General features: G+C 45.7%; 99 protein-coding genes, 3 tRNA genes and 3 rRNA genes (2 of these 105 cut by a window edge). 66 read left to right on the top strand and 39 right to left on the bottom strand.

The window, feature by feature from the left end; translation table 11 throughout:
- On the top strand, positions 1-314 hold the final stretch of the coding sequence (gene ung, locus K0H61_RS13665) for a uracil-DNA glycosylase (protein ID WP_220049957.1). Its footprint begins 352 nt before the window's first position; only the last 314 of its 666 coding nucleotides appear in the window; its start codon lies off the left edge, out of view; the stop codon is at positions 312-314.
- 83 nt (positions 315-397) lie between these two features.
- On the opposite strand, the gene ispB is transcribed toward ung, so the two are convergent.
- Positions 398-1,369: an octaprenyl diphosphate synthase gene (ispB, locus tag K0H61_RS13660; protein WP_220052717.1), complete on the bottom strand. Its 972-nt coding sequence runs from the start codon at positions 1,367-1,369 to the stop codon at positions 398-400.
- A 273-nt stretch (positions 1,370-1,642) separates the two neighbouring features.
- Here ispB and rplU point away from each other — a divergent pair, with 273 nt between their 5' ends.
- The 7 genes from rplU to K0H61_RS13625 all read left to right on the top strand — a co-directional run bounded on the left by rplU (position 1,643) and on the right by K0H61_RS13625 (position 5,991).
- Complete coding sequence (gene rplU / locus K0H61_RS13655; RefSeq protein ID WP_220049956.1) at positions 1,643-1,954, top strand: 50S ribosomal protein L21; 312 nt, start codon at positions 1,643-1,645, stop codon at positions 1,952-1,954.
- 14 nt (positions 1,955-1,968) lie between these two features.
- Positions 1,969-2,223 carry a 50S ribosomal protein L27 gene (rpmA, locus tag K0H61_RS13650; RefSeq protein ID WP_007650346.1) on the top strand — a complete coding sequence of 85 codons (255 nt, stop codon included), beginning with the start codon at positions 1,969-1,971 and terminating at the stop codon, positions 2,221-2,223.
- Between the two features lie 210 nt (positions 2,224-2,433).
- Positions 2,434-3,600: an Obg family GTPase CgtA gene (gene cgtA, locus K0H61_RS13645; RefSeq protein ID WP_220049954.1), complete on the top strand. Its 1,167-nt coding sequence runs from the start codon at positions 2,434-2,436 to the stop codon at positions 3,598-3,600.
- Between the two features lie 25 nt (positions 3,601-3,625).
- Positions 3,626-4,387 carry a threonine/serine exporter family protein gene (locus tag K0H61_RS13640; RefSeq protein WP_220049952.1) on the top strand — a complete coding sequence of 254 codons (762 nt, stop codon included), beginning with the start codon at positions 3,626-3,628 and terminating at the stop codon, positions 4,385-4,387.
- Positions 4,384-4,857, top strand: a complete 474-nt coding sequence (locus tag K0H61_RS13635; RefSeq protein ID WP_220049950.1) for a threonine/serine exporter family protein — start codon at positions 4,384-4,386, stop codon at positions 4,855-4,857. The genes K0H61_RS13640 and K0H61_RS13635 overlap by 4 nt, the downstream gene beginning before the upstream one ends.
- A 25-nt stretch (positions 4,858-4,882) precedes the next feature.
- The gene (folA, locus tag K0H61_RS13630; protein ID WP_220049948.1) at positions 4,883-5,365 is read left to right on the top strand and encodes a type 3 dihydrofolate reductase; all 483 of its coding nucleotides are present in this window, start codon (positions 4,883-4,885) and stop codon (positions 5,363-5,365) included.
- A gap of 209 nt (positions 5,366-5,574) precedes the next feature.
- The gene (locus tag K0H61_RS13625; protein WP_220049947.1) at positions 5,575-5,991 is read left to right on the top strand and encodes a DUF3718 domain-containing protein; all 417 of its coding nucleotides are present in this window, start codon (positions 5,575-5,577) and stop codon (positions 5,989-5,991) included.
- A 117-nt stretch (positions 5,992-6,108) separates the two neighbouring features.
- Here K0H61_RS13625 and K0H61_RS13620 read toward each other — a convergent pair whose 3' ends face one another.
- The 7 genes from K0H61_RS13620 to lptD all read right to left on the bottom strand — a co-directional run bounded on the left by K0H61_RS13620 (position 6,109) and on the right by lptD (position 15,146).
- The gene (locus K0H61_RS13620) at positions 6,109-8,130 is read right to left on the bottom strand and encodes a methyl-accepting chemotaxis protein (protein WP_220049945.1); all 2,022 of its coding nucleotides are present in this window, start codon (positions 8,128-8,130) and stop codon (positions 6,109-6,111) included.
- Positions 8,131-8,221: 91 nt separating this feature from the next.
- On the bottom strand, positions 8,222-9,046 hold the full coding sequence (locus tag K0H61_RS13615) for a symmetrical bis(5'-nucleosyl)-tetraphosphatase (RefSeq protein ID WP_220049943.1): 825 nt from the start codon (positions 9,044-9,046) through the stop codon (positions 8,222-8,224).
- A gap of 21 nt (positions 9,047-9,067) precedes the next feature.
- A complete protein-coding gene (apaG, locus tag K0H61_RS13610; RefSeq protein WP_220049941.1) occupies positions 9,068-9,448 on the bottom strand; it encodes a Co2+/Mg2+ efflux protein ApaG in 381 nt (126 codons plus the stop codon).
- Between the two features lie 53 nt (positions 9,449-9,501).
- On the bottom strand, positions 9,502-10,308 hold the full coding sequence (gene rsmA / locus K0H61_RS13605; RefSeq protein ID WP_220049939.1) for a 16S rRNA (adenine(1518)-N(6)/adenine(1519)-N(6))-dimethyltransferase RsmA: 807 nt from the start codon (positions 10,306-10,308) through the stop codon (positions 9,502-9,504).
- A gap of 14 nt (positions 10,309-10,322) precedes the next feature.
- Complete coding sequence (pdxA, locus tag K0H61_RS13600) at positions 10,323-11,309, bottom strand: 4-hydroxythreonine-4-phosphate dehydrogenase PdxA (RefSeq protein ID WP_220049938.1); 987 nt, start codon at positions 11,307-11,309, stop codon at positions 10,323-10,325.
- A gap of 6 nt (positions 11,310-11,315) precedes the next feature.
- Complete coding sequence (gene surA / locus K0H61_RS13595; RefSeq protein WP_220049936.1) at positions 11,316-12,620, bottom strand: peptidylprolyl isomerase SurA; 1,305 nt, start codon at positions 12,618-12,620, stop codon at positions 11,316-11,318.
- 234 nt (positions 12,621-12,854) lie between these two features.
- Positions 12,855-15,146 (bottom strand): LPS assembly protein LptD, encoded by a 2,292-nt coding sequence (lptD, locus tag K0H61_RS13590; protein WP_220049934.1) that lies wholly within the window; start codon positions 15,144-15,146, stop codon positions 12,855-12,857.
- Positions 15,147-15,284: 138 nt separating this feature from the next.
- Between lptD and K0H61_RS13585 the strand changes: the two genes are divergently transcribed.
- The 5 genes from K0H61_RS13585 to K0H61_RS13565 all read left to right on the top strand — a co-directional run bounded on the left by K0H61_RS13585 (position 15,285) and on the right by K0H61_RS13565 (position 19,617).
- Positions 15,285-16,382: an aminoglycoside phosphotransferase family protein gene (locus K0H61_RS13585; RefSeq protein ID WP_220049932.1), complete on the top strand. Its 1,098-nt coding sequence runs from the start codon at positions 15,285-15,287 to the stop codon at positions 16,380-16,382.
- Complete coding sequence (murU, locus tag K0H61_RS13580; protein WP_220049930.1) at positions 16,379-17,050, top strand: N-acetylmuramate alpha-1-phosphate uridylyltransferase MurU; 672 nt, start codon at positions 16,379-16,381, stop codon at positions 17,048-17,050. Before K0H61_RS13585 ends, murU begins: the two co-directional genes overlap by 4 nt.
- 71 nt (positions 17,051-17,121) lie before the next feature.
- Complete coding sequence (djlA, locus tag K0H61_RS13575) at positions 17,122-17,904, top strand: co-chaperone DjlA (RefSeq protein ID WP_220049928.1); 783 nt, start codon at positions 17,122-17,124, stop codon at positions 17,902-17,904.
- A 68-nt stretch (positions 17,905-17,972) separates the two neighbouring features.
- Positions 17,973-18,617: an outer membrane beta-barrel protein gene (locus tag K0H61_RS13570; protein ID WP_220049926.1), complete on the top strand. Its 645-nt coding sequence runs from the start codon at positions 17,973-17,975 to the stop codon at positions 18,615-18,617.
- Positions 18,618-18,663: 46 nt separating this feature from the next.
- Positions 18,664-19,617: a D-2-hydroxyacid dehydrogenase gene (locus tag K0H61_RS13565; RefSeq protein WP_220049924.1), complete on the top strand. Its 954-nt coding sequence runs from the start codon at positions 18,664-18,666 to the stop codon at positions 19,615-19,617.
- A gap of 63 nt (positions 19,618-19,680) precedes the next feature.
- On the opposite strand, the gene K0H61_RS13560 is transcribed toward K0H61_RS13565, so the two are convergent.
- From K0H61_RS13560 to purT, 3 genes are all read right to left on the bottom strand, one after another.
- The gene (locus tag K0H61_RS13560; protein ID WP_220049923.1) at positions 19,681-21,990 is read right to left on the bottom strand and encodes a hypothetical protein; all 2,310 of its coding nucleotides are present in this window, start codon (positions 21,988-21,990) and stop codon (positions 19,681-19,683) included.
- On the bottom strand, positions 21,980-23,470 hold the full coding sequence (locus K0H61_RS13555) for a DUF3142 domain-containing protein (protein WP_220049921.1): 1,491 nt from the start codon (positions 23,468-23,470) through the stop codon (positions 21,980-21,982). Before K0H61_RS13555 ends, K0H61_RS13560 begins: the two co-directional genes overlap by 11 nt.
- A gap of 67 nt (positions 23,471-23,537) precedes the next feature.
- Positions 23,538-24,713: a formate-dependent phosphoribosylglycinamide formyltransferase gene (gene purT, locus K0H61_RS13550; RefSeq protein ID WP_220049919.1), complete on the bottom strand. Its 1,176-nt coding sequence runs from the start codon at positions 24,711-24,713 to the stop codon at positions 23,538-23,540.
- 264 nt (positions 24,714-24,977) lie between these two features.
- On the opposite strand from purT, the gene K0H61_RS13545 reads away from it, so the two are divergent.
- The 4 genes from K0H61_RS13545 to K0H61_RS13530 all read left to right on the top strand — a co-directional run bounded on the left by K0H61_RS13545 (position 24,978) and on the right by K0H61_RS13530 (position 29,585).
- The gene (locus K0H61_RS13545) at positions 24,978-25,388 is read left to right on the top strand and encodes a DUF3302 domain-containing protein (RefSeq protein ID WP_220049918.1); all 411 of its coding nucleotides are present in this window, start codon (positions 24,978-24,980) and stop codon (positions 25,386-25,388) included.
- Between the two features lies 1 nt (position 25,389).
- Positions 25,390-26,535, top strand: a complete 1,146-nt coding sequence (locus K0H61_RS13540) for an HlyD family secretion protein (RefSeq protein ID WP_220049916.1) — start codon at positions 25,390-25,392, stop codon at positions 26,533-26,535.
- Positions 26,536-26,837: 302 nt separating this feature from the next.
- Entirely contained in the window at positions 26,838-27,950 is a 1,113-nt protein-coding gene (locus K0H61_RS13535) for an OmpP1/FadL family transporter (RefSeq protein WP_220049914.1), read from the top strand.
- Between the two features lie 135 nt (positions 27,951-28,085).
- Positions 28,086-29,585 (top strand): AAA family ATPase, encoded by a 1,500-nt coding sequence (locus K0H61_RS13530; protein WP_220049912.1) that lies wholly within the window; start codon positions 28,086-28,088, stop codon positions 29,583-29,585.
- 51 nt (positions 29,586-29,636) lie between these two features.
- Here K0H61_RS13530 and K0H61_RS13525 read toward each other — a convergent pair whose 3' ends face one another.
- Positions 29,637-30,173, bottom strand: coding sequence for a DUF4136 domain-containing protein (locus tag K0H61_RS13525; RefSeq protein ID WP_220049910.1), 537 nt, complete (start codon positions 30,171-30,173; stop codon positions 29,637-29,639).
- Positions 30,174-30,357: 184 nt separating this feature from the next.
- Between K0H61_RS13525 and K0H61_RS13520 the strand changes: the two genes are divergently transcribed.
- Together K0H61_RS13520 and K0H61_RS13515 are read left to right on the top strand one after the other, a co-directional pair.
- A complete protein-coding gene (locus K0H61_RS13520; protein WP_220052716.1) occupies positions 30,358-30,663 on the top strand; it encodes a DUF1289 domain-containing protein in 306 nt (101 codons plus the stop codon).
- 157 nt (positions 30,664-30,820) lie between these two features.
- On the top strand, positions 30,821-31,180 hold the full coding sequence (locus tag K0H61_RS13515; RefSeq protein ID WP_220049909.1) for a group I truncated hemoglobin: 360 nt from the start codon (positions 30,821-30,823) through the stop codon (positions 31,178-31,180).
- Between the two features lie 38 nt (positions 31,181-31,218).
- On the opposite strand, the gene K0H61_RS13510 is transcribed toward K0H61_RS13515, so the two are convergent.
- From K0H61_RS13510 to K0H61_RS13480, 7 genes are all read right to left on the bottom strand, one after another.
- Complete coding sequence (locus K0H61_RS13510) at positions 31,219-32,481, bottom strand: ATP-binding protein (protein ID WP_220049907.1); 1,263 nt, start codon at positions 32,479-32,481, stop codon at positions 31,219-31,221.
- Between the two features lie 54 nt (positions 32,482-32,535).
- The gene (locus K0H61_RS13505) at positions 32,536-33,249 is read right to left on the bottom strand and encodes a response regulator (protein WP_220049905.1); all 714 of its coding nucleotides are present in this window, start codon (positions 33,247-33,249) and stop codon (positions 32,536-32,538) included.
- Positions 33,249-33,665 carry a DUF3019 domain-containing protein gene (locus K0H61_RS13500; protein WP_220049903.1) on the bottom strand — a complete coding sequence of 139 codons (417 nt, stop codon included), beginning with the start codon at positions 33,663-33,665 and terminating at the stop codon, positions 33,249-33,251. The genes K0H61_RS13505 and K0H61_RS13500 overlap by 1 nt, the downstream gene beginning before the upstream one ends.
- 8 nt (positions 33,666-33,673) lie before the next feature.
- Complete coding sequence (locus tag K0H61_RS13495) at positions 33,674-34,537, bottom strand: MipA/OmpV family protein (protein ID WP_220049901.1); 864 nt, start codon at positions 34,535-34,537, stop codon at positions 33,674-33,676.
- Between the two features lie 258 nt (positions 34,538-34,795).
- Positions 34,796-35,032 carry a hypothetical protein gene (locus K0H61_RS13490; RefSeq protein WP_220049900.1) on the bottom strand — a complete coding sequence of 79 codons (237 nt, stop codon included), beginning with the start codon at positions 35,030-35,032 and terminating at the stop codon, positions 34,796-34,798.
- A 198-nt stretch (positions 35,033-35,230) separates the two neighbouring features.
- On the bottom strand, positions 35,231-35,701 hold the full coding sequence (locus tag K0H61_RS13485) for a YcxB family protein (RefSeq protein ID WP_220049898.1): 471 nt from the start codon (positions 35,699-35,701) through the stop codon (positions 35,231-35,233).
- Positions 35,702-35,838: 137 nt separating this feature from the next.
- A complete protein-coding gene (locus tag K0H61_RS13480; RefSeq protein ID WP_220049897.1) occupies positions 35,839-36,255 on the bottom strand; it encodes a VOC family protein in 417 nt (138 codons plus the stop codon).
- Between the two features lie 466 nt (positions 36,256-36,721).
- On the opposite strand from K0H61_RS13480, the gene K0H61_RS13475 reads away from it, so the two are divergent.
- Entirely contained in the window at positions 36,722-37,342 is a 621-nt protein-coding gene (locus tag K0H61_RS13475) for a helix-turn-helix transcriptional regulator (RefSeq protein ID WP_220049895.1), read from the top strand.
- Between the two features lie 21 nt (positions 37,343-37,363).
- On the top strand, positions 37,364-38,077 hold the full coding sequence (locus K0H61_RS13470; protein ID WP_220049894.1) for a pseudouridine synthase: 714 nt from the start codon (positions 37,364-37,366) through the stop codon (positions 38,075-38,077).
- Between the two features lie 24 nt (positions 38,078-38,101).
- Here the strand turns inward: K0H61_RS13470 and K0H61_RS13465 are convergent, their stop codons facing one another.
- The 5 genes from K0H61_RS13465 to K0H61_RS13445 form a co-directional block, all read right to left on the bottom strand.
- Positions 38,102-39,727: a methyl-accepting chemotaxis protein gene (locus K0H61_RS13465; RefSeq protein WP_220049893.1), complete on the bottom strand. Its 1,626-nt coding sequence runs from the start codon at positions 39,725-39,727 to the stop codon at positions 38,102-38,104.
- A gap of 176 nt (positions 39,728-39,903) precedes the next feature.
- Positions 39,904-39,990 (bottom strand) — tRNA-Leu (locus K0H61_RS13460).
- A 43-nt stretch (positions 39,991-40,033) separates the two neighbouring features.
- A tRNA-Leu gene (locus K0H61_RS13455) sits at positions 40,034-40,120 on the bottom strand.
- A 54-nt stretch (positions 40,121-40,174) separates the two neighbouring features.
- Positions 40,175-40,250 (bottom strand) — tRNA-Phe (locus tag K0H61_RS13450).
- Between the two features lie 228 nt (positions 40,251-40,478).
- Complete coding sequence (locus K0H61_RS13445) at positions 40,479-41,240, bottom strand: outer membrane protein assembly factor BamD (RefSeq protein WP_220049892.1); 762 nt, start codon at positions 41,238-41,240, stop codon at positions 40,479-40,481.
- A gap of 123 nt (positions 41,241-41,363) precedes the next feature.
- Here K0H61_RS13445 and rluD point away from each other — a divergent pair, with 123 nt between their 5' ends.
- The 3 genes from rluD to clpB all read left to right on the top strand — a co-directional run bounded on the left by rluD (position 41,364) and on the right by clpB (position 45,855).
- Positions 41,364-42,335: a 23S rRNA pseudouridine(1911/1915/1917) synthase RluD gene (gene rluD, locus K0H61_RS13440; protein ID WP_220049891.1), complete on the top strand. Its 972-nt coding sequence runs from the start codon at positions 41,364-41,366 to the stop codon at positions 42,333-42,335.
- Between the two features lies 1 nt (position 42,336).
- The gene (pgeF, locus tag K0H61_RS13435) at positions 42,337-43,164 is read left to right on the top strand and encodes a peptidoglycan editing factor PgeF (protein ID WP_220049890.1); all 828 of its coding nucleotides are present in this window, start codon (positions 42,337-42,339) and stop codon (positions 43,162-43,164) included.
- Positions 43,165-43,281: 117 nt separating this feature from the next.
- Complete coding sequence (gene clpB, locus K0H61_RS13430) at positions 43,282-45,855, top strand: ATP-dependent chaperone ClpB (protein WP_220049889.1); 2,574 nt, start codon at positions 43,282-43,284, stop codon at positions 45,853-45,855.
- 125 nt (positions 45,856-45,980) lie between these two features.
- Here clpB and K0H61_RS13425 read toward each other — a convergent pair whose 3' ends face one another.
- On the bottom strand, positions 45,981-46,442 hold the full coding sequence (locus K0H61_RS13425; RefSeq protein ID WP_220049888.1) for a DUF4124 domain-containing protein: 462 nt from the start codon (positions 46,440-46,442) through the stop codon (positions 45,981-45,983).
- Between the two features lie 91 nt (positions 46,443-46,533).
- On the opposite strand from K0H61_RS13425, the gene pssA reads away from it, so the two are divergent.
- The 8 genes from pssA to K0H61_RS13385 all read left to right on the top strand — a co-directional run bounded on the left by pssA (position 46,534) and on the right by K0H61_RS13385 (position 57,378).
- Complete coding sequence (gene pssA, locus K0H61_RS13420; RefSeq protein ID WP_258405950.1) at positions 46,534-47,430, top strand: CDP-diacylglycerol--serine O-phosphatidyltransferase; 897 nt, start codon at positions 46,534-46,536, stop codon at positions 47,428-47,430.
- Positions 47,431-47,886: 456 nt separating this feature from the next.
- A complete protein-coding gene (locus tag K0H61_RS13415) occupies positions 47,887-48,030 on the top strand; it encodes a hypothetical protein (protein WP_213160140.1) in 144 nt (47 codons plus the stop codon).
- Positions 48,031-48,152: 122 nt separating this feature from the next.
- A 16S ribosomal RNA gene (locus K0H61_RS13410) occupies positions 48,153-49,695 on the top strand.
- Positions 49,696-50,003: 308 nt separating this feature from the next.
- Positions 50,004-52,896: ribosomal RNA gene (locus tag K0H61_RS13405) — 23S ribosomal RNA — on the top strand.
- A gap of 172 nt (positions 52,897-53,068) precedes the next feature.
- A 5S ribosomal RNA gene (rrf, locus tag K0H61_RS13400) occupies positions 53,069-53,184 on the top strand.
- Together the 16S, 23S and 5S rRNA genes form the textbook arrangement of a ribosomal RNA operon.
- A 995-nt stretch (positions 53,185-54,179) precedes the next feature.
- Positions 54,180-54,392 (top strand): OadG family protein, encoded by a 213-nt coding sequence (locus K0H61_RS13395; protein ID WP_434086621.1) that lies wholly within the window; start codon positions 54,180-54,182, stop codon positions 54,390-54,392.
- A gap of 11 nt (positions 54,393-54,403) precedes the next feature.
- The gene (oadA, locus tag K0H61_RS13390) at positions 54,404-56,239 is read left to right on the top strand and encodes a sodium-extruding oxaloacetate decarboxylase subunit alpha (protein ID WP_220049886.1); all 1,836 of its coding nucleotides are present in this window, start codon (positions 54,404-54,406) and stop codon (positions 56,237-56,239) included.
- Positions 56,240-56,247: 8 nt separating this feature from the next.
- A complete protein-coding gene (locus K0H61_RS13385; RefSeq protein WP_220049885.1) occupies positions 56,248-57,378 on the top strand; it encodes a sodium ion-translocating decarboxylase subunit beta in 1,131 nt (376 codons plus the stop codon).
- A 49-nt stretch (positions 57,379-57,427) separates the two neighbouring features.
- On the opposite strand, the gene K0H61_RS13380 is transcribed toward K0H61_RS13385, so the two are convergent.
- Both K0H61_RS13380 and K0H61_RS13375 read right to left on the bottom strand, forming a co-directional pair.
- On the bottom strand, positions 57,428-57,595 hold the full coding sequence (locus K0H61_RS13380; RefSeq protein ID WP_220049884.1) for a hypothetical protein: 168 nt from the start codon (positions 57,593-57,595) through the stop codon (positions 57,428-57,430).
- A 151-nt stretch (positions 57,596-57,746) separates the two neighbouring features.
- Positions 57,747-59,000, bottom strand: a complete 1,254-nt coding sequence (locus K0H61_RS13375; protein WP_220049883.1) for a dicarboxylate/amino acid:cation symporter — start codon at positions 58,998-59,000, stop codon at positions 57,747-57,749.
- A 287-nt stretch (positions 59,001-59,287) separates the two neighbouring features.
- On the opposite strand from K0H61_RS13375, the gene K0H61_RS13370 reads away from it, so the two are divergent.
- The 5 genes from K0H61_RS13370 to K0H61_RS13350 all read left to right on the top strand — a co-directional run bounded on the left by K0H61_RS13370 (position 59,288) and on the right by K0H61_RS13350 (position 65,757).
- Positions 59,288-59,713 carry a YqaA family protein gene (locus K0H61_RS13370; protein ID WP_220049882.1) on the top strand — a complete coding sequence of 142 codons (426 nt, stop codon included), beginning with the start codon at positions 59,288-59,290 and terminating at the stop codon, positions 59,711-59,713.
- Between the two features lie 141 nt (positions 59,714-59,854).
- The gene (locus tag K0H61_RS13365; RefSeq protein WP_220049881.1) at positions 59,855-62,704 is read left to right on the top strand and encodes a M16 family metallopeptidase; all 2,850 of its coding nucleotides are present in this window, start codon (positions 59,855-59,857) and stop codon (positions 62,702-62,704) included.
- 191 nt (positions 62,705-62,895) lie between these two features.
- Positions 62,896-64,536 (top strand): glutamate--cysteine ligase, encoded by a 1,641-nt coding sequence (gene gshA, locus K0H61_RS13360; protein ID WP_220052714.1) that lies wholly within the window; start codon positions 62,896-62,898, stop codon positions 64,534-64,536.
- 17 nt (positions 64,537-64,553) lie between these two features.
- Positions 64,554-64,997 carry a hypothetical protein gene (locus K0H61_RS13355; protein WP_220049880.1) on the top strand — a complete coding sequence of 148 codons (444 nt, stop codon included), beginning with the start codon at positions 64,554-64,556 and terminating at the stop codon, positions 64,995-64,997.
- Positions 64,998-65,139: 142 nt separating this feature from the next.
- Positions 65,140-65,757, top strand: coding sequence for a transglycosylase SLT domain-containing protein (locus K0H61_RS13350; protein ID WP_220049879.1), 618 nt, complete (start codon positions 65,140-65,142; stop codon positions 65,755-65,757).
- Positions 65,758-65,866: 109 nt separating this feature from the next.
- On the opposite strand, the gene purK is transcribed toward K0H61_RS13350, so the two are convergent.
- The 3 genes from purK to dauA all read right to left on the bottom strand — a co-directional run bounded on the left by purK (position 65,867) and on the right by dauA (position 69,451).
- Entirely contained in the window at positions 65,867-66,964 is a 1,098-nt protein-coding gene (gene purK / locus K0H61_RS13345) for a 5-(carboxyamino)imidazole ribonucleotide synthase (protein ID WP_220049878.1), read from the bottom strand.
- Positions 66,964-67,455, bottom strand: coding sequence for a 5-(carboxyamino)imidazole ribonucleotide mutase (gene purE, locus K0H61_RS13340; protein WP_220049877.1), 492 nt, complete (start codon positions 67,453-67,455; stop codon positions 66,964-66,966). Before purE ends, purK begins: the two co-directional genes overlap by 1 nt.
- 247 nt (positions 67,456-67,702) lie before the next feature.
- Positions 67,703-69,451 carry a C4-dicarboxylic acid transporter DauA gene (dauA, locus tag K0H61_RS13335; RefSeq protein WP_220049875.1) on the bottom strand — a complete coding sequence of 583 codons (1,749 nt, stop codon included), beginning with the start codon at positions 69,449-69,451 and terminating at the stop codon, positions 67,703-67,705.
- Positions 69,452-69,816: 365 nt separating this feature from the next.
- Between dauA and K0H61_RS13330 the strand changes: the two genes are divergently transcribed.
- From K0H61_RS13330 to K0H61_RS13320, 3 genes are all read left to right on the top strand, one after another.
- The gene (locus K0H61_RS13330) at positions 69,817-70,416 is read left to right on the top strand and encodes a sigma-70 family RNA polymerase sigma factor (RefSeq protein ID WP_220049873.1); all 600 of its coding nucleotides are present in this window, start codon (positions 69,817-69,819) and stop codon (positions 70,414-70,416) included.
- Complete coding sequence (locus K0H61_RS13325) at positions 70,409-71,128, top strand: hypothetical protein (protein ID WP_220049871.1); 720 nt, start codon at positions 70,409-70,411, stop codon at positions 71,126-71,128. Before K0H61_RS13330 ends, K0H61_RS13325 begins: the two co-directional genes overlap by 8 nt.
- Positions 71,129-71,326: 198 nt before the next feature.
- On the top strand, positions 71,327-71,869 hold the full coding sequence (locus K0H61_RS13320; protein WP_220049869.1) for a hemerythrin domain-containing protein: 543 nt from the start codon (positions 71,327-71,329) through the stop codon (positions 71,867-71,869).
- Positions 71,870-71,945: 76 nt separating this feature from the next.
- Here K0H61_RS13320 and K0H61_RS13315 read toward each other — a convergent pair whose 3' ends face one another.
- From K0H61_RS13315 to K0H61_RS13300, 4 genes are all read right to left on the bottom strand, one after another.
- Positions 71,946-72,131, bottom strand: coding sequence for a DUF3545 family protein (locus K0H61_RS13315; protein WP_220049867.1), 186 nt, complete (start codon positions 72,129-72,131; stop codon positions 71,946-71,948).
- Between the two features lie 206 nt (positions 72,132-72,337).
- The gene (gene pgi / locus K0H61_RS13310; RefSeq protein WP_220049865.1) at positions 72,338-73,975 is read right to left on the bottom strand and encodes a glucose-6-phosphate isomerase; all 1,638 of its coding nucleotides are present in this window, start codon (positions 73,973-73,975) and stop codon (positions 72,338-72,340) included.
- A gap of 20 nt (positions 73,976-73,995) precedes the next feature.
- Positions 73,996-74,952 carry a transaldolase gene (gene tal / locus K0H61_RS13305; RefSeq protein ID WP_220049863.1) on the bottom strand — a complete coding sequence of 319 codons (957 nt, stop codon included), beginning with the start codon at positions 74,950-74,952 and terminating at the stop codon, positions 73,996-73,998.
- Between the two features lie 248 nt (positions 74,953-75,200).
- Positions 75,201-76,304 carry an OmpA family protein gene (locus tag K0H61_RS13300; RefSeq protein WP_220049861.1) on the bottom strand — a complete coding sequence of 368 codons (1,104 nt, stop codon included), beginning with the start codon at positions 76,302-76,304 and terminating at the stop codon, positions 75,201-75,203.
- A 1,414-nt stretch (positions 76,305-77,718) separates the two neighbouring features.
- On the opposite strand from K0H61_RS13300, the gene K0H61_RS13295 reads away from it, so the two are divergent.
- Both K0H61_RS13295 and yaaA read left to right on the top strand, forming a co-directional pair.
- Positions 77,719-79,176 (top strand): alanine/glycine:cation symporter family protein, encoded by a 1,458-nt coding sequence (locus K0H61_RS13295; protein WP_220049859.1) that lies wholly within the window; start codon positions 77,719-77,721, stop codon positions 79,174-79,176.
- A 116-nt stretch (positions 79,177-79,292) separates the two neighbouring features.
- The gene (gene yaaA / locus K0H61_RS13290; protein ID WP_220049857.1) at positions 79,293-80,069 is read left to right on the top strand and encodes a peroxide stress protein YaaA; all 777 of its coding nucleotides are present in this window, start codon (positions 79,293-79,295) and stop codon (positions 80,067-80,069) included.
- A gap of 96 nt (positions 80,070-80,165) precedes the next feature.
- Here the strand turns inward: yaaA and K0H61_RS13285 are convergent, their stop codons facing one another.
- Positions 80,166-81,575 carry a M28 family metallopeptidase gene (locus K0H61_RS13285; RefSeq protein WP_220049856.1) on the bottom strand — a complete coding sequence of 470 codons (1,410 nt, stop codon included), beginning with the start codon at positions 81,573-81,575 and terminating at the stop codon, positions 80,166-80,168.
- 135 nt (positions 81,576-81,710) lie between these two features.
- On the opposite strand from K0H61_RS13285, the gene K0H61_RS13280 reads away from it, so the two are divergent.
- A complete protein-coding gene (locus K0H61_RS13280; RefSeq protein ID WP_006084975.1) occupies positions 81,711-82,007 on the top strand; it encodes an ArsR/SmtB family transcription factor in 297 nt (98 codons plus the stop codon).
- 60 nt (positions 82,008-82,067) lie between these two features.
- Here K0H61_RS13280 and rpsT read toward each other — a convergent pair whose 3' ends face one another.
- Complete coding sequence (gene rpsT, locus K0H61_RS13275; RefSeq protein WP_011623708.1) at positions 82,068-82,334, bottom strand: 30S ribosomal protein S20; 267 nt, start codon at positions 82,332-82,334, stop codon at positions 82,068-82,070.
- Positions 82,335-82,586: 252 nt separating this feature from the next.
- On the opposite strand from rpsT, the gene murJ reads away from it, so the two are divergent.
- From murJ to K0H61_RS13215, 12 genes are all read left to right on the top strand, one after another.
- Positions 82,587-84,146: a murein biosynthesis integral membrane protein MurJ gene (gene murJ / locus K0H61_RS13270; protein WP_220049854.1), complete on the top strand. Its 1,560-nt coding sequence runs from the start codon at positions 82,587-82,589 to the stop codon at positions 84,144-84,146.
- Positions 84,147-84,211: 65 nt separating this feature from the next.
- Entirely contained in the window at positions 84,212-85,147 is a 936-nt protein-coding gene (gene ribF, locus K0H61_RS13265) for a bifunctional riboflavin kinase/FAD synthetase (RefSeq protein WP_220049852.1), read from the top strand.
- A gap of 32 nt (positions 85,148-85,179) precedes the next feature.
- Positions 85,180-88,002, top strand: a complete 2,823-nt coding sequence (gene ileS / locus K0H61_RS13260) for an isoleucine--tRNA ligase (protein WP_220049850.1) — start codon at positions 85,180-85,182, stop codon at positions 88,000-88,002.
- Between the two features lie 9 nt (positions 88,003-88,011).
- Entirely contained in the window at positions 88,012-88,524 is a 513-nt protein-coding gene (lspA, locus tag K0H61_RS13255; protein WP_220049849.1) for a signal peptidase II, read from the top strand.
- Positions 88,524-88,946 carry an FKBP-type peptidyl-prolyl cis-trans isomerase gene (gene fkpB, locus K0H61_RS13250; protein ID WP_220049847.1) on the top strand — a complete coding sequence of 141 codons (423 nt, stop codon included), beginning with the start codon at positions 88,524-88,526 and terminating at the stop codon, positions 88,944-88,946. The genes lspA and fkpB overlap by 1 nt, the downstream gene beginning before the upstream one ends.
- A gap of 28 nt (positions 88,947-88,974) precedes the next feature.
- Entirely contained in the window at positions 88,975-89,904 is a 930-nt protein-coding gene (gene ispH / locus K0H61_RS13245; protein WP_220052712.1) for a 4-hydroxy-3-methylbut-2-enyl diphosphate reductase, read from the top strand.
- Between the two features lie 255 nt (positions 89,905-90,159).
- Complete coding sequence (gene pilV, locus K0H61_RS13240; RefSeq protein ID WP_220049845.1) at positions 90,160-90,783, top strand: type IV pilus modification protein PilV; 624 nt, start codon at positions 90,160-90,162, stop codon at positions 90,781-90,783.
- On the top strand, positions 90,784-91,782 hold the full coding sequence (locus K0H61_RS13235; RefSeq protein WP_220049843.1) for a PilW family protein: 999 nt from the start codon (positions 90,784-90,786) through the stop codon (positions 91,780-91,782).
- A gap of 11 nt (positions 91,783-91,793) precedes the next feature.
- Positions 91,794-92,249: a pilus assembly PilX family protein gene (locus tag K0H61_RS13230; protein WP_220052711.1), complete on the top strand. Its 456-nt coding sequence runs from the start codon at positions 91,794-91,796 to the stop codon at positions 92,247-92,249.
- A complete protein-coding gene (locus tag K0H61_RS13225; protein WP_220049842.1) occupies positions 92,246-95,887 on the top strand; it encodes a pilus assembly protein in 3,642 nt (1,213 codons plus the stop codon). The genes K0H61_RS13230 and K0H61_RS13225 overlap by 4 nt, the downstream gene beginning before the upstream one ends.
- 8 nt (positions 95,888-95,895) lie before the next feature.
- Positions 95,896-96,288 carry a type IV pilin protein gene (locus K0H61_RS13220; RefSeq protein ID WP_220049841.1) on the top strand — a complete coding sequence of 131 codons (393 nt, stop codon included), beginning with the start codon at positions 95,896-95,898 and terminating at the stop codon, positions 96,286-96,288.
- On the top strand, positions 96,285-96,587 hold the full coding sequence (locus K0H61_RS13215) for a TapY2 family type IVa secretion system protein (RefSeq protein ID WP_220049839.1): 303 nt from the start codon (positions 96,285-96,287) through the stop codon (positions 96,585-96,587). The genes K0H61_RS13220 and K0H61_RS13215 overlap by 4 nt, the downstream gene beginning before the upstream one ends.
- A gap of 29 nt (positions 96,588-96,616) precedes the next feature.
- On the opposite strand, the gene K0H61_RS13210 is transcribed toward K0H61_RS13215, so the two are convergent.
- Complete coding sequence (locus K0H61_RS13210) at positions 96,617-97,084, bottom strand: GspH/FimT family pseudopilin (protein WP_220049837.1); 468 nt, start codon at positions 97,082-97,084, stop codon at positions 96,617-96,619.
- 153 nt (positions 97,085-97,237) lie between these two features.
- Positions 97,238-97,750, bottom strand: a complete 513-nt coding sequence (locus K0H61_RS13205) for a GspH/FimT family pseudopilin (RefSeq protein WP_220049835.1) — start codon at positions 97,748-97,750, stop codon at positions 97,238-97,240.
- A gap of 241 nt (positions 97,751-97,991) precedes the next feature.
- Here K0H61_RS13205 and glnB point away from each other — a divergent pair, with 241 nt between their 5' ends.
- Positions 97,992-98,330: a nitrogen regulatory protein P-II gene (gene glnB, locus K0H61_RS13200; protein ID WP_220049833.1), complete on the top strand. Its 339-nt coding sequence runs from the start codon at positions 97,992-97,994 to the stop codon at positions 98,328-98,330.
- Positions 98,331-98,530: 200 nt separating this feature from the next.
- Positions 98,531-99,820 carry an NAD(P)/FAD-dependent oxidoreductase gene (locus tag K0H61_RS13195; protein WP_220049832.1) on the top strand — a complete coding sequence of 430 codons (1,290 nt, stop codon included), beginning with the start codon at positions 98,531-98,533 and terminating at the stop codon, positions 99,818-99,820.
- A gap of 68 nt (positions 99,821-99,888) precedes the next feature.
- Here K0H61_RS13195 and K0H61_RS13190 read toward each other — a convergent pair whose 3' ends face one another.
- Positions 99,889-100,908 (bottom strand): LacI family DNA-binding transcriptional regulator, encoded by a 1,020-nt coding sequence (locus K0H61_RS13190; RefSeq protein ID WP_220049830.1) that lies wholly within the window; start codon positions 100,906-100,908, stop codon positions 99,889-99,891.
- Between the two features lie 425 nt (positions 100,909-101,333).
- Between K0H61_RS13190 and K0H61_RS13185 the strand changes: the two genes are divergently transcribed.
- The 9 genes from K0H61_RS13185 to nagP form a co-directional block, all read left to right on the top strand.
- Positions 101,334-103,958, top strand: coding sequence for a TonB-dependent receptor (locus K0H61_RS13185; RefSeq protein WP_220049828.1), 2,625 nt, complete (start codon positions 101,334-101,336; stop codon positions 103,956-103,958).
- A gap of 110 nt (positions 103,959-104,068) precedes the next feature.
- Positions 104,069-105,592 (top strand): tryptophan halogenase family protein, encoded by a 1,524-nt coding sequence (locus K0H61_RS13180; protein ID WP_220049827.1) that lies wholly within the window; start codon positions 104,069-104,071, stop codon positions 105,590-105,592.
- Between the two features lie 35 nt (positions 105,593-105,627).
- Positions 105,628-106,314: a SapC family protein gene (locus K0H61_RS13175; RefSeq protein WP_220049825.1), complete on the top strand. Its 687-nt coding sequence runs from the start codon at positions 105,628-105,630 to the stop codon at positions 106,312-106,314.
- A gap of 747 nt (positions 106,315-107,061) precedes the next feature.
- Entirely contained in the window at positions 107,062-109,749 is a 2,688-nt protein-coding gene (locus tag K0H61_RS13170) for a beta-N-acetylhexosaminidase (RefSeq protein ID WP_220049823.1), read from the top strand.
- Between the two features lie 208 nt (positions 109,750-109,957).
- The gene (gene nagK, locus K0H61_RS13165; RefSeq protein WP_220049822.1) at positions 109,958-110,851 is read left to right on the top strand and encodes an N-acetylglucosamine kinase; all 894 of its coding nucleotides are present in this window, start codon (positions 109,958-109,960) and stop codon (positions 110,849-110,851) included.
- Positions 110,852-110,932: 81 nt separating this feature from the next.
- The gene (nagB-II, locus tag K0H61_RS13160) at positions 110,933-111,931 is read left to right on the top strand and encodes a glucosamine-6-phosphate deaminase NagB-II (protein WP_220049821.1); all 999 of its coding nucleotides are present in this window, start codon (positions 110,933-110,935) and stop codon (positions 111,929-111,931) included.
- A 40-nt stretch (positions 111,932-111,971) separates the two neighbouring features.
- Entirely contained in the window at positions 111,972-113,108 is a 1,137-nt protein-coding gene (gene nagA / locus K0H61_RS13155) for an N-acetylglucosamine-6-phosphate deacetylase (RefSeq protein ID WP_220049820.1), read from the top strand.
- A gap of 197 nt (positions 113,109-113,305) precedes the next feature.
- A complete protein-coding gene (gene nagX, locus K0H61_RS13150; protein WP_220049819.1) occupies positions 113,306-114,475 on the top strand; it encodes a transmembrane glucosamine N-acetyltransferase NagX in 1,170 nt (389 codons plus the stop codon).
- A 315-nt stretch (positions 114,476-114,790) separates the two neighbouring features.
- Positions 114,791-115,343, top strand: the 5' end (the start) of a protein-coding gene (nagP, locus tag K0H61_RS13145; RefSeq protein ID WP_220052709.1) for an N-acetylglucosamine MFS transporter NagP. Its footprint extends 746 nt past the window's final position; only the first 553 of its 1,299 coding nucleotides appear in the window; its start codon is at positions 114,791-114,793; the stop codon falls past the right edge of the window.

The following is a 115,343-nucleotide window of genomic DNA, read 5'->3' as shown; positions in this document are numbered from 1 at the left end:
TTTTAATGCTCAATACCGTATTAACCGTAGAGCAGGGGCTGGCCCATTCCCACGCTAAGGCCGGTTGGGAAGCGTTTACTACTGAAGCGTTAAAGCTGTTAAATGCCCAAGAAAGACCCATTATTTTTGTGCTGTGGGGAAGTCATGCCATTAAGAAAGGTGCGGTCATTAATGCCAAGCATCATCAAATTCTTTCTGGGCCGCATCCATCGCCTTTATCGGCCTATCGGGGTTTTTTTGGTTGTGGGCACTTTTCCAAGGTCAATGAACTGTTGAGCGCTAGGGGAGAAGCACCTATTGAGTGGCAGGTGTAAATCTACACTTCACAAATAAAAAAGCCTTACCAGAGTCTATCTTGGTAAGGCTTTTTTATCACTTTAGATACTCGATTCAGCAATTAGTGATTGCGGTCAACGGCAATCTTAGCCAATGAAATCAAGGCTGTCTTAAATGCACTGTCTGGCAATATCGACAATGCTGCAATCGCTTTGTCTGATTCTTCTACTGCCTTATGTTGAGTGTAGGTCAGAGCGCCGCAGTGATGCAGTGCTGCAACAATCTGTTCAATTGCGTGGGTACCATCGCCCTGCTCAATTGCTTGACGAATAAGCTGCTTTTCTTCATCGGTGCCATGGGCAATGGCATAAATGAGTGGCAGGGTTGGCTTACCTTCCGCTAAGTCATCGCCAATGTTCTTACCAAGCTCTTCACTGTCAGCGGTGTAGTCGAGCAAATCATCGGTTAGCTGAAACGCTGTACCTAAATACTTACCGTAATCCCCTAATGCCGTTTCCTGCTCGGGCGTTGCACCTGCAAGCACGGCAGCAAGTAAGGTTGCGGCCTCAAATAGCTTGGCGGTTTTACAGTAAATGACCCGCATATAACTTTCTTCTGTGGTGTCAGGATCTTTGCAGTTCATTAACTGCAGCACTTCACCTTCGGCTAGGACGTTAGTGGTATCAGCAAGCACGCGTAATACGCGCATGCTGTCGAGCTCGGTCATCATCTGGAAAGAACGGGTATAAAGGAAGTCACCCACAAGTACGCTGGCACTATTACCAAAAAGGGCATTAGCGGTTTCACGGCCACGGCGTAGGGTGGATTCATCGACTACATCATCATGGAGTAGCGAAGCGGTATGAATAAACTCTATAATCGCTGCCAATTTCAAGTGATCTTCACCTTGGTAATTGACCGCTCTGGCGGCTAGCACAGAGAGTAATGGGCGTAGACGTTTTCCACCGCCATTAATGATATAGAAACCCAGCTGGTTGATTAGGGCGACATCTGATTCGAGCTGTTTATATATCAGCTGATTGATCGCTTGCATATCAGTGTCAGCCAGTTGACGAATAGCGTTTAAATCCATAATAGACTCTGGTTGTGGGGCCATTACGTACCCGGCCTCTATTTAGGCTCATGTATTATATAAGAAGAATTTTACCTAAAATTCTGACATATGACAGTACTAGCACTACTAATGTGCGAGTTATTCCGGCCTTTTTTTATTCTTTCCTAATTAGGGCTTGCCAGATGGCGATTCTTCGCGTAAACTCCGCGCCCATTGTCAATAAAGTTTTTGTAGCACCCTGCCTCCCAAATGTGTGGGCCAGCGTGTTAGGAATATCGGAGTAAAATAGCTATGTACGCTGTTTTTCAAAGTGGTGGTAAACAACACCGTGTAGCCCCAGGCCACACAGTTCGTTTAGAAAAGTTAGAAGTTGCTACTGGTTCAACTGTTGAGTTCGATCAAGTTCTGTTGATCGCTGACGGTGAAACTGTACACGTTGGTGCTCCTTTAGTAGCTGGCGGTAAAGTCGTTGCTGAAGTAGTAAGTCATGGTCGTGGCGAGAAAGTAACTATTGTTAAATTCCGTCGTCGTAAGCACCACGACAAGAAGTTGGGCCACCGTCAGTGGTTCACCGAAGTTAAAATTACTGCTATCAACGCATAATAGGAGTCTAACTCATGGCACATAAAAAAGCTGGCGGTTCTACTCGTAACGGCCGTGATTCAGAAAGTAAACGTCTTGGTGTTAAGCGCTTTGGCGGTGAATCAGTTCTAGCTGGTAACATTATCGTTCGTCAACGTGGTACTAAATTCCACGCTGGAGTAAACGTGGGTATTGGTCGTGACCACACTCTGTTTGCTCTGACTGACGGTAAAGTAAAATTCGAAGTTAAAGGTCCTAATAACCGTAAGTTTATTAGCATCGAAGCTTAATTTTCGAGTCTAGCTTATACTGTAAAGCCCCGCCTTTGGTGGGGCTTTCTGTTTTTTGAGTCTCTATTTTTCTCGGAGCAAGATAGTTTGATAAATCTTTATCAAATTGAGGATCTTGACTGGTAAAATTGGGGGCAATATCTCGAGTTTTTTGGCGACCGATGAAGTTAAACGGTATAATTCCTTCATTCAGTGATGCCAGGAGTAAGTATGAAGTTTGTCGATGAGGCAGTAATTAGGGTCGAAGCGGGCGACGGCGGTAGCGGTTGTGTGAGTTTCAGACGCGAAAAGTATATCCCTGATGGTGGTCCTGATGGTGGTGATGGTGGCGACGGCGGTAGCGTTTATCTTGAGGCCGATGAAAACTATAACACACTGATTGAATACCGTTTCGAACGTTTTCACATGGCCGAGCGTGGTGAGAACGGTCGTGGTCGTGACTGTACTGGCCACAGCGGTAAAGATCTGGTCTTAAAAGTACCAGTGGGTACTCGCGCCATTGATGATGAAACTGAAGAAGTACTAGGTGATTTAACGACCCATGGTCAAAAATTACTGGTTGCTAAGGGTGGCTTCCATGGTTTAGGTAACACTCGCTTTAAGAGCAGTACTAACCGTGCTCCACGCCAAAAAACCTTAGGCACTCCTGGTGAAGTTCGTAGCCTTAAGCTCGAGCTATTGTTACTGGCGGATGTAGGCTTACTTGGTATGCCAAACGCGGGTAAATCGACTTTCATTCGCGCGGTATCCCGTGCTACGCCAAAGGTAGCAGATTATCCTTTCACGACTTTAGTGCCTAACCTAGGTGTGGTTAACCCTCGTCCTGGACAAAGCTTTGTGATCGCCGACATTCCTGGTTTGATCGAAGGCGCTGCCGAAGGGGCTGGTCTGGGTATTCGCTTCCTGAAACACTTAGAGCGTTGCCGTATCCTGTTACACATCATTGATATCGAACCGATTGATGGTACCGATCCAGTCGATTCGGCTCGCGCGATTGTGGGTGAACTCGAAAAGTATTCTCCAAAATTGGCGAGTAAGCCTCGTTGGTTAGTCTTCAATAAGTCAGATTTACTGCTAGAAGAAGAGCTTAAACAGAAAGTTGACCGCGTGGTTAAAGAATTAGGTTGGGAAGGTGATGTATACACTATTTCTGCCTATGGCCGTGACGGCACGAAAGAATTAGCGACTAAACTGCTCGATTTCATCCAAAGTCTTCCTCCAGAAGATAAAGATGCGAATCCTGATGCAGAGGTTGAGTTTAAGTGGGATAACTATCATCAGGCCAACATTGATTCAATTAATGAAGACTATGATGATGATTTCGATGACGACTTTGATGATGACGACTACGACGTAGAAGTAATCTACCAAAGATAATCCCTATATCTAATTTGAGAGTTCTGTGTACGCTGATACTCAAAATGATATTACTCGGCAGGTTGTGCGAGTCGCACAATTGTTATTGGCCTACGGTGCTGAATCTGATTTGGTTGAAGAAATCAGCCAGCGCCTAGGTCAGGCCTTGGGGCTTGCGAGCGTCGAGCTCTCCATCTCTTCAAATTCCCTCGTATTAACCAGTTTGGTCCATGGTCGTTGCATCACCACGACCCGAAGGATCCGTGAACATGGCATCAATATGGCCATCGTCTGCGAATTACAACGTATCTGTTTACTCACCGAAAAGGGCCTTTACGGACCTAATGAAGTGCGAAAACGCCTTGCTCGAATCGAGCCTAAAACCTATCCGCCATATCTTGTTATCCTGATGATAGGTTTGTCCTGCGCCAGTTTTTGCCATCTATTTAATGGCGATCTTGCCGCCTCTGTGATTACCTTTTTTGCTTCGGCCGTTGGCATGTCGGTACGTTTAGCCATTGCAAAGCGCCATTTTAATTTACTAGTTAACTTTTCAATTACAGCCTTTGTTACTAGCCTACTAGCGCAGACAGGGTACGTGTTTCAATTGAGTGACACCCCGCAGGCGGCAATGGCCGCCAGTGTGTTAATGCTGGTACCGGGCTTTCCGATGATCAATGCCATCTCCGATATGGTGAAAGGACATATGAACGTCGGTATTTCCCGTTGGGGACATGCGACCCTATTAACTGTCGCATCGGTGATTGGCATTACTATTGCCATGCAGTTAGGTGGTAATTTCCTATGATGGAATTGATAATCCTGCTACTGCATGATGCCTTTTTCTCCGCCATTCCAGCGGTGGGATTTGCCATGGTGTTTAATGTGCCTAGACGCTTTTTACCTTATTGCGCACTCGCAGGCGCATTAGGCCACAGCTCGCGTACCTTTATGTTGCAATATGGAATGCCGATTGAATGGGCGACCTTTGTCGCTGCGGCTATCGTCGGCACTATCACCATAGGTTTTGCGAAACGCCATTTAGCGCCGCCACTGATGTACGCAGTGGCCGCTATTATCCCTATGATCCCAGGAACTTATGCCTTTAATACCGTGATTGCCCTAGTGCAATTGACGGCCCAGTCCCAAGTGAGTCAAGAATTGACGGGACAGGTCATCAGTAATGGTTTAAAAACCGTTTTCATTTTGGGGGCGCTGTCAGTGGGCTTAGCGTTACCCAGCCTGCTGTATTTTAGAACTCGTCCAGTCATAAAATAATTATCCCTACAACACAGGAGTGAACATGCGCATCGCTATGATTGCCGCCATGGCAAACAATCGAGTCATCGGAAAAGATAACCAAATGCCTTGGCATTTACCCGAGGATTTACGCCATTTTAAGGCGATGACTCTAGGTAAACCCGTAGTGATGGGGCGTAAAACCTTTGAGTCGATAGGAAGACCACTGCCTGGCCGCCATAACATAGTGATTTCTCGGCAAGCCGATTTAGTAATTGAAGGCGTGACCTGTGTGACATCATTCGAGGCCGCCAAAGCGGCTGCTGGAGAGTGTGAGGAGTTAGTCATTATCGGCGGTGGTCAACTCTATGCAGAGTTTTTGCCGTTAGCCGATAAACTGTATCTCACTGAAATTAATTTAGATGTTGAGGGCGATACCTATTTCCCCGATTGGAATGATGGACAATGGCAGGTAACTGAATCTAAAGCGGAAATAAATGCTCAGGGGCTAGAATATCGCTTTATCAACTTGATAAAAGAGTGTTAAATTAACCCTTGCTCTTGTGTTACACCCTGTACGTATGGATTGTCAATATATCTTATGTATTGAATCGTAGCAGGTGGTTTTCGCCGAGGATCGGATTTTAGGATTTATTAATCCATCTGGCTTTACACTAACAACAGAGGCTTATATCGCGAGATATACAGGCAGTCCATACACACTAAATAAAACAATAAGAAAGTAAGGAGTATCGGATGCGTTTGATGCCTATCGCCGTGGCAGCTGTTATGGGTCTTAGTGTTGTTGCGATGCCAAGCCCTGCTAAAGCGGGTGAAGCGGATCCATTGGTTGCCAGTATCTGTGATTATGTCAAAGCCAATGATAAAAACCGTTTGCGTAAGAAACTCAAAGAAAACCGCGTAAAACTGCGCCAAATCTACAGTGGCATTAGCTGTGATGGTCAAAGTTTATTGCGTACCGCCTATGGCGCGAGTGCCAATGATGCAGGTGAATTTGTTGCCAAGCGTTTATCGGCCCATGAATTGGGTATCTCTGAAAGAGATGGTCTAACGATTGAAGCTTGGGCCGTAGCCAATGGTCACGGTGCTAGCCCTATCACCGCTGCGGTGAAGGAACGTTTAGGTGGCGCAGCTGGCGGCGAAGAGGATTAATCTTAAGTCGCTCAACGCTTCACTATCTACACAAAAATGCCGAGCTTAAGCTCGGCATTTTTATTGGCATTTTATTAAAGTTTAACTGCTGGAAAAGACCCCAATTTATATTATTAGTTAGACCCTAAACTCACCCACAGAGGATTGCAGCTCTTCAGCCAATTTAGCCACTTGGTGGCTCGATTGCGCAGTTTGGTCGGCGCCAATCGCAGTTTCTTCCGAGATCGCCGCAATGTGTTCAAGCTTTTCAGATACTTGTTGACTGACTAGGTTCTGTTCTTGTGCGGCGTGTGCGATATGAGTGCCGGCATCATAGGCCTTATGCACAGATTGGCTGATAGTCTCTAACGCGACATTGGCTTGCTCGGTTTTTTCAACACAGGCATTGGCTTGGGCGCGACCCATTTCCATCGCAGCTACCGCTTGCTGAGCACCCTGCTGCAGCACTTCGATCATTTGTTGGATCTCGCGGGTCGAATCCTGGGTTCTTGAGGCTAAGCTTCTGACTTCATCTGCAACCACGGCAAAGCCACGACCCTGTTCACCGGCGCGGGCCGCTTCAATGGCAGCGTTAAGTGCCAGTAGATTGGTTTGTTCGGCGATACTCCGAATCACATCTAAAATTGAGCCAATTGATGCACTGTCCGCTTGAACTTTATTGATCACTTGTCCCGCTTTACTGACTTCCTCTGCCAGTGCCAAAATAGTGCGTTTGTTGTCTTCGGCAATAACACGCATGTGTTTTGCCTCCTGATCAGCCTGCTGAATTTGCGCAAGGGCGTCATCGGCACTCATCGACACTTGCTGGGCACTGGAGCTCAATTCAGTAGTTGCCGTAGCTACCTGATCCACTTGACTCTTTTGCTCTTGAATACCCGAAGTGGTTTGGGCCGTAATGGCAGATGTTTGCTCTGCTGCGGCCGCTAATTGATTTGAGCGGTCTAAGATGCCCACGATTAAACTACGTAGGCTGTCGACTAAACGATTACAGTTTTTTGCAAGTTCGGCAAATTCATCGTGGCCAGAGTCATCAAGCTTATGGGTCAAATTACCCGATGCCAACACATTGAGCGCGTTATTCACTTGGTTTAATGAGCGTTTAAGTGGGGTGACGACGGCAAAACTTATCCCAATTGCTGCTGCTATTGCGATCAGGACAACGATAACGGTATACAGGCTCGCATTATCAATTTGAGCAATGGTCTCTTGGCTCATATTGGCCGCGACCTGCTCGATATTATTGCTCACCGATTCCATATTACGGTTAATCAGTTTGACGTCATTTTCGATGGTGCTTAGTTGCTCGGCACTGTTTTTAACGTGGGTGAGTTGACGTAGTTTGAGGGATTCTATGGCATCGCTACCCTCGAACATATTCAGTACTTTGGCAATATCACCACCGAGTGAGGTTAATAATTCGGCATCGACTAAGCCCTGGCCGTGGCGATTAATGTAGTCGAGCTTATCGCGGGTTTCACTGAGGATATAGCTAAGCTCCTTTGAAATCAGCTCATGTTTACTGAATTCTTCATTACTGACCAGATCAGCGATGGTGGTGATGATATTACTTAAACTTGTATCGATAGCATTTGCTGAAGCTGCCAAGCTTTGAGCATCAGTATTGGTGCTGCTCTCCAGATCGGTAATATCCAGCAGCATCGATGAGGCGTCATCGGCGGCATTTTCGAGTTGCTTTTTCATGCCAATAAGCTGTTCTTGGACTTTAAGTGCTGCTTCACGCTCACGAAGCATTGCAGTGCTATCGCGTTCAAAGGTCACAAAGCTGTCGTTTAACTGTTTGATTTCCGCCGAGAGCTTCGGCTGACTTGTTACCAATTGGGTTAAGCGAGTGATCTCGGTTTTAAATTGATTGGCGTGGGTATTAAATTGCGCGCGAAGCTCAGGAATGTTGCTCGATTTTGTTGAATGATACGCCACTAACACCTGACGCTGTTGTTCACTTAATGTTTCGGTTAGGCGATTCGTCGCTTTAAGTGCTGGCAGACTTAATTCCTGTGTCATCGCCGAGCTTTCTTTAAGATTGATATTGGTTAGATAGGAGGTGAGCCCCAACAACATCAGTAAAAGCGTGACGACGCCAAATCCACCCACGACTCGGGTGGCTACATTAACTTTCATAGGAGACTCCGGTTATTATTATTTTTCCGAAATAAAAGGGTATAAAAATTCGATGCTTAGACAAATGTTATCGGTCAGAGCCGGGATTAGTTTAACTTTTTTTTAACCGCTTTTGGGTAATTTTTTGGTCAGATTCTAAATGCCAGAGCGTCAGGTATTCACCCCAACAACAACCGGTGTCGAGCGCCTTTAACTTAGGCGAGTTGACTTTACCCATCAATGCAGCCCAATGGCCAAAGACCAGTGTGTGGCTTTCCCTAAGGGGAGAGGCGAAATCAAACCAAGGGCGAAGTTGTGGGTTTGTGCAGTTTTCGGGTGGTTGTTTGCAGTCGAAATCTAAATGGCCATCGACAAATAAATAGCGCATACGGGTCAGGGCATTAATGCAAAACCGCAAGCGATTGATGCCGATTGCATTTGGCTCCCAGCGTTCGGCGGTATCCGAGTACATTTTGCTGATAAGTGCATCTAAATAGTCAGCTTGTTGCAGCGCTTGGCTGACGAGTTGTGATTCTTGACGCAGAGTCTCTAACGACCACTGTGGCGGTACGCCCGCGTGGGTCATGATGACGTTATGTTCAGGCAGTTCGCGCATTAACGGCTGCAGCCTTAGCCAACTGATAAGACTTTCGATATCCGGCGCATTGAGTAAAGGCGTGAGGTTATCACTGGGTTTGTTACGTTTAAGTTTTCCATGCAGGGCTAAGAGGTGCATATCGTGATTGCCGAGCACCACTTTGCCAGTATCGCCTAGTGACTGGAAAAAACGTAAGGTTGCGAGGGAGTCTGGTCCGCGCGCCACCAAATCGCCAACCGCCCAAAGGGTATCCTTAGATGGGTTAAAATCGACCTTTAACAGTAACTTTTGTAATTCGGCAAAACAGCCTTGGATATCACCAACAAAATAATGGGCCACGATAACCTTTGTAGAATCAAATCAATGTAATAAACCTGGGGTGGCTAAACGAAAGGTATTAATCATTGCCTTAAAATGTTCACCCGATTCACTGACCATACCATAAGTGCCGTGCATAAAGCCAAGGGGCGTATCCAGCACAGTGCCACTGGTATATTGATATGACGCATTGGGTTGGATGGTGGGGGTTTCGCCTACTACGCCTGAACCCTGAACTTCACTGGTTTTACCGTTAGCATCGGTAATTATCCAATGACGGGTTTCGAGTTTTGCGGCTTTATCGCCAAGATTGGTGATAGTGATGGTGTAGCTAAAGAGGTATTTATGATCCTCGGGTGAGGACTGTTGCTCGATATATTCGGTTTTAACTTCGACTTTGATTGACGTGTCCAACGTAGTCATGCTGTTCCTTAGAATGATGCAGGGCACCTTAGCACCCTGCAAATAAAGACCTATTACGCCTTCTTATCACATACCATGTTCGCCATTGCAACATATTGTTCAACGCTGATTTGCTCTGGACGTAGGTTTTGATCGATACCGAGTTGTTCGAACTCTTCATCGCTCAAAATGTGTTTAAGGTTGTTACGCAGTGTCTTGCGGCGCATGTTAAATGCAGTGGTACACAGTTGGCGTAAAACGTTCACATCCTTACATGGGAAGGGCTTTTGTGCATACGGAAGCAGACGCACAACCGCCGAGTCAACCTTTGGTGGCGGAGCAAAACTGTGCGGTGGCACCTCGAGCACTGGAACCACTTGGCAGAAATACTGCGCCATCACCGTTAATCGGCCGTAGGCTTTGTTGCCTGGGCTTGCGGATAAACGCAGTACCACTTCTTTTTGCAGCATGAAGTGCATTGTCTCAATCAGTTCGGCAAACTCGAACAGATGAAACATGAGTGGTGTAGAAATATTGTACGGTAGGTTACCGAAAACCTTGAGTTTTTTGCCTGGGACTGAGAGTTGGCTAAAGTCAAACTGCAACGCATCGCCTTGGTGGATGGTCAGTTTGTCTTTCAGTACAGGGTGGTTTTGTAAGCGTTCAACCAAGTCTCGGTCTAACTCAACTACGGTCAGGTTATCTACTGATAGGGCTACAGGTTCGGTCAGGGCGCCAAGACCTGGACCAATCTCGACCATCACGTGGTCATTATCCGGGGCGATGGCACCCACAATGCGGTTAATCACATTGTCATCGGTCAAGAAGTTCTGTCCGAAACGCTTTCTGGCCGTGTGGCCCAAATGTACTTTGCTACTCATTAATGTCTAATCGTTTAGTTCTTTGAGGATAACTCAATGGCTTTATTCAAGGCGCAGACAAAACTACCAATATCGGCTTTGCCTGTTCCCGCAAGGTCGAGCGCCGTACCATGGTCAACCGAAGTACGGATATAGGGTAAACCTAAGGTAATGTTTACCGACTTGCCAAATCCCTGTGACTTCAGAACGGGCAGACCTTGGTCATGGTACATGGCCAATACGACATCTGCGTCCTGTAAATATTTTGGTTGGAACAAGGTATCGGCCGGTAATGGGCCAATAATGTTCATGTTGAATTCTTCACGAAGCTCATCTAGCGCGGGAATAATAACATCAATCTCTTCCCGGCCTAAGTGCCCATCTTCACCTGCATGGGGATTTAAGCCACAGACATAAATCTTGGGCTCTGGTATCGCAAACTTACTGATGAGATCTGCATGTAAAATTTTAATGATATGGTGCAGCCGTTGGCGGGTAATCGCCTTTGCGACATAGGCAAGTGGAATATGGGTCGTCACTAATGCAACCTGCAACCCTGGCGTTGCCAACATCATCACCACATCGCTACAGTTCGCCTGATGGGCAAAAAACTCAGTATGGCCGCTAAAGGGAATGCCCGCTTGGTTGATAATGCCCTTGTGTACAGGCCCTGTGACAACGGCATCAAACTCACCACTCATGTTTTTTTCACCCGCGTAGCGAAGAGTATCAACCACATAGGCACTGTTTTGCTCATCGAGCTTGCCGCACAGCGCTTCTGTCATTAGCTTGAAGGGCATAATGGTCAGTGTACCTGCCTCTTGCGGCTTTGGCGGTTGATTCGGTAGATATGGGCGAAAGGTCACATGTAAGCCAAGACGTTTAGCGCGACTGGCTAATAATTCGGGGTCAGCACAAACGACTAACTCAGCAGGCCAAGCCTGCTGAGCGAGTTGTACGACTAAATCGGGACCAATACCAGCGGGTTCTCCCGGGGTAATGGCGATGCGTTTAGTGGTCAATTCTACTTAACCTCGGTTTGACTCTGGCTGAAAGACTTCAATGTATGCCTCGGCCCGCATTTCGTCTAGCCAGTTTTGCAGTTCTTCGTTAAATTTGCGACGGAAGATGAGCTGGTGTGCACGGTTAGTGTTGAATTGATCCGTTGCATCTGTTTTTCTGCGTTCTTCAAGTTGAGTGATGTGCCAGCCGTGGGTAGTACGGAATGGCTCACTGATCTGATCTTGATTCAAGCTCTTCAGCGTTTGAGCAAATTCTGGAACATACACACTTGGATCTGCCCAGCCCAGTTCGCCGCCCTTAGCCGCAGAACCAGGATCCTCAGAATACTGACGGGCTAAATCTTCAAATTTCGCTTCGCCTGAACGAATTTGCTTTAGGAATTGCTCAAGCATAGCCTTAGCACGGTCTTCTGACAAAATAGGTGACGGTTTTAGCAGAATATGACGCGCTCTGACTTCTTCAACTTCTTTAGTCTGTAGGCCACGGGCATCCATGATCTTGATGATATGGAAACCTGCACCACTCTTAATCGGGCCAATGATATCGCCTTTTTTTGCACCACCAATCACTTCGGCAAACAGGGTCGGCATTTCGTTGATGTTCATGTAATCCCAAATACCACCTTCTAGGGCCTTTGGACCCGACGATGAGGCGATAGCGGTGCGGCGGAAATCTTCGCCTTTTTTCAGGCGTTCAAGCACAGCATTAGCGCGTTTGCTCGAGGCTTCTAACTGCTCGCTAGTTGCATTGTCAGGCACATCAATCAGGATGTGACCGATTTGGAATTCAACATCCTTCATGCCTTGTTCTTGAATGAGTTTGACTAGACCATTGATTTCCTGAGGAGATACTTGGATACGTCGTTGAACTTGAATGCGTTGGATTTCACCTAGGGTAATTTCTTCACGCAATTGTTCACGGTACTGGCTATAGCTTAACCCTTCAGATTCAATTTTACGTTGCATTTGCGCAACGGTCATTTTCTGTTCTTGCGCGATGTTTTGAATGGCTTGGTCAAGTTGCAAGTCACCAATATGCAAACCAATACGGTCAGCCATTTGCAGTTGTAAACGGGTTAAAATTAGACGTTCGATAACTTGGGTGCGCAATGCCGAATCCGATGGCAGCGACTGGTTAGCGGCTCTGGCGTTGGCTTTCACAGTGTCGATCATGTTGCTGATTTCGCTTTCGAGAACGATGCCGTCGTTGATTTGGACGGCAACTCGGTCGAGCTGCGATGGGGCGGCCATTGTTGTTTGGCTCATAGCGAGGGCAAATAAAGCAAAAATCAGATGTTTACTGGGTTTCATCCACAAATCCTTGGCACGTTCTAAGGTCTAGTTCGACGGCTTATTGTAAGTTAGCTTTACCATTTATAACGAAATTACAAAGAGTTACCTCATGCAGACGTGGGCAACCCCAAAAGAGTGCGGTGCTATTCCTATTTGGACGTGGCCTTTGCAAAATAGGCACCACGAGACTCTTGTTAAGCTGTTTGGACTCCAAGTCCTAGCTGAGGTTCAGCAATCTAACATAAATCTTTGCTAATTCCTCAGATAAAGCGGTTTTCTGTAGTTAAAGAGGCCATCATTGAGCATATCCGAGACACCCAATGGACCTGAGCCACCGAGACCTTTAATGACGAGGTTAAGGTAGACGCCGCTCTCAAACTGTTCACGGTTATCGACGATGGCTGAACCAATATTGTCATCATAATTGGTTTTGATCCGGTAATGGTAACTCAGACGGATTGCGTAACAGCATGATTCATATTGAAAGCCTGTATAGGTTTCGATGCTACGTTTTTCGTTCAGGTCATAATACCAGTTACCTACTAGGTAAAGACTGTCACTAATCGGCCAAGCTGTACGCATACCTGCTTGAGAAATGTTCGCAAGGTCATTGGTATTAGAGTTGAGCAGGTCTGGTACGTAGCGATAGCTAAATTGCAGTAACTTATTGACTTCAGGACGGTAATCTAAAGTCATTTCAGTTTTTTTGTTATCGCTGGTGTCGGTATCATATTGGATTGCTGCGCCCACGTACCAATCTTGAGTTAAGCGGGTATCGAGCTCCGCTGCTAAAACGGATGTCGATTGATTTTGTTCGAATAAATTATCTTCAAAACCAACCTTCGAATCCTCTAGATAGAAGATTTGACCAATGCTGAATTTCGTCGCCTCTTGGTTATGATCGTCAAACAAACGCGTTGTAACACCGAGGGTGAATTGGTTGGTATCGGAAATCCTATCTAGACCGGAAAAGCGGCGATCACGGAAAAGACCGAAATAGTCGTCCTGCAGTAGGGCGGTATCGTAAATACCAATACCACGTTGATCCTCATAACCCACATATAAATATTGGAATTGCGGCTCAAGGGTTTGGCGATAATTCTTGTCAAAATAGTCGGTGAAACGTTCAAAGTTGATTTGACCATTAATCCGCACCTGTGGAATTGTACGGCTAACTGTTTCATCAAGTTCCTGAACTGGATTGTTATTTTGCTGCCAATAATTGGTTTGCATCAACTTGAGTTGGCTGGTGAGCGAGCCCGATGGACCATGGATGGGCAGTGTGATGCTTGGCGCCATATGCAGGCGTGTCGCAGTATTGATGTCACTATCCTGATGAGCAAAATTGGTGAGCTCGGAGTTAAAGCCAAAGTCTAAGTTTTGCCAGAAACTGGCGGCGCGGTAGTTAAAGTTTAACTGTGGCATTACCTGATAGGGTTTCTCTTCTTCCCCAAGAACTTTGATGTCTTGCACCCGAGTACTGAAATCCCAGTTTCGTTCAAAATAACTGACTTCACCGATACGGGATAACTGGTTGTCGGTGGCACGGTTTACATCGGACTTGAGGTCGTTGAAATAATTGTTGTCCGATACTTCTGTAAAGTTGGCGAGTACTCGCCAGTTTTTATCGATTGCGCCTTGGTGTTGCCAGTTATAGAGGTAACGGTTTGGGCTGCCACTGAGCATTGAATCATTGCCGAGATACTCAAAATTCAGGCGACCACTTTGGGCTTCGCCAGCGAGGTAACGAAACTCAGTTTTAGTAAATAGACCCCGTTCTGACATAAAGCTGGGGGTGAAGGTAAGGTCATATTCAGGGGCAATGTTCCAGTAATAGGGGGCATTAATTTCAAAGCCGTTAGTCGTACTGGTACTAAAACTCGGAAATAGGAAACCGGTTTTACGCTTGTCCGAGACTGGCACCGTCATATAGGGAATATAAAATACCGGAATATCGGCCACACGGAGTTTTGCGTTCCAGATTTCGCCCCATTCTTCATCACTGTTGATCTTAATTTTCTCAGCTTCGAGCAGCCAAGACACATCCTCAGGAGGGCAGGTGGTGAAGTTAGTATTCGTTAAGATCAAATTGTTGTTCATGGTGATCTGCAGTTTCTCGGCATCGCCGTGTACCTGCTGTCCATGCAACCAATATTGAGCTCCCGTCAAGGTGGCGCGATTGCTGCGCATTTGAGCCTGCAGCGAATCGGCGGTGACGGTAAATACTGTATCTTGGAAAATTAAGTTGCCGTTAGCATCAAACTGTTCAGTTGCTTGGTCGAGAATGGCTTCGTCGGCGGCAATATGACGATCGCCTTGACTGAAAACAACATCACCACTGAAGACGGCCTGCTTGCCCATCTCCGCATTAGATTTATCGGAAACAATTCGAATTTTTTGTCGTTCTACTGCGCTAAGTCCAGGTTGTGATTCGATACGGGGAACTGGCGGCTCAATAACGCATTGTGATGCGGTAGTGGGAGATTCTTCTGCCTGGACTAATTGCGGTAACAGGCTCAAGGCCACAAGGTAACGGATCTGCATCTTAGGTCAATAATAATGAATTCTTAGTCTGGACAAGTATTGGTGGGGAAAGTTGCAAAGTACATGGTGAAACCACCAATGTATAGAGTGCAACAACGCTAATTAAATCTATCAATTTCTTAGCTGTTTCCAAATTGTATGCCAGCTATAATAAAGCAATTTTTCTTTAAGAGCCATGAAATGACCTTATCCGATCCGAGATTTCTTTCCCTTAATCAATGGCTGAACCGTTATTTTTCCTGCGATGTGAAGCCAGTGCTTATTTCCGGTGACGCCAGCTTTAGACGCTACTTTAGAGTTCTAGTTGAAGGAAGCCATTTTATCGTTGCCGATTCTCCGCCGCAGTTAGTGCCAATCAGCCCATTTATTGCATTAGCTGATGCCTATACACGGGCAGGGCTAACCGTTCCTGAGGTGATTGCCTATGATACCGAGCAGGGCTTTATGTTATTAAGCGACCTTGGTGATGTGCAGTTATTATCGGTGTTAAATCAGAAGAATGTGGCTGATTATTACCGCAGTGCACTTGCACTATTACCGAAGGTCGCAACTGTAGTTGAAAGTGTCGATCCTCAGACGAAGCAGGTTTTACCACTGCCGACATATGATGACGCATTTGTGCGCCGCGAATTGCATATTTTTGTTGAATGGCTGTTAGGTACTCACCTAAATCTTACGCTGACGGCGGATGATAATGCCTTAATCGATAGCAGTTTCGATACCTTAGTTGATAATGCACTTGAACAGCCTAGGGTGGGTATGCACCGCGATTACCATAGCCGCAATCTGATGCTAAAAGAGGATGCACTGTGTGTGATTGATTTTCAGGACGCTGTGATAGGTCCTGTGACCTATGATGCAGTGTCTCTGCTGCGTGACTGTTATATTCGCTGGCCGCAAAACATGGTGAATGAATTGATGACAGAGCATTATCAGCAGTGCCTCGAGCGCAACCTTATCTCGCAAGGAACCCGCCTTGAGCAGTTCCAAAGATGGTTCGATTTAATGGGGCTGCAGCGTCATATCAAAGCCGCAGGTATTTTTGCCCGCCTTAATTATCGCGACAATAAACCAGCCTACATGAAGGATATTCCGCTGACCCTGTCTTATATCGTCGACATTGCCAAGGCTTATCCAGAGTTGAGTGCTTTTGCGCTGTGGATGGAGTCCAAGGTCGTCCCCGCATTTAACAGTGCAGTCGTTAATCAATCCACTTCAGCGGGAGTTCAGTCATGAAGGCTATGATCCTAGCCGCGGGACGTGGCGAGCGCTTAAGACCACTTACCGATACCCTGCCAAAACCGTTAGTGCCAGTTCTGGGTAAACCCTTGATTGTTTATCATATTGAAAAACTGGCCGCCGTAGGCATAGTCGATATAGTGATCAATCATGCTTGGCTTGGGCAAAAGTTAGTAGAAGCCCTAGGCGATGGCAGCGCTTTCGGGGTTAAGATCCAGTACAGCGCCGAGACCAGCGCCCTTGAAACCGGTGGCGGTATTAAACAGGCCTTGCCAATGTTGACAGAAGGTGACACCGATACCCCCTTTTTGGTGATCAATGGCGATGTGTTTATTGATTCATTACCAGCATTACATTTGCTAGATGAGGATGCGCTGGCGCATCTTTGGTTGGTACCTAATCCTGTGCAGCACCCCAATGGGGATTTTTGCCTAGCCAATGCTAAGGTGTTTGAGGGGGATGAGGATAAATTTACCTTTTCGGGTATTGGGCTTTATCGTCCATCGCTCTTTAAAGATTGCCCCGATGGAGCCTTCGCCCTCGCTCCATTATTAAGATCGCAAATGGCGCAAAATCGAATTAGTGGGGCAATGTATCGCGGTTACTGGTGTGATGTCGGCACTGTTGAGCGGTTGCAGGTGTTGGAAAATAAGCTCAGCGCTTAACAGTCTCGCCCATGGCTAAGTGATTAATGGCTCTCAAGAGTCTTAATGAGTACACAAGATTAGGATATTAGATGCGCTTTTCGGGTAAGTTTTTTGGATTTGTCATTGGCTATATGTTTGGCCGCTTCTTTGGTGCACTCTTGGGCCTGTGGCTTGGGCATCTTTATGACAAACGCGCAGGAGGTGGTTTCAGTCAAGTTATTGGGCAAGCCAAGAATCGTCAACGGATATTCTTCAATACCACCTTTGCCGTGATGGGGCATGTGGCTAAAGCATCGGGAAGGGTGACCGAAACCGATATCCGAATTGCCACAATGTTAATGGATCAGATGCGTTTGTCGGGTGAGGCTCGCCGTGAGGCGCAGCAGGCTTTCCGTGATGGTAAGGATGCCGATTTTGATCTTCGCATTAGTCTGCAGGCCTTTCGTGCCGTGACAATGGGGCGGCAAGAATTACTACAGATGTTTATTGAAATCCAAATTCAAACCGCACTTTCCGACGGCGAGTTGGATGCAGCTGAGCACGCTATTTTGATGACGGTTGCCCAAGAGTTAGGTTATGGCAGAGCTCAGCTTGATGAATTGCTGAAACGCTGGCAGGCGGAATACCGCTTCCATCAAACGTCCAATGGCAATAAAACATCCATCACCGATGCCTATAACTTGCTTGGGATTAACTCAAATGTGAGCGACCAAGAGGTAAAAAGGGCCTATCGCAAGTTGATGAATGAGCATCATCCCGATAAGTTAGTGGCTAAGGGGTTGCCGCCGGAGATGATGGAAATTGCCAAGACGAAGGCACAGGATATTCAAGCCGCCTACGATAGGGTGAAATCAGAGCGCGGTATGCGTTAACGCGGATATGACTTTGGTTGCATACGGCAGCTAAAGAGCAGGAATAATAACAGGATAAAGGGATGAAGATGAAAAACGCTAATCGATTACTGGCCTTGGTAAGTCTGTTACCCGCAGTGCTTGCTTTTTCTAGCCATGCGGAGTCTGAAGTGTTTGTTGCCCCTTTTGGCGGCTATAGCTTTGGTGGTAACTCATTTGATTTGAATGAACTTGACGATAGCCAAGTCGAAACGGGTAATAAAAAGGGCATCTCAATCGAAGAGGGGGAGCACTATGGCTTAATGGTCGGCTTATCCACTAACGATCCCGGTAATATCTATTTGATGTTTAGCCGCCAATCTTCAGAATTGAGAAGTGGTGGCCTCGATTCCCCCGATTTACTTACCAATTTAGATGTCGACTATATCCACCTTGGCGGAACGCTGTATTTTCCAAGGGGGGATTTTCGTCCCTACGTGACTGCGACGGCGGGCGTGACTCGTTTGATGGCACAGGGATGGTCTACTGAAACTCGTTTCTCTATGGGGTTAGGTGTTGGCGCAGAGTATCGTTTGGCTTCGAATTTATCTCTGTTTGGTGATATTCGTGGTAATGCGACCTTTATCAATAGTGATTCGGCACTCTTTTGTAATGCTAATACCTGTCTGTGGCACATTACTTCAGATTTGATGTGGCAGGCTCAGGCCAATCTCGGTCTAAAACTGAGTTTCTAAATCCAGCCCATGAGATGATGGGCAACACTTTAAGGATGATGTGGCAATGAAAATAGTGGTTCTCGATGGTGGCACCTTAAACCCTGGTGATTTAAGTTGGGCGCCGCTGGCGGAATTAGCCGAGTTTACGTGTTTCGAGCATACCCAAAGGGATGACATTATCCCAAGGGCAATCGATGCAGAATGTGTGCTGACTAACAAGACGCCCCTCGATGCTGCCACACTTTCAAAGCTTCCTAAGCTTAAATATGTAGGTGTGCTTGCCACGGGCACCAATGTGGTCGATTTAGTGGCCGCAAAAGCGCAGTCTATCGTCGTTACCAATGTGCCCGCCTACGGCCCTGATGCAGTGGCGCAGATGGTGTTTGCCCATATACTGCACCATACCCAAGCGGTAGCCGTTCACCATAATGCGGTGGCCTCGGGTGAGTGGAGCAAATGCCGTGATTTTTGTTTCACCCTAATGCCTTTGCAATCATTAAAGGGGAAAACCCTAGGGCTAATCGGTTACGGTGATATAGGTCAGCAGGTGGCAAAATTAGCCCTCGCCTTTGGCATGACGGTGTTAGTAAATACGCGAAGGGTATTAACGGATTTACCCGAGGGTGTACGCTGGTGCGAGCAGGAAAGTGTATTTAGGTTGGCTGATATACTCTCACTTCATTGTCCACTCAGTGCTGAAACCGACCAGTTTATTAATGCCACAACCCTTGAAATGTTAAAGCCCAAGGCGCTGCTGATAAATACCGCCCGCGGCGGTTTAGTCGATGAAGCCGCCCTTGCCAAGGCCTTGCATCAAGGCAAGCTCTTTGCTGGGGTCGATGTACTCTCAACTGAGCCGCCAAGCCCTGATAATCCGCTGCTGAGTGCGCCCAATATCAGTATCACTCCGCACAATGCCTGGGCAACCAAAGAAGCACGGCAAAACCTGTTGGATATTGCCGTGGCGAATGTGAAATGTTTCTTGGCGGATAAACCCTGCAATTGGGTCAATCCCTGATTGCAGGATTAAACCTAACCCCTTATGTTTCATTGATAGAAAAATGAGGGGGTATTACTGGCGTTATAAAGCGTTGTTCACTTCTTTACTCAAGCGATGTTTCCTGCGCCAACCGAGCGCAATGACTCCCGCAGCTAATCCTGACATTGCAACAAGCCCTATGGCCACAGGCTTTTTAAGTTGATGGTACAGAGCTTGCCATTTAGCAATGTGATTCGCCTTTTCCCGTTGTAATGCGCTGGCAAAATCTGGGGTTTCACATTGCAAACCAAAGTGCTGCGCCCAAGGGACGAAGGGGCCGTTAGCCACGTATTTTTGATAGTACTGTTTGGCAAGTGAAGGTTCCCGATATAGCACCCAGCCCGTTGCTTGGCACAGCAGTGCTGCATAGGCTTGGCTGTTATGGGGCACATCGTTGCTGGCTTTATCTGCTAATTGGGCGGCGTGGTAGCGGTAATGGAAGCGTTTATTTGGTATGGCATTACTTGCATCGACCCTTAGTCGCTCTTTTTCCGCTAACGGTTGTTGACTATACCAATCCGTTAAATCGAATACGCCCTGATAAACGGCATAATCCGGTGCAAGTTCAAATCCGAGGATTTCCATGCCATGTTCACGGGCAATTTGAGCCGCACGCCAGTAGGCGCTAGCTCGTTCAATCCCCGAGGTGTGAGTCGCGCGGGTCAAGGCTTTTGCATATTCAGCGACAATGACCTGTTGAGATGGATGACTAAAATAGCCTTTAGCCTCAATAACAGTGCCTTCGCGCAGTAACCTGCGGCCTAACAAATAGCGCAAACGGTTATTGATAGGTTCGATGTTATCGTACCAATCGCTGTCCTCTGGGTTATCGTAGGCTTGTAATGGCACTTTTGCATCGACAAAGGCCTTTAGCTCATCGGTGGTCAGTACCCGCTCGGCCACATAGGCAATATCCTGCCAATATTCATCACCGCTTTCGAGTAGGTGGGTAAGGGCATCGAGATATTCACCACGTTCGAGGGATAGCACACCCTGCTCGGCGCGAATGCGGCACAATGCCGCTTGTTCCAGATCCCGATGGATTGCGCGTTGCTGAGTCGCCGTTGCATCGAGAGTCTCTGTTGAGAGGTTATCCTGAGTGGGGAAATGTTTTGCTGCTTGGGCATAGGCCTGAGCGGCGCCCGCTTGATCGCCCCGCTGCAGGTGTAATTTAGCACTGAGCCACCAAGTTAATCCGCTTGGCTTAGCATGAATTAGCATGCGCTCGGCACTGGCATAATTCCCCAGCTGATAATAGATGGCGGCGAGCGTGTCGCCTTTATCGAGTTTGGCCGCATCAGTGGGAAACACCTTCAGGATTTGCGCGACCTTTAAGCCGAAATCAGACAATTGCCCACCGTAGGCAAATTCGCTGCTACTGCTCTGCCAATAGGCGATCAACAATTGCTGGACTTTTTCCTTCTTGAGTAACACCTTAAGCTCATTGACGTCCTTCGCCATCAAGCTGCGACTTAACATCAGCAGCGAGTCATAGCCGCCACTATCGCCCTCGACCGATTGGGTGGCATAAAGGGTAATGACGCGGTTAATCACCTCTGGATTTAGGCTGACGTCGAGCTTTGGCGGTTCATACTCTGCTTGTGTGACTTCGATAGGCGTTTGTCCCTGATGGAGCAGAATATAGGCCTGCTCCCCTAAACTCGCTAAGCTTAGGCGCAGTGGGTCGATTCGACCTTTGACTACTTCGTCTTGCAGCCTTGTAAGATAGCCGTTGGCACGAGTGAAGTGCTCGTTATCTTGGCTTTGGTGGCTCTGAATAAGCTCAATGCGCGACAGACTATAGAGTGCCCAGAGACTGCGACTCTCACGCTCCTCATCGGGTAAATTTATGACCTGAGTAAAGTATTCCTTAGCGCTGGCGTAGTCCTTAGCCTCAAAGGCGACGGCGCCCAAGCTATATAAGACGATAGCCTGCGGCAGGGCATCTTTAATTTGGGCAGCCAGTCTTTTGGCATCACTTAAGTCTTTTGCATCGCGTAGGGCGTTGACTAGGGCAAAATCGGCTTCCGACAATTCGCTGTTTTCATAGGCTCTGGTCTGGGAGAGATAACGGTTATTAACCTCGTCCCAGAGGTATTCGAGTGCGGCGGGTTCGGCCTGATATCGCCAAGGTAGCGGCGCTGCTAAGGGAGCTATCCGTTGACTAAAGGCGGTTTGTGGCAAAAAGCTTAAACTGTTTTGCCTATCTAAGGTTAACTGCAGCGGAAAGTCAGGCCCACAGGCGAGCAGTGCGGGCGAAAACAAACTTAAGCAAACAAGACTGATTTTCTTGAGTCTGTTGAGCCTGCAAGTTGAAGCCGTAGCTACGCTGTTGTTGAGCCTATGGCGCATAAATATCCTGTAAAGTTAATGAGTCACAGCATGCCCAGCCTATCACTCTTCGGCTATTGGGGGCGAGTGTGGCTGCTTGCTCTGTGGGTAACCCATTACTCGGAGTGACATTCATTAAAGTGTTGTCAGAATCCTTCCGCTCCGGTAATTGCCATACTATTTCATCTTTATTGGTGGAAACTAAGTATCCGTTTTGGCCATCTTTAGTCATGCAGTTTGTGCCTAAGAGCTGAATTTTATTGGGTAATATGCCTGCGACGTTACCGCGATTGAATAGCGCCAATTGATACAACTTAGCCGTAAGATGAGACGCATTAGAGTTAATTGCAGCTTGCGCCGAGTACGAGCCGATGAGCCCAATCTCAAGCTCAATGTTGGCGACAAGGGGCTTTTGGTTAATGACATCCATCAAGGTCGAAAGTGGCCAGATGCGTCTATCGCCCTCTAGTGGTAATCGAAACCAGATAATCCCCTTAAGTTTTGGAAGCTTTCTTTGCTGCAATTGTTGAATGAACGACTGTAATGCTTTGGGATCAGCCATCAACTCCTGCATCTTATCCGTTCCATTCCTATTTCTGTGTAACGCAACCTCACTTTCCACCTCAAAGCCTTTGTCTGTGCTGTAGACCGCCGAGCCGTAACTTGGGAGCGCAATAAGAAAAGGGACAGTGCTTATTTTGGAAACCTGTTTAACCCATTGAGCGCCTTTAATGGGATCGAATAATCCCTTACGGGGATCGCTAACACTATGGATTTGCAGTACCAGTTCATCGATATGACTTAAGAGTGAAGGGAATTCTGGGCTATTAAGCCAAGCGGGTAGGGCGGTGATGCTCAGTTGTAGTGTAGGAGGGAGCTGCGCCCTGAGTTTTTGCAGCAAACCGCGATAGGCGCCAAGCTTGCTGCTTGCACTATCGTGGTCGATTTCAATCCCTTGGATAACCGTGCCTTGCTCTTGCCAGTGGCGCAGCATTTGCTGAATATGGCTGATGATTTGTGCTTCATCTAGCCTTGCGAGCTGACCATCTAGCCTAATCACGGCAATTTTAGGGCGCGGGTCAGCCTTTAGGTACTGATGATTAACAGCCACTTCAAACCAAGAGTCGTTAATGCCGGATTTGGGGTGGGCCTGCAGGGCGAGGATACGTAAGCCGCTAAATGCCGCTTCACTTTGTTTGAGTGCCGTTTGATGTTCGCTGCGCCATTGGCGCTGCCAGATATAGACCTCATGCTCTAAGGTGACGGATTGAATAGCCTTGCTCGATGGCGTGTTTGAGTGCCTGTCTGAAAACGAAACCTGATGAGATGTATCAAGCTTTTTTTCTTCGACGTACGGCGTGTTTGTCAGCGTGGTGAAAATGGCAATAACGACAAAAGTGACGAAAACAAGCAGTACAGTAACACGTGGCAGGCTTGAAAATAAAATCTGCTTTAGGTGCTTTTTAAGATGCGCCGCGGTGAGTTGGGATAATGGAGTCATTATATTTGCGGCTAATAGGTGAAGAAAAATCACCCGCCGATGCAGATCGGCGGGCAATGGATAAGGCTTAGAAAATCACTTTGACCTTGCTTGCGCTGTCGAGTGCTTTATTCACCGCGCTCTGGATATCGGTATCGCGGGCAAGCGCCACACCTAAGCGGCGGCGGCCGTCAATCTCGGGTTTTGCAAACAGACGCAGTTGGGTGTTAGGTGCCGCTAATGCTTCAGATAGACCTTGGTAACGAATGTTTTGCGATTTACCTTCAACTAACACTACCGCAGAGGCGCTTGGGCCGTGCTGGTGGATGTTTGGAATAGGTAATCCTAGGATCGCGCGAACGTGCAGCGCAAACTCTGATAGGTCTTGGCTGATAAGCGTGACAAGCCCAGTATCGTGTGGGCGAGGGGATACTTCGGAGAAGTAGACGTCATTGCCTTTAACGAATAGCTCAACGCCAAATAAACCGTAACCGCCTAAGGCTTCAACAACTTTGCTCGCAATAGCTTGGGATTTAGCCAGCACTTCGGCCGACATGGCCTGCGGCTGCCATGATTCACGGTAATCGCCGTCTTCCTGTCTGTGGCCGATAGGCGCGCAGAAGTGAATGCCGTTTACGGCGCTGATGGTTAACAGCGTGATTTCGTAATCGAAGGGAATAAAGCCTTCCACAATCACGCGACCACCGCCAGCGCGGCCACCTTCTTGGGCATATTGCCATGCGTTATGGCTTAGGGCTGCGTCACGGATAACGCTCTGGCCTTTGCCTGAAGAACTCATCACTGGTTTAACGACGCAAGGGATGCCGATTTCGCTGATGGCTTGATTGAATTCGGTTTCTGTGTCGCAGAAGAAATACGGTGAGGTTGGCAGACCTAAGGTTTCGGCAGCGAGGCGACGAATGCCTTCCCTGTCCATGGTGAGCTGAGTTGCACGCGCTGTAGGGACAACGTTTACACCTTCCGCTTCCATTTCTACTAAGGTTTGGGTCGCAATGGCTTCAATCTCAGGGATCACTAAGTGAGGTTTTTCTAACTCAATCACCGCGCGCAGTGCCTTGGCGTCGAGCATGTTGATCACATGAGAACGGTGGGCAATTTGCATCGCAGGAGCATTAGGGTAGCGGTCTACACCAATGACTTCAACGCCTAAACGTTGCAGTTCAATTGCAACTTCTTTTCCAAGTTCGCCGCAGCCGAGCAACATGGCGCGACGTGCGCCCTCTGTGTAGGGAGTGCCAATCATGTGTGGGTACCTTTTATTTTATAGGGTTATTGACGCCTTATGGCGTTCTTGGGGCATAGTTTACCCGATTGCGAACGGTTTTTGTGATGGAAATTATCAAGTGTGTTGAACATCAAGCTATTTGTATGGATTTGTTGCGCTTTTGCCAATGTGGTGTAGAAATATACAGAGATAGTCTGTTTGTGTTTGAGTGGGCGCAAGGCAATTTGGCCGAGTTGAACCTATTGGCCTATATGGATTTTTGGTTGCTGTAGGGAGTCAAACATGTTTTTGGATTACTTTGCCTTAGGCATTTTGTTTTTTGTTGTTCTCGTTATTTTTTATGGGAGTATCGCGATTCATGATATTCCCTATGAGATAGCGAAGAAGCGTAATCATCCACAGCAGGATGCTTTACACATTGCGGGTTGGATTAGCTTATTCACCTTACATGTCCTTTGGCCGTTTTTGTGGATCTGGGCCACTCTTTATCGAGAAGATAGGGGCTGGGGCTTCAGTACGGTAATGAAAAAAGAGGAAGCGTTAGAGGAGGATGTGAAAGCCCTAAGGCAAACGGTCTTGGAATTACAGAGCAAAATTGTGGCCCTTGAATTGAAATCTGCCGAAGCGCCTGAGCTTAAACAAGATCCAATACCTGTTATTAACACCCCAAAAAACAATAACGGCGAGGTGTAAAATGGATCTGCTACTGATTTTAACCTATGGCGCTTTCTGTGTTTTTATCTTTAAAGTCTTCAAAATCCCCCTGAATAAATGGACTGTGCCTACTGCCGTATTGGGCGGTGTCGTGTTAATTGCCAGTCTATTGTTAATCATGAACTACAACCATCCCTATTCGCGCTTTGGGCGGGAATACTTTGTGACTATTCCTATTACGCCTGCGGTCAGGGGATTGGTAATTTCAGTTGATGTGTTACCTAACACGCCTGTTAAGGAAGGAGATGTGCTGTTTCGCATCGACCCCACGCCTTTTCAAGCGGTGGTTGACAGGAAGAAAGCTGCCCTGATAGCGGCTAAGCAGGACGTTCCTCAACTTGGGGCGACTTGGGAGGCCGCTAAGGCAAATGTTGCTCGGGCAACGGCCGATAGGGATCGCACTAAATCGGCCTATAGTCGTTATGAACAAGGGCATCGAAAGGGTGGTGCCAATTCACCTTTTACCGATTTAGAGCTCGATAACAGACGGCAAATGTACCTGAGTTCTGAAGCGCAGCTGACAGCGGCTCAGGCCGATGAGTTAAAAGCGCGCCTTGCCTATGAGTCAAATGTGGATGGAGTAAACACTCAGGTGGTAGCGCTCGAGGCGGATTTGGCCAGCGCCATGTATGACCTTGAGCATACCATAGTGCGGGCTCCCGCCGATGGAATGGTCACTCAAATGGCGCTTCGTCCTGGCACTATGGCAGTGCCTATGCCGCTTCGCCCAGTGATGACCTTTATTCCCGATGAGGAGCGCTATTTTGCGGGTGCATTTTGGCAAAACTCCATACTGCGTTTAAAAGTAGGCGATGAAGCCGAAGTGGTACTCGATGCGGCGCCTGGACAGGTCTTTAGCGGCAAAGTTGCTAAGATATTACCTGCAATGGCTGAGGGTGAAATACAAACAAATGGCACGTTGTTATCGGCAACGCAGCTTTACCAAAGCGGACGGGTGATTGTGATTATTGATATCGATGATGATGCCATTCGTAAGCAATTCCCCGCCGGTGTTCAAGGACAAGTCGCAGTGTATTCAGAGCATTTTCATCATATCTCAGTGATGCGTAAGGTGCTCTTGCGGATGAAGGGGTGGCTGAATTATCTCTTCTTCGATGGTCATTAATCATAACCCTATTTCGGGAGTAAAAAGTCCAGTTCGCTGGACTTTTTTATGCCGAGTCGCTGACAGAGGAATGATATATCGCATGCTAAGTCTGTAGCGATGCCTTAGGTACCGTATTCATCATATTAAAAGGTTAGGCAGACCATTAACCTCAGTCTTTGTACTCAAAATGCAGCGATTACTAAAAATTTTAAGACTGAATTGATTTCCCATCCTAAAGTTAAGACATCTTGAGTGTGTTAGGAGGTTGCAAGCTAGGAAAGGCGGGCAACCTACCATCATCATATTACGGAAGGGATTATATGAAACCTCGTCATTCGTTATTAGTAAGTTCATTATTTTTATGCGCAACAGGTGTTCAGGCTGGTGGGCTCTACTTATATGAAAATAGCAGTACTAATGTGGGGTTAGCCTCAGCGGGTGAGGCGGCTTTAGCAAATGATGCATCGGTGCTAGGGTCTAATCCTGCGGGGTTGTCCCATGTTGCGGGGCAATCTTTTTCCGGCAGCTTAATTGGGCTCTATGGTGATACTGATTTAGATAATTACAATAATGGCCGTTCGGAAAATATCATCGGTTTTACGCCCTTGGGCAGCGCTTTTTATAGTGACAGAGTGGATGACAGATTCGCCGTTGGTATAGGTGTTTATGGAAATTATGGCTTGAGTTTAGATTACGATAATTTATTCAATAAAGTCGATATTCCTAAAGTGACCACCCAAGCAATAACCCTGAAACCGGCGATGTCTTACCGGTTAAACGATCAATGGTCCCTTGGGGCGGCGTTAGGTTTCCAATTTGGTGTTTTTGAAGTTGAAGGTCAGTTGAATGGCACCGAGTATTCAAAAAATGTTAAAGACAACGACACACAAATTACGGGTCAGGTAGGTGTGCTCTATGAACCCAGTGCGGTGACGCGATTGGGATTCGCTTATTCGAGTGAAACTAAGCTCAAATTTACCGATGTGGGCCAAGAAGCCATCATGCCGCAATATCTGACATTCAGCGCATTCCACAAGATATCAGAAAATTGGCATTTGCTTGGCAATCTTAACTGGCAGGATTGGAGTCGATATCGGACAACCTTTAATGCCGAGACACAGGATACCTATCAAATTGCTATCGGCGCCCAGTATGTGATGAGTCCAGACATGACTTGGAACATGGGTTTTGCCTTTGATAGCAGTATGTTTAAAGACCAAGATCGTGCAGATCTTACCATTTCAGCAGGAGATGCCTATCGAATTGGTACCGGTGTTGATTTTAAATGGTCGGATAAGAGCCGCTTAAATTTCGCGTTTGAAGCGACTTTGGTTGAATCTTCACAAACCAATTTAACAGGCAATCCCATCGCGGGCTTTAAAGATCCCACCTTGTACTTTTTTAGCATGCAATACACTTGGTCAAATTTGTAATGCGCCAGAGGCCAAGCTATCGCATGGCAAATGGAATGGTTTGAACAGATTGGCATTTGATGAAAGTAAAAAAGTCCAGTTCGCTGGACTTTTTTATGCTAAGTTTCTGGTTAGAAATGGAATATTGGATTAGCTATGCAAGACATTCGCGATTTAACCTCAATACTACGCTCGAACACCCCCATTGTTGTAATTGAAACCTATGAGGAACATCGCGTCGTAGCGTTGCTTAAACAGGTGGCGAATGTTCTCTATCAACCGCTATTTACTTGGAGTATTACCCAAGGCCTTTCCCGCGCTGATAAAGCCATGGCAGCGCAAAAATTTAATGCTGATCCGACTGAACTGCTGGGGCAAATAAAGGCAACAACCCAGCAGGGGATTTATGTGTTATGCGATTTTCATCCCTTTGTGGTAGATGCGCCTAAGAATGTCCGCCTGCTCAAGGAGATTGCGCTGGAGTACGATAGTTTGCAACATACTATCGTGCTTATCAGTCATGCCTTTGATATTCCACCCGAAATAAAACGCTATTGTGCCTATTTTAACCTAACACTACCCAGCACAGTGCAATTACAAAACCTGATCTATGCCGAAGTCGATACACTGCGTCAACGTGGTTTGCCCTTGCAGGTGGACGATAAGGCGGTGGCCAAATTGGCTGAGAACCTCCGCGGTGTGACCGTAGATGATGCACGCCGTTTAATCCATAAGGCTATTGTTAATGATGGTGCGATAAGTCACTCGGATATCGATATTGTTAATAAGGCTAAGTTTCAGTTACTCGACTTAAATGGGGTGCTGCATTTTGAATATGACACCAGTGACTTCTCCCAGGTTGCAGGCCTCAATAACCTTAAAAATTGGCTAAGACAACGTGCCACAGTATCGTCGCAGCAACTAAAGAATGCCGATGGGGAGACTCAACCCCCGATGTTGGATTCGCCAAAGGGGATTTTACTGCTTGGGGTGCAGGGGAGTGGTAAGAGTTTGGCTGCCAAGGCGGTTGCAGGCGTGTGGCAGCGACCTTTGCTGCGTCTCGATATGGCGGCACTCTTTAACAAGTACATAGGGGAAACCGAGAAAAATCTGCGTAATGCCCTTGAGCTGGCGGATACTATGGCGCCCTGTGTGTTGTGGATTGATGAAATTGAAAAGGGTTTGAGTGGTGGTCAAAGTGACGAAGGCACATCGACTCGCATCCTCGGCACTTTATTGACTTGGATGGCAGAACGTAAATCCCAAGTATTTGTCGTGGCAACCGCGAACGATATTCAGGCGTTGTCGCCGGAATTGCTGCGTAAGGGCAGAATGGATGAAATCTTCTTTGTGGATTTACCCGATGCCGAGGTGCGTGAAGATATCTTCCTTATCCATTGCCGGCGCCGTGGTTTAGATGTGACTCACTTAGATTTGGCGCAGTTATCCCTATTTAGCCAAGGGTTTTCGGGCGCCGAGATTGAGCAGGTGGTTATCTCTGCGATGTATACCGCGAGGAGTATCGACCGTGTTGTAGATCAAGGTTTATTGCTCGAAGAATTATCAAAGACGCGGCCATTATCCGTGGTGATGGGGGAGAAGATAAATGCCCTAAGGCAATGGGCATCGGGTCGCACTGTGAATGCCCATCAATAATAAAACCTACCATTAGCGGCTCAGAGCCGCTAACGATCTTTTAGAGACTTTTTAACGCTTGGGTGGAAATTGAGTCAAAATATTGCCGACAGCTTTTTGGGTGTCCTGCGCTTTATTCTCTCCACCTGAGTCAAAATCGAAGCTATCACTGCCGCGCCAGATTAATCGATTAGATTGAACATCAAGAATATCTATCTGAATCATTTGAATTTTTGCCGTTTTACTCCCTAGGGGCACGCCGACACTGGTGCCAATGCCGATACCGCCTCCATGGCCAATACTGCCTGTGCCTAGGCCAATTGAAAGTCCTGAATTTTGTGGCTTATCTTGGGTTTGCAGATTGAAGGTAGCGTGAAAATCTGGGCTGGAGGCTGACTCATTAAAACCCTTTTGGATGAGCTGCTGCTTGATCTCATTCTGAATTCGCTCAGCGCTCAGGGGATCGTCTACACTTTGTGGCAGCCTTAGGTCGAAACTTTTCAGTGAGCTGAAATCGTAGTTGAGGTCGTAGTCGTTCTTCGGTGTTGTACTGCAGGCCGCGAGCAATCCCACTGCAGTCAGTAAAATACTAAAACGTGTCAATCTCATAGTGTCGTACCTCTGTGGCTGGGGTTATTTTGATACTTGCTTCACCGGCTGATTAAAAAGTCGCCTTGATAAAGGGCGTCGCAGCAAGTAATTTAGTTTAAAGTGATGATTCAATGTGCTGTTTTACCATTGATATATCAGACCGCATTTTTGCGCAACCTAAATGGCAGAGTCGTTCAATACCATGGAACAGTTAGCCTTCTTCGATGTCCCTAGCCCCTGTATTGGCGTTTGCCAAACGGATGCGCGCGGTTATTGTAAGGGGTGTATGCGAAGTCGGGATGAGCGCTTTAACTGGTTACATTTTAGTGACGCTCAAAAATACGACATTATCCGCCTTTGCAATCAACGTAAGCGTCGCCGCCAATTAGCACTCTACAAGGCGCATCAAGAACGACTTGCGCAGGAAAGGGCGGCGCTTAACCCTCAATTTGATTTCGATGCCCAAGCATCGAGTGACCTCGATTTTGGCGAGTTTGACTTAGATTAAATTTTTGCGGTTTTCTTGCCATCGCTAACTTTGTGCCGTTCAGGAAAGTTCCAATTCCGCTATGTGTTAAAGGCATTGGCGTCAATCTCCCCTAAACTTGAAGTGTGACTATCAAATTTGATGGTTACACATGGGTTAATGTACGAGGTAATAAGCCATGGCTAATTCACTGTTTGAACGGTTGGGCGGAAACGAAGGAATAACCGCGATTGCCAATGACACCGTCGACAATCATTTAAATAATCCAACGATTGGAGCTAGGTTCGTAGATCTCGATATACCAAAGTTGAAACAATCCGCCGCCAACTTTTTTATTACTGGCACGGGTGGGGCGAATGTCTATCAGGGTAAAGACATGCTGAGTGCCCATAAAGGTATGAACATTTCCGCCACCGAGTTTATGGCAGTCTTGGACGATATACTTGCCGCCCTATGCAAGAACAATATCGAACAACGGGAGCAGGAAGAAGTGCTGTATGTGCTGTACGGCATGCACAGGGAGATTATGCACGTTTGATGGGCGTATTATGGGGGAGCACTGGCTTCCCCATACCACTATCCCTTATTCGGCCATGTCAGCATAAAGCGAGTTTGCGTAGCATGGCTTGTGACCGATACATCCCCTTGGTGGCGTTGCATAATACGCTTGATAATCGCAAGGCCTAATCCATGCCCTTTATTCCCGTTTTGCAACGACTGACTGCGGTAAAACGGCTCGAAGATCATCGGTAAATCTTCCTCTGGGATAGGTTCACCATCGTTACTGACGCTAAGCTGGATTTTGTGTTTGTCCTGAATCACTTCCACGACAATTTGGTCACGGGCGAAGCGCTGGGCATTGGTTAACAAATTTTGCAGTGAGCGCTCAATAAGATTGGGCTCCCCTTCAAGGGGGAGTCTGTCAAGTTTAGTCTGCAGTGTAATGGATACAGGGCTTAGGTTGCTTAGTCGCTTAATCGACTGCTGTGTCAGTTCGATTAAGTCATATTCATCGAGCGCTCTGTTCGTTGAGTGAGACTCGAGACTGGCGTAGGTCAGAAGTTCCTGCAGAAGATCTTCCATCTCTTTGATATCTTGCTGCATTTCACTTAAAAATGCTTGGCGCTTTTGCTCATCGGTATTGGGTTGGTAATACATAGGGATCAGCGCTAGAGCAAACTTAAGCCGCGCAAGTGGCGTGCGGATCTCGTGGGATACCGCATTCGCTAAGTGTTTCTGATTTTCAATCAACACGCTGATTTGCCTTGCCATTTCGTTAAATGTGTTGGCAAGGGGCTTCACTTGGGAGCGTTGGGGCAAATCGATGCGTGTTTGCCACTTTGCCTGACCAAAATCCTGTGTCGCTCGGCGCAAAATACTTAAATCCCGCGACAGTGGTCCGACCCAAATAAGGGCGACAAGTCCAAGCGAGAAATAAAACAGCAGGGTGAGAATATTACGCAGATTTGCGCGTGGCTCGATAACAATTGGGCCCGCCATTAATACCTGATGTTCAACCTGAATAAACTGAAACTGTTCGCCCTCTTTAGTTTGTGTGGTTACAACGCTCTGAGCCGACAACTGTTGCCCAGGCGCGAGGGCTATTTGGTTAGCCTCTATTAGGTTGAGTGGATATTCGGTTTTACTCGGTAGGTGCTCGAGGTAGCTTTTACGTTCGGAGGTCGGCAGTTCGCTTAAGAGCTGCGCCACAGCGATAAGCGGCGCATCGAGGATATGATTATCATCTGCGTTTTTTTGCCATAGGTTGTCCAGTGTCCAACCTATGCCAAGAAAGCTCAGACTGAGCAGTAAATATAAACTGATAAAAAGACGTTTCACGTTATCGCTTAACTATTGAGGGAAAAGAACCTAAATGCCTAACGACTATGTTTGCTAGTTATTCCAAGCTTCAGGCGCAAATAAGTAGCCCTGTCCCCAAACGGTTTTTATTCTAAATGGGGTTTCGATATTGTCGTGTAATTTCTTTCTTAAGCGAGATATCCGGACATCGATTTTTCTGTCTTTACCGTCGAAGTCGATATTGAGTAGCAGCTGGTAAATATATTGGCGGCTAAGGACTTGTCCTGCCTGTGATGCCAATAACCACAGGAGTTCAAACTCATGGCTGGTCAGGTCGATTTCCTTATTATCCAAACGGATAGCATGGGTATGAGGATCGATACTGAGTTTTCCGAAGGTCAGACAATGGGATTCGGCCTGAACGGGCTGGTTTTGGCGACGCAGCAGGTTATTGATACGGGCAACCAGCAGCGCAGGGTCGACGGGTTTAACCACATAATCGTCGGCACCGAGTTCAAGGCCGCGGATCTGATCCTCACTCGAGCCTAGGGCACTCATCAACAAAATGGGGCCAGCGAAGTAATCGGGGAGTTTTTCACACAGACTAAGGCCATCCATGCCTGGCAGCATAATGTCCAACAGAATGATATCTGGCTTGTAATTGATAAGACGGGTCAACACTGTGTCGCCACGGCGTTCCACTTCAACATGCATCCCATGGGACTTGAGATAATCCACTATCAAATTTGCAAGACGTACATCGTCTTCAACCAATAATACTCTGTGGGAGGCTTGTGGGGTCGTCATTAAAATAAACTCCAGGGGTTGCGGTAACGTCTACGAACCTGTGACTGGGCGGTCGCGGCGACTTTTAATTTGGCTCCGGCCAATGTTTGGTTTGTGGATTTGCTTACCATCACAAATTGAATATCACTTTGAGTACTGATGCTGAGCTTAAGGTTTTGTTCTCCAATCGACTCGCTGCACCATTTAGGATAGGCGCTATTATCGGACAAAATGCAAATCAATTCCTTATTTACCAGCTCCCATTGTAACTCAATCTCAATTTCGCAGGCTTTCTGCGCATCACTGGTGATGCAAATGCTAGGCGTGAGCGTCAAGCTCGCTTGCTCAGGTACCTCGGCTTGAGCTAAGGGAACATTAAGCCCGCTAAAGCCAATGCAAAGCAATAACAGACAGAGAATTCTGCGAAGAGGGGGCATCTTGAGCCTTAGAACCTGTAAGCTGCGCCAAAAAAGTAAGTGCTACTATAGTCCTCATCTAACAGGGGACTTGCGGCAATCTCATCGGCCAACTGTCGATAACGCAGGGCGACTAAGACATCCCAGTTTGCGTTGATGGTATAGCGGCTAGTGAGCTCAATACCCCGGTTCCAGCCCGATTTTGCATGATACTGCTGGCTCCAATAGGCATTTTCACTCGGTCTGACTCCATAGTAGTAACCGATAACATTGCGACTCTTCCAGTCAAATACCAGTGATAAGTTTAAGTACAAGTCATTAATTTGCCAGCCATAACTCCAATTTACTTGGCCTTCAGAACCATGGTGAACATCAAACATATCATGGGCATAGGCGAGTCTTAGGGTGCCCGCAGCGGTATAAAAGAAGGTTTCGGCGCCACCCAGCATAGTAAAATGCCTAGATTCTAAATCATTAAACCGATAATCGGGCTGGGTGGTGATGAGGTGAGTTATCGGCGTTGTCGTCGCAAGCTGTTGAGTGCTGTGACTTATAAAAATGTTCGAGGGATCCCAACGATAAAAATAGGCGCGATCCAGACTGTAGCTGGTGACTAAGTTAACGCTGTAATGCGGCCGTTCGACTAAGGTGTAGCCGAAGTTGCCATTATCGAAGAAAAAGCGTTCACCGTAGTAGGCAATAGTGGGAATAAAATAGACAGGAATATCATCAAAGTCTCTAAGGGGGTTAGTTTTTTGCCCCCAGCCTACCGCAAGTCCTAAATCCCAACTACCGATATCGATACATTCATCCTTCGCTACACAGCTGCCTTCGGCTAATGCCTTAAGCGGAAAGATAAGCGCAGCGGATACAAAAACAGCAATACGAAACATGGTAAAAAGGTACGACTATTAGGAGTAAGGAGTGGTCAACAGAGTAGCATTTTATGCCGAATACGACAGAGCTTTAAGGCTTTGTGATGCAAAATGATACATTTATCATTTAATTGCAGGATTTGTAGCAGGACTTATGAGTTAAAGTCACGAATTCTAAGAGCGTTTTGGCTAAACAATAATGCCATCCTTGGAGTAGATGGCATTAGGTAGAGAGTCAAACTTGAGATACCGCAGTGCTAAAGGAAGTAACGTAAATTAGTCGAGTTTTTCTACGGTTTGGTAACCCATTTCTGTAAGTTGGTCGTTCACACAATCGAGCACGTATTGCTTAAGCTCAGCATTTTCAATCTGATCTTCAAAAGCCATTTGTTGGCAAACTTCAGTCAGTTGAGCGATGTCGTTTGCTGTCGCGGGGGGAAGGGTGGATTCATCAGCGAAAGAAGCAAAACTTACGAGTGCAGATAACACGATTGCAGCAGATAACGTCTTCATTTATTTTCCTTTAGTTATTAGTGGTTAACAGTTGGCTTAGTGACGAAATATATAAGCTTCAGTGTTAACAATTAGCAATCTATCACTGCTAATATGATTTAGATATAAATAAATTTTTCCTCTGATGGCAAGCCATTTTTACCAAATACAGCGTAAAAATCTTGGCTTGGCTTAGGTCATGAATGGCGAGCCTCAGAGTCAGATTTTGCTCTGAATAAAATCGATACAATCTTGAGATAAACATTGGTTCGATAAGTAGCTGTTTCCGCCCTGATGGGTGAGTAAAAATCCCCTCTCAGTTGGGGTTATCCGATACAGGGAATTCCAGAGGATAGTGCCTTTCACATACTGAGAATGGGTATGTACGCCTTGTTCATCAATCGTCAAGGTCACTTCATTGTTGGCGGCCTTACTGATCATCTGGCGCATCAACCACCAGGATTTGTGGTATTTCACATTCAAGGCATCAATAACACCTAGGCCTACAAAAAAGTAAGCAAGATAGAGACTTAAATTGGTAAAAATAAGGGCGATACCGATAAAGCCAAATCCCATTGCCTTGTAGTACGGCTTTAATGTGGGATCGGGTTTGACAGACTGGTTGTAACATTCTTCAAAATGGGCTTTATCTAAGATGTATGTCGTTGAATAACTGAAGGGTGATTTCATGGTTTCTGACTAACGCAAAGCTTGAATGTGCGTTAGTTTAGCCGCTTAACACGGTAAAGTAACCTTTTGGGGATGACGTAAAGTTGAAAAGGGGGGAATGCCGTTCCTACGCACTCTACAATAGTTTCATGTCGTGACTAGTAACGATTTCGTTCTGCCGGTATATCACTAAGATATTCGACAAATTCGACTTCAAAGCCATGAGGATCAAAAAAATAGATATTTCGGCGGTGCGGATCTTCCATGCCATCCTTTGCAATTGGAAACCCCGCTTGGGTCAATCGTTGAATGACCGCATCTAAATCACTCACGACAAAAGCAAAATGGGCCAAGCCAATTTGATGGCCAGATAAATCTCGGTTTTCACCTACACCGTTATCGCTAAACGCAATATATTGATAATCATCGCCAAAGTGGATCCAATTACGGGGTTTGCCATACCAAGAACCTTTATCACCACCCCGAACGCGCCAGTGAGGGAAAGCCGCTTGATAAAAGGTTAATGCTTTGGGAATGTCATCGACGACAAGATTGATATGTTCTAAATGGATCATGACGCGTTCCTTGTAATGTTTTAGGCGGCGTTGCTAACATCCAAGCTATTAACATACCGTAGCAGTATTCCTGTCGCTTGGGGTGAAATCAACATTAGCGCATCCGCATCCGACACGCGGTCTTGTATTTCTGGCCAATGCTCGCCCTTATTCGCTTCGCTCCCATCCCAAAACGGCAGATTGAACTCACGTAGTTCTACAGGATGTATGGTCTCATATCCGTTTATCTTGGGAGAAAGTTCACTGTTTTCGGCAATTTAACGCGCCACGTTGGCGCTTTGCGAGCCAGTTCGCTGGCTGCTGGCACTGAGAGACTTCATTATGTAAACTTTTTTATTTATAAATTATTTATAAGGTAATTGCTTTATTTAATCATGTAAAGGATAAAGTAAATAAAAAAGTTTATTTATTCTATTAAAAGAGGGGAGGTTTAGGGATAATCACTCGCGATGATCGGAGTTCGAATATGAAAACCACTGATAAGATTGTGCAATTACTCAAGCTGCAGGGACCATTGACCGCGAAAACCCTTGCGGATGAGTTGGCATTGACGACGATGGGAGTTCGCCAACATCTACAAGCCCTAGAAGAGTCGGGGGATGTGGATATTGAGGATAGAGTGGAAGGCCGTGGACGTCCGACACGATATTGGAGGTTAACTGAGCAGAGCAGAACACATTTTGCCGATCGACATAGCGAGCTGAGTTTGCAGCTGATTGATTCCGTTAAAATGATTTTCGGCGATCAAGGTTTAGATAGGCTAATTGAGCATAGAGAACAAACGGCGATGCAGCAGTATAACTCGGCGATGCTCGGTATGCCGGATATTGCCAGTCGGCTGGATAAGCTGGTTGAGCTAAGAACCCAAGAGGGCTATATGGCGACGCAGGAGCAAATCGATGGCGTATATTGGTTACTCGAAAACCATTGCCCTATCTGTAGCGCCGCGACTAAATGCCAAAATTTTTGCCGATCTGAACTCCAACTCTTTCAGCAATTATTTACTGATATTGCTAGCGTCAGTCGTGAAGAGCATATCATCGATGGCGCTCGTCGCTGTGCTTATCGCATATCGCCTTTATCTTAAGTTGGAGCCAAAGAGTTAGTTATGCAATCTAAACGTGGTCGACTCGACCGATTCTTAGCAACCACTTTGCAAATTCATCGTAAATCGGTGCGGGAGCTATTGCTCGCAAAACGTGTATTAGTTGATGGCGTTGTGGCGAGGGAAATGGATATGCAAATACATGAATTCTCGCATATCGTTTTCGATTCATTGATATTGCAGGCTAATACGCCAGAGTATTGGATGCTGCATAAACCCGTTGGGGTTGTGAGTGCCACTAAGGATGATGAACATAAAACGGTTATTGAGCTCTTAGACTGTGCAGCGCGCGATGAGCTGCATATTGCAGGACGATTGGATTTAAATTCTTCAGGCTTATTATTGTTGACCAATGACAGCCGCTGGTCTGAAGCCCTGATGGCGCCTACACAAAAGGTGGATAAGGTGTATCGGGTCACCCTAGCCAATCCCTTGAGTGAGGACTATATCGCGGCATTTGCCGAGGGCATGTATTTCGGTTTTGAAGATATCACCACCCAGCCTGCAAAACTTAAGATCCTCGCCCCCCATGTTGCAGAGGTCACCTTAAGAGAAGGTAAATATCATCAAATCAAGCGGATGTTTGGTCGTTTTCGTAATCCCGTCGTCGGCTTACATCGATTATCAATCGGTGATATTTTTTTAGATAACCAGCTTTCCCCTGGCGAAAGTCGACCTCTTACGGCTAAGGAAGTTGCCTCGATTTCATTGTGTTAGGCATAGATTCATTACACTGAATTTCTATAACCTAAAAGCACTTACTTGATTTCGCATGCTGCTTGCCAGTTTAGTCAAATTGATAACCGACTCACTTAATTCGACCGCCGATGCAGTAGAAAACTCGGCAATATCGCTAATCGCAATAATGCTTCGGTTGATACTCTCGGCGACACTGCTTTGTTCTTCTGCAGCGGTCGCAATATGGGTATTGAGCTCGGTAATTTTATCCACCGAAGTCACTATCTCAGTTAGTGCAAATCCTGCCTGATTTGTCTTTTGATTGGCATCTTCGACTTGTTTGATGCCTTCTTCCATAGCATTGACGGCTTCTTTCACACCTTGCTGTAGGGTGGCGATCATGGTTTCTATTTCTTGAGTGGATTGCTGGGTACGTTGGGCGAGGGTACGTACCTCATCAGCTACTACGGCAAAACCTCGGCCTTGTTCACCTGCGCGAGCGGCCTCGATGGCTGCATTCAAGGCGAGCAAGTTGGTTTGCTCGGCAATGCCTTTAATCACATCGAGCACCCGGCCGATGTTTTGGCTTTCATTGGATAAAACCCCAATGACCTGCGCCGTTTGTTGAATTTGCGCCGATAGCTGGGACATGCTGTTAATGGATTGCATCACAATGTTATTGCCGTTAGCTGCATAATTGTCGGCATCCTTAGCCGAGTCGGCGGCCGCGGCGGCGCTTTGGGCAACTTCAGCAACGGTAGCCGTCATTTCATTCATGGCGGTAGCGGTTTGCTCGGTTTCTGCCTGTTGCTGCTCCATGCGCTTATTGGTTTCTTGGGTGAAACTGCTGAGCTCATTTGCCGATTGATTTACGGTGCTCGCGGCCTCGGCAATGGAGTGTAAAATACCCCGCAAATGTTCAATCACTTGGGTCAGGCTAGAGGATATTTGCCCAAGCTCATCGTCATTGAAGGTTTTAAATTTAACGGTGAGATCGGAATCCTGACGCACCGTTTTAAGTTTATTGACTATGTCGCTAATGGGATTCATCACACTGCGGTTTACCCATAGTCCAATCGCAATACTGATGAGCATCGCCAGCACAGCAAAAATAATAAAGATTGAAATGGAAGATTGATAAATCCCGTGAACATTATCTTTTTCTTCACCTGCGACCTTAATTTGCAGGGAAATAAGTTCGGCCACTTTGCCGCTAATGGGATCAATGGCCTGATACAGTGGCAGTATATTGTTATTTAATTGTTGAGCTGTGGGGCCATTGAGTAGATTAAGACGGGATATGAGTTGGTCAATCTGCTGATTGGCGGGGGAGAATAAAGTTTCAGCTTGTTTGGCGAGTTGGGATTCTTCTTTCGTGAGTTCGGTTGAGAGATATTTTTGCCAATGTTGATTAATGGTCGACTTGGCACTCGTTAGTGCAGCAACCGCTTGGCTACTGCTCAAGCCTCCGGCATTGGATTTGTTGATGGCATCAATCACGTCAACGGCATATTTATCGGCGATGATTTTTAAATCGTCTATCGGTACTACTCTGTCGTTATAAATTCGGGTTACACCAGATTCAATCTTCCCCATCATGTTTATCGCGATAATACCGACCGTGAGTAGCATGAGAAGTGGAACCAAAATCCCAATAAACATCTTTTGTTTTATTTGCAAACCATTCATGTAGATAAACTCCCCGATTTAGGGTGCTCGAGGGGGGAGCTCAAGCTATCCCTTTGATGGAAATGTAATAATAGGTATAGCAAATATCGGAGGGGTATTCTGTTACTAAAGAAAATTTAATAGCGGGAAGCGAAAATCAGATACAAAAAAACCTCGACTAAGCGAGGTTTAGATGTTGGTACAGATGAGAGGACTTGAACCTCCACGCCCGCAAGGGCACTAGCACCTGAAGCTAGCGTGTCTACCAATTCCACCACATCTGCATTGGTATCCGACATTGTGCCGAATCTAGTTTGAATTGCAATTTGGTACAGGTGAGAGGACTTGAACCTCCACGCCCGTAAGGGCACCAGCACCTGAAGCTGGCGTGTCTACCAATTCCACCACACCTGCACTGTACCTATTGCAATTCTTTAACACTGGTCGCGATGGCAACCAATTTAAAGATGGTGCCCGAACCCGGAATCGAACCAGGGACACGAGGATTTTCAATCCTCTGCTCTACCGACTGAGCTATTCGGGCGACGGGCGCAATTTAAAGGCTTTTCGGCTTTTGAGTCAACTGATTTTTACTAAATCCGTTAAAAATCGATTCGAGTGGATAAGTTTTATTCGAAACGGTGGTTTATTGGCTTTTATGGGGTCAGAGAGGACAGGATTCAGTTACCCGGCTGTTTTATTCCATTAAAGATAAAGCTTGGCTGAGTGATGTGAGGGGATAAAAAAATGCCCCTAATCAGGGGCATTTTCATTAATTTGCTAGGATTTCGTTGTTCGGGAAGTTAGCTTGCATTACCATGAGCACGTTTTGCTTCAGTTGGTTCTGACCTAATTCGCCATACGCTTTTGCCATGATCTCCAGTGCACGCTCCGTTGATGGGGTGCCAGGATAAGTCTCTAATACAGATTGAGCACGGACAGCAGCAGCACTCCAAGCGTTCATTTTGATATAATATTCTGCTACTTGAATAGAATATTGTGCTAAACGATTCTTCAGCGAGTACATGCGTTTTTGCGCATCGGCAGCATATTTGCTGTTGGGATAGGTTTTGATTAGACGGTCAAAGTCTTTAAATGCATCCTGGGCATTTTTAGGATCGCGGTCGGTTCGGTCGATATTGAGCATATCGTGGAACAGATAGCTGTCCGCCTGCATGTTGACCAGTCCACGCATATAGTAGACATAGTCGATATTAGGATGAGTTGGATTTAATCGGATAAATCTGTCGATGTTGGCAATTCCCGAGGCGGCATCGTCCATCTTGTAATAGGCATAAATCAGATCTAACTGTACCTGGGTTTTATGCGGTCCGAAGGGGAAGCGTGAATCTAATGCTTCAAGCGAACGGACTGCTTTGGAGTAATTGCCAAGTTCCATGGAGGTTCTTGCCTGAGAGTAAAGCACATCAGGTGAGGTTTTTGCGGCAATGTCGTTATCTTCTGGACTGCTACTACAGGCTGATAACGCTAGTGAAAATAGGACTAAGGTTAAGCCTTTAGAGAATTTATACATACTTGAATTCAATTCTTTTATAAGTTGTAGTTAAGAATTTTTCCATTTCACGATAAAATAGAAACGATTCGATTGTAACAGATAGCACACATTTTTTGACCCCTAAAAGGGGATACGGTTCCTATGACACAAGAGATTAATCTAAAAAGCGAGATTTCGGCAACTCAAACTGGCCTGAGATTGGATCAAGCATTAGCTGAGTTGTTCCCTGATTACTCGCGCACACGCATCAAAGAATGGATCCTATCTGATGCAGTCTATGTTGACGGCGCATTAGTGAATAAGCCGCGCGAGAAGGTTTACGAGCTTCAGCAAATCGTCATTAATGCCACCTTGGAAGAAGAAGTCCATGCAGCGGCGCAAGCGATTGAACTGGATATTGTTTATGAAGATGAACATATTCTGGTGATCAATAAGCAAGCCGGTTTAGTGGTGCATCCAGGTGCTGGCAATGCCGATGGCACGCTGATGAACGCACTATTACACCATTGCCCGAACATCGAGCATGTGCCACGTGCGGGTATTGTGCACCGTCTTGATAAAGACACCACGGGTTTAATGGTGGTGGCTAAGACCGTTGAAGCGCAGACCCATTTGGTCGCGGCGCTACAAGCCCGTGACATTACCCGTGAGTACGAAGCAATTGTGCTCGGCACTATGACTGCAGGCGGAACTGTGGATGAACCAATTGGTCGTCATCCAACTAAACGTACTCATATGGCGGTGCATCATTCCGGTAAACCTGCGGTGACACATTATCGTGTGGCAGAAAAATTCCGTAATCACACTCGTTTGAGATTGCGTCTCGAATCCGGTCGTACTCACCAAATCCGTGTACACATGGCGTATATCGGCCATGTGTTAGTGGGTGACCCTGTTTATGGCGGGCGTCCAAAACCACCTAAAGCTGCCAGTCCTGAGTTTTTCGAGATTTTGAAAAACTTCAAACGCCAAGCGCTGCATGCGGTACGTTTGGAATTAGCCCATCCAGTGACCTGTGAAATCATGAGCTGGTCGGCGCCTATTCCTGAAGATATGGTTATTTTGACCAAAGCACTGCGTCAAGACACCCTAGAGCACCCCATCGAGTATTAATATGTTGCTCCACGATTGGCCACTTCCTGCTAATGTTGGCATCGCTATGACAGACCGTCATGGCGGTGGTCTTGGTGCTGGCCATTGTGGTGTTAGTGTCGCTCCCTACGATAACCTAAATCTTGGGTTACACGTGGGGGAAGATGCTGAGCAGGTTTATACCAATCGTGGGCTGCTCGCCAAAGCCTTACAATTGCCCACCGAGCCAGTATGGTTAGAGCAAGTGCATGGCACAGAAGTGATTGATCTTGCATGTGTTGCCGCTATTCCATTAGTGCATACTGAGTCAGCAAAGCAAAACGCTTCTTTAGCGGCAAATCACGCTTTGAACGCCACTTCAGCTCCTATTGCCGATGCTAGCTACACCAATCTTGCTGGAAGAGTCTGTGTGGTGATGACCGCTGATTGTTTGCCTGTACTGCTCTGTAATCTGCAAGGAACCGAAGTTGCTGCGGCCCATGCTGGCTGGCGCGGACTTTGTGATGGGGTGATTGAGGCAGCTGCTTCGCGCTTTGTATCGAAACCTTCAGATCTCATTGCCTATCTTGGCCCTACTATTGGCCCCACAAAATTTGAAGTGGGCAGTGAAGTGCGCGCCGCCTTTATGGCAAAAGATGAAAATGCTGAAAAGTGTTTTACCGCTCAACCTGAAAATAGTGATAAATATCTCGCCGATATCATTGGGTTAGCAAAACTGCGTTTAGCCAAACTTGGCATTACACAAGTTTATAGTGCCAATATCTGCACTGTGACTAGCCCCGATTATTTCTCCTACCGCCGCGATAAAATCACCGGTCGCATGGCATCGCTTATCTGGCTAAAGTCGTAACATAATTCCCCTACAGTTTGTAATATTTTACTGACTAGCTGCTTGAATTTGGTCAAATAGTCCCCATCTTCTAATTAACGAAATGTGATACCCCATTTTTGAGTATTAGGAGGCTGTATGCGACTCGATCGTATGACCAATAAATTTCAGCTTGCCATCTCAGACGCCCAGTCTTTAGCACTTGGCCGTGATCATCAGTTTATCGAACCGTTACATTTGATGATGGCGCTGCTCAACCAGGATTCTGGTTCAATTCATCCATTATTAACCCAAGCAGGCATTCGTGTGAGTGCGCTGCGCTCGTTACTGAGCCAAGAGTTAGAACGTTTACCACAGGTTGAAGGGACGGGTGGTGATGTTCAGCTGTCACAGGGGTTGATCCGTTTATTAAACCTGTGTGACAAACTGGCGCAAAAGCGTAAAGACAAATATATCTCCAGCGAGTTATTTGTACTGGCCGCTTTAGAAGGCAGCGATGCTTTAGCTCAAATTCTAAAAAAATCCGGTGCGACTAAAGAACTGCTCGAGCAAACTATTGAGCAGGTTCGTGGCGGGCAGAATGTCGATGATCCGAATGCGGAGGATCAACGTCAGGCATTGAAGAAATTCACTATCGATCTGACTGAGCGCGCCGAGCAGGGCAAACTCGATCCTGTGATTGGTCGTGACGATGAAATCCGCCGCACCATTCAAGTATTACAACGTCGCAGTAAAAACAACCCTGTACTGATTGGTGAACCCGGTGTGGGTAAAACCGCGATTGTTGAAGGGCTTGCTCAGCGGATTGTGAACGGTGAAGTGCCAGAGGGCATAAAAAACAAACGTGTTTTGTCCCTCGATATGGGCGCGTTAATTGCGGGTGCGAAATATCGCGGTGAGTTTGAGGAGCGTTTAAAAGCGGTACTTAATGAACTCGCGCAGGAAGAAGGCCAAGTCATCCTCTTTATCGATGAGCTGCACACTATGGTGGGCGCGGGTAAAGGCGATGGTGCCATGGATGCGGGCAACATGTTAAAGCCAGCACTTGCCCGTGGTGATCTCCACTGTGTGGGCGCGACAACACTCGATGAATATCGCCAATACATTGAAAAGGATGCGGCGCTTGAACGTCGTTTCCAAAAAGTATTAGTGGATGAGCCGAGCGTTGAAGACACCATAGCGATTTTGCGTGGTCTCAAAGAGCGTTATGAGCTGCATCACCATGTAGAAATTACCGATCCTGCGATTGTTGCGGCAGCAACTATGTCACATCGTTATGTGTCGGATCGTAAGCTGCCCGATAAAGCCATCGATTTGATTGATGAAGCGGCATCGAGCATCCGTATGCAAATGGATTCCAAACCCGAATCCCTCGACAGACTCGAGCGTCGTGTAATCCAACTGAAATTGGAAGAACAGGCATTAGCGAAGGAAAACGATGAGGCGAGTCGTCGCAGACTCGATCATCTGCAACTTGAACTTCGCGAGATGGAATCAAAAGCGGCTGAGCTTAACGAAATCTGGCGCACTGAAAAGGCAGCCCTTGCCGGTACTCAGCATATTAAGGCTGATCTTGAACAGGCGCGAATGGATTTAGAAGTTGCGCGCAGGGCTGGCGATCTGACCCGTATGTCGGAGCTGCAATATGGCCGCATTCCTGAACTTGAAAAACAGCTCGACTTAGCATCCCAAGCCGAAATGCAGGACATGACGCTGCTGCGCAATAAAGTCACCGACTTAGAGATTGCCGAAGTGTTGTCTAAGGCGACGGGGATTCCGGTATCGAAGATGCTCGAAGGTGAGCGTGAAAAACTGCTGCAAATGGAAGTGGCGCTGCATGAACGAGTGATTGGTCAGAATGAGGCTGTGGATGCTGTAGCAAACGCGATTCGTCGTAGCCGCGCTGGACTTGCCGATCCTAATCGTCCGATTGGATCCTTCCTATTCTTAGGGCCAACCGGTGTCGGTAAAACCGAGCTGTGTAAATCACTGGCGAAGTTCCTGTTCGATACCGAATCGGCACTAGTGCGTATCGACATGTCTGAGTTTATGGAAAAACACGCCGTATCTCGTCTGGTTGGCGCGCCTCCAGGATACGTGGGCTATGAAGAGGGCGGTTACTTAACAGAAGCCGTTCGCCGTAAACCTTACTCAGTTATCCTGCTCGACGAGGTGGAAAAAGCCCATCCGGATGTGTTTAACATTCTATTGCAGGTGTTGGACGATGGCCGCTTAACCGATGGCCAAGGTCGCACCGTCGACTTTAGAAATACAGTCATCATCATGACGTCGAACTTAGGCTCAGACATTATCCAAGAGGGATTTGGTCACTTAAGTTATGCGGAAATGAAATCGGCGGTCATGAATGTGGTCACCCACAGCTTTAGACCCGAGTTTTTAAACCGAATTGATGAGTCAGTTGTGTTCCATCCCTTGGATGCGGATAATATTAAGCATATTGCTAGTATTCAAATCGCTTCACTGCGTAAACGTTTGGCTGAGAAAGACTATACTTTGGAGATCACCGATGAGGCATTGTCACTGATTGCCGAGATTGGCTTTGATCCTGTCTATGGAGCAAGACCGCTGAAACGCGCATTGCAGCAAGAGATGGAAAATCCACTGGCACAAAAATTACTCCGTGGTGATTTACTGCCGGGTAAAGCTATCAAGGTTAGCGCCGCGGGTGGTGAGTTGGTGTTCGAGCAATAATATTCTATGCTCTCGAGACTGATCACTGCGGATTGAATGTATTCAAGCCTAAACAAAAAACCGAAGTTCAAGACTTCGGTTTTTTTATGTTTAAACATCTAAAGCTAACGACTTAAACGTCTTCGTTATTTTCTATCACAGAAAAGTTTAATTCTTTGCTGATTCTCCGCGATGGCCGCCTGGCGTTCTTCTTCCGTCATCGCAACGGGCTCTTTATCTTTACCATCCTGACGGGTGAGTTTGGTATGGGTAGTCAATACGTCTAAATTTTGCTTTGCATTTTCACAAATGCTTTGCGCTTGCTTGGCATCTTTTTCTTTTATTAATGCGGCGTTTTTCTCGGATTCAGTCATTTCGGGTGCCGCCGCTTTTTGTGGGGCAACAGAACCGACTTTCACTGGCTCAAGTTCAGAACTCTGAAGCGTTTTGGATTTTTGCAAATCCTGCTCTGGTGGCTGCTGACTGTAATGTGTTACGCCATTTTCATCCACCCAAGTGTAAATTGTACCTGCCACAACGGGCTGAGAGAGCAGCGCTAACCAAAAGCAGCGAACTAATACTGAGTTGAATTTTGTCATTCTTAACATTGGAATCATCCCTAAGGGTCATCATCGACATGATAGTAAAATATGCTATCTTGAAGCCTACTTTCGTGCCAGCTTATAGACTGATAAGTGTATGCAAAATTCATCGAATCAAACAGTAAAGAATAAAGGTATCTATTTATTACCAAACCTTTTTACCACAGCGGGACTGTTTTCCGGTTTCTATGCGGCAATTGCTTCGATGAATGGCAATTTTGAGGCAGCAGCCATTGCGATTTTTGTCGCGATGATCTGCGATGGTCTTGATGGTAGGGTCGCAAGGCTGACAAATACCCAAAGTGATTTTGGCGCTGAGTACGACAGTATGTCAGATATGGTGTCCTTTGGGATGGCGCCAGCATTACTGGCCTATAACTGGGCGCTCGCGGATCTGGGGAAAGTAGGATGGTTAGCTGCATTTATCTATTGTGCGGGGGCAGCGCTTAGACTTGCACGTTTTAATACCCAAGTAGGCGTTGCCGACAAGCGGTATTTTCAAGGTTTAGCCAGTCCCGCTGCTGCAGCCATTATTGCGGGTAGCATTTGGCTTGGTAATCAATATAGCCTCGATGGTAAGAACATTAGCTGGATAGCTGGTTTTATTACTGCAATTACCGGTCTATTGATGGTGAGCAATTTTCGTTATCACTCATTTAAAGAAATCGACTGGCGCGGTAAGGTCAATTTCATGGCTATCCTTTTCGTTGTTGGTATCTTCGTGGTTGTTTCAGTTCAACCTGCACTTATCCTGTGCATCGGTTTTTATCTTTACGCTATTTCTGGTCCCATTATTACTATCCGCCAAGTGAAAAAATTAAAGATGGCTCATATTGTGGGTGACCACGAATCTGTTAGTGACCATGATGTAAATGATGATTCGGAAAATGCATTAGAGGTTGAAGTAAAAGTTGAAGCTAGTGCAATAAATGAAGAGCCCAATCAAAACAAAGTTGATGGCCTAGCGCAACAAGAGAACAGTAAGAACCAATAGCTATCTATATATAGGATGATGAACTGCTCAAGGCCTTTGTGATACTTGCAAATAAGTATTAACTCAGCGGCTATCTTTAATCACCATTATCTCTAATCGGCGTGCGCAAAATACTTCTTCTTTTATATAGAAAAGTAGTAAAAGTTTCGCTTTTAAGATTATTCAATCTATAGAATTCTGGGCAAACTCAAATTACCTGTGCCAAGCTTACCAACCCGCGATGACCGAATTTGTACATTTAATATCCTTTTTAATGGTTTTTGATGGATATTTGTTCGCTTAATCGGTTTTGTGAAAAATACCCTTGCACAAAAGTTTTCGCTGCCTATAATGCGCATCCACTGACACGGCAGAGCGCGAAAGCAAACGCTGATTCAGCTTGAATCGAACAGCTTTTGAGCGAACGATTCAAGTGCGAAAAGAAGTTGAAAAAAACTCCTTGACGCGAAATGGGAAATGCGTAGAATACGCAGCCCTGACCCGCTGAGCGGTAACGCGAAAGCTGAAGGTCAAATGCTCTTTAACAATCTAAACAAGAAATCTGTGTGGACACTCACAGGTGTTGAGTTAATCGAAATTACTCTGCCGTTTGGCGAGTAATCAAAGAATTAAATCAATGAATGAGTGTTCATAGCAATATGTACAGTTTGTTTTGACTTTCGAGTCGAAGCAGCAAATCAGAATTCATTGAGTCGTTTAACGCGAGTTAAACAAAAAACTTTTAATTGAAGAGTTTGATCATGGCTCAGATTGAACGCTGGCGGCAGGCCTAACACATGCAAGTCGAGCGGCAGCACAAGGGAACTTGTTCCTGAGGTGGCGAGCGGCGGACGGGTGAGTAATGCCTAGGGATCTGCCCAGTCGTGGGGGATAACAGTTGGAAACGACTGCTAATACCGCATACGCCCTACGGGGGAAAGGAGGGGACCTTCGGGCCTTCCGCGATTGGATGAACCTAGGTGGGATTAGCTAGTTGGTGAGGTAATGGCTCACCAAGGCGACGATCCCTAGCTGTTCTGAGAGGATGATCAGCCACACTGGGACTGAGACACGGCCCAGACTCCTACGGGAGGCAGCAGTGGGGAATATTGCACAATGGGGGAAACCCTGATGCAGCCATGCCGCGTGTGTGAAGAAGGCCTTCGGGTTGTAAAGCACTTTCAGTAGGGAGGAAAGGTTGTAAGTTAATACCTTGCAGCTGTGACGTTACCTACAGAAGAAGGACCGGCTAACTCCGTGCCAGCAGCCGCGGTAATACGGAGGGTCCAAGCGTTAATCGGAATTACTGGGCGTAAAGCGTGCGCAGGCGGTTGATTAAGCGAGATGTGAAAGCCCCGGGCTCAACCTGGGAATTGCATTTCGAACTGGTCGACTAGAGTCTTGTAGAGGGGGGTAGAATTCCAGGTGTAGCGGTGAAATGCGTAGAGATCTGGAGGAATACCGGTGGCGAAGGCGGCCCCCTGGACAAAGACTGACGCTCAGGCACGAAAGCGTGGGGAGCAAACAGGATTAGATACCCTGGTAGTCCACGCCGTAAACGATGTCTACTCGGAGTTTGGTGTCTTGAACACTGGGCTCTCAAGCTAACGCATTAAGTAGACCGCCTGGGGAGTACGGCCGCAAGGTTAAAACTCAAATGAATTGACGGGGGCCCGCACAAGCGGTGGAGCATGTGGTTTAATTCGATGCAACGCGAAGAACCTTACCTACTCTTGACATCCAGAGAATTCGCTAGAGATAGCTTAGTGCCTTCGGGAACTCTGAGACAGGTGCTGCATGGCTGTCGTCAGCTCGTGTTGTGAAATGTTGGGTTAAGTCCCGCAACGAGCGCAACCCCTATCCTTATTTGCCAGCGCGTAATGGCGGGAACTCTAGGGAGACTGCCGGTGATAAACCGGAGGAAGGTGGGGACGACGTCAAGTCATCATGGCCCTTACGAGTAGGGCTACACACGTGCTACAATGGCGAGTACAGAGGGTTGCAAAGCCGCGAGGTGGAGCTAATCTCACAAAGCTCGTCGTAGTCCGGATTGGAGTCTGCAACTCGACTCCATGAAGTCGGAATCGCTAGTAATCGTGAATCAGAATGTCACGGTGAATACGTTCCCGGGCCTTGTACACACCGCCCGTCACACCATGGGAGTGGGCTGCAAAAGAAGTGGGTAGCTTAACCTTCGGGAGGGCGCTCACCACTTTGTGGTTCATGACTGGGGTGAAGTCGTAACAAGGTAGCCCTAGGGGAACCTGGGGCTGGATCACCTCCTTACCTATACGACTAACTCGATGTTTGTTGAGTGTTCACACAGATGGCTTGTTGAACTTCTCGAAAGAGAAGGGAGAGCGAAATGCACCGCGAGCCGGTAAGCATTGTTCTTTAACAATTTGGAAAGCTGATAGTAATTAATGCAGCAAAGTCTGTTGCTGTGTTAATACAAAAAATTGAGTTCTTAAAACACTTTTTAAGTGTCTTGAATATTCAAGTCTAAGGCGAGTCCATCTTCTTGGTCGAAGATGAGACAAGTAAAACCAGCTGGTCGCAACGACCTAGGTGAGTGAAACTCATTTGGGTTGTATGGTTAAGCGACTAAGCGTATACGGTGGATGCCTTGGCAGTCAGAGGCGATGAAGGACGTAGTAACTTGCGAAAAGCGTTGGCGAGCTAGTAACAAGCATTTGAGCTAACGATGTCCGAATGGGGGAACCCAGCAGCATAAGCTGTTATCACTACATGAATACATAGTGTAGTGAGGCGAACGAGGGGAACTGAAACATCTAAGTACCCTTAGGAAAAGAAATCAACCGAGATTCCCCTAGTAGCGGCGAGCGAACGGGGATTAGCCCTTAAGTCAGAGGGGTGTTAGTGGAATGGTCTGGAAAGTCCAGCGGCACAGGGTGATAGCCCCGTACACGAAAACTAACCTTTGATGAAATCGAGTAAGGCGGGACACGTGATATCCTGTTTGAATATGGGGGGACCATCCTCCAAGGCTAAATACTCCTGACTGACCGATAGTGAACCAGTACCGTGAGGGAAAGGCGAAAAGAACCCCTGTGAGGGGAGTGAAATAGAACCTGAAACCGTATACGTACAAGCAGTGGGAGCGGTTCTTGAGACCGTGACTGCGTACCTTTTGTATAATGGGTCAGCGACTTACGTTTTGTAGCGAGGTTAAGCGAATAGCGGAGCCGTAGGGAAACCGAGTGTTAACTGCGCGTTTAGTTGCAAGGCGTAGACCCGAAACCCGGTGATCTAGCCATGGGCAGGTTGAAGGTTGAGTAACATCAACTGGAGGACCGAACCGACTAATGTTGAAAAATTAGCGGATGACTTGTGGCTGGGGGTGAAAGGCCAATCAAACCGGGAGATATCTGGTTCTCCTCGAAAGCTATTTAGGTAGCGCCTCGGACGAACACCTTTGGGGGTAGAGCACTGTTAAGGCTAGGGGGTCATCCCGACTTACCAACCCTTTGCAAACTCCGAATACCAAAGAGTGCTATCCGGGAGACAGACGGCGGGTGCTAACGTCCGTCGTCAAAAGGGAAACAACCCAGACCGTCAGCTAAGGTCCCAAAGTGTATGTTAAGTGGGAAACGATGTGGGAAGGCTTAGACAGCTAGGATGTTGGCTTAGAAGCAGCCATCATTTAAAGAAAGCGTAATAGCTCACTAGTCGAGTCGGCCTGCGCGGAAGATGTAACGGGGCTAAACATACCACCGAAGCTACGGGTGCAATCCATTAGGGTTGCGCGGTAGAGGAGCGTTCTGTAAGCCGTTGAAGGTGAAGGGGTAACCCACGCTGGAGGTATCAGAAGTGCGAATGCTGACATGAGTAACGATAAAGGGGGTGAAAAACCCCCTCGCCGAAAGACCAAGGGTTCCTGTCCAACGTTAATCGGGGCAGGGTGAGTCGACCCCTAAGGCGAGGCCGAAAGGCGTAGTCGATGGGAAACAGATTAATATTTCTGTACTTCCGCTAACTGCGATGGAGAGACGGAGAAGGCTAGGCTAGCGCGGCGTTGGTAGTCCGCGTTTAAGGTGGTAGGTGGGTGACTTAGGCAAATCCGGGTCACTATACACTGAGAGCTGATGACGAGGTCCTACGGGACTGAAGTAGTTGATGCCATGCTTCCAGGAAAATCTTCTAAGCTTCAGGTTAGCGGGAATCGTACCCCAAACCGACACAGGTGGTCGGGTAGAGAATACCAAGGCGCTTGAGAGAACTCGGCTGAAGGAACTAGGCAAAATGGTACCGTAACTTCGGGAGAAGGTACGCTGCTGTTGGTGATGGGACTTGCTCCCTAAGCTGACGGCAGTCGCAGATACCAGGTGGCTGCAACTGTTTATCAAAAACACAGCACTGTGCAAAATCGCAAGATGACGTATACGGTGTGACGCCTGCCCGGTGCCGGAAGGTTAATTGATTGGGTTATCGCAAGAGAAGCTCATGATCGAAGCCCCGGTAAACGGCGGCCGTAACTATAACGGTCCTAAGGTAGCGAAATTCCTTGTCGGGTAAGTTCCGACCTGCACGAATGGCGTAATGATGGCCACGCTGTCTCCAGCCGAGACTCAGTGAAGTTGAAATTGCGGTGAAGATGCCGTATACCCGCGGCTAGACGGAAAGACCCCGTGAACCTTTACTATAGCTTGGCACTGAACATTGACCCTACATGTGTAGGATAGGTGGGAGACTTTGAAGCGGGAACGCTAGTTCTCGTGGAGTCGTCCTTGAAATACCACCCTTGTAGTGTTGATGTTCTAACTCTGGCCCCTTATCGGGGTTGAGGACAGTGCCTGGTGGGTAGTTTGACTGGGGCGGTCTCCTCCCAAAGAGTAACGGAGGAGCACGAAGGTTGGCTAAGTACGGTCGGACATCGTACGGTTAGTGCAATGGCATAAGCCAGCTTAACTGCGAGACAGACACGTCGAGCAGGTACGAAAGTAGGTCATAGTGATCCGGTGGTTCTGAATGGAAGGGCCATCGCTCAACGGATAAAAGGTACTCCGGGGATAACAGGCTGATACCGCCCAAGAGTTCATATCGACGGCGGTGTTTGGCACCTCGATGTCGGCTCATCACATCCTGGGGCTGAAGTCGGTCCCAAGGGTATGGCTGTTCGCCATTTAAAGTGGTACGCGAGCTGGGTTCAGAACGTCGTGAGACAGTTCGGTCCCTATCTGCCGTGGGCGTTGGATGATTGAGGGGAGTTGCTCCTAGTACGAGAGGACCGGAGTGAACGAACCGCTGGTGTTCGGGTTGTCATGCCAATGGCATTGCCCGGTAGCTATGTTCGGAATCGATAACCGCTGAAAGCATCTAAGCGGGAAGCGAGCCCCAAGATGAGTCATCCCTTGGACTTTAAGTCCACTAAAGAGCCGTTCGAGACTAGGACGTTGATAGGTCAGGTGTGTAAGCGTTGTGAGGCGTTGAGCTAACTGATACTAATGACTCGAGAGGCTTAACCATACAACCCAGATGGGTTTTACTAAGCGTGCTTAGATAGAATACAAACACTTAAGAAGTGACTCAAACCAGCTTTCCGAATTAACTGGAATAAAAATTTATCAATTACATCCATGTAGTTGACCCTAACGGGCCGCGCTAAAGCGCGTTAAAAATTGTTCCAGACAATTTTTTGCTTGGTGACAATAGCATTGTGGTCCCACCTGATCCCATCCCGAACTCAGAAGTGAAACGCAATCGCGCCGATGGTAGTGTGGGGTCTCCCCATGTGAGAGTAGGTCATCGCCAAGCGCCTAATTTTCTCGTAAAGAGAGCGGAAATCCCCAACACTGTGTGTTGGGGATTTTTTCGTTTATTCGCTTTGTAATACTCATTCGACCATGGGGAATATAAAGAGTCCGGACGCAGTGAGGTTCCGACCATGTGATAGGTCGATAAATGTTCCTTCTATATCGACACTTCCGCCATCCATGGTGGTCGTAGGGTGAAGTTCTTGTGCTCAACAAACGAAGTTTATGGCAAGGGCTGTATAAATTCGTTCCTGACGTTTTATGAATTCACCACATTCATGTGGCTCAACGCGACGAACACGTTCGAAGTTGACCATGCCAAGTACCGAATTTGATTTCACTTTTAAAAGTGAAGACAAATCGTCTCGTAAAGAGAGCGAAAAGCCAGCTGAATAAGCTGGCTTTTTTGTTTTCAATTTCAACAGTCTATTCTTTAAAAGACTTCTCTAAGTACTGCTTTCTTTAATTATCGCTTCCTATGCAATGTTAATAGAGAGCGACTTATTCCTCCGTTATCTTCATTCTTCAACACCTATAACATCATTCCTCTAAATGGCTGCTTGCTCTAAATACTGCAGCGTACTGTATTGAGGCTTCTTTGATTTTTGTTCCTATAGAATAAATCGTTAAATATAAAGTTTGTTCTCTTTGTGTGCTCGTTTAATGGAGATTTTGAACCTTATTGTTAGTCCATTTTTGCTTTTGGTTGCATCTTGGTTTGTATGTTTATCCCGTCCTCAATCCTCAACAAATATCTCTACTTTGGAGTTTCATTAACGAATATTCATTTTATCGCTCATTAACTAAGGATCTATCAGGTACTTGTTGCTGATTTTGTGTAAATTGGTCTTACCAATTTACATTCGTAGGTTGAGTTTGTTATCAATAGAAATGTTGTGTAGTTGTAAAATTAATACTTGATATGAGTTGAGAGGTGAAGGAGGTTCTGACGTGAAAGGGGAGATAACACAACAGCTTTTAGATGCTGTTGGCATCATGTTATTGGGTATGGGGCTGGTCTATTTATTTTTAAGTGTATTGATATTAGGTGTACATCTGGTTGCTAAGTGGTGCCGCGAAGAGCCCAAAGCAGCTGAGTCGTTAAAGGCGAAGGATGCGAACTCAACCGGACGTGCAAACACTTTAGATCCTAAATTGGTGGCTGCGATCAGCTTAGCCGTCCAGCAGTATCGTTCTCAGGCTAAATAATGGAGCGCCATATGAACCGAGTAAATTCGATTGTGGCGTCTAAGCCATTACAGTTAACCGATGTCGTCTTGAGGGATGCACATCAGTCTATTTTAGCGACGCGTTTACGCATCGATGACATGCTTCCGATTGCACCTTTGCTTGATAAAGTCGGTTTTTGGTCGCTCGAGTCTTGGGGCGGAGCGACCTTCGATGCCTGCATCCGTTATTTGGGGGAGGATCCTTGGGATAGGATCCGAGAGCTGAAAAAGTTGATGCCCAATACGCCTCAACAAATGTTACTCCGCGGACAAAATCTATTGGGTTATCGCCATTATGCCGATGATTTAGTGACGCGTTTTGTCGAGCGTGCCCATACCAATGGTGTCGATGTGTTCCGTATCTTTGATGCGATGAATGATGTGCGTAACCTCGAGATGGCGGTAAAGGCGGTGCGTGACGTCGGTGGGCACGCGCAGGGCACAATTTCTTATACGACGAGCCCTGTTCATACGGTGGATACTTGGGTCGATATGGCAAAACGTCTTGAGGACATGGGCTGCCATTCGTTGTGCATTAAAGATATGGCGGGTCTACTCAAGCCGATGGAAGCCTTTGAGCTTATCAGTCGCTTAAAATCACAAACTCAACTCATGCTCTCATTGCATTGCCACGCCACCACTGGACTAAGTACGGCTACCTATCAAAAGGCGATTGAGGCGGGAATCGATGTGCTCGATACTGCCATTTCCTCCATGAGCCAAACCTATGGTCATACTGCAACTGAAACTGTGGTTGCTATGGTGGCGGAGACTGAGCGTGAAACTCACTATGACCTTACCTTACTTGAAGATATTGCTGCTTATTTCCGTAAGGTGCGTAAAAAGTACGCCAAGTTTGAAGGGGCATTAAAAGGTATCGATTCGCGCATTCTTCGTGCTCAAGTGCCCGGTGGCATGTTGACCAATATGGAGAGTCAGCTCAAAGAACAAGGCGCGGCTGACAAGCTCGATGCTGTGCTGGAGGAGATCCCTCGGGTACGTCAGGATTTAGGTTTTCTGCCTTTGGTTACGCCAACCTCGCAGATTGTCGGTTCACAGGCGGTTATCAATGTACTGATGGGGCAAAGATATCAATCGTTGACGAAAGAAACTGAAGGGGTGTTAAGGGGCGAATATGGCGCCACTCCAGCCCCGGTTAATCCCAAGTTGCAGGCTCGAGTGCTTAACGGCGCGGCGGCGATAACCTGCCGTCCTGCTGATTTACTTTCACCAGAGCTTGAGAAGTTGCGTGCGGAGTTATTATCAAAGGCGCAGGACCAAGGGATTAGTCTCGTCACTGAGAGTAAGGAAAAGTCTCTGGACGATGATTTACTCATCTATGCGCTTTTCCCGCAGATTGGCTTACAGTTTTTAAAACACCGTCACGATCCAACCGCCTTTGAGCCTAAACCTGAACTTGCATCAGTGTCGTCTGCTACGCCGCGTGAGGCCGAAACCTATACCGTCACGGTTGAGGGGCAAACTTATGTGGTTGAAGTTGCCGAGGGTGGCGAAATCAGTCAAATCCAAGCTCAAGGGCAAGCCGCACAGCAGCTTGGTCAAGCAAATCCTTCTCAGCCGAGCGCTGCGCCAGTGCTTCAAACCAGTGAATTGAAACTTAAGATGAGCGCGCCCCTATCGGGCAATATCTTCAAAGTGCATGTCGGTATTGGTGACAAGGTGTGCGCCGGCGATGTCGTTATTATCCTAGAGGCCATGAAAATGGAGACCGAAATCCGCGCACAGGGGGATGGCATTATAACCCATCTCTTTGTGAAAGAGGGGGATTCGGTAGCCGTGGGTTCTCAATTACTGGCCTTAGCTTAGGAGTCATTATGGATGGTTTACTGGCTTTCTGGGCCGAAACGGGCATAGCCCATTTTACTGCAGGGCAGGCCTTGATGATGGCTGTAGGCGCCGTGTTGTTATACCTTGCGATAGTGCGTGGCTTCGAGCCCCTACTGCTGCTACCCATTGGTTTTGGCGCCGTGCTGGCGAATATTCCCAACGCGGGTTTTACCGATGAGGGCGGCATGCTGTATTACGCCTACCATGTTGGGATTGAAACTGGGGTGTTTCCGCTGCTGATCTTTATGGGGGTCGGAGCGCTGACAGATTTTAGTGCGCTGATTGCCAATCCAAAGACCTTGCTACTCGGTGCAGCGGCGCAGTTTGGGATTTTTGCGACCTTAATTGGGGCGATAGCGCTGAATCTGGTGCCAGGTTTTGAATTTACCATGCAGGATGCCGCAGCCATTGCCATTATCGGTGGCGCGGATGGACCTACGGCGATTTTCCTTGCCTCTAAGCTTGCGCCTGAGTTGTTGGGAGCGATTGCTGTGGCGGCCTATTCCTATATGGCGCTAGTGCCGATTATCCAGCCGCCCATCATGCGTTTACTCACGACCCAAGCTGAGCGTGAGATAAAGATGGAGCAGCTCAGGGAGGTGAGTAAAAAGGAGAAGATTATTTTCCCGTTGATGGTATTGGGCTTAACGATTTTATTTTTACCCGCAGCGACTCCTCTGGTTGGCATGTTTTGCCTTGGCAACCTAATGCGTGAGTCGGGTGTGGTCGATAGATTATCGAAAACGGCGCAAAACGAGCTGATTAATATCGTTACCATTTTCTTAGGCTTAGCCGTTGGTTCTAAACTTTCTGCGGAGCAGTTCTTGCGCGTCGAAACTTTAGGGATTTTGGTTTTGGGCGCGTTGGCGTTTGGGATTGGTACCGCTGCAGGGGTGCTGATGGCAAAACTGATGTGCAAATTAACTGGCGGTAAAGTCAATCCATTAATTGGCGCGGCGGGCGTATCTGCAGTGCCAATGGCGGCAAGGGTGGTCAATAAAGTTGGGTTAGAGGCTAATCACCATAACTTTTTGCTGATGCACGCCATGGGGCCAAATGTCGCTGGGGTATTAGGCTCAGCGGTTGCTGCGGGGATTTTACTGGCAGTGCTTGGCTAAGTTGCGAGTTTGGAGGCGAAAGTACTGCCTATTGTTAACCAATAGGCTTTTAAGCCGTTATCCACAGGAGCAGCATAAGCAGCAAAATCAATGTGCTGCTGATGGCTATGATGTAGATAAAGCCACGTTTTCCTTGGGCCAGTGATAAACCATTGGCTTTTAAAAACAGTATCCACAGTAAGCAAAGGATAAGTGGTAATAAAAACAGTTTAGTCATGATTCATTCTACTTTTGGTAAATAAGTAAAGAGTTTAACAGCTTGTTTAGCCGAAAGTCATGGATGTTTCATGCGCAATAAGTGAAATACGGATAATAAAAAAGACCGCATCTAAGCGGTCTTTTTTATTGGATAATTCTTTATTGATTGATTAATTATCGGCAACCGCAGCTGTTTGAGTCTCGTTGCTGTAAAACTGCTCAACATCAAGCTCATTTTCAGATTTGCCAATCACTACGGCGGTCATCATGTCGCCTGTGACGTTGGTCGCGGTGCGGATCATATCGATAATACGGTCGATGGCGGCAATAAAGGCGATACCTTCAAGGGGTAAACCAATCACGCCTAAAGTGACGGTTAACATCACCATAGCGCTGCCAGGCACGCCGGCAGTACCAACGGAGGCCACAGTGGCTGTAACGGCAATCATCACATAATCTAAGGTATCGAGTGGAATACCGTAAATTTGTGCGATAAAAATCGCGGCAATTGCAGGGTAGATACCACCACAGCCATCCATGTTCATGGTTGCACCGAGCGGCATAACGAAGGCGCTATAACGCTTTGAAACACCCATGGTTTCAACCGCTCTGGTACTGGCAGGCAGGGTGCCGAAACTTGAAGAGGTACTAAAAGCCACTAATTGCGCAGGCATAGCCTTACGGAAAAATTGCACAGGGCTTAAACCCGCGGCAAATTTAACTAGTCCGCCGTAGACAAAAATCATATGAATAAGGGCGGCAATATAGATAGCGGCGATAAACTTACCTAGAGGTAATAGGGTCGATAAACCATATTCACCCACTACCCAAGCCATTAAACCAAATACGCCGATTGGAGTAAGTTTAAGCACCATGCGTGTCAGTTGGAACATGACTTCTGCACCCGCTTCTATTGTTCGTTTTAGTGGCTCGGCTTTCTCGCCAACCTTGTTGATGGCTATCCCGACTAATGCAGCAAATACGATGATCTGCAGCACTTTTCCATCCGCTAGGGCGGCAAAAGGATTCACTGGGATCATATCTAGCAGCACCTGCGCAAAACCTGGAATATTGCGCTCACGCACTTCCGTGGTGGCCAGTTGCATTGTGCCGCCCATATCGATAAGTGAGCCAACAGCTAAACCAATCAGAGAGGCGACTGTGCCTGTCAGCATAAACATGCTTAAGGTCTTAAGACTTAAGCGTTTGAGATTTGTTTGAGAGCCTAGCGAGGTAATGCTGACCACAATCGCACAGAAGACCAGTGGCGCAACCAGCATCTTAATGGCGCTGATAAACAAATCGCCAAGGGGTTTAAGCACTGTAGCAGTTTCGCCTAAAAGTACGCCAACGAGTGCACCTAAAATAAAGCCTGCGAGGACTTTTTGCCAAAAAGGAATGCGGCTAATGGTTTGAAGGATCATGCGTTTTCCAAAAAAATATCATTACAAGCCCATGGACCTGTGATGCTAGTATGAATATCCACTTGAAGTGAATGAACTTATATCATGCGGCGAGTCAGGTACAGGACATTTTTTGCCATTAAAGGCATTGTATCGGCTGTGATAGGGTTATAACAAACCGATTTTCTTATAACTTATTGTGATAAATGAGTTTGTTGTGAAATGGTTAGTCGCTACATCCTATTAACGCGGTAGTGGTTTTCTGAACTAGAGAGTGAAAGAGTAGTAATTTCATAGAGTAAGCTTTTATGCCTGAATTAAGTACGATGTTTTTGGGTGCTTTTTTAGCCGCTACTTTGTTACCGGGAGGATCAGAAGTTTTACTGATTGCGTTGCTGAATAAAGCGCCGCAAGCTTGGGTCGCATTAGTGGCGGTAGCCTGTGTGGGCAATACCTTAGGGGCGATGACGAGTTTTTATTTAGGGCGTATTGGCCGGTTTGCAAAGTCCCCCGAGACCCTTAGTGAGGAAAAACAGGCCAAAGCTTTAGCCCTTATTGAGCGTTACGGTGTTTGGTCGTTATTGTTGTCGTGGGCGCCAGTGATTGGCGATCTATTATGTTTATTGGCGGGATGGTTAAAGCTTAGGGCACTCCCCGCATTAGTGATGATTTTGATCGGTAAAACTCTGCGTTACCTTATCGTGGCGGCCGCGACATTGCATTGGTTTAGTTAGTTTTTAAACGTGTTGTTCGGTTAAAGGATGATAACGCTGCAAAGGAAGTCCTTGTATTACTTGGAACTTTGCAGGGAGTAATGAGTCAGAACTCATTATTGATACTGAGCATTCTACAGGGGCTAATTTTTTAGCCTATTGATGTATAAGGGGAATACCTTGAAAAAATGGATATTAGCGGTCGCGATTTCCGCCGCACTTGCAGGTTGTGCCAGCCAAACCTCAACTCAATTACCCGCGGGCGTAAAGTTAATTGAAAATGTGCAACTGAAGGACTCTCAAGTCGGTATTCCCTATAAAAAATACCAGCTTGCTAATGGTCTGACGGTTATTTTGCATCAAGATAATTCCGATCCCTTAGTGCACGTCGATGTGACTTATCACGTCGGCTCGGCCCGTGAGCTTGCTGGTCGTTCAGGATTTGCCCACTTATTCGAACATATGATGTTCCAAGGTTCTGAGCATGTCGCCGATGAGCAACATTTCGAGGTAGTCACCGAGGCAGGTGGGACCCTTAATGGCTCTACCAACACCGATAGAACCAACTATTTCGAAACAGTCCCAAGTAATCAACTGGAGAAGATTTTGTGGTTAGAGTCCGACAGAATGGGCTTCTTCCTACCTGCTTTGACCAGTCAGAAATTTGAAGTACAGCGTGAGACGGTTAAAAACGAACGGGCACAACGCATCGATAATCAACCCTATGGCCGAATGGGAGAACGTTTCAACCAAGCATTTTATCCCGTCGGGCATCCTTATTCGTGGCCGGTTATCGGTTGGCCTGAGGATTTGAATCGCGCCACTGTTGATGATGTTAAGCATTTTTTCCAACGCTGGTATGGGCCTAACAATGCCACTATCACTATCGGTGGCGATTTTGATGAAATGCAAACCTTAGCTTGGGTGAATAAATACTTTGGTGAAATTCCAAGGGGCCCAGAAGTCTTAGCCGAAGCAAAAAATCTAGTCACTCTCGATCAAACCCGTTATTTATCGATGGAAGATAATGTCCATTTACCGCTTATTCGAATAGGGTTTCCAACGGTTTATGCCAGTCACCCCGATGAAGCGGCACTCGATTTACTCGCCAATATTCTGGGTGGCGGTAAAACCTCACTACTTTATAAAAATTTAGTGAAAGATGGATATGCGGTACAAGCCAGTGTGAGTCAGCCTTGCCAAGAGCTCGCTTGTCAAATGTCTATCTATGCCCTCGCGAATCCCGAAAAAGGTGCGACGCTAGCTGAACTTGAGCAGCGTATCTTGGATTCTATCAATGAGTTTGAACAACGGGGCGTAACCGATGATGACCTACAAAAGGTAAAGGTGCAGTTTGAGGCCGATACTATTTTTAGTTTGCAAAGTGTCAAAGGCAAAGTCTCCACACTGGCTTTGAATCAAACCATGTTTGGTGAGCCTAACCGAATAGCTGTCGACCTTGCTCGCTATGCTAATGTCACTAAAGATGATGTCATGCGGGTATTTAAGAAATACATCAAAGACAAACACAGAGTGGTAATGAGTGTGGTCCCAAGGGGGATGTCATCCCTAATCGCCCATGAGGATAATTTCACGCCAGAAATGTTACCCGTTGCGCAAACCGCGGTTGAAGGTGAATTGTCTGATGCAAAACTCGTGTCTAACTTTGACCGTAATGTGATGCCTGTTTCTGCCGCAGCACCTTTGCCTAAAGTGCCTGATATCTGGACTAAAACCTTAGCCAATGGCATTGAGGTGATGGGGACGCAAAGTAAAGAAACCCCAACTGTTGAGTTAGTAGTGTATTTAAACGGAGGTCACCGTTTAGTTCCTGTAGAAAAAGCGGGGCTTGCCAGTTTAACGGCTGAAATGCTCAACGAGTCGACTCAACAGCGCAGTACTGAGCAATTATCTCAGGCGCTTGAAATGCTGGGTAGCACGATCGATTTCAGTGCTTCGGATACGCAAAGTCGGATTAAAGTTTCGGCGCTCACAGAGCATCTCGATGAAACCTTGGCAATTTTGGAGGAAAAACTTTTCCAGCCTGCCTTTAATGAGGCCGACTTTTTGCGTGTAAAACAACAGCATTTACAGCAAATTCAGCATATGTTGTCAGATCCTGGCTTTATTGCCGATTCAGCCCTGTCCAGTTTGCTCTATGGCCGTAACAATTCAGCGGGTGTAAGTGATATGGGGACAATGGCCACTGTATCTGCATTAACCCTTGATGACGTTAAAGCCTTTTATGCGCAGCAGTATCGCAGCGGTAATGCCAAAATCATTAGCGTCGCGGATTTACCTGAATCCAAACTGTTGCCCAAATTGTCGGGCCTAAGCAAGTGGAAAGGCGAAGCAACGCAGTTGCCGCCATTGCAATCACTTCCTGCGATTAAAGGGGGCACTATTTATCTTATCGATAAACCCGGAGCGGCTCAGTCGGTGATTAATATTGCGGCTAGAGCTTTACCTTTTGATGCCACAGGGAATTACTTTAAATCTACCCTAATGAACTATCCCTTAGGTGGCGCGTTCAACAGTCGAATAAATCTTAACCTGCGCGAGGACAAGGGTTATACCTATGGTGCGCGCACTTCATTTTCGGGGGGCGCAGAGCTTGGAGATTTTTCTGCATCGAGCGATGTCAGAACCGATGTTACCGCAAAAGCGTTGGCCGAGTTGATTAAGGAAATTAAGCAATATCAGCAGCAGGGGATGACGGATGCGGAGCTCAATTTTATGCGTAATTCCATTTCCCAAGGTCAGGCGTTAGATTACGAAACTCCTTACCAGAAAGCGGGCTTTATGCGGATCATTCAGCGATATCAATTAAGCCAAGATTTTACCGCGCAGCAGGATAAAATCATCAATACTATCACTAAGGATGAACTCAATGCGTTGGCATCTTCGGTGCTGGATATTGACCGTATGATCATCTTAGTGGTTGGGGATAAAGCAAAAATTGAGACTGATTTAGTAAATTTAGGCTATCCAGTTGAAACCTTAGTATTGTAAATTAGCTTTTTGACCCTATATAGATGTCAGACATGTTCTTTGCCTTAATCGCAAGGTGTAGGACGAAAAATTAAGATTGTAAGACGGTGACGGCATTAGCTGTCACCGTCTGCGTTTTATCCTAGCATAATGTATATAGTGCTTGCTCCATTAGCAGTTGTAGATTTATTTTGAGGCCTATTCTTTTGGATATGCTTCAAAATAAAGGGGCGACTGTTAACCCTATCGCGATAGCGAATCACCAATCAGAGAAGCGTAAATTGAAGTCATTCAATGAATTAGTGCAACATTTCTCGGACGCTCAAGGGCGTACCGCCGTTTTAGGTATGTTACGTGGAATTGAGCGCGAAGCGCTGCGTATCGATGAGTCAGGTTATTTGGCCCTTGATGGACACCCAGTTGAATTGGGATCAGCGTTAATGCATTCACGTATCACAACCGACTACAGTGAAGCTCTGCTTGAATTTATTACGCCAGTTAATAATAAGATTGATGCGTTGCTACAAGGGCTAAATGAAACCCATGCCTTTAGTATTCGTCACCTTAATGGTCAGCGTCTGTGGCCAGTCAGCATGCCCTGCTATGTTAAAGATGAGCAAAATATTCCCGTTGCCCGTTATGGCAGTTCTAATACGGGGATGATGAAAACCCTGTATCGTAAGGGGTTAACCCATAGATATGGCGCGCTAATGCAGATTATCTCAGGGGTGCATTTTAATTTTTCAGTATCACAAGAACTCTGGCAAAAGTTGTACGAACTGAGTGATAAAAGCCTAAGCCTGAATGATTTTATCTCCGACTCTTACTTTGGACTTATTCGTAACTATCGCCGTTTAGTCTGGGTGCTGCCCTATCTGTTTGGGGCGTCGCCAGCGCTGTGTAGTTCGTTTATCAAAGGGCAAAAGACCGATCTTCATTTTGAAAAAACGGGCAATGGTACATTGTTCCTGCCCTATGCAACTTCACTTCGAATGAGTGATTTAGGTTATACCAATAAAGAACAAGAGAGTCTTAACATCAGCTACAACTCTCTGCCTGAGTATTTAACCGGCGTGAAGGCTGCGATTAAGATGCCATCGGCTAACTTTGCCAATATTGGGGTAAAAGTTGATGGTGAGTATCGCCAGCTCAACGCTAATGTGCTGCAAATTGAAAACGAATTCTATTCCCCCATCCGTGCGAAACGTGTGACTCGAAGTGGCGAAAAACCATCGGAAGCCCTAGCGCGAGCTGGCGTGGAATATATTGAAGTGCGGGCGTTAGATGTTAACCCATTCAGCCCCATTGGGATTAACGCTGATCAAGTGCGTTTCTTAGACTTGTTCTTGCTTTACTGTTTATTTACTCCATCGCCTAAAACCGATGTGACGGAAGAGACTCGACTCAGTGCTAATTTAAAATCCGTGGTGCTCGAAGGGCGTAAACCCGGACTTGAGCTACAAACCGCTTCTGGCACTGTACCACTGAAAACCTTGTTAACGAGCCTTTTCGAAGACTTAAGCAAACTAGCGGTATTATTGGATAACAGTAACAACGATTATCAGCAAACCTTAGCGCATTGGTTTGCTGCAGTCGAAAATCCTGAGAAGACGCTATCGGCTCAAGTGCTGCAACAGATTATTGCTCATGGTCAGGACCACGGTAATTGGGTGATGTCGTTATCTAAAGAGTATTATCAATACTTTATGGGCTATCCGCTGAGCGAAGAGACTTTGGCTGAATACCAACGCGAGGCGACACAGTCACTCGATAAACAGGCTAAATTGGAGGCCGAGCAAAGCTCAGTTTCCTTTGATGATTTCCTTGAAGAGTATTTCGCCGCAAAATCCTAACAATCCGAGGGGGAGGAATGAAAGCACTCAGTTTTGCAGTCAGTCTTTTGGGTATGGGTGTGCTACTCAGTGGTTGCTCGTCCTCCCCCGAGGAAGATATCAGTTGCGGCACGGTATCGGGTTATTTACAGCCTGATGCCAGTACCCACTGGTATCGTGTCGTGGTAACCCATTTGGACGGTAAGCCCGTGGTATCAAAACCTAACTATCAATTAACCCCCGGTGAATATGAGTTTACCGTGGCCGAGTTGATTGATGATCCCACCCTTGGGGTATCGTTAAGCGCTCGCATTCCCAAAACCTTCAAATTACAGGTACAAGGTCATGAGCGGTATCACATTGGCGCTCAGTTCCACACCGACAAACGCTATATGGGCAAGGATACTAACTACTGGGAACCTGGCGTATGGTTACAGGAAGCCCATGAATGTCAGTTTGAGTTAAGTCCCGAAACCAAATAGGCCGATTTTGCACTTGAGGATGTAGTTCACTGAATTCAACATCGGATAGCGGGCTCGCTCACAAAACAGGATTTACTCTTTGTCACTTGCTTGGAGTATGCGATGATATTTGGGTCGTTATACTAGGGAGAACAAGCAATTAATGAAATGGCTTTCGGTGATACTGCTAAGTACATCCTTAGGATTACTCTATGGTTGTGCGACTTCCCCGCCTAAATCCCCCGAAAATATTTGCGATATTTTTCAAGAACACCGCTCATGGTATGCGGCCGCTAAGGATGCCCGCGATAAGTGGGGGGTGCCAGTGCATGTGCCTATAGCCATGATGTATCAAGAGAGCTCTTTTAAGCATAATGCCGCTCCTCCTATGGAATACTTTTTGGGCTTTATCCCCATTGGGCGCGCCAGTGATGCCTATGGGTATGCCCAAGCTAAAACCATGACTTGGGATGATTATGTGCGAGAGACGGGCAATAGCTGGTCGTCCCGCAGTAACTTTGATGACGCCATGGATTTTATGGGCTGGTTTATCTATAAAACTAACAAAATTAATGGTGTATCTAAGTGGGATGCGAGAGCACAGTACCTTAATTACCATGAAGGTTGGGGCGGTTATCGTCGTGGCAGTTACAAGTCTAAAAAATGGCTAGTGAAAGTTGCGGCTAAGGTGGATGACAGATCAAAACGCTATGCCGCCCAATATAAGACATGTCAAAAGGACTTAGACTCCTCTTGGTTATGGCGGCTGTTTTTTGGCTGACGCGGTGCCTTGGAAATTTTAGGCAGAAATAAAAGGGGATCTTAGCGATCCCCTAATTGTTTGGCTTCATCTTTGAAACCGATATTGAGCAGATTATTGAGTAGCTATATTAGGCTTTATCAAACTCAGCCAGAATCCAAGCCAGTGGCGCTTGATATTGGCTTGGCATCCACTCTTTAAGCGCTTCAATACTCTCGATTAACACTTCACGATTGAGCACAGACAGGTTCAAGTGGCCAACCTTACGGCCTGGACGCACTTCTTTGTTGTACCAATAAAGCTCGGCGTTAGGCAGGCTTAACCAGCGTGGGTCGTTTTCGATACCAATCAGATTCACCATCACGCATTGGAAGTTAACCTGAGGCTGCGGAATTACGATATCACACAATGCACGCAGGTGCAGCTGGAACTGATCCATGTGGGTGCCAGCTTGCGTCCAATGACCAGAGTTGTGAACCCTCGGTGCTAACTCATTGACCAGTAGATTATCGCCAACACGGAAGCACTCCATCGCCATTACGCCAACATATTCCAGTTCATGCATAATGGCACTGAGCATGCCTTCAGCCTGAGATTGCAAGTGGCTCAAGCGGGACAGCGGTGAAATCGATGCCATCAAAATACCGTCTTGATGAAGATTCAGTGTTAATGGATAAAACACACATTTGCCTTCACGGGTGCGTACGCCCACAAGAGACACTTCTTCATCAAAATTAATAGCTTGTTCAGCAATGGCTAGATTACGCCAATCACTTGGGATTTCGCCAGCTTCGGCTTGTTTTAGCCAATGTTGACCTTTGCCATCGTAGCCGCCGGTGCGGCGCTTCATTAATACGCGCGGACCGAAATCTTGATACAGTTTTTCAACCTGAGTTTGGTCGTCAACTAATGTCCAAGGTGCGGTTGGTACTTGGATTTGGTCGAGTAAGCTTTTTTGGGTGTAGCGGTCGGCCAGACGGCCAAATACTGGACCATTAACAAAGTGCGGGTGAGTACTGAGTTGTAAACTTAAGGCCGATTCTGGCCACTGTTCACGTTCGGCGGTGATGATGTCATGCGGTGCGAGGGGCAGAATATCATCGGTTGGTGTCATAATATCTACGGTACGAACATCGATTGCGAGCGGTTCACCCGCATGGGTGAGCATGGCTCCTAGTTGGCCGTTACCTAATACCCAAACTTTAGGTTTTGTATTTGATGGAGTCATTAGGCTTCCCTCGGGTCCGGATTTTCCAGAACGGCGCGGGTTTGTTCTTCCCTAAAGGCTTCAAGGCGTGTCGCTAATTCGGCGTCGTTATTGGCGAGAATTTGACAGGCTAAAAGACCCGCGTTAAAGGCTCCTGCAGTACCAATGGCGAGTGTGCCAACCGCAATGCCCTTTGGCATTTGAACGATAGATAGCAAGCTGTCCATGCCAGATAACGCTTTGCTCTGAACGGGTACACCTAAAACAGGTAAGCGAGTTTTTGAAGCAATCATGCCGGGTAAATGTGCTGCACCACCCGCACCACCAATAATAATTTTAAAACCACGGTCAGCGGCAGAGGCTGCAAACTCCATCAGTTTATCTGGTGTTCTGTGGGCTGAAACCACTTCAACATGATAAGGCACTTGTAGTTTATCCATGATCTCAGCAGCGGCTTCCATTGTCGGCCAATCGCTCTTCGAACCCATAACAACAGCAACAAGGGCTTGCATGATAACTCCTTAACTCACTAATTTTAGTTATATATTGGCCATGTATCTGGCCTGGGTACAGTCGATGCTCGGATAAGCTTTTAGGGGCTTGGCATCATGGCGCAGAATAATAGCATGATAAAGGAGGATTTCTGACGCTTTTTGCATGCCAAAATGCGTCTTTAGGGCGGATAGAGTGTTCATGGTTTAAGACTAAATGATGCAGATTGTCCGGCTTCTGAGGTGTTTTTTATTAAGGTATTGGCGATTAATGCTCGGAGAGTATTTCTGGGTTTGCTGGTGGCGCCTCGGTAAGCGCCTCCCTTAATGTGGGATAAAACTTAAGTACACCCTCAATAGGTTGGATTTTTGCCCTTGCTAAGGTGCGAATCGGTTGGAACTGCAGATCGGCTACAATTAACTTAGTGTGGTTCTTTTTACATCGGTCAATCAGCTTGTTAAGTGCCGCAAGGCCTCCTGCATCCAAAATTGATACCCCATCGAGGTAAAGCACTATTACCTGTTTATCTTGAGTCATGCTCGCAATTTCGGCAAAAATTCGCTCGGCTGCGGCAAAAAACAGTGGGCCATTGATTTTGATAACCACCCAATCCTCAGGTAACACTTGGTCGACATAGCGTTTATTGCTGCTGATGTCATAGAGTTTGGTCATCTCGGCAATTTCCTTCATAAATAACAATGCAGAAAGAATGATGCCTGCACTAATGGCAATCACCATGTCGAAAATGACGGTGAGTGAAAAACAGCTGAAAAACACTAACACATCGCTGACGGGGGCGGTTTTGACTAAATGCAGCGCCTTAGGCGCTTCGCTCATGTTCCACGCCACGACCAGTAATAGCGCAGCCATCGCTGACATGGGGAGATAGGCTAGTATGTTAGCGAGTGCAACTAGGGCTATTAATACCACCAGTGCGTGGGTCATCGCCGCGATAGGGCTTTGTGCGCCGGCTTTGACATTGGCAGCGCTCCTTGCAATGGCGGCGGTAGCGGGAATACCGCCAAAAAAGGGGGTGATGATATTGCCAATACCTTGACCTAAAAGCTCGCTATTGGCGCTATGGCGTTTACCTGTCATACCATCGAGAACGACTGCACACAGCAGGGATTCGATAGCCCCAAGCATGGCAATGGCAAAGGCTGCGGGGAGTAGGGCTTGGAAGGTGACAAGGTTAAATACAAAGGGCTGGTTGTTAGCACCTGTCTGCAACCAAGGCCAGTCGAAATGGGGAAACTGGGAGGGAATTCCTGAGGCAATGCTACCGTCAAGTAGGGTGTAGTGAAAGCGAGTCCCTATTGTTTCTATGTCAGCGCCCACGGCATTGAGCATTAATGCTAAAACACTGCCGATAGCAATTGCTGGCAAGTGTGCGGGCACTGGAATTTTTAATTTTGGCCACAGTAGCATAACGCTCAAGGTTATCGCAGCGACCAGTAGGCTAGGAAAAGATAACGAAGGCAGTGCTTGAGCGAGTGCCATGAGTTTACTGAAGTATTGCTCCGGCATGTGTTCTATCTTCAGGCCAAAGAAGTCCTTTAACTGTAGCGTGGCTATTACGACACCAATCCCTGCCGTAAAGCCTAAGGTAACAGATTCAGGGATATATAAAATCAAACGGCCGAGGCGCAGCATCGCCATGGCAACCAGTATGATTCCCGACATTATGGTGGCGAGTAGTAGCCCTGCAAGACCAAATTGTTGCGCTATAGGGTACAGGAGTACGACAAAGGCAGCGGTTGGGCCTGATACGCTATAGCGTGACCCGCCTGTCATCGCGATAATAAACCCTGCAACTATTGCGGTATATAATCCATGCTGTGGTGCCACACCGCTGGCGATAGCGAGCGCCATTGCAAGGGGAATCGCAATGATTCCTACGGTTATTCCTGCCAGTACATCTTGGCCTAAGCGTGTCAGGGTGTAGCGTTCCTGTGCGCAGGCATCGCTCAGGGCGTGGGCAATTCGTAATGAAAATAAATGAGGTGAGTGTGACACAAGCTAATCCATTGCCTGCTATAGATAAATTGATTGTAGTCAGTTATCTGAACAATCGTTGTGATACAAGTGGCAAAGGACTGTGATTCATCTAGGTGATCAAGCTGAACGACACAGATTCATGGGGATAAAGGTTTCACTTGAGTCTACCTGTTGCATTGGGTTGATTATACTAAGCTAAGGCAATTAGCGGATTTATGTTGCTTTAACTCGCACGCGCTAGAATCGGAGTTTCAAGCGGGGGATGTTCAAAGCTCGCAACGTCAATATGGCTGGTTTTATACAGCGAGTACCACATTCGATATACAGGGTTAAAACTGGATATCCGTCCAGCGTAAGAATCGTGTTTCAGATTGGGAGATGTTATGGCTCTAGCGATGTCGCACTTAAAAGCCCAAGAGCAAACTGATGAGCAGCTAATGCAGCTTTATGCGAAAGGTGATGCTAAGGCTTTTGAAATGCTCTATCTCAAACATAAAGGCGCGCTGTATCGGTATTTTGTTCGTCAGCTAGCGGATAAACAGTTAGCTGAAGATTTATATCAGGAAACGTGGAGTAGGGTGATCCGTGCTGCTGCCAACTACGAACCTAGTGCCAAATTTACGACTTGGGTGTATCGCATCGCCCATAACTTGCTCATAGACCATGTCAGGGCGGTAAAACCCGTTGAAGCTGTGGGTCTTGACGACGTGGAAATGGATGCGTTGGCTGCAGAGGTGGTTGATAAACCTGATGTTGTTTGGGAAGAAAACCAGAAAAGCATGTTGCTAAAATCTTGTATCAGCCTGTTACCCCATGTACAAAAAGAAGCCTTTATTTTGAATATTGAAATGGGTTTTACCGCACTGATCATTAGTGACATCGCAGGCGTTACGCTAGAGGCAACCAAGAGTCGGATTCGTTACGCCTATCAAAGCTTAAAAAACTGCGTTGATGCTAAATGGCGGGAGGCGGGACATGAATAATGCCAATAGTGAAAATGAAGACGCACTGTATCAGCAGGTGTCACTTTGGTATCGCAGCCAAGCGCTTGAAATACCCACCGAAAAGCTGGATGCAGATATATTGCAACTATCCCAGACTCAGCTGGCGGATTCTAATGTCACAGAGCTTAAACTGCCGCCCAAAAAATCTTGGCGCAAAGTATCCTGGGGTCTATCAAGTGCAGCATCATTGTTAATTATCTTCGGTTTAGTGTTGATAAATCCATGGCAATTTGAAGATGCTTTAGTGATGACACCAACTCAGAGCATGGATGAGGTGGTACCGGTATTAGCCTCAGCCGCGAGGATTAATGGCAGTCCAGAGCAACCCAAATTGGCTCAGTCAGCTCAGCGTGCAGATGCCGTCCGGGTAGAGCAGGAACTCAGTAATACAGAGCCTCGCATGAATTCGATAAGCCCTGCGACTTCGACCGCTGAGTTGGCAAAAGGTGAACTTACAGACGCAGTTAGACCGTTGTTAGCGGAAGAAAGATTACCGCTTTCTGAATCATTGGCGCAGTTGCAGAAACTGCTTAATGAGCATCAATCTCAGCAGGCATTAGCTCTCGAACAAAAATTGTTAAAGCATTATCCCGCATTAGCTGCGCAAGGGGGGCAAGTTACTCGAGAGTTTGCTGAGCAACGCGCTAGGTTCAAATTATTACAGTTGCAGCGGCAACAGCAGCCGCAGTAATCAATGAGGTAATGCCTGCTTTTTGAGGCTCAAATGTGCGGCCGAACACATTATTGAAAGTGGTTGTCATTATTTAAGGTATGTAATGTTAATTAATTGATCGTCGTCATAAAGTGAACGGCAATTCGCCTGTTATATTGGAGTTTGATAATTGACTTGACTAGTATCAATAGTCAAAGCCCTATTTCAGGAGGTGTTATGCTGAAGAGACTCATGCATGATCATAAACATATAGCGGTGCTATTAAATGTCTTGAAAAACAAACAAATGAGGTTGTCTGAAGGTGAGGCAATCAATTTTGTTGTGGTACGAGATATTGTTGAATATATGCAAGGATATGCTGAGCGTAGCCATCATCCTGTAGAAGATATCATCTATGCATATTATTTAGCCCATAAAGCCAATAACAGCATCGATAAGCTGAGTGAAGAGCATGAAGTGGTGACCGCAGCCTCTAGCGCTTTAATGCATACGCTTAATTTGATCCTTAATGACATTGTTGTCGCACGTGAAAAATTAATTGCAGATTTTGCGGAGTATGTTGAATTACAAGAAAAGCATATGCAGATGGAAGAGCGAGATATCTTTCCACTCTTAGCGAAAAATCTAACTGAAGAAGACTGGCAGGTTATTGAACGGCAGTGTCAGGATTCATTAATCGACGATCCCCTGTTTTTGGACCGTGAACAGCAGGCCTTTGATGAATTACGTTCTTACTTAAGGAATGCAGAGCCGAGTTAACGTCCTATGCTCTGCTGTCATTGCGAAAAAAGCGCCTAGGGCGCTTTTTCTGTTTGCTGTTAATCTTAACAGCGACTTACAACTGGATTGCGTCGATATCGTACTCAAAATTGTTATCAATTTCTTGAAGTTCTTTGAGCAAACGATGTTTATCCTTTAACGCTTCAATCTCTCGCCACTTACGCTTTTTATTGGAGCCTCGCGAGCGATCGGGTCTTTCTACGACTTCATCTAGCGCACAACCATAATCTAGTCGATCCATGGCAACCTCCTGTTGTTGTATGTTTTGTCAGCGATTAAATAACATATTTTCAAAACAGGGTGCAAGAATTATGTTTCAAACTTGTTAACTTAAGATGAAGTTTGAATGATTGCTTGGGGCTTGCCGATGATGATGTATGCGTTTTTACGCAATAAAATCAGTTTAGTAAAAATAAAAAAGCCAGCTTTCGCTGGCTTTTTAAGTGGTTAGATTTTGCCCTGTCGATACAGGTTAATTAATCCATTACTTGAAGCATCAAGCGCATCTGAATTTTGCGCAGCGCCGATCCTTGCCAAAATATCATTACCTAAACTCTTACCGAGTTCTACGCCCCATTGGTCGAAGGAGTTGATATCCCAAATGGCGCCCTGAACGAAGGTTCTATGCTCATAAAGGGCAATCAACGCACCTAAGGTCTCTGGTGTTAATTTGTCCATTAACAGCGTGTTGCTTGGCTTATTTCCTGGCATCACTTTATGTTTGGCGATAAGCAGCTTTTCATCGTCGCTCAGTGAACTTTTGGTCAGTTCAGCCATTGCTTCATCGAGCGTTCTGCCCTGCATTAAAGCCTGTGTTTGGCCAAAGCAATTTGATGCGAGCTGGTCATGGTGTTCACCAATAGGATTATGACTTTGTAATGGCATAATAAAATCGGCGGGAATAAGTGCTGTGCCTTGGTGCAACAGCTGGTGGTAGGCGTGCTGGCCGTTAGTGCCTTCTCCACCCCAAATAACAGGACCTGTGCTGAAATCCACATCAGTACCATTTAATGTGACTGATTTACCGTTACTTTCCATATCGAGTTGCTGGAAGTAAGCGGGTAAGCCACGTAGATAATGATCATAGGTCAGCACGACATGGGATTGGGCATTAAAGAAATTACCATACCAAAGGGACAGCATTCCCATGATGACAGGCATATTTTCTGTCAAAGGCGCCTCGGCAAAGTGCTTATCCATTTGTTGCGCACCTTTGAGTAGCGCCTTGAAGTTATCCATGCCAATCAGTAACGCAATTGGTAAACCAATTGCTGACCACAGGGAATAACGACCGCCAACCCAGTCCCACATTGGGAAAATGTTTTTGGCATCTATGCCAAATTCAGTGGCCTTCGCCACGTTTGAGGTGACTGCCACAAAATGTTTCGCAACATCTGATTGGCTGCCACCTTTGGCTAAAAACCATGCCTTTGCTGTAAGGGTGTTAGTTAATGTCTCTTGGGTGCCAAATGACTTGGAAGACATAATAAATAAGGTGGTTTCAGGATCGAGTGGTTTTAACTTTTCGCTAATGGAGGTGCCATCAACGTTTGCCACAAAATGACAATTTAAGCCGGTATTCCAGTAAGGACGCAAAGCCTGGGAAACAATTTTAGGGCCGAGGAAAGAGCCGCCAATCCCAATACTGACGATATCGGTAATAGCTTTACCGGTATAACCTTTCCATTGTCCTGAGCTAACTGCTGTAACAAACTGCTGCATTTTTTCCAGCGTTTGATGAACTTCTGGAACAATATCTTGACCCTCAGCGACGATTGATTGCTCAGTAGTGCTGCGTAAAGCGGTATGCAAAACAGCGCGTTTTTCAGTGGTATTAATAATCTCACCAGTAAACATCGCTTTAATTTTATCTTTGAGTGAAACCTCATTCGCTAAGGTTTGGAGCAACTCAAGGGTTTCTGCCGTGGCTCTATTTTTGGAATAATCTAAAAACAATCCACAAGCCGATAACGACATAGTGTTAAAGCGAGCCGGATCACTCGCAAATAACTCCCGCATATGCGGGATCTTGTGGCTATGGGCAGATAATGCTTGCCACGTTTTACTTTGGGTCAAGTGTGTCATCCAACTGTCTCCGCAGATGCTTAGTTTGCCAATTTTGCTTGGAGCATGACTTCAAGTTTACCTTGGTCGATGGCAAAGTTGCGAATCCCTTCTGCCAGTTTGTCTACTGCCATTGCATCTTGGTTAAAGTCCCAACGGAATTGTGCTTCTGTTAATGGTGCTGTTGGAGCAACAGTTGTCGTTGCTGGTGTCAGCTTAGCTTGAATTGCCACTTGTGAATTGGCTAATTCTTCTAATAATGAAGGGCCGATTGTTAAGCGGTCGCAGCCGGCCAATTCGATGATTTCACCAATGTTACGGAAACTTGCACCCATTACAACGGTGTTGTAGCCGTGTTGTTTGTAGTAGTTGTAAATCTCAGTCACAGAAACAACACCTGGGTCATTTACGGCATCATAATCTTTGCCTGTATCTTTTTTGTACCAATCTAAAATGCGGCCAACAAATGGCGAAATTAAATACACTCCGGCTTCAGCACAGGCACGTGCTTGGGCGAAGCTGAACAGTAGCGTTAAATTACAGTTAATGCCTTCTTGCTCTAATTCTTTAGCTGCACAAATACCTTCCCAGGTGGAAGCAAGTTTGATCAGGATGCGAGATTTATCAATGCCAGCTTCTTGGTATAGACGCACCAGTTTATGAGCCTTAGCTATCGATTTTTCTTTATCGAAGGACAAACGCGCATCTACTTCAGTTGAGATACGGCCAGGAACCAGTTTAAGTATTTCAACGCCAATGTTTACCGCTAGCTTATCGCTGGCATCGTCGATTTGTTGAGCAAGATCGGTGCTTTGTACTTTTGCCCATGCGATAGCATCATCAATAAGAGGACTGTATTCAGGTATTTGAGCGGCTTTTAGAATAAGAGAGGGGTTTGTAGTTGCGTCTTCAGGTTGGTAACGTTTAATTGCCTCGATGTCACCGGTATCCGCCACAATGGTAGTATACGACTTGAGTTGCTCTAATGTGTTTGCCATGAAAAACATCCTTCTCAGATAGCTGACTAAACTTGGAGTTTGCAGATGACTATTAGAAGCGATTTTGCTAACTTTTCCAACCTAGTTTGTAAAAAAATTACAAAAATGACTGGCATTCGTCTATTTTCGCGATAAAAAATAGCTTTGTACATCGCGGTGAGGCTGGCGGAAGTTATCGCTCTCGCTTTTATAAATACTGAAAAAACAAAAAGTCGCTGCAAGCAGCGACTTTTTACCAAGAAGTAAGATTACTTCAGAACTGGTTGTTTTTCTGTAGTGGTAACGATAGCTTCAATGCGGCGGTTTGCTGCATGAGCTTCACGAGTGTTACCTTCAACTAATGGTTTAGTAATACCATAACCTACAGAGGTTACACGGCTTTGACTGATACCGTATTTAGATACTAATACGTCAGCTACAGCGTCAGCACGTTTCTGAGACAGTTCCATGTTGTAATCAGGTTTACCTACGTTAGAGGCGTGACCTGCGATTTCAACAGTGTGCTCAGGATTCTTATTCATGTAGTTAGCCAGTCTTTCAATATCTTTGTAGTATTCTTGTTTCACTACAGCAGAATTGTTAGCAAACTGGATAGAGCCTACATCTTCTTGTTTCTTAATGCTTTCGTAGATGGTACAGCCTACAGAATCCACTTTGTGAGTTTCTGGAGTTGCTGGGCATTGGTCTGTATCGTCGTAAACACCATCATTATCTGAATCGCCAGGTGCTGCAGCGACAACTGCGGCAACAGCAGCAGGATGACCGAAGCGGTAGCTCAGTTCTAAGCCCCAGTAGTTACTGTCAGCTTCGATAGTATTAAAATCTGTTTCATCCAAATTCTCATAACGACGGTATTTAGCTTGTAACTTCAGATTTTCAGTGAAGTTATAGCCAACACCTGCACCAAAGTAAGGTGCAAAGTCATCAGCACTGTAAGAGCTTTTGGCACCTGAAGTTGAACGCTGATTGTTTTCGAGGGTGTAGTACATTGCACCGGCTTCAGCTGAAATGCTCCAGTTGTTAGCCATTGGCCATACGCCCACTAAACCGAGTGTGGCTCCTTTAACGTCCATATCATTATGAATTGGACCAAAGTCCCAATCAGCACTGCCTAGATCGCGATAGCCGATTTCAGCACCAAAGTAGTCATTAAACATATAACCAGCGAAAACATCCCATGCATAAGGATTATCATCACCGTTCATCGTTGCAACGTGTTCATAGTTATTGACGCCTAGACCTGCACCCACATACCAAGGCGTAAGTTCTTGGGATGCACTGGCAGCAAGTGGAAGCATTGATGTTAGCAAAGCTACTTTTAATGTGTTCTTCATCATTTTCTCTAAGTCCATTGTTAATGATTCTCCACCAATATGCTTTGCAGTTTTTATGCAAAACATCGCTAGCACTTAATGTGGGGATCCTTAGGTATTATAGCCAGCAACTAATTATTACTTGATTTGTTGAGATTTTCCAGCATGAAATCAGATGTTTTTATCTTACCAAAAAATTTAAGCTCCTTTTCAGTTGTAACGCAAGTTCGAATGTAAAACTTTTTTGTTATTGAATTGTTTAGGAGGTTTTTTGACGGTGTATTCCTTTGTGGGAAGGTGTAAATGACTGTCTGCTGTCAGCTTAATGAATTAAATAATCACCGTTATTAAGTCAATATTAAGACTAGAGCAATTTTATGTGGAATTAAAAGGCTAAATGCTCATTCTTGATATGAACTATAGATAAAATAAGTCTTTTGGATTATTTTTTCTGGCTGTTTTTAGGTGTTCTTTATAAAGGCATATTTGTGTGTTGATATTTAATCTTAATTAAAAACTATTTAAGATCAGTCTCTTTCCCTCTAGCTTGTTAACCTTTTAGTCAAGTTTTTTAACTATGTTTATGATGGTCAGTGTTGGTGTGAAATTGAGAGTTTATTGTTTAGTTAATGTGGCTAAAGTTTGATTTAAACAATCAAAAATGCTTTATGCATTCAATGTTGTTTGTAAACTTGGCGTATTCTTTGCGCTTTAACTTTACCAACCGATAAACGGCGTTAATGAATGAGGCCTATTTATACGATACGTCGTTTCGATATATCATTTGGTATTAAAGTTATGTCTAAAAAATCCATAAATCACTACATAGACAGTTCGTTGTTCTTTGACTTTCTTTGTGGAGTATTTATTGATCCCTAAAGCAGTTAAACCAGTGCGGTGTGTAATACTAAAGTGCTAGGTTTTAATGTTCAATTGAGTTGTAATTTATAGCTCTGTATTGAATCAATCGAAGGGAAACCGATACTTGGGGATTTGAAGCAGATAAATGAAATGTTTTCAAAATCTGTGATGCACACTCTGAGCCCTGTTACACGCAATTAAATGATGAGTCTAGCCTGTTCATCTATACTCTCACTCCAACCTGTAGTGCTTGATGAGATTTTTGTTGCAATTTTGTGTGTTATGTTTTTTTGGTGTTTGATTTGTGTGTAAATGTTTACATTTTTACGTGTGTAACATTTTGCCACCCTTATTTGTGCTGATTAAATGTTCTAATCGTGGGTTGAATGCATGAGTAATTTCGAATAGTGTGCTAACGTGCTGCGACGGGCTCGATAGCAGTTAATTTTCATTACTTGCCAAAATAATAATCAAAGGAAGAAATCGGCCATTATTTTCGCTTACAAAGGAAGGACTCATTCACTGTAAACGTCAGTTGGTGACTCAATCGTTAGAGTAATAACGCGTTTGCATCGGAAAGAAGTAAAGTAATATGTTAGAAACCATCGTTAATTTTTTGAATGCGCTGCTCTGGGGTAAGTTACTTGTTTACGGATTAGTCGCAGCGGGTCTTTATTTCACCATTAGACTGGCATTTATCCAGCTCACCCATTTCAAACACTCCCTCAAAGTGATGACCCTTAGCAGAAAAGGCTGTGATAGCGGTCTTTCTTCATTTCAAGTGTTTTGTACCAGTATGGCCGCCCGTGTAGGTGCAGGAAACATGGCCGGTGTTGCCGTGGCTATTGGAGCGGCAGGACCAGGTGCTGTATTTTGGATGTGGTTAATCGCACTCCTAGGTATGGCCACCGCAATGGTGGAATCGACACTTGCACAGGTCTATAAAGTGCGGGATACCGACGGAGAGTTTCGCGGTGGCCCTTCTTATTATATGGAGAAGGGGCTTGGTCAAAGATGGATGGGAGTGCTGTTCGCAATCTTCCTGATTATTGCTTTTGGCCTAGTGTTCAATGCCGTTCAAGCGAATACCATAACAGGTGCGATGGAGCGAGTTTTTGGTTTTAATCCTACCTACGTTGGTATCGCTCTAGTCATCGGCAGTGCTTTTGTGATTGTGGGCGGTCTGCGGAAAGTCGCACGGGTTTCAGAGATCATTGTGCCTATTATGGCGCTGGTTTACATCTGCATCGCCTTTATTATTGTACTGTTTAATATTGAGCAGTTACCGGGGATTATTAGTCTCATTGTGAAAAGCGCATTTGGTTGGCAAGAGGCTGCAGTCGGTGGCGTTGCTTATACCGTAGCTCAAGCGATGCAGGCGGGGATTGCCCGGGGATTATTCTCTAACGAAGCGGGAATGGGAAGCGCGGCTAACGTTGCTGCAAGCGCATCGCCAAATCCTAATCACCCAGCATCCCAAGGTTTTGTGCAAATGACAGGTGTGTTTGTCGATACCATTGTGATTTGCACAGCCACTGCTGCCATCATTTTGCTTTCGGGTGACATTGGCTCGAGTGACGATGGGATCCGTTTGACTATCAGCGCGATGTCAAATCATGTTGGTGACTGGGGCGGAGCCTTTATTGCGATCGCGATTTTCCTGTTCTGTTTCACGTCGATTATTGCTAATTATTCTTATGCAGAAACGAATGTGATGTTTTTAACGGGGAATAGTACAAAAGCCTTACCTCTATTTAGATTTTGTGTTTTAGGTATGGTGATGTTTGGCGCTGTTGCCAAAATTAGCTTAGTCTGGAATCTGGCTGATGTATCGATGGGATTAATGGCGATGGTTAATATTGTCGCACTTTTGCTGTTATCAGGCTTGGCTATCAGAGTTATCAATGATTACCGTGAGCAGTTAAAGCAGGGCTTGACACCAGAATTCGACCGCAGCAAGTTTCCTGAGCTTATGGAGCAGCTGGACGACGATATTTGGCAGAGTTCCCAAACTGATACAACCGTGAAGGGTGTGGTAAACGCTCAGTAACTGCGGTTCTATATTCAGCGCATTAAGGCTATCGAAAAAACCACGGCATTTGGACGTGGTTTTTTATGTCTGTTAAGTATCATATCGGCGTATTGTTATTTTGTTGGAGCGTTTTAATGTTGATTTTGGTTTCACCCGCGAAAACCTTAGATTTTGAGCACCCCCCTTTGACTCAAGAACACACAAGACCGAATTTTCTTGAGCATAGCCAAGAGTTGATCGAGATCTGTCAGCGGTTAACGCCAAGTGACATAGCAACATTAATGAAGGTGAGTGACAATATTGCTGGTTTAAACGTCGCTCGATTTGGAGATTGGCATCCAAATTACAGTATTGCAAACGCAAAACAGGCTATCTTTGCATTCCGAGGTGATGTGTATACTGGTTTTGATGCTGATACCTTATCCGAGGATGAAATACAGCGTATCCAGAAACAATTACGCATCCTATCCGGTTTATATGGGCTGTTACGCCCCTTAGATATCATTCTGCCCTATCGTTTAGAAATGGGGACGGCGCTAGGAAATCACCGAGGCAAAAATCTCTATGAATTTTGGGGGACGATTCTGACCCAAGCGGTGAATGAAGCATTAGCTGAACAGGGGGATGACATTATTATCAACTTAGCCTCCAACGAATACTTCAAAGCCATTAAGCCTAAACAGTTGGAAGGTAGTCTTATTACACCAGTCTTCAAAGATTGTAAAAATGGCCAGTATAAGGTGATCAGCTTCTTCGCCAAACGTGCTCGGGGCATGATGGCGCGCTATATTATCAATCAGCAAGTGACGTCTCTTGAGCAATTGAAAGCCTTTAACGTGGCTGGTTATTACTATAGTGAAGAGCACAGTACGCCGAACGAGCCGACCTTCCTAAGGGAAGAACAACAGTAGAGTGGCTTGTACGGGTCTTTAATCTGCTATTTATTTTAGCCACGAAACAACAAGAGCAGCCTAAGCTGCTCTTGTTGTTTCGTGGCAAGCAAATGACTAGTGTTTTGAATCTACTACGATAGGTCTTAGTGTCACATTGGCGTTGGCCATGATATAAGCAAACTGCGCGTAAGCTGCCACGTTTTGCGCTAATGCCTTAGGATCTATCTTATCTAAGGTATCGTTGGGAGTGTGGTGGTAGTCGAAATAATCATGACCATCTTGACGTAGTGAAGCAACAGGTACGCCTAAAGCGGGAAGCATAGACACATCAGGGCCACCCGATGCCAGATTATTTCCAAGTGCGACACCGTTTAAGAGCATAGGTGAAATCGCATCCTTCACTTGCGTAAACACAGCGTCGTTCACTCGGGTGTCAATTTGATAGATAGGGCCTGCGCCAAAATCTGACTCCGCAGCGATATAATGAAGTGCTAATTCATCTTTGTGAGCCTTTGCATAAGCTTTGCCCCCCACTAGACCGACTTCCTCTGCAGCATAGAGCACAACACGTACCGTACGTGCTGGTTTTTGGGGCAAATCTTGAATGTGTTTGGCTGCTGCGGTCACAATGGCAACCCCTGCACCATCATCAATTGCGCCAGTACCTTCATCCCAAGAGTCTAAGTGGGCACCAATTAGTACAATTTCATTAGGCTTGCTGCTACCCGTCACTTCGGCAATGACATTGTAAGACGTATTAAAGCCTAAATCCTTAGGCGTTAAATGCAGCTCTAACACTGCGTTAGGATCGCGCTTTAACATGGCGTAGACTAAATCTGCATCTGGGTTAGACATGGCCGCGGCAGGGATTTTTGGTGTGTCTTCCTGATAACGCATCACACCAGTGTGCGCCATACGGTCGTGGTCTGTGCCAATAGAGCGGATGACTACGGCTACAGCGCCTTTTTGTGCGGCAACAACGGCTCCTTTCGAGCGTCCGCCAACACTTTTGCCATAACCTTCGCCCGTAATGTGGCGCTCGGTTTTTTGATCGATAAAGGCAATCTTACCTTTTACATCTACAGGATTTGCAGATTGTAGTGCCGCTAAGCTATCAAAGCGGGCAATCTGTGCCTTAAGACCGCCTTCAGGAGTGGCTACACTGCCACCTAGGGCGGTAATAACGAGTGGTTGTTCTACAGGCGAGACGATTTTAGCCTTAGCTTCACCACGTTCCCAAATGGGCACTTGGACTGGTTCTTTGTACACCTTGTCAAATCCTAAACTGGTGAGCTTTTTCATTGCCCAGTCAACGGCAATGGCATCCTTCGGACTGCCAGCAAGCCTAGGGCCGACTTCTACAGTAAGGGATTCGACGATGTCATAACCTAAAGTGGAGCCTAGCGCGGTTTGTTGTAATTGCACTGCAATATCATTTTTTGCAGGTATTTCAATTTTTGTTTGGCAAGCGCTTAAGCTGCCAAATAAGAGGCTGGTAACTAAGGCTGTTTGGTAGGATTTCATGGATTTCCTTTATTTTTATTAAGCATGTCCCATTTTTGAAAACAATCTACCAAAAAGTGTGCTTTATGTCCCGACTATATCTGTAAGGCAACGCTATATTAGCGCTGGGGTTAGTATTAGGAGAAAAAGTGCGTAATGAATATCGAATTAATGCAGGAGCGAGCCGACCATGCCGTAGTGCTATTGAAAGCACTCGCAAATGAACGCCGTTTATTCATCCTTTGTTATCTTTTGAATGAAGGAGAAATGTGTGTTGGCGAAATGAATAAAAAATTAGGCTTAAGTCAATCGGCATTATCGCAGCATCTGGCGTGGCTACGTAAAGACAATCTTGTCACTACACGCAAAGAGGCACAAACCGTATTTTATTCACTTAAGAGCGATGAAGTACGTGAAATGATCCATTTACTGAACAATATTTATTGTCATTAATGGCATTTTATAGATATAAAAAAACCGGCAATTGCCGGTTTTTTTTAATTGCTAAAACGATTAAGCAGCAAGTGCTTTAATTTTAGCGTTCAAACGAGCCTTATGGCGGGCAGCTTTATTCTTGTGAATAAGACCTTTAGTCGCCATACGGTCAACGATTGGTTGCGCAGCAGCAAAAGCTTCAGTCGCTGTTTTGTGATCGCCAGCTTTGATAGCAGCGATAACTTTTTTAACGTATGTACGTAACATTGAGCGACGGCTGGCGTTATGCTGACGACGCTTTTCAGATTGAAGCGCGCGCTTCTTTGCAGACTTGCTATTAGCCAAGGTGCAACTCCTAAAAACTGGATTTGATACTTTTAAAGGCCGAGGAATATGCCTGCATTTAGTCACTTTGTCAATGACTATGATTGAATAATCATCATAAAGATAAATTAATTCAACCTGCCTTGGCTATCTTCAACCCAACTCGTGTAATATGTGGCGCAATTCTAACAGCTATTGCCGCAGTGTGACAGAGCCTGAGTCGATTTTTTGAGATGAATCACCTAATCCATTCGATGTAGGTCTGGGGGACGTTTGAGTAAAAAATTATTAAAATCTGGCATGATTGTTAGTGCTATGACCTTGATTTCACGCGTGTTAGGTTTGGTTCGTGATGTAGTTGTAGCTAATTTAATGGGGGCAGGGACGAGCGCTGATGTTTTTTTCTTTGCTAATAAAATTCCTAACTTTTTACGTCGATTATTTGCAGAGGGTGCGTTTGCCCAAGCTTTTGTCCCAGTTCTGACCGAATATCAAGAAAAAAACACCTCGGAAGAAACCAGAGAATTACTGCGAAAAGTCTCGGGCACTTTAGGTTTGCTAGTGACTATTGTGACCCTAATTGGGGTGATAGCGTCTCCGGTACTTTCGGCTTTATTTGGGGGCGGCTGGTTTGTCGCTTGGCTAAATGACGAGCCGGAAGGCGCCAAGTTTGAGTTGGCGACCGTGGTGCTTAAAATCACGTTCCCCTATTTATGGTTTATCACCTTTACTGCGCTTGCGGGATCCATTCTTAATACCCGTGGCCGCTTTGCGGTATCCGCGTTTACCCCAGTATTTTTAAACGTGGCAATTATCGCTGCTGCGGTATTTTTTGCGCCAACATCCGAACAACCCGAAATTACCCTAGCATGGGGGGTATTTTGTGGTGGGTTAATCCAATTTTTATTTCAAATCCCGTTTCTACTCAGGGAAAAGGCGTTAGTTAAACCATCATGGGGTTGGCATCATCCTGGCGTGGTGAAAATACGCACCTTGATGATCCCGGCATTATTTGGGGTTTCGGTGTCTCAGATTAACCTGTTATTTGACACTTTTATTGCCAGCTTCTTAATGACGGGGTCTATCAGTTGGCTCTATTATTCCGACCGATTATTGGAGTTTCCGTTAGGTTTATTCGGTATTGCGATTGGAACTGTTATTTTACCCGCTTTATCCAAAAATCACGTGAATGCAGAAGGTGATGGCTTTGGTAAAACCATGGATTGGGGAGTTAAAGCAATTATTTTACTCGGCCTTCCTGCCATGATGGGGTTAATTGTACTTGCTAAGCCCATGCTAATGGTGCTGTTTATGCGTGGTGCCTTTTCTGTTCAAGACGTGGAAATGGCATCTTACAGTTTGATGGCTTATGGCAGTGGCTTATTAAGTTTCATGTTAATCAAAGTGCTGGCACCAGGTTACTATTCCCGTCAAGATACTAAAACCCCTGTTCGCTATGGCATTATTGCCATGATCACTAACATGGGCTTTAACTTAATTTTTGCGATTCCATTTGGCTACGTCGGCTTAGCGATTGCGACATCTATGTCTGCTTTATTAAATGCGACCTTGTTATATCGTGGCTTACACAAAGCGGGTGTGTACACACTGACTAAACCGACATTGGTATTTTGTGTTAAAGCCATGGTCTCAGCGGCTTTGATGGTGGTAGTCTTGTACTATTTCTTACCCTCACAATCCCAATGGCTAGAATGGCAATTTTGGGGGAGAGCTAAAGCCCTGATGGCGCTGATTGCATTGGGTGCCATAGCTTACTCTGTTGGGCTGTTAGTACAGGGAATTCGCCCTTGGTCAATGAAACGGGGAGTTTGATTGCTGATTCTTATCGCTAGCTGTTATATAATCAGCCGATTTGCGCTTGGCAGTTTTCTAAGGTTATGGAATTAATCCGCGGTATACATAACATTTTGTCATCTCACCATGGGTGTGTGTTGACTATTGGCAATTTTGATGGGGTTCATCGCGGTCATGCACAGGTGATTGCCAACCTAGTGCAAAAGGCCAAGCAGTTATCACTACCGTCAACCTTGATGACCTTTGAACCTCAACCTCAGGAACTGTTCCGCGGCGAGAATGCGCCTGCGCGTTTGAGCTTGTTGCGTGATAAAATCATCCTACTCGATGAGTTGGGTGTTGAGCGGTTAGTGTGTGTTAACTTTAATCGTGCCTTTGCCGACCAACCTGCGGAACATTTCATTGAAGAATTGCTGGTTCGTAAGTTAGGGGTTAAGTACCTGGTTGTTGGTGATGATTTTTGCTTTGGCCAGGGACGTAAAGGCAATTTCGAAATGCTGATGCAGGCCGGAGCCCGTTTCGGTTTTACCGTCGTTAGCACCCAAAGTTTTATGGTGGGCTCACAAAGGGTGAGTTCAACCGCAGTAAGAGAGCAATTGGCAAAAGGAAACTTAGAGCAGGCAAGGCGCCTACTCGGGCATCCTTATACCTTAAGTGGTCGAGTGGCACATGGGCAAAAAATTGGCCGCACCATTGGATTTCCGACCGCAAATATTGCCCTCAAGCGCAATGTTGTTCCCGTACGCGGTGTCTTTGCAGTACGACTTTATTGGGAAGACAGTGATATTTATGAAGGCGTAGCCAATGTAGGGTTCCGCCCGACCGTAAACGGTCAAGTTTGCCAACTTGAGGTTCATCTTTTTGATTTTGAAGGTGATATTTATGGTAAACACGTTGAGGTTGAGTTAGTGGCCAAACTTCGTGATGAACAACCCTTTGATTCATTAGAAGCACTAAAACAACAGATTTTGAATGATGCAAATGAAGCCAGAGCTTTATTTGGTAACGATGCAGGCTGATTTTTATCAGTTTAATTAACGGTATAGGATCAATGAGCGACTATAAATTTACTTTGAATTTGCCGGAAACTGAGTTTCCGATGCGTGGTAATTTGGCAAATCGCGAGCCAGAGATGTTAGAGCGCTGGACGAAAGATGGTCTGTATCAGCAGATCCGTGATAGCCGAATCGGCCGCACGCCTTTTATTTTGCACGACGGCCCACCGTATGCGAACGGCAGTATTCATATTGGTCACTCAGTAAACAAAATTCTCAAGGACATTATCGTTAAGTCAAAAACCATGGCTGGTTTTGACGCGCCATATGTGCCTGGTTGGGATTGCCACGGTCTGCCAATTGAACTGAAAGTTGAGCAAAAAGTCGGTAAGCCAGGTCAAAAGATTTCAGCGGCCGAATTCCGTGAAGAATGCCGTAAATATGCCGCCGAGCAAGTCGATGGTCAGCGCGCCGACTTTATTCGTTTAGGTGTATTGGGGGATTGGCAAAAGCCATACCTGACAATGGACTTTGCGACCGAAGCCAACATCGTTCGTTCACTATCAAAAGTGATTGAAAACGGTCACCTACATAAGGGTGTTAAGCCTGTTCACTGGTGTACTGACTGTGGTTCTGCTCTGGCTGAAGCCGAGGTTGAATACGAAGATAAAACGTCTCCTGCAATCGATGTGGCCTTTACTGCTACCGATAGCAAAGCTGTTGCCGCCAAGTTTGGGGTAAGCGATTACTCACATCCTGTGTCTATGGTGATTTGGACAACCACACCTTGGACGCTGCCTGCCAACCGCGCCTTATCTATCAGCCCTGAGCTTGACTACAGCTTGGTTGAATTTGTGAAAGAGGGCGTGACTCACGCGGTGATCTTAGCCGATGTGTTAGTTGAAGCTTGTATGACACGTTACGGCGCCGAGAGTCATAACGTAGTAGGTAAAGTTAAAGGTGCTGCACTTGAGCTGGTTCGCTTTAATCATCCATTCTTAGGCTTTGATGTACCAGCAATTTTAGGTGACCACGTCACCACTGACGCAGGTACCGGCGTGGTGCACACTGCACCTGGTCACGGTCAAGACGACTTCGTAGTAGGTCAAAAATACGGCTTAGAAGTGGCAAACCCAGTTGGCGATAACGGTGTTTATAAGCCAGATACTGAGTTCTTTGCAGGGCAGCACGTATTCAAAGCCAACGATAATGTGGTTGCACTGCTGAAAGAAAAAGGCGTGCTATTACATCATGTTGCCTATCGTCACAGCTATCCACATTGCTGGCGCCACAAAACGCCAATTATCTTCCGTGCAACGCCGCAGTGGTTTATCTCTATGGATAACCATGGTCTGCGTAAGCAAGCATTAAGTGAAATTGAGCAGACGCAGTGGATCCCTGATTGGGGCCAAAGCCGTATCGAGAAGATGGTTGAGAATCGTCCAGATTGGTGTATCTCCCGTCAACGTACTTGGGGCGTGCCAATCACCCTGTTTGTGCATCGCGAAACCGAAGAGCTGCACCCTGATAGTGTGTCGTTAATGGCTCGTGTAGCAAGCCGTATCGAACAAGAGGGTATTCAAGCATGGTGGGATCTCGACGCTACTGAGCTGTTAGGTGAAGAAGCCGACCAATACCGTAAAGTGACTGATACCTTAGACGTATGGTACGACTCTGGTTCTACCTTTGCGTCAGTTGTTGCCGCTCGCCCAGAGTTCCACGGTCATGGTGTCGATTTATACCTTGAAGGTAGCGATCAACACCGCGGCTGGTTTATGTCATCACTGATGATTTCAACTGCGATGAACGGCAAAGCACCTTACAAGCAAGTGCTTACTCACGGTTTTACCGTTGACGGTAAAGGCCGCAAGATGTCGAAATCTATTGGTAACGTGATTGCGCCGCAGCAAGTAACTAATAAATTAGGCGCCGATATTCTGCGTTTATGGGTTGCAGCAACGGACTATAGCGGTGAGATGACGGTTTCCGATGAAATCTTAAACCGTAGCGCCGATGCCTATCGTCGTATCCGTAACACTGCCCGCTTCTTATTGGCTAACTTAAATGGTTTCGACCCAGCAAAGGATTTAGTGGCCGTTGAAGATATGGTTGCACTGGATCGCTGGGCTGTTCGTCGCACAGCGGCGTTGCAGCAGGAAATTATTGAAGCTTATGAGCAATATAACTTCCATATTGTGACTCAAAAGCTAATGCAGTTCTGCTCGGTAGAGTTAGGTAGCTTCTACTTAGATATTATTAAAGACCGTCAGTATACCGCGAAGCAGGAAGGCCATGCTCGCCGTAGCTGTCAGTCGGCATTGTTCCACATTGCCGAAGCTATGGTGCGTTGGATTGCGCCAATCCTAAGCTTTACCGCCGATGAAGTGTGGCAATTACTGCCAGGTCAACGCGATGCCTATGTCTTTACTCAAGAATGGTATCAAGGTTTACAAGCCGTCACGTTAGACACTGACTTAAGCGATGCCTACTGGGAAAATCTACTGACCGTTCGTAACGAAGTTAACAAAGTGATTGAGCAGGCTCGCCGTGATAAACGTATCGGAGGCTCATTAGAAGCCGAAGTAACCTTATTTGCCGACGCCGCGTTAGCCGAGCAGTTAACTCATATCGGTGATGAGCTGCGTTTCGTGCTGTTAACGTCTGAAGCTAAATTACTGCCATTAACGGATGCGACGAGCGATGCGGTTGAGACTGAACTGGCTTCGTTAAAACTGATTGTCAGTGCGACAGAAGCGCAAAAATGTGAACGTTGTTGGCACCATAGGGAAGAGGTTGGCACTATTGAAGCCCATTCAACGCTGTGTCATCGCTGCGTAACCAATATTGAAGGTGACGGCGAAGTTCGTCTGTTTGCGTAAAGGATCTGTATGCCATTAACTTGGAAAGACAGTGGCTTACGTTGGTATTGGGTAGTTGTATTGGTGTTTTTGGCCGATCAACTATCCAAACAATGGGTGTTAGCCAAATTTGAACTGTTTGAATCGGTGCAATTATTACCCTTTTTTAATTTCACCTATGTGCGTAACTACGGCGCCGCGTTCAGCTTTTTAAGTGAAGCGGGTGGCTGGCAACGCTGGTTATTCACCATTGTAGCTATCGGTTTTAGCACTCTGCTTACTGTATGGTTACGTAAGCAAGCGGCTTCATTGTGGAAGCTGAACCTTGCCTATACCTTAGTGATTGGTGGTGCGTTAGGTAACCTTATCGATCGATTAATGCACGGATTTGTGGTGGATTTTATCGATTTTTATTGGGGAAAGAGCCATTATCCCGCCTTTAATATTGCAGATTCGGCAATCTTTATTGGTGCAGTGCTGATCATTTGGGATGCATTTTTTAACAGTAATTCGGAACAAGATACGACCGAAGGGGTGAAGTAGTGACGGTAACACGTTCTTTGTTGTGCCATATGAATATTGTGCTTGAGGATGGTTCAACCGCTGACAGTACTAAAGCGTCGGGTAAACCTGCGCGCTTAAATATTGGAGATGGCACCTTAAGCCCTGCGTTTGAAGCACAGCTTGAAGCGCTAAACGAAGGTGATAAACACAGCTTTACACTCGAAGCCGTTGATGCCTTTGGCGAGTCCAATCCAGATGCGATTCATTATATGGATAGAACACGTTTTCCTGCCGATATGGAACTCGAAGCGGGGGTTATCGTAAGCTTCGCAGGACCTGGAGGAAGTGAAATCCCTGGCATTGTGCGCGAAGTTGCCGGCGATTCTATTACTGTGGATCTCAATCATCCTTTAGCTGGACGTAAAGTGACATTTGAGCTGGACGTAGTGAAGGTATTGTAAGATGAAATTAGATCCAACCAGCCCAGGTTTGAATATTATGCTGGCTAACCCACGCGGCTTCTGTGCTGGTGTGGATCGCGCCATTAGTATTGTAGAACGTGCCCTAGAACTGTTTTCGCCACCGATTTATGTTCGCCATGAAGTGGTACATAACCGTTATGTGGTGCAAAACCTTAAGGATCGCGGCGCGGTATTTGTCGAAGAGTTAGACCAAGTACCAGATAACAATATTGTTATCTTTAGTGCCCATGGTGTTTCGCAAGCGGTACGCGCAGAAGCCAAAAAACGTGGTCTACGGGTATTCGATGCAACATGTCCATTAGTCACTAAGGTGCATTTACAGGTAACCCGAGCGAGTCGCAAAGGTATCGAATGTATTCTGATTGGCCATGCGGGACACCCTGAGGTTGAAGGAACCATGGGGCAATACGATAACCCCAATGGTGGCGTTTATCTGATTGAATCCCCTGCGGATGTTGAAACCTTAGAAGTGCGCGATCCAAGTAATCTGTGTTTTGTCACCCAAACGACACTGTCGGTGGATGACACTATGGATATTATCACCGCGCTGCAAAAGCGTTTCCCATCCATCGAAGGTCCACGTAAGGATGACATATGTTACGCCACGCAAAACCGTCAGGATGCTGTGCGAAACTTGTCTGCCGATGTGGATTTACTTATTGTTGTGGGTTCTAAAAATAGTTCAAATTCGAACCGTCTACGTGAATTAGCACTCAAAACCGGAACGCAATCTTATTTGGTTGATACGGCAGATGATATCGATGCCAGTTGGTTTGATAATGTGACTAAGGTTGCGGTAACTGCAGGCGCTTCAGCACCAGAGGTACTGGTACAGCAAGTAGTGCAGGCCATTGCTAAATTAGCCCCAAGTGTGGTGACTGAAGTTGAAGGTCGTAAAGAAGATACTGTCTTTGCAGTACCCGCGGAGCTTCGTTAGAAACGAGTGGCGTATGCCTGAATCCGCGCTGAGCTAAAAATGGGTTAATAACCTGAACGTATTTAAAAGAGGCCTAGGCCTCTTTTTTATTGCATGCGATACACTAAATGCAGCTAAAGCATAATGAGATTAGGTCTTATATGCTATTGTTACTGGCCTATTACATTTTACTCATCTATGATTAACTACTAGCAAATTTTTTTGCGTAAGATTAAGATTTTAAAAGAGTAAAACGCTGAAAAGCTTGTCAAAAATATGACTAAAAATGAACGTTTGACGCACACAAAATACCAAAAGGGCATTTCGTTAATCGAAGTGCTCGTCGCGCTAGTGATCCTTGTCATTGGCCTAATCGGCATATTTAATCTGCATATCGTCGCCAAGCGGGGCAGCTTTGAGTCATTTCAACAGACGCAAGCATCTTACTATGCCACTGATATTATTAATCGGATGAAGTTGAATCGCACTCAGCTGGCAAATTATGTGGGAACATATAATTACAAAGAACCTCCCTCTATGGCAGAGAATTGCGAAACTCAGGTATGTTCTCCTGGACAAATGGCTACATGGGACAAATACGATTGGGGAAAAGCTTTATTTGGTTCATTGGAGGTTGTTGGTACAGAAAATGTGGGAGGGTTAGATTCTGCAACTGCATGTATCGGAATGAATGAGATTGTTAGTGATGGTGCTAAAGGTAATTATGTTGTTGTCGCGATAGTTTGGCGGGGTATCCGTGAAACAACTGTGAAACCATACGAAGTTATTGATGCTGAAGATGGTAACATCAGTGCAAACAAGAGTGTTGTAGCTAATTGTTTTGCGGATGCAGCGATAGACAATCGACGTTTATTCGTCATTAATACAGTGATTATATAGATGAATGTTACATTAAGGCATAAGGCCTCTCATAGCAAAAACGTACAACATGGCTTATCTCTTGTTGAATTAATGGTTGCAATGGTCATTGGTTTATTTTTAACTGCAGGCGTTTTTACCATGTTTAGCATGTCTTCCTCAAATGTAACAACAACTAGTCAATTTAATCAGTTACAGGAAAATGGTCGGATAGCACTGGCGATCTTGGAGCGGGATATTAGTCAGATTGCCTTTATGGGGGATATGACAGGTACTGACTTTATCCTTGGTGTGAATACTACTTTAAAAACGGCTGTTGCTAATGATTGTATTGGAGCTGGCCTAAATAATGCGACATTACCTAATAACCAACCTGCACATTTTAGAAGACTCTGGGGCTATGAAAATGGTGACTCTTCAGAGACTTTAAGCTGTTTAACATCTGAAAATGTGAAATCTGAGACAGATGTCATTCAATTAAAAAGATTTATAGGTCCTAGCCTTTCAGAAGGGCCGACGAATACAATTAATGTAGTTACAAACACTTCTGAAGCGATATTTTTCACTGGGAAAGAGCCAGTCGATATACCAATCGAAAATGCCCGATTATGGGAGTACCAGCATCATGTTTATTACATTGAAAATGAATCTCAAAATATCCCTGTTTTAAAGCGAAAAACTTTAGGGATAAATGGAATGGGGACTGGACAGCAGCTTGTAGAGGGGATTGACAATATCAGGTATCTCTATGGTTTTGATAATGACGGTGATAGTACCCCCGATAGCTTTGTTTCAGCAGAAAATGTTGATGTTGCGATGTGGGATAATGTGGGATTTCAACGTTTAGTTGCTATTAAGATATTTATATTAGTTCGTTCAATAAATGAAGACCGCAGTTATACCAATGAAACGACTTATCAGCTAGGTGATAAAACAATTCGTCCACCTGAAGATCATTATCGTCGTAAAGTTTTATCGACAACTGTTGTATTAGAAAACCCAGTATTAATACGCAGTTAATGAGGTTAATGATGAAAAAGCAAAAGGGTGTAGTGTTATTTTTTGCCTTAATAGTTCTACTTATTATGACTGTAATCGGAGTTGCTTTGGCTGTTAACTCCACTCAGTCCTTAAGAATGGCAGGGGCTAGTTCAGAAAGAATTGAAGCGAAAGCTTTAGCTGATGGGGCTATTGACAGAGTTTTACTGAATAACTCTGCTGCAGAGCTGGCAAAATTAGCTGAGAGAGATGATTCAACTTTTTTAGATGGTAACCAAACACTAACGCCTCTACCTCTTGATAGTGATGGAAATCCAGATGCAAAAGATGTGTCTTGTCAGAGAAGTTCAAAAGCAAGTGGAACGGATCTATTTAAATGTCGAAGGCTTGAAATCTCCAGTAGTGTTAACTTTGGCAGGGAAAATTTAGGGCGACTAATTGTGGTTACAGGTATTGAGCAAGAAGTGTTAAATGGGAGTGGATCATGAAACTTAATAGAATGTTATTCGCAGGTTTTGTGGCTGCCTTAGCTATCCCTGCACACACGCATGCGGATGATACTGATATTTATTTGAATCCTGCCCAGAATAAAGTTAGGCCACAAGTGCTTATTATTTTTGATAACTCTGCCAGTATGGATACCCTTGTTGAAGGCTTGCCCGGCGGATACATCAATGATCCAAACAAACCTTATCTGCCAATCGATAGCGCTCATTCCTATGATGATGGCATGATTTATTTTACGATCGGTACCGGATTGGATGAATCTGGTCTTGGGATACCTGATAGCCCATCTGAAACAAATCGATTTAATGACCTACTAAATGGTTGTTATGTAGCAAGGAAGTCATTAGAAAAATACGGTCGATTTTCTGGTCATATCCGCGAATATATTCAGAATGGTAATGGCAAAGGAACTTGGCAGCCGATTAAACAAAATTCAGGTAAAGATGAAAATAATCCGGTGGATTGCTGGGAAGACGTTGATGCTGGGTATGAAAGTAATAATAATGATACAACACCAAGCACGGGGTTTATGACTGGTTATCCTCAAGATAGTAAAGCGGAACCATGGGGACCTAAAGCTGCAGTAAATAATTTTAATTCGGGAGAATTAGTAACACTTTATACCGCTAATTATTTACGTTGGTATAGGGAGTATCAAAAAAAACTTGAGGAAGGTAATACAACTCCTGGCACTTATCCAGATCAAACCAGATTGGCTATTGCAAAAGATGCTATTTCAAGCGTAGTGAGTACCGTATTTTCCATTGATTTTGGATTAGCAGTATATAACCTAAATTATCCCAAAGAGGGAGATAGTGATGGTGGAAGGATTGTTGCGGCGATTAAACCCCGTACCCCTGCTGAAAAAGACGCGCTGATTAAAACTATTACGAATTTACCCGCAGATACTAATACTCCTTTATGTGAGACATTATATGAAGCATTTCGTTATTTTAGCGGTGGAGAAATAAAATACGGGCATGCGGATAAAAATTATAATGGTGGGGCGATTCATTATACAGCAAATCAGCCAATGTATGACACTAGTGCTGAATCCAATGGGAGTTATATTTCACCATTATCTAAGTGTAACAAAGTTGGTCATATTATTTATATCACCGACGGTGCGCCTGTTTTAGATACCAGTGCTGATACTTTAATACAATCCTTAGGTGGAAAACCCTATACATATGCAGAAGCCTCGGGTGATATTCCCGCAAAAACAAGTTACTTACCCGCTCTAGCTGAGTATATGTTTAATAATGATTTGGACAACAATGATGACAATGGATTCCAGCGTGTTATTACTCATACTATTGGTTTTAGCTTAGGAAAAGATGAGGAACATGCTGAGCCATTATTGATAGAGACGGCGAAACGGTCTGGTGATTTCGGTACATATACAGCCGCGGACAATACTGTTGAGTTAGTCGAAGCGATTACCAAAATAGTTGCGGAAATTGAGCAAACGGGACAGCGTTTTTCCGCCCCAGGGGTGGCATTCAGCAGTGCAGATCCCACTCGAACACTCGATGCCGCTTATTATGCGCTTTTTGAGCCTTCACAAAGTCCAAAGTGGACTGGAAATTTAAAAAAATTGAAAGTGAACTCATCTGGGGTTTTAGTTGATGCTACTGGGAAAGGTGCAATCGATTCTTCAGGTGGTTTGGCTGCTACATCTTGCACAATATGGAGCTATTGTAGTGCTAAAGGAGATATTGGGTATGTCGGTGATGATGGTAATGAGGAAGACGGTGCTAATATTGTAGCAGCAGGTGGTGCTGCTAGAAGGATAAATCCAGCTTCGCGGACAATTTATAGTGATTTTAATTCTGAGCTGCAACCATTGGTGAAAGATACTGCTGCAAAATATGCTCAAGATATATCATCTCCTTCTGAATCTGATATGTATGTGGCATTAGCACGCTATATGGGGTTAGATATTAGTGATGCTTCTAACCAGTTGACGAAAGCTTTTCGCTGGATTTTCGGTTGGAACGTTGATGTTGCTAAGGAGAACACGGACGGTTCTGTGGCGGAGTATACCTCTATTGGGGTTGGATTAGATGGGGCTCGTGAAGGTGATATCCGAGCGGATATTATGGGCGATCCATTACACTCTAGGCCATTAGCGATAGATTACGGCAATTATAATATGATTTTTGTCGGCACTAATCATGGGATGATGCATGCATTTAAAGATGAAGGTGATAAAGTTACTGAGAGTTGGGCATTTTTACCATACCAGTTACTTCCCAATTTGAGCCGCATTCGTAGTAACAATTATGCTTTAGGCCATGCAGTATATGGCTTAGATGGAACGCCAATAGCCTATGTTGACCGAGGTGACACATTTAAAGCGTGGCTATATTTCGGTATGGGCCGTGGTGGTCAGTCCTATTTCGCTATGGATGTCAGTACTTCGACACCTAAATTAAAATGGGAAATTTCAAATACAGATTCAGGTTTTGAGGAATTAGGTCAAACTTGGTCGACGCCAGTAATTACGAAGATCCCCGCTAATGATGGCAAGCCTGTGTTGATTTTCGGTGGTGGCTATAACAATGCTTATGATTCTGGCAGTGGTAAGGATTCTGATGGCAGGATGGTTTATATTGTTGATGCAGATACTGGTACTCTTTTACGCACCTTTGGCGTGGGGGATGGCCCCTTAAATACTGTATTACCAGGCATTACAGATTCGATAGTAGGTTCCATTGCAACCTTAGATAGTAATGGCGATGGTATTACCGACCGTTTATATGCTTCAGATTTAGGTGGCAATGTCTGGCGTATGGATATGCCATCGACTACTCCCTCTGCATGGGGGGCATACAAATTTGCAGAGTTAGGCGGTACAGGAGCAAGTGATCGTCGTTTTTTCTATGAGCCAGCAGTAGCACAAACCTATTTTACTAACATTAGCAAGGTAAGTGTGACCGACGCAGATGGTAATGTAACTACAGCCATAACTTCTCAAAATGTAAGTTACGATGCTGTGACATTGGGGTCTGGTAATCGTGCAGATCCACTTAGTACCAATGTTGATGATAAGTTTTTTGTTTTACAGGATCGAAATGTTGTTACGCAGCAGTTTGGAGATGGTGATGGCCAGATGGCAGTTCCAAGTCCAATAAAATATACGGATCTCTATGATGTAGCTACTCAAGGTGTTCCTGATACACAAACTGAGAATATTAACTTTGGTGAAAAACGTGGTTGGTATTATAGCTTGTCTGGTTCTGGCGAAAAAAGTCTATCACCAGCAGTTATCATTAAAGGCAAAGTATATTTCACATCATTTACACCAGCAGGCCCTGCTCAAGATGCTGATACTTGCGCAGTATTAACCGAAGGAAAACTTTATACTTTTGACTTGCATAAAGGTGGTTTATATTCCGAAATGAATGTTTGCGATAATTGCATACCACAACCGCCAACCATTATTACGCCTCCAATCATTCCTGCTGAGAAAGAAGGTGAGCAGGATATCATTCCTGATCCTGTATTAATCATTGGTAAGGGAACTTGCGATAAAGATGGTCAGAATTGCACTGGGACAGTCGACTTAGACTCCGGCTTAGACACTAATAAAATTTACTACCATATTGATGAGTAATTAGATTAATGAAATTTATAAATACAAAGGGATTTACATTGATAGAGGTGATGATCACTGTTGTGATTATAGGAATTTTAGCCTCTATCGCTTATCCCTCTTACGTGGATTACGTCATTCGTAGTGGTCGCTCTGAAGGTGTTGCAGCATTGATGAAAGTAGCCAATCTACAGGAACAATATTATTTAGATAATCGAACTTATGCTGAAGATTTAACTGATTTAGGTTTAGATGATCCTTTTGTAACTGAACATGGAAAATACAGTTTAACCACTACTGGGGGGAGTTCATTTACAGCTACCGCAAATGCTGCTGGCTCCCAAGTACGTGATACAACTTGTGGAACAATAACCCTTACATCTACAGGAGCAAAAGGGCCTTCAGCGGAGTGTTGGAAATGATTAGATTAATTGTTGGTTTGATGTCGGTGGTTATGCCTGTGATGACTTTAGCTGCAGCTTCGTCGCAGACTTCACAGGACTATAAGTGCCATATTACTTCCGCCAAAGGCGATAAAGTTATTTTCTACCACTGGAAAATGGATGAAGCAAGTTTGAATGCGGCAAGTTTGCCTAGTAAACAACGTAAAAGCTCTGACGGTAAAAAGTACTTTATTAAAGATGTTGTAGAGTGCGTGCCTTTAAGTCAAGACTTTAGCTCTGAAGAAAGTAAGCAACTTGATGCGAAGACTTTGAGATAGGATATTCTTAGATAGCTGCTAATAAAATATTAGCAGCTGTTGCCATCTGTTCCGTAGGAAATTAATCCACTAATACTGACAGTCACACTTTTGGAGTTTGAAGCCTCACCGCCTGGACAATAAATTATATTAATTGGACTGTCCACAGGTAGTATTCCTTCACTGGTGAAGCTAAAGCTAGTGACGTCGCTTTTTTCTTTAAGTGAATCACTGCTATTGAAAGCGTCGATAACACGCAGTTCTTTGCTTCCTGCAACTACTTTTATTCCATTTTTCCATGCACCGTTTGTTGCAGATACTGTGACAGGTATTCCATAACTGATCGCTTGGCTCCTCGCAAACACCATAATGTCGTGGATTTTGGTGATGTTATTGTTGACGCGTACGCTTTCATAGATGCTGGTGAGTGAAGGTACCCCGATAGCGAGTAAGATAGCAGCCACGGCAATGGTGACCATTAATTCTACTAACGTAAAACCGCGCAATTTCTTCTGCATATGCTTTATCCTCACCGATACTTAATTAAGTATAAGCGAGAGTGCTCTTGATTTCAGTATCTATTTTTCTCCTATCACAGTGAAATTGTTTAAGTTATGTCCTTTTTAGGTTGTTAAGATTGGATTATAACTCTACGCTTTTTCGTATCATTATCAGTTGCATGTAACATCATTCGCCGTGGATATTCTTGCTCTTCCTGCTTGGTTAACTATGACTGATTTTGAATAGGGACTCTTAGCGTCAGATGGACAGTATTTGATTGTGCCGTTGGTGCCAGAGGCGAGGCCATCTGCTCTAAAGCGGAATACAATGCGATTACTGCTCACAGTGTCCTGACTACTAAAGGCATTGATGACATTTAGCAAGCTATCATCACCATCGAATTGATTGTTTTCATTGGCATCGATAAAGACGCTAACGCCGACTTGCCAGTTGTAACTGCATTTGCTCTCAACTAGGGCGCATACAGATACTTTCCTCCCCAGCGATATTGCATGATTTCTAGCGAACATTAGCGTTTGTTGAATTTGTTTAACATTGCTATCTGCGCGGTAACGGGTATAAAAATCGACCAGAGAGGGGATGCCGATTGCAAGCAATATCGCGGCAACGGTAATGGTGACGAGCAATTCGATAAGCGTAAAGCCATAAGATAAGCGATTCATAACATATCCCTGTCAGTTATCACCGCGCCCGCATCCAGCAAACGCTTTTTCTAAGTTATGCAACTAAGTATATAAGCATATTCTTAGCTTGCTTGAACGATTTTAGAAATTTGGCTTAAAAATGTCCGTAGAAACTGTGTTTTATCACCTAAGCAGATCTAGACTTCAATATTGCGCTAACCACGTGTAAGCTAGTGATATTGTTTTCGTTTATTTTAAGCAAGTGCCGAGGAATTTTTTCATGAAGAAAGTTGAAGCCATTATTAAACCTTTTAAATTAGATGATGTGCGCGAGTCACTTGCTGAAATCGGTATTACCGGGATGACGGTACTTGAGGTAAAGGGCTTTGGTCGTCAAAAGGGCCATACTGAACTTTATCGTGGCGCTGAGTACATGGTCGATTTTTTACCTAAGGTGAAAATTGAATTAGTCATTCAAGATGATTTGGTTGAACAAGCGATTGATGTAATTGTGGATACTGCGCGCACTGGTAAAATTGGTGATGGCAAAATCTTTGTTTCCGACGTCGAGCGTGTTATCCGCATTCGCACCGGTGAAGAAAACGAAGAAGCGGTTTAATTCTTCCTCATTCGCTGAATCATAAAGGGCCCTATGGCCCTTTTTGTTTGCCCCCCTACTTTTAATCTACAAGGTAGATGAATCTACTGTATTTAAATAAATTTTAATGAAATCTGTTTCGCTTAATTAGGATTATCTAGTTATTTGAAAACTGATCCATGGTATAAATTAGCCACTTGATATGTTTCGGAGTTGTCATTTTGGCTACAACAAGAATCGTAATTGTTGGTGGTGGCGCCGCGGGTTTGGCGTTAGCTTCAAAACTAGGTCGTAAATACGGTAGTGGTGATAAAGTCGATGTTTGTTTAATTGATAAAAGTCCAATCCATATTTGGAAACCTAAGCTGCATGAAGTTGCCGTGGGGGTGATTGATCAATCGATAGAAGGATTACTCTACCGAGATCATGGGCTTAAAAACGGCTATCGATATATTCGGGGTGAATTAGAAAGCTGCGATCCCGCCAATAAAACCATTCAACTTGCTGCTGTTAACAATGACTCGGGTGAACTCTTGTTAGAACCCCGCCAAATTCAATTTGATTATCTTGTTTTCGCCCTAGGTGGTGTCTCCAATAGTTTTAATACCAAGGGGGCAGAGCAGCATTGTATCTTCCTCGATAGCCTTGAGAAGGCTAATCTTTTCCATCAAAAACTACTCGATGCGTTATTGCAACTCAATGAAACCCAGGAAAAAGTCAGTATTGGCATCGTTGGCGCTGGGGCAACAGGTGTTGAGCTCGCGGCAGAGCTCCACCATGTAATTGAATCTGTGAAGGAATACGGTTATCTCAATATTTCTAAGCAGCATTTAGAAGTACATTTAATTGAGGCCTCGCCCAAAATCCTACCTCAACTCCCTGAGCGTGTAAGCTCTCGCGCCCAAGCAGTGCTGGATAAAATCGGGATTCGTTTGCATATTGGCGTGCAGGTAAAAGAAGTTACTAAAGAAGGTTTTATCACTCAAGATGGCAATGTCATTCCGGCAAACTTAAAAGTGTGGGCTGCTGGAGTCAAAGGCCCTGATGCTTTTGCATACTTTAGCGAGCTGCCAATCACCCCGCGTAATCAGATTGAAGTTGATACTTGTATGCGAGTCAAAGGCCAAACAGACATTTATGCGCTTGGCGATTGTGCATTGCTTACTTTGGATTCAGGAAAAGTGATTCCTCCCCGCGCACAGGCTGCTTCGCAAATGGCGGATACGTTATTTGATAATATTGTTAATCGCTTACAAGGAAAGGATGAGAAGCCATTCATCTATAAAGACTATGGTTCATTAGTGTCATTAAGCCGTTTTTCCGCAGTCGGTAATTTAATGGGAAATCTTCGTTCGGGGAGTTTCTTCGTTGAAGGACATATTGCAAGAATGATGTATATATCCTTATATCAACGACATTTAGCGAGTCTGTACGGTTGGTTCTCTGCCATAGTGTATCGAGTTGCGCAGAAGCTGCTGAAATGGCATCGGCCTAAATTAAAGCTGCATTAAAAACATATAGTTAGTAAAACAGAGAGCATAAGCTCTCTGTTTTGTTTTAAGCACTCGCCGCAAAATTATTACTGCTTATGGGGTGATGCAGAAGAGTCGCGAAGTACCGGTTCTGGCGTAAAGGTTTTTGAGAGGGTCGTATGTTGTTCACGGCGATTGGCAATTAACAACTCTGTCGCCACCTTGGCTATTTCGGTATTGGGTTGATGGACAGTAGTGAGTTTAGGCCAAGTTTGTCTCGAAAATGGACTGTCTTCGAAGCCGACGATTGAAAGATCATTTGGAATATCCAATCCAGCTAGTCTGGCCGCAAATAATGCCCCAGCGGCAATTTCGTCGTTACAAGCAACAATAGCTGTAGGGCGATTCTCAAGTGTGATCAATTGATTGGCACCAGCCACCCCTGATTCAAAAGAATACTTTCCTTCAATTATGTAATCTTTATTCAGCTTGAGCTTGTTCTTTGTTAAGGCATGTTTAAAGCCTTGTAAACGCTCTTTGGTGGATTCATGGTGTAAATCACCACTTAAAAAACCAATCTCTTTATGGCCTAAATCAATCAGATGCTGGGTAATTTCTACTGCACCAGACTTGTCATTGACCAAAATAGTGAGTCCATCACCGACTTTAGTTTCTTCCCCGGCAATAATACGTACATAGTTAGCGTCAATTTCGCTAAGCGCTTTGAGCACCTTGGGATCTTCAGAGAGCGGTGGAGTTAATACTAAGCCCGCGAGTCTGGAATGCTTAACCAGGTTACAGAGTTCATCACAGATGTTCTCCGATTTCGCATTGCAGGGATGAATTACTAGTTCATAACCTTTATCTTTACAGGCCGAAAGAATACCGTTTTGCATGTCGATAATATAATAGGCATTGGGGTTATCGTAAATAAAACCAATAGCATAGGACTTTGTGCCCGCAAGGTTTCGTGCGGCAAGGTTAGGCTGATAATTTAACGCTTTAATGGCTTCATTAACTTTATCAACAGTGGCTTGTTTCACCGAGGGTTCATTATTGGTAACGCGGGATACCGTTTTTATCGAAACGCCCGCATATTTAGCTACGTCGTTGATAGTGACTTTCATTGATGTAAAAACTCTTAATCAAATTTGCGAAAAGCTGGCTTTTAAAGAAGTGTAAAACGCTTTTATCGCGTCTACTGGCAGACTCTTCGGTCTGCATTTTTATTATTTTCAGGGCTATAGTGCGAGTATTTACGCTGCTTAGCAATGCTCAATTGTTACAATTTTCAGTATTTTTTAAGCTATTGACAGTCAGTGATTAGTTGTAACTTTACACCCTAATATTCAAGTCACTGTATTTGTTGGAAAATAATCTTAATTTAGTCGGTAGCAATTTGTATTTCGATATTTTTTTTCCTTTCCCGTTATTTTGTTGTGGCAAGGCTGTTAATAATTGTGTAATGTTTGCACAGACATGACAGCGTTGTCATTCCGATGGAATGGTTATGAATACTAAAACGATAATAAAGTTATGGAAGGGAAACGAGATGCGACCATCAACCTTTAAGAAAAGTGTCCTCGCGACAAACATTGCTCTTTTGCTTGGCAGCGCGGTTTCTATCAGTGCCGTTGCCGCCGAGGAAGCTGCAGCCAATGCGGCTCCTGAAAATATTGAAAAAATTGAAGTGCGTGGTATGCGCGCATCAATGAAGGCATCGGTAAACGATAAACGTTTTTCTGATGCTGTTGTTGATGCAGTAACCGCAGAAGATATTGGTAAGTTCCCTGACGGTGACGTGGGTGAATCTCTTGGTCGGATCCCTGGTGTTGCTGTTAACCGCCAGTTTGGTCAGGGTCAGCAGGTTTCTATCCGTGGCGCGTCGAGCCAATTAACCAGTACCTTACTCAATGGTCATTCCGTTGCCTCTACGGGCTGGTTCGATCAACAGGCCATTGACCGCAGCTTTAACTACAGCTTACTGCCGCCCGAAATGGTTGGCGGTATTCAAGTGTACAAATCATCCCAAGCCGATATTGCCGAAGGCGGTATTGGTGGTACTGTGATTGTAAAAACCCGTAAACCATTAGATTTAGAAGCTAACTCAGTATTTTTGAGTGCCAAAGGCGACTACGGCACGGTTTCTGAAGAAATCGATCCACAAACCTCAGGCCTTTATAGCTGGAAAACCGATGACGAGAAATTCGGCTTCCTAGTCGCGGGTTCTTTAGATCAAACAGAATACCAACGTAATGGTATTGAAACGCTTTTAGGTTGGGGGGAAATTGTTCCCACGACATTCCAACAGGATCGTGAGCGCACTGCAATTAACGCAGCGCTGCAATATAGACCAACAGACAATTTAGAGTTTGGCCTAAACCTAATGAGCCTTCAGCTCGATGCGAACAACGCCAATACCTCGATTTTCCTCTTCCCGACTCAACAGGGTGAGAATACCTGTCTTAAACAAAACGCAGCTGGCGTATGTACCTTAATTGAACATACCGATCAAGGTGGATTCGCTTGGGCACAGACTTGGGCACGTAAGGCCAGCATGTCTTCTGACACAGTAGATTTTGATTTTGCCTATCAGGCAGAAAGCTACAAGCTAGAAGGCCGTATCGGAAAGACTAAAGCTGAAGGCGGTACCGATTTAACGGCCAACTATGGTCAATCAATTGGTGTTCCAGCGGATTTTGCCGGTACCTACGATGCAACGGGTGATGTAATTGATATTGATATCGCCAACAAATCATTCGATGCGGACGATTTCAATGGTCAGTTAGAAACTGCGGGTTGGGCGCTGAAAAAGCAACCTAACACCGATGAAGAGGCGTTTGCGACTTTCGATATCACAGTGCCGGTAGAACTTGGGGTGATTACCTCGTTCAAAACGGGTTTAAGCTATGCAGACCATGAAGTAACCCAAACGACTGAAGCGGCAAACTCTTCAAATATCGTCGCTAAAGATGCCTCAGCTTATTACTCCGGTACTATGTCTTCAGGTGCGGGCTTTACTCTGCCTGAGCCAATCTTCGACAACATGATCAAAGATTCCTACGCGGTTATTGATGGTTTTACCCTAGATAAATCGGGTTATGGCACGCTGCAGGAGAAAAACTTCGCCCTGTACGGTATGGCCACTTTTGCAGGTGAAGGTGTTCGCGGTAACTTCGGCTTACGCTATATCTCTACCGATATCGAATCGGATTATTACGATTTAGGAAGCGATGGTAGTTATGCGAATGCATTAAGCACGGATAAAGCGAGTTACGATGATGTTTTACCAAGTGTAAACATCGCCTTTGACTTAAGCAGTGAGTTAATTTTAAGGGCGTCTGCGGCGCAAGTGATTTCTCGTCCTAACTACGCCGATCTTTTTGCAACTTCACGATTACCTGGATTCAATGACGGTACTCCGCGTAATGAGAAAATGGTTAGAGGTAACGTTGGTCTTAAACCGTTTAAGGCATCACAGGCGGATCTCAGCTTAGAGTGGTATTTTAGCGGTGAAGGTTTATTTGCGGCGACTTACTTTATTAAGGACGTTAGCTCTTTTATCTCAACCCGCGAAAAACTAAACCAACAAATCGGCATTGAAGATCCAAATTTAATCGAAGACGGTGGAAGCGCTTGTGGGGATGGAGAGTACGATTGTTGGTCATTGACCAATTACTACAATGCGACTGGCGGTTCAATCGACGGTATTGAGTTGCAGCTGCAGGACTCATTCGACAATGGTTTCGGCTATTCAGCTAACTACACCTTTGCCGATGCAACCTCGCCTGCTGAAAACTATCCTGACCGTGTTGGCGTATTCTCTGACTCGTCTAAACACACTGTTAACTTAGTGGGTTACTACGAGATGGATGATTTCTCTGCCCGTGTCGCTTATAACTGGCGTTCGGAGTATATGATGCGCGAATTACCCGGTTTCTATGGTAACCGTGAGCATCAAGCCTATGGCACAGTTGATTTAAGTGCTAACTATGATGTAACCGATTACCTATCCGTTACCTTTGAAGTAGTTAACTTACTTGAAGAAGATAGTGTGCAAAAAGGTGTGGCAGCACTCGATGCTGAAGGGGTTATCAGTGAGTTTAAAGATAACTACCCTGTATGGAGCTTTGATGGTGAAGCCCGTTACAAGCTGGGCGTAGCGTTACGCTTCTAAGCTGATATGCAATGAAAAAGCCTAGCATTCGCTAGGCTTTTTGTTATCTGATGGATTACGTTAGTTGTTTACATCATTGATTGATAATTGGCAGTGCTTATGGAAAAACTATGACAATTAAAACAATAGCCATTATAGGTGGTGGAACCTCTGGCTGGTTGGCTGCTAACCACTTAGGCCGCGCGTTAAAGTCCAATCCCGACATCTGCATTACATTAATTGAATCACCCAACATTCCAATCATCGGGGTAGGGGAAGGCACGGTACCTTCAATACGCCGCTCTCTGCAAAGTTTTGGCATAAGCGAAACCGAGTTTATTCGATGCTGTGATGTGACCTTTAAGCAATCCATCAAGTTTGTAAATTGGCTAGATAAAACTCGCCATGGTGCAGGGAATTTTTATCATCATCTCTTCGATATGCCGCAATCTGCTGTAGGCGATTTAAACGAGTGGTGGCTCAAGGCTGGGGAAGGGCACTTTGCTGATTTTGGTTCGGTGCAGCACAGTGTTTGTGAGGCGAAAAAGGCGCCAAAACTTATCACCACGCCTGAATATACTGGGGTGTTAGGTTATGCCTATCATCTTAATGCCGCTAAGTTTGCCAAGTTACTTGCTAAGAATGCCATCGAGAAATTTAACGTCGAGCATCGTTTTGCCACTGTCCATGGGGTTAATTTTGCTGCAGATGGTTCAATCCAATCGCTGCAAACTGAGCAGGGCAACTTAGCCTTCGATTTTTATGTCGATTGCAGTGGTTTTGATTCTATTCTGTTGGCCAAATCCTTGAAGGTGCCCTTTATCGATAAATCGAAACAGCTATTTATCGACACCGCGCTGGTGGCACAAATCCCTACGGATAAAGCCGAGGAGATCCCGCCCTATACCTTGGCAACAGCACATCAAGCGGGATGGATTTGGGATATCGCATTAACCGAACGACGCGGGACTGGTTTTGTATATTCTTCTGCCCATATGGAGCAGGGGACGGCTGAAGATAAATTCGATAGTTACCTTGGCGGGAAGTTAGCCGACATTCCCCATCGTAAAATCCCCATGAAGGTAGGTTATCGTCAGCGATTTTGGGAGAAAAACTGCGTCGCTTTAGGGCTTGCTCAAGGTTTTTTAGAACCGATTGAAGCAACGTCGATTCTATTGACAGACTTTTCTGCGCAGTTCCTTGCGAGCCGTTTCCCTGTGAATCACGAAGATTGTGATTACTTAGCCCAGCGATTTAACGCAACGGTAAGTCATGCTTGGGAGCGAGTGGTTGAATTTGCTAAGTTGCATTATTGCCTATCCGATAGGGCAGATTCGGCATTTTGGTGTGATAACCGTCTCGATGAAACTATCCCCGAGGGATTAAAAACACGCCTTAAACTTTGGCAACAGTTTCCCCCAATCCAAGAGGATTTTGCATCCAAGTTCGAGGTGTTTAACATGGATAACTATTTGTACGTTCTCTATGGCATGAGGTATCCAACCATGCCTGCACATGGTAGGGTAGCGACAGCCAATGCGGCCACGGAATATCTGCGTCGAATGATGCAAACTAAGCAGCAATTATTGAATGGCTTACCGGGCCACAGAGAACTTATTGATAAAATCCATGTCCATGGATTACAACCGATTTAAGCAAGTAAATAGTCTGTGTTAAAAGGAAAAATAGAATGAAAACACAATTTGTACCGTTGAATGATGCGGCGCATAAAAACCTAACGGTCAATGACAAGGTTGATTATAGCTACTTTGAAACTGTGCACATGTTGCCTTTATTCGTGCAAGAATTTGTCACTGCCGCGACCAGCTTTCCGATCATTTTTACCAAAAATGCCCAAACCGGTGAGTTTATTGCCGTAGCCTTAACCGCCTTAAAACCGAACACTAATAAGTTATTAAAAGAAGGAAAATGGCAGTCTCGTTATCTGCCGATGCAAGTGCAGCTTTATCCTTTCGGTATGAGTAATGTGTCGGAAGACCGTATTATCCTTGGGATTGATATCAATAATGCAGCGGTTAATGAGGATGGTCCAAATCGTTTATTCAACGAAGATGGCGATAAAACCGATTACCTGAACAAGCGTTTAGAACTTGCTAGCGCGCAGGCAAAATACCGTGATGTGAGCCATTTTTTCATCAAAACGTTAGTAGAGAAAGAATTACTGCAACCTCGCACCCTAACGGTCACTGCGCTTAATGGTGCTAAGACCAATATCGACGGTATTTACACTGTTGATGAGCAGAAATTAGCTCAACTCGATGAAGCAACTATGCTGGATTTCGCGAAACGCGGATTCTACGGCCCAATCTATGCACATCTTTGCTCGCTAAGTATGATGGATGTTGTTATCGACTAATAAGTGGTTCAGCATACGATTGCTATATCATATTTAGTTCTCTAAGCCAGAACATGGGGAGTTTCCTATTGTTCTGGCTTTTAACTCTCTCAACGTTCGCTTTTAGGGATTTTAATCTTACCCATTAACAGAATTCGCCCTCAGTTCACGCTTCCCTTCTTGTATAGATAGATTGAATTGCGACTCTAATCTCTATAACAATCTGAAATAAATGAAAAAAGATATAACAGAACAAATTCCTTATTTTAAATGTCAGAAAAATGTAGAAATTAGGTTGATACTTGTGTAACTTAATCAATGACAGCGTTGTCATTGATTATTGGAACACTTAATCAAGGCTTCGTAAGTCAATTGCTTCGCTTCGTCGAAAGGTCCGCATGGGAAGGATGAGGTCTCCTTACTCATGTTTGGCAAGGTATTGCTAGTCGGGTAGTCATACGCTTGTCTTTGATTTTCTCTCCCCAGAAACTGGTGTGGGCTGGGTACTGATTGCAGTACTCAGCCATTTTTTTAGTGGATGATTTGGGGATTTTCACTGAGTAGAAGCCTAAAGAAATTTGAGAATGTTACGGGTAGGATTTATCGAAATACTAAAGATTCAGTGTTCGAATAATCCATGTATAGATTTTAGATACAGGCTCAAAGATTCTAGAAAGCGCACTGAATTGAAGAAGTATTTAACTGTACGAGCATTGTCATCTCGGACGCAAATGCCGTTAAGAGCCTGCAGTTATTGAAGGGAAAAGAATGAAAAAACAAATCGCTACATCGATTTTATTGACACTGGGATTAAGTGCTTGCTCCGAAGTCACCGTTAATGAAAAGGTGACGCCATCAACCCTGTTTGAGGCATCAACATCCTCTGTGCCAACAACTGACCGCCAAACTCAGCTACAACAATTTGGTGATAATCTTGCGGTGCGCTATCGCGTAGTGACTAATATCCCCGATGAACATTGCGATAAAGCACAGGCTGATGGGCGCTGTTTTGTTGCTGAAATCGACCTTCAGTCGAATATCGATTTTAACCATAAAGATTGGGCTATTTATTTCAGCCAAATGCGTCCAGTGCATTCGGTTGAAGGTGATGAATTCACACTTACCCACGTAAAGGGCGATCTCTACCGTATCGAGCCTACGGCCGCATTTGTGGGTTTTCAGCAAGGCATTAAAAAGACGTTACGGTTTCGGGGTGAGCTATGGCAGCTTTCTGAAACCGATGCCATGCCAAATTATTATTTAGTGTCTCCCGGTTTAGCGCCTGTGGTGATTGCAAGCACTGTGCTTCAAAAAGACAGTGAGACAGGGCTGGAGCTTAGACCCTATGTCGAGGCTTACCATGACATGGTAAAGCAATACCGCCGCACCGAGGCCGATAAATTGCCTCCCGCCACTGCAGCACAGTTATATATCAACAATGCTGCCGTAAGTGATAATGCCGCGCTTGCCGTCAATAGTATTGTTCCTACGCCACAACATATTGATATTAAAGCTCACGATAAATCAGTCTTGCTCAGTAAGGGGGTAAAGATTGTTTATCAGGGCGCTATTCAAGAACTGCTAAAACCTGAACAAATCGCCGCAGCGCTAACACGCCTTGCAAGATTAGGTGTGATGCAAAGCGAGCAGGGGCTTAAGGTTAACCTTGAAAAGCGAGAAGGTATTGAGGGCAGTTATCTGCTTGATATTACGTCAACTGAAATACGTATCGCCGCAAATGACGCATCTGGATTTTCCTATGGCCTATCTACCCTTGCTAGCCTAGTCGATGTGAAGGATCTGCGTGTAAATCCTATGACGATTACCGACAGCCCCCGTTATCCCTTCAGGGGCATGCACATCGATGTGGCACGTAATTTCCACGGGAAGGAAATGATCTTTAAGCTGCTCGATCAAATGGCGGCTTATAAGCTCAACAAATTACATCTGCATATGGCCGACGATGAGGGCTGGCGCTTAGAAATTGCTGATCTGCCGGAGCTTACCGATATTGGTAGTAAACGGTGTCACGATTTAGATGAGGATAAGTGTTTATTGCCGCAACTGGGCAGCGGCCCCTTTGCCGATACTAGCGTCAATGGCTTTTACAGCAAGCAGGATTATATCGACATTTTACAGTATGCCGATGCTCGCCAAATTCAGGTGATCCCATCTATGGATATGCCAGGGCATAGCCGCGCAGCAATCAAATCGATGGAGGCTCGTTACCGTAAGCTGATGGCGCAGGGGGAAAAAGGTGAGGCGAATCGTTACTTGCTGTCCGATGCCAATGACAAGACTGTCTATTCTTCAGTGCAATATTACGACGATAACACTTTGAATGTGTGCATGGAGTCGACCTATCAATTTGTCGATAAAGTGATTGATGAAATTGCCAAATTACATCAAGCCGCAGGCGTGCCGCTTTCTCGTTACCATATTGGCGCCGATGAAACCGCGGGTGCCTGGAAACAATCCCCTGAATGTTTAGCTTTTATCGCTAATAACGATAAGGGGGTAGCTTCCATTGATGATCTGGGCGCCTATTTTATCGAACGCATTTCCAATCAATTGGCGAGCAAAGGCATTGAGGCTGCAGGTTGGAGCGATGGCATGGGTCATGTTCGCCCCGAAAAAATGCCCGCTAAAGTGCAGTCTAATATTTGGGATGTGATTGCCTACAAAGGGCATGAGCGGGCCCATAAGCAGTTAAACAACGGCTGGGATGTCGTATTGTCCAATCCCGAAGTGCTGTACTTCGATTTTCCCTACGAAGCGGATCCAAAGGAGCATGGCTATTACTGGGCAAGCAGGGCAACCAATAGTCACAAAGTGTTTAGCTTCATGCCGGATAACTTAGCGGCTAATGCCGAGCAGTGGACTGATTTACAAAATCTGCCCTTTGAGGCGGATGATACTGTGAAAAAAGATGCTGACGGTAACGTTACCGCGAGTCCAAGGAAGCAAGGTAAGGCCTTCCGAGGGATTCAAGGACAGCTTTGGAGTGAGACGATTCGCAGCGATGATACCGCCGAATATATGATTTTCCCTAGGCTATTGATGCTTGCAGAGCGAGCTTGGCATCAGGCCGAGTGGGAGGTTCCCTATCAATATCAAGGCGCTGTTTACAATCAAAGCAGCGGTTTTTTTACTCCAGAAATGCGAGCGCGGCAGGCTGAAGATTGGCAGCGATTAGCCAATACCTTAGGGCATAAGGAGTTAATTAAGCTTGATAAGGCGGGTATCGATTACCGAGTGCCAACGGTGGGGGCAAGCATTAAGGATGGAAAGCTGTTTGCCAATATTGCCTACCCAGGCCTTAAGATTGAGTATCGAGAGCAAAATGGTGATTGGCAGACCTATCAAGAGGGTGTTGCCGTTAAAACGCCGCTCGACATTCGCGCTATTGCTGCAGATGGAAATCGCCGCGGCCGCAGCCTCTTTATTGAAAAGTAATTAATATCAGGCCGTATTTTCCTAGGAAAATACGGCCTTTTAAATCTTCCAATGTAGTGTGGAAAGCCATTTTTAAATTAATTCGCATTTGCTTTCAAAAATAAAATGACAACGCTGTCATTTTGGTTGTAACATAGATTTAACTCAAGCCAAATGCTGAATTTCGCCAATTGATGGTCTAGCAGATTAGAGATGAAAGAGGGGTGTCATGGGGGGAGTCCTGACAAAAGAGAGACCACTATATGTCGGTGTTGATGGTGGCGGCAGTAAATGCCGCGCCACTATCTATACCGCAGACGGTCAAGTTTTAGGGACGGGGGTCGCAGGCCGCGCTAATCCGCTGCATGGACTCGCGCAGACCTTTGAATCCATTGAGGCATCGACTCGTTTAGCTTTACGGGATGCAGGAATGGCACAAACCGATATCAAACTGCTGGTGGCAGGGCTGGGTTTGGCTGGTGTGAACGTACCGCGGTTATATCAAGATGTGATCAACTGGCAACATCCCTTTGCGGCCATGTATGTCACTACCGATCTACATACCGCCTGCATTGGTGCCCATCGCGGTGCAGATGGCGCGGTGATCATCACTGGCACCGGTTCCTGCGGTTATGCCCATGTGGGAGAGGCAAGTCTCAGTATTGGCGGCCACGGTTTTGCTTTAGGTGACAAAGGGAGTGGTGCCTGGCTCGGGTTAAAGGCCGCTGAACATGTGCTGCTAACTCTTGATGGTTTTGCTGAGCCGACAAAGCTGACGCCAATGTTGCTGCAACATTTTGATGTAAAAGATGCCCTTGGGATTGTTGAGCATTTGGCAGGTAAATCATCAAGCTGTTATGCGGAACTTGCCAAAGGCGTACTGGATTGTGCTGTTTCAGGGGATAAGGTCGCTGCGGCTATCGTGCAGGAAGGCGCTGGCTATATTAGCGAGATGGCGCGAAAACTCTTTAGTCTCAATCCTGTGCGCTTCTCCATGATAGGTGGCCTTGCAGAGCCTTTAAGGCCTTGGCTTGGCACCGATGTGGTTGCAAAAATTTCCGAAACCCTAGCGCCGCCAGAACTTGGCGCCATGTATTTCGCCCAGCAAGAATTTACGAAATAAGCTGCTGTAGGTAATGGCTTGAGTGTTAACAACCTCAAATAATCCATGCAGCAGAATAACGATGACTCTTAAGGTAAGAACATGACTAACACTATTATGGAGCAAGAAGCTCGCACCGCCCCGCAAAAAATCGCCGCGCAAATTACGGCCAACCAAGGCATTATGCAATCCCTCGGTGAGCAGCTACGTGCATATGCTCCTCGATTTGTGATGATTGTTGGCCGTGGTTCATCGGATCACGCCGGCGTGTTTGCTAAGTATTTATTTGAGATTGAAGCGGGTGTTCCTACTTTTGCCGCAGCCCCTTCAGTTGCCAGCGTCTATGGAAAGAGCTTACAACTTGAAGGTGGCCTCGTGATTGTGATTTCGCAATCGGGTCGCAGCCCAGATATTTTGGCACAGGCCCGTATGGCGAAAAACGCGGGTGCTTATTGTGTCGCGCTTGTTAATGATGAAAGCGCGCCGATTAAGGACATTGTCGATATGGTAGTGCCACTGCGTGCGGGTGTTGAGCACGCGGTTGCTGCAACGAAGAGTTACCTTGCGACCTTATCTGCCATCCTGCAGTTAGCTGCGGCTTGGACACAGAATGAGTCTTTAAAGGATGCGGTCAATTCTTTACCCCAAGCGCTACAGAGCGCAGTGGATGCCGAGCCGCAACTCACTGCTGAGTCGGTTGAGGATGTGAAAAACCTCGTGGTACTAGGTCGCGGTTTAGGTTATGCGGTGTCTAAGGAAATTGCCCTGAAATTAAAAGAGGTGTGCTCTATTCATGCCGAGGCCTTTAGCAGTGCTGAGTTCCTGCACGGTCCGGTGACGCTAGTTGAGAAAAAACTTACTATCGTCGATGTATGTATTGGTGATGAGTCCTACGCCAGTCATATCGAGCAGATTGCCAATGTGAAGGAGCGCGGTGCCATTCTTGTTCATTTAAATCAAACCGCGTTCGAGATCCACCCACGTGTTGCACCACTGGCGCTACTGCAACGATTCTATATCGATGTTGCCGCCGTTGCGATTGCCCGTGGTATCGACCCTGATCAGCCTGCAGGTCTCAAAAAAGTGACCCAAACCCTGTAAGCTTGTAAGGCTATAGCGCTGTATTTTAAAGAGGTTTGAGATGACGTTTACCCTGATTGCCGAGCGTGTATTTGATGGCCATGAGTTCCATCAACATCTGCCTGTATCCATTGAAGATGGCCATATTATCAGTTTGGATACGGTTGCTGGCGCGAAGGAAATCCGCGTCGCAGGGACACTTGTGCCTGGTTTTATTGATGTGCAGGTCAATGGCGGCGGTGGCGCATTATTTAATGCCACGCCAAGCGTTGCTTGTATCGAAACCATCGGTCGGGCGCATGCGCAATTTGGCACTACGGGGTTTTTACCTACCTTGATTACCGACGATGTGAGCGTGATGGCCAAGGCTGCCGATGCGGTGGCTAAAGCCGTTGCCAATCACAGTAAAGGCGTTCTCGGGGTGCATTTTGAGGGACCGCACTTATCGGTGCCAAAGAAGGGCGTTCATCCCCAAGGTTTTATTCGCGAAATCTCTGAAGCGGAGATTGAGATTTTCTGCCGTCAGGATCTCGGGCTTAGGGTAGTGACTTTGGCGCCTGAGAATGTATCTTCCGCGGTTATCCGAAAATTAGTCGACGCTGGGGTTAAGGTCTGCTTAGGCCACTCGAATGCGGACTACCAAACCGTGGTTGCGGCATTAGAAGCCGGTGCGACGGGCTTTACTCACCTCTTTAATGCTATGTCGGCCCTAGGTTCACGTGAGCCTGGTATGGTGGGCGCTGCGATTGAAGACCCATATTCATGGTGCGGTCTCATTGTTGATGGCCACCATGTTCACCCTGCATCAGCCAAAGTTGCTCTTAGAGCCAAACCGCGCGGTAAGATGATGCTAGTCACCGATGCGATGCCGCCCGTTGGCATGGACGATGAGACCAGCTTTGAGCTGTTTGGCACTCAAGTGCAGCGTGTTGGAGACAGGCTCAATGCGGTCACTGGGGAACTGGCGGGTTGTGTGCTGGATATGGCGAGCGCCGTTGATAATACCGTGAGTATGTTAGGGTTAGGGCTCGATGAGGCGCTTCGTATGGCATCCCTTTATCCTGCGCAGTTTTTAGGCATTGATAAGCAATACGGAACAATCGCATCAGGATACCGAGCCGATTTACTGTTGCTAAATGGGAAAAACCAAGTCTTGGCGAACTATATTGCCGGGCAGCAAGTTTATCATCGTGGCTAATTTATTTTGTACTCTGCTAAGTCTGTAATCGCTATCAGTAGTGGATGATTATTAAGCTAATTCATTGATATTATTGATTGTTTAAAATTCATCCACAGATTATTTTGATAACCGGGGCTACGATTTTTAAATATACAGTTGCGATTTTGTACAAATGAATGAAAAACACTCAAAATAACAATAATAAAGGAAAGGGAATGGGAGCGTTATCCGAACGTGGGGGGCAAAGCGATCAGCCTACAAATTTAGCGAAGTCGAAGCAAAGGCTTAAGTCCCTCGATGCCCTTAGGGGCTTCGATATGTTTTGGATATTAGGCGCTGAAGGACTATTTGCTGCATTATTGCTGCTTACTGGCTGGGCGGGATGGCAGTGGGGCGATGAGCAAATGCACCATAGCCAGTGGCATGGCTTCCGTTTCTACGATTTGATCTTTCCGCTGTTTATTTTTCTGTCCGGTGTTGCGCTGGGTCTTTCTCCTAAACGTTTAGACAAATTACCTATGGTTGAGCGCCTGCCTGTTTATCGCCACGGTGTTAAACGCTTAGGTTTATTACTGTTACTTGGCGTTGTTTATAACCACGGTTGGGGGACAGGAATACCGGCCGATCCCGATAAAATTCGCTATGCCAGCGTGTTAGGCCGCATTGCCTTCGCGTGGTTTTTCGCAGCAATCTTGGTTTGGCACACCAGTTTGAGAGCGCAAATCGCAGTGGCTTTAGGGATCTTAGTGACCTATGGCGTGATGCAGCTATGGCTGCCTTATCCTACGGGGCAAGCGGGCAGTTTTTCTCAGGCAGATTCACTTAATGCTTATGTGGACAGTCTTTTACTTCCTGGTATCAGTTATCAAGCCAGAACGCCAGATCCCGAGGGCATATTATCAACGCTACCTGCGATCGTTAACGCGCTAGTCGGGGTATTCGTTGGGCATTTTATTGTCAAACCCCATCCCCAAGGGGAGTGGACCAAGGTTGCATTATTAGCGTTTGTGGGCGCTTTGAGCCTCGCGCTGGGATGGCTGTTAGATGGCATTATTCCTGTGAATAAGGATCTTTGGACGAGCTCCTTTGTACTGGTGACCTGCGGCTGGAGCATGTTGCTGTTGGCATTTTTCTATGGCGTTATTGATGTGCTTCACTGGCATAGACTCGCCTTTGTATTTGTCGTGATAGGAAGCAATGCCATCATTATTTACCTTGCGTCCAGCCTAGTGGATTGGAAGTACCTATCTCAAAGTCTGTTTGGTGGGATTATTGGGGCCTTACCTGAAACTGCGCAGCCACTTGGCGCTGTGATTGCTTTACTCGCGGTTCAGTGGCTTCTGCTGTATTGGATGTATCGCAAAAAGATTTTTGTGCGAATTTAAAGGTTGTTCCGCTTAATTGGTTCACAGTGGTGAGGTTTTATTTCAATTAAGCCGCAGTTTTTACTGCGGCTTTTTATGATTTGTGAATGTGCACATCACATTAAGAGAGTAAATGCTTCTGCAGTGCTTTCGATTGAAGATATAAATAACAAATGACAGCGTTGTCTTTTTGTGTTGTTTGTTTTAACATCGATGAAACAATGGCGCAGTTGGATGCTAACATCTGGCCTTGAAGACGGGTTACAATTCGGGCTAACTCGCGGTTTTGAGTCCCAACCTATTAAATTAATTACTATAAGAAGCAGGTTTATGGAAATGACACTCGATAAAAGCCAGCAGAAAAGCAGCTTTATTCCCATGGCGATAGTGGCGGCACTTTTTTTTATCCTCGGATTTGCCACTTGGTTAAATGGCTCCTTAATGCCCTATCTAAAGCAGATATTGCAGCTCAATCCCTTTCAAGCTTCGTTAATTCTATTTTCTTTTTATATTGCGGTGACCTTTACCGCGCTGCCATCGGCCTGGGTTATCCGTAAGGTTGGCTATAAAAATGGTATGGCGCTTGGCATGGGCATTATGATGCTGGCTGGCTTGTTATTTATCCCTGCGGCTAAGACCCAAGTTTTTGCACTGTTTTTGTGTGCCCAATTAGTGATGGGGGCAGGGCAAACCCTACTGCAAACTGCAGTAAACCCCTATGTCGTTCGCTTAGGCCCTGAAGAGTCTGCCGCAGCAAGGGTTAGCGTCATGGGGATTTTAAATAAGGGCGCAGGCGTGATTGCCCCGTTAGTTTTCTCGGCGCTGATTTTAGATAGCTTTAAGGACCGTATCGGCACAACCTTATCTCAAGCGCAAATCGATGAGATGG

Origin of the sequence: Shewanella acanthi (genome assembly GCF_019457475.1) — a bacterium.
GTDB lineage: Bacteria > Pseudomonadota > Gammaproteobacteria > Enterobacterales > Shewanellaceae > Shewanella > Shewanella acanthi.
This window is presented reverse-complemented; position numbering and strand designations above follow the sequence as displayed.

Coding starts and splice junctions, on each gene's coding strand:
- K0H61_RS13415 (WP_213160140.1), top strand. CDS start 47,887: ATGCGTAGAATACGCAGCCCTGACCCGCTGAGCGGTAACGCGAAAGCT.
- oadA (WP_220049886.1), top strand. CDS start 54,404: ATGAACCGAGTAAATTCGATTGTGGCGTCTAAGCCATTACAGTTAACC.
- K0H61_RS13190 (WP_220049830.1), bottom strand. CDS start 100,908: ATGAAAGTCACTATCAACGACGTAGCTAAATATGCGGGCGTTTCGATA.
- cgtA (WP_220049954.1), top strand. CDS start 2,434: ATGAAGTTTGTCGATGAGGCAGTAATTAGGGTCGAAGCGGGCGACGGC.
- nagA (WP_220049820.1), top strand. CDS start 111,972: ATGACGTTTACCCTGATTGCCGAGCGTGTATTTGATGGCCATGAGTTC.
- djlA (WP_220049928.1), top strand. CDS start 17,122: ATGCGCTTTTCGGGTAAGTTTTTTGGATTTGTCATTGGCTATATGTTT.
- K0H61_RS13525 (WP_220049910.1), bottom strand. CDS start 30,173: ATGAGATTGACACGTTTTAGTATTTTACTGACTGCAGTGGGATTGCTC.
- K0H61_RS13565 (WP_220049924.1), top strand. CDS start 18,664: ATGAAAATAGTGGTTCTCGATGGTGGCACCTTAAACCCTGGTGATTTA.
- nagK (WP_220049822.1), top strand. CDS start 109,958: ATGGGGGGAGTCCTGACAAAAGAGAGACCACTATATGTCGGTGTTGAT.
- K0H61_RS13495 (WP_220049901.1), bottom strand. CDS start 34,537: ATGTTTCGTATTGCTGTTTTTGTATCCGCTGCGCTTATCTTTCCGCTT.
- K0H61_RS13635 (WP_220049950.1), top strand. CDS start 4,384: ATGATGGAATTGATAATCCTGCTACTGCATGATGCCTTTTTCTCCGCC.
- K0H61_RS13530 (WP_220049912.1), top strand. CDS start 28,086: ATGCAAGACATTCGCGATTTAACCTCAATACTACGCTCGAACACCCCC.
- purK (WP_220049878.1), bottom strand. CDS start 66,964: ATGACTCCATCAAATACAAAACCTAAAGTTTGGGTATTAGGTAACGGC.
- K0H61_RS13465 (WP_220049893.1), bottom strand. CDS start 39,727: ATGAATGGTTTGCAAATAAAACAAAAGATGTTTATTGGGATTTTGGTT.
- K0H61_RS13205 (WP_220049835.1), bottom strand. CDS start 97,750: ATGAATCGCTTATCTTATGGCTTTACGCTTATCGAATTGCTCGTCACC.
- K0H61_RS13300 (WP_220049861.1), bottom strand. CDS start 76,304: ATGGACTTAGAGAAAATGATGAAGAACACATTAAAAGTAGCTTTGCTA.
- yaaA (WP_220049857.1), top strand. CDS start 79,293: ATGTTGATTTTGGTTTCACCCGCGAAAACCTTAGATTTTGAGCACCCC.
- K0H61_RS13490 (WP_220049900.1), bottom strand. CDS start 35,032: ATGAAGACGTTATCTGCTGCAATCGTGTTATCTGCACTCGTAAGTTTT.
- K0H61_RS13215 (WP_220049839.1), top strand. CDS start 96,285: ATGATTAGATTAATTGTTGGTTTGATGTCGGTGGTTATGCCTGTGATG.
- K0H61_RS13470 (WP_220049894.1), top strand. CDS start 37,364: ATGCAATCTAAACGTGGTCGACTCGACCGATTCTTAGCAACCACTTTG.
- K0H61_RS13555 (WP_220049921.1), bottom strand. CDS start 23,470: ATGACTCCATTATCCCAACTCACCGCGGCGCATCTTAAAAAGCACCTA.
- glnB (WP_220049833.1), top strand. CDS start 97,992: ATGAAGAAAGTTGAAGCCATTATTAAACCTTTTAAATTAGATGATGTG.
- K0H61_RS13375 (WP_220049883.1), bottom strand. CDS start 59,000: ATGATCCTTCAAACCATTAGCCGCATTCCTTTTTGGCAAAAAGTCCTC.
- K0H61_RS13235 (WP_220049843.1), top strand. CDS start 90,784: ATGAATGTTACATTAAGGCATAAGGCCTCTCATAGCAAAAACGTACAA.
- pgeF (WP_220049890.1), top strand. CDS start 42,337: ATGTTGCTCCACGATTGGCCACTTCCTGCTAATGTTGGCATCGCTATG.
- K0H61_RS13620 (WP_220049945.1), bottom strand. CDS start 8,130: ATGAAAGTTAATGTAGCCACCCGAGTCGTGGGTGGATTTGGCGTCGTC.
- K0H61_RS13350 (WP_220049879.1), top strand. CDS start 65,140: ATGAAATGGCTTTCGGTGATACTGCTAAGTACATCCTTAGGATTACTC.
- ileS (WP_220049850.1), top strand. CDS start 85,180: ATGAGCGACTATAAATTTACTTTGAATTTGCCGGAAACTGAGTTTCCG.
- nagB-II (WP_220049821.1), top strand. CDS start 110,933: ATGACTAACACTATTATGGAGCAAGAAGCTCGCACCGCCCCGCAAAAA.
- K0H61_RS13365 (WP_220049881.1), top strand. CDS start 59,855: ATGTATAAGGGGAATACCTTGAAAAAATGGATATTAGCGGTCGCGATT.
- K0H61_RS13500 (WP_220049903.1), bottom strand. CDS start 33,665: ATGCCCCCTCTTCGCAGAATTCTCTGTCTGTTATTGCTTTGCATTGGC.
- K0H61_RS13370 (WP_220049882.1), top strand. CDS start 59,288: ATGCCTGAATTAAGTACGATGTTTTTGGGTGCTTTTTTAGCCGCTACT.
- K0H61_RS13175 (WP_220049825.1), top strand. CDS start 105,628: ATGAAAACACAATTTGTACCGTTGAATGATGCGGCGCATAAAAACCTA.
- K0H61_RS13295 (WP_220049859.1), top strand. CDS start 77,719: ATGTTAGAAACCATCGTTAATTTTTTGAATGCGCTGCTCTGGGGTAAG.
- K0H61_RS13380 (WP_220049884.1), bottom strand. CDS start 57,595: ATGACTAAACTGTTTTTATTACCACTTATCCTTTGCTTACTGTGGATA.
- K0H61_RS13280 (WP_006084975.1), top strand. CDS start 81,711: ATGAATATCGAATTAATGCAGGAGCGAGCCGACCATGCCGTAGTGCTA.
- K0H61_RS13445 (WP_220049892.1), bottom strand. CDS start 41,240: ATGTATAAATTCTCTAAAGGCTTAACCTTAGTCCTATTTTCACTAGCG.
- K0H61_RS13220 (WP_220049841.1), top strand. CDS start 95,896: ATGAAATTTATAAATACAAAGGGATTTACATTGATAGAGGTGATGATC.
- rplU (WP_220049956.1), top strand. CDS start 1,643: ATGTACGCTGTTTTTCAAAGTGGTGGTAAACAACACCGTGTAGCCCCA.
- K0H61_RS13180 (WP_220049827.1), top strand. CDS start 104,069: ATGACAATTAAAACAATAGCCATTATAGGTGGTGGAACCTCTGGCTGG.
- K0H61_RS13505 (WP_220049905.1), bottom strand. CDS start 33,249: ATGACGACCCCACAAGCCTCCCACAGAGTATTATTGGTTGAAGACGAT.
- apaG (WP_220049941.1), bottom strand. CDS start 9,448: ATGACTACGTTGGACACGTCAATCAAAGTCGAAGTTAAAACCGAATAT.
- K0H61_RS13545 (WP_220049918.1), top strand. CDS start 24,978: ATGTTTTTGGATTACTTTGCCTTAGGCATTTTGTTTTTTGTTGTTCTC.
- pgi (WP_220049865.1), bottom strand. CDS start 73,975: ATGACACACTTGACCCAAAGTAAAACGTGGCAAGCATTATCTGCCCAT.
- K0H61_RS13355 (WP_220049880.1), top strand. CDS start 64,554: ATGAAAGCACTCAGTTTTGCAGTCAGTCTTTTGGGTATGGGTGTGCTA.
- lspA (WP_220049849.1), top strand. CDS start 88,012: ATGCCATTAACTTGGAAAGACAGTGGCTTACGTTGGTATTGGGTAGTT.
- K0H61_RS13515 (WP_220049909.1), top strand. CDS start 30,821: ATGGCTAATTCACTGTTTGAACGGTTGGGCGGAAACGAAGGAATAACC.
- surA (WP_220049936.1), bottom strand. CDS start 12,620: ATGAAACCCAGTAAACATCTGATTTTTGCTTTATTTGCCCTCGCTATG.
- K0H61_RS13560 (WP_220049923.1), bottom strand. CDS start 21,990: ATGCGCCATAGGCTCAACAACAGCGTAGCTACGGCTTCAACTTGCAGG.
- lptD (WP_220049934.1), bottom strand. CDS start 15,146: ATGCAGATCCGTTACCTTGTGGCCTTGAGCCTGTTACCGCAATTAGTC.
- K0H61_RS13585 (WP_220049932.1), top strand. CDS start 15,285: ATGCCAGCTATAATAAAGCAATTTTTCTTTAAGAGCCATGAAATGACC.
- K0H61_RS13315 (WP_220049867.1), bottom strand. CDS start 72,131: ATGGATCGACTAGATTATGGTTGTGCGCTAGATGAAGTCGTAGAAAGA.
- K0H61_RS13170 (WP_220049823.1), top strand. CDS start 107,062: ATGAAAAAACAAATCGCTACATCGATTTTATTGACACTGGGATTAAGT.
- rpmA (WP_007650346.1), top strand. CDS start 1,969: ATGGCACATAAAAAAGCTGGCGGTTCTACTCGTAACGGCCGTGATTCA.
- murU (WP_220049930.1), top strand. CDS start 16,379: ATGAAGGCTATGATCCTAGCCGCGGGACGTGGCGAGCGCTTAAGACCA.
- K0H61_RS13475 (WP_220049895.1), top strand. CDS start 36,722: ATGAAAACCACTGATAAGATTGTGCAATTACTCAAGCTGCAGGGACCA.
- purT (WP_220049919.1), bottom strand. CDS start 24,713: ATGATTGGCACTCCCTACACAGAGGGCGCACGTCGCGCCATGTTGCTC.
- purE (WP_220049877.1), bottom strand. CDS start 67,455: ATGCAAGCCCTTGTTGCTGTTGTTATGGGTTCGAAGAGCGATTGGCCG.
- K0H61_RS13225 (WP_220049842.1), top strand. CDS start 92,246: ATGAAACTTAATAGAATGTTATTCGCAGGTTTTGTGGCTGCCTTAGCT.
- K0H61_RS13185 (WP_220049828.1), top strand. CDS start 101,334: ATGCGACCATCAACCTTTAAGAAAAGTGTCCTCGCGACAAACATTGCT.
- K0H61_RS13540 (WP_220049916.1), top strand. CDS start 25,390: ATGGATCTGCTACTGATTTTAACCTATGGCGCTTTCTGTGTTTTTATC.
- K0H61_RS13320 (WP_220049869.1), top strand. CDS start 71,327: ATGCTGAAGAGACTCATGCATGATCATAAACATATAGCGGTGCTATTA.
- K0H61_RS13625 (WP_220049947.1), top strand. CDS start 5,575: ATGCGTTTGATGCCTATCGCCGTGGCAGCTGTTATGGGTCTTAGTGTT.
- K0H61_RS13520 (WP_220052716.1), top strand. CDS start 30,358: ATGGAACAGTTAGCCTTCTTCGATGTCCCTAGCCCCTGTATTGGCGTT.
- K0H61_RS13480 (WP_220049897.1), bottom strand. CDS start 36,255: ATGATCCATTTAGAACATATCAATCTTGTCGTCGATGACATTCCCAAA.
- K0H61_RS13425 (WP_220049888.1), bottom strand. CDS start 46,442: ATGTTAAGAATGACAAAATTCAACTCAGTATTAGTTCGCTGCTTTTGG.
- rluD (WP_220049891.1), top strand. CDS start 41,364: ATGACACAAGAGATTAATCTAAAAAGCGAGATTTCGGCAACTCAAACT.
- K0H61_RS13385 (WP_220049885.1), top strand. CDS start 56,248: ATGGATGGTTTACTGGCTTTCTGGGCCGAAACGGGCATAGCCCATTTT.
- K0H61_RS13210 (WP_220049837.1), bottom strand. CDS start 97,084: ATGCAGAAGAAATTGCGCGGTTTTACGTTAGTAGAATTAATGGTCACC.
- tal (WP_220049863.1), bottom strand. CDS start 74,952: ATGGCAAACACATTAGAGCAACTCAAGTCGTATACTACCATTGTGGCG.
- nagX (WP_220049819.1), top strand. CDS start 113,306: ATGGGAGCGTTATCCGAACGTGGGGGGCAAAGCGATCAGCCTACAAAT.
- gshA (WP_220052714.1), top strand. CDS start 62,896: ATGCTTCAAAATAAAGGGGCGACTGTTAACCCTATCGCGATAGCGAAT.
- rsmA (WP_220049939.1), bottom strand. CDS start 10,308: ATGAGTAGCAAAGTACATTTGGGCCACACGGCCAGAAAGCGTTTCGGA.
- pilV (WP_220049845.1), top strand. CDS start 90,160: ATGACTAAAAATGAACGTTTGACGCACACAAAATACCAAAAGGGCATT.
- K0H61_RS13570 (WP_220049926.1), top strand. CDS start 17,973: ATGAAAAACGCTAATCGATTACTGGCCTTGGTAAGTCTGTTACCCGCA.
- K0H61_RS13535 (WP_220049914.1), top strand. CDS start 26,838: ATGAAACCTCGTCATTCGTTATTAGTAAGTTCATTATTTTTATGCGCA.
- K0H61_RS13395 (WP_434086621.1), top strand. CDS start 54,180: ATGTTATTGGGTATGGGGCTGGTCTATTTATTTTTAAGTGTATTGATA.
- pssA (WP_258405950.1), top strand. CDS start 46,534: ATGCAAAATTCATCGAATCAAACAGTAAAGAATAAAGGTATCTATTTA.
- K0H61_RS13330 (WP_220049873.1), top strand. CDS start 69,817: ATGGCTCTAGCGATGTCGCACTTAAAAGCCCAAGAGCAAACTGATGAG.
- K0H61_RS13230 (WP_220052711.1), top strand. CDS start 91,794: ATGAAAAAGCAAAAGGGTGTAGTGTTATTTTTTGCCTTAATAGTTCTA.
- ribF (WP_220049852.1), top strand. CDS start 84,212: ATGGAATTAATCCGCGGTATACATAACATTTTGTCATCTCACCATGGG.
- K0H61_RS13485 (WP_220049898.1), bottom strand. CDS start 35,701: ATGAAATCACCCTTCAGTTATTCAACGACATACATCTTAGATAAAGCC.
- ispB (WP_220052717.1), bottom strand. CDS start 1,369: ATGGATTTAAACGCTATTCGTCAACTGGCTGACACTGATATGCAAGCG.
- folA (WP_220049948.1), top strand. CDS start 4,883: ATGCGCATCGCTATGATTGCCGCCATGGCAAACAATCGAGTCATCGGA.
- K0H61_RS13325 (WP_220049871.1), top strand. CDS start 70,409: ATGAATAATGCCAATAGTGAAAATGAAGACGCACTGTATCAGCAGGTG.
- K0H61_RS13285 (WP_220049856.1), bottom strand. CDS start 81,575: ATGAAATCCTACCAAACAGCCTTAGTTACCAGCCTCTTATTTGGCAGC.
- clpB (WP_220049889.1), top strand. CDS start 43,282: ATGCGACTCGATCGTATGACCAATAAATTTCAGCTTGCCATCTCAGAC.